This is a genomic window from Anaerostipes rhamnosivorans, assembly GCF_005280655.1.
In the GTDB taxonomy this organism is placed as follows: Bacteria; Bacillota; Clostridia; order Lachnospirales; family Lachnospiraceae; genus Anaerostipes; species Anaerostipes rhamnosivorans.
Genome location: NZ_CP040058.1, coordinates 152,672 through 268,014, shown reverse-complemented (window position 1 = coordinate 268,014; position 115,343 = coordinate 152,672). Strand labels below are relative to the sequence as shown.

At 41.8% G+C, this 115,343-nt stretch carries 115 protein-coding genes, 1 pseudogene, 1 riboswitch and 1 other annotated feature (1 of these 118 cut by a window edge); of the genes and pseudogenes, 22 read left to right on the top strand and 94 right to left on the bottom strand.

Translation table 11 applies throughout. From position 1 onward, the window contains the following. From recQ to AR1Y2_RS01185, 27 genes are all read right to left on the bottom strand, one after another. On the bottom strand, positions 1–1,079 hold the 5' portion of the coding sequence (gene recQ, locus AR1Y2_RS01315; protein WP_137327343.1) for a DNA helicase RecQ. 781 nt of this gene lie to the left of the window's left edge; only the first 1,079 of its 1,860 coding nucleotides appear in the window; its start codon is at positions 1,077–1,079; its stop codon lies off the left edge, out of view. A 61-nt stretch (positions 1,080–1,140) separates the two neighbouring features. Then, entirely contained in the window at positions 1,141–1,506 is a 366-nt protein-coding gene (locus AR1Y2_RS01310) for a nucleotide pyrophosphohydrolase (protein ID WP_137327342.1), read from the bottom strand. 117 nt (positions 1,507–1,623) lie between these two features. Continuing rightward, complete coding sequence (locus tag AR1Y2_RS01305; protein ID WP_137327341.1) at positions 1,624–2,094, bottom strand: pyridoxamine 5'-phosphate oxidase family protein; 471 nt, start codon at positions 2,092–2,094, stop codon at positions 1,624–1,626. A gap of 23 nt (positions 2,095–2,117) precedes the next feature. Further along, the gene (locus AR1Y2_RS01300) at positions 2,118–2,753 is read right to left on the bottom strand and encodes an NAD(P)H-dependent oxidoreductase (RefSeq protein WP_137327340.1); all 636 of its coding nucleotides are present in this window, start codon (positions 2,751–2,753) and stop codon (positions 2,118–2,120) included. 2 nt (positions 2,754–2,755) lie between these two features. After that, positions 2,756–3,253, bottom strand: a complete 498-nt coding sequence (locus tag AR1Y2_RS01295; protein ID WP_137327339.1) for a flavodoxin family protein — start codon at positions 3,251–3,253, stop codon at positions 2,756–2,758. Beyond that, positions 3,234–3,815: a TetR/AcrR family transcriptional regulator gene (locus AR1Y2_RS01290; protein ID WP_137327338.1), complete on the bottom strand. Its 582-nt coding sequence runs from the start codon at positions 3,813–3,815 to the stop codon at positions 3,234–3,236. The genes AR1Y2_RS01295 and AR1Y2_RS01290 overlap by 20 nt, the downstream gene beginning before the upstream one ends. 93 nt (positions 3,816–3,908) lie before the next feature. Beyond that, positions 3,909–4,538, bottom strand: coding sequence for a TetR/AcrR family transcriptional regulator (locus AR1Y2_RS01285; RefSeq protein ID WP_175403554.1), 630 nt, complete (start codon positions 4,536–4,538; stop codon positions 3,909–3,911). After that, a complete protein-coding gene (locus tag AR1Y2_RS01280) occupies positions 4,535–5,626 on the bottom strand; it encodes a radical SAM/SPASM domain-containing protein (RefSeq protein ID WP_137327336.1) in 1,092 nt (363 codons plus the stop codon). Before AR1Y2_RS01280 ends, AR1Y2_RS01285 begins: the two co-directional genes overlap by 4 nt. 839 nt (positions 5,627–6,465) lie before the next feature. Further along, on the bottom strand, positions 6,466–7,080 hold the full coding sequence (locus tag AR1Y2_RS01275; RefSeq protein WP_137327335.1) for a GDSL-type esterase/lipase family protein: 615 nt from the start codon (positions 7,078–7,080) through the stop codon (positions 6,466–6,468). Positions 7,081–7,248: 168 nt separating this feature from the next. After that, positions 7,249–7,911 carry a phosphatase PAP2 family protein gene (locus tag AR1Y2_RS01270; RefSeq protein WP_137327334.1) on the bottom strand — a complete coding sequence of 221 codons (663 nt, stop codon included), beginning with the start codon at positions 7,909–7,911 and terminating at the stop codon, positions 7,249–7,251. A 148-nt stretch (positions 7,912–8,059) separates the two neighbouring features. Further along, entirely contained in the window at positions 8,060–8,677 is a 618-nt protein-coding gene (locus AR1Y2_RS01265) for a helix-turn-helix domain-containing protein (protein ID WP_137330159.1), read from the bottom strand. A 13-nt stretch (positions 8,678–8,690) separates the two neighbouring features. Beyond that, positions 8,691–11,342, bottom strand: a complete 2,652-nt coding sequence (locus AR1Y2_RS01260; RefSeq protein ID WP_137327333.1) for a translation factor GTPase family protein — start codon at positions 11,340–11,342, stop codon at positions 8,691–8,693. Positions 11,343–11,481: 139 nt separating this feature from the next. Continuing rightward, a complete protein-coding gene (locus AR1Y2_RS01255) occupies positions 11,482–12,282 on the bottom strand; it encodes a CheR family methyltransferase (RefSeq protein ID WP_137327332.1) in 801 nt (266 codons plus the stop codon). Between the two features lie 120 nt (positions 12,283–12,402). Beyond that, a complete protein-coding gene (locus AR1Y2_RS01250) occupies positions 12,403–13,509 on the bottom strand; it encodes an iron-containing alcohol dehydrogenase family protein (protein WP_137327331.1) in 1,107 nt (368 codons plus the stop codon). 198 nt (positions 13,510–13,707) lie between these two features. Further along, positions 13,708–13,943, bottom strand: a binding site (T-box leader). A 91-nt stretch (positions 13,944–14,034) separates the two neighbouring features. Further along, positions 14,035–14,622: a sce7726 family protein gene (locus AR1Y2_RS01245; protein ID WP_137327330.1), complete on the bottom strand. Its 588-nt coding sequence runs from the start codon at positions 14,620–14,622 to the stop codon at positions 14,035–14,037. Positions 14,623–14,646: 24 nt separating this feature from the next. Next, the gene (locus tag AR1Y2_RS01240; RefSeq protein WP_137327329.1) at positions 14,647–15,465 is read right to left on the bottom strand and encodes a DNA-3-methyladenine glycosylase family protein; all 819 of its coding nucleotides are present in this window, start codon (positions 15,463–15,465) and stop codon (positions 14,647–14,649) included. A gap of 38 nt (positions 15,466–15,503) precedes the next feature. Then, positions 15,504–16,109 (bottom strand): AAA family ATPase, encoded by a 606-nt coding sequence (locus AR1Y2_RS01235; protein ID WP_137327328.1) that lies wholly within the window; start codon positions 16,107–16,109, stop codon positions 15,504–15,506. A 49-nt stretch (positions 16,110–16,158) separates the two neighbouring features. Then, entirely contained in the window at positions 16,159–16,893 is a 735-nt protein-coding gene (locus AR1Y2_RS01230) for a GntR family transcriptional regulator (protein ID WP_137327327.1), read from the bottom strand. Positions 16,894–16,926: 33 nt separating this feature from the next. Continuing rightward, positions 16,927–17,709, bottom strand: a complete 783-nt coding sequence (locus AR1Y2_RS01225; protein ID WP_137327326.1) for an SDR family NAD(P)-dependent oxidoreductase — start codon at positions 17,707–17,709, stop codon at positions 16,927–16,929. Positions 17,710–17,722: 13 nt separating this feature from the next. Next, a complete protein-coding gene (locus AR1Y2_RS01220) occupies positions 17,723–18,199 on the bottom strand; it encodes a PTS sugar transporter subunit IIB (protein ID WP_137327325.1) in 477 nt (158 codons plus the stop codon). Next, positions 18,171–18,608: a PTS sugar transporter subunit IIA gene (locus tag AR1Y2_RS01215; protein WP_137327324.1), complete on the bottom strand. Its 438-nt coding sequence runs from the start codon at positions 18,606–18,608 to the stop codon at positions 18,171–18,173. The genes AR1Y2_RS01220 and AR1Y2_RS01215 overlap by 29 nt, the downstream gene beginning before the upstream one ends. 13 nt (positions 18,609–18,621) lie before the next feature. Next, positions 18,622–20,256 (bottom strand): PTS system mannose/fructose/sorbose family transporter subunit IID, encoded by a 1,635-nt coding sequence (locus AR1Y2_RS01210; protein WP_137327323.1) that lies wholly within the window; start codon positions 20,254–20,256, stop codon positions 18,622–18,624. A 21-nt stretch (positions 20,257–20,277) separates the two neighbouring features. Continuing rightward, positions 20,278–21,282 carry a zinc-dependent alcohol dehydrogenase family protein gene (locus tag AR1Y2_RS01205; protein WP_137327322.1) on the bottom strand — a complete coding sequence of 335 codons (1,005 nt, stop codon included), beginning with the start codon at positions 21,280–21,282 and terminating at the stop codon, positions 20,278–20,280. A gap of 14 nt (positions 21,283–21,296) precedes the next feature. Then, positions 21,297–22,142 carry a class II fructose-bisphosphate aldolase gene (locus AR1Y2_RS01200; RefSeq protein WP_137327321.1) on the bottom strand — a complete coding sequence of 282 codons (846 nt, stop codon included), beginning with the start codon at positions 22,140–22,142 and terminating at the stop codon, positions 21,297–21,299. 215 nt (positions 22,143–22,357) lie between these two features. Further along, the gene (locus AR1Y2_RS01195; protein ID WP_137327320.1) at positions 22,358–22,621 is read right to left on the bottom strand and encodes a DUF3795 domain-containing protein; all 264 of its coding nucleotides are present in this window, start codon (positions 22,619–22,621) and stop codon (positions 22,358–22,360) included. 33 nt (positions 22,622–22,654) lie between these two features. Then, positions 22,655–23,188, bottom strand: coding sequence for a PadR family transcriptional regulator (locus tag AR1Y2_RS01190; RefSeq protein WP_137327319.1), 534 nt, complete (start codon positions 23,186–23,188; stop codon positions 22,655–22,657). Between the two features lie 101 nt (positions 23,189–23,289). After that, positions 23,290–24,162 (bottom strand): AraC family transcriptional regulator, encoded by an 873-nt coding sequence (locus AR1Y2_RS01185; RefSeq protein ID WP_137327318.1) that lies wholly within the window; start codon positions 24,160–24,162, stop codon positions 23,290–23,292. A 592-nt stretch (positions 24,163–24,754) separates the two neighbouring features. On the opposite strand from AR1Y2_RS01185, the gene AR1Y2_RS01180 reads away from it, so the two are divergent. Next, the gene (locus AR1Y2_RS01180; protein WP_137327317.1) at positions 24,755–25,381 is read left to right on the top strand and encodes a YiiX/YebB-like N1pC/P60 family cysteine hydrolase; all 627 of its coding nucleotides are present in this window, start codon (positions 24,755–24,757) and stop codon (positions 25,379–25,381) included. 11 nt (positions 25,382–25,392) lie between these two features. Beyond that, a complete protein-coding gene (locus AR1Y2_RS01175; RefSeq protein ID WP_137327316.1) occupies positions 25,393–26,451 on the top strand; it encodes a hypothetical protein in 1,059 nt (352 codons plus the stop codon). Between the two features lie 115 nt (positions 26,452–26,566). Here the strand turns inward: AR1Y2_RS01175 and AR1Y2_RS01170 are convergent, their stop codons facing one another. The 14 genes from AR1Y2_RS01170 to AR1Y2_RS01105 form a co-directional block, all read right to left on the bottom strand. Then, positions 26,567–27,718 (bottom strand): iron-containing alcohol dehydrogenase, encoded by a 1,152-nt coding sequence (locus tag AR1Y2_RS01170; protein ID WP_137327315.1) that lies wholly within the window; start codon positions 27,716–27,718, stop codon positions 26,567–26,569. Positions 27,719–27,739: 21 nt separating this feature from the next. Then, positions 27,740–28,768: a zinc-dependent alcohol dehydrogenase gene (locus AR1Y2_RS01165; RefSeq protein ID WP_137327314.1), complete on the bottom strand. Its 1,029-nt coding sequence runs from the start codon at positions 28,766–28,768 to the stop codon at positions 27,740–27,742. Between the two features lie 20 nt (positions 28,769–28,788). Beyond that, positions 28,789–29,469 (bottom strand): L-fuculose-phosphate aldolase, encoded by a 681-nt coding sequence (locus tag AR1Y2_RS01160; RefSeq protein WP_137327313.1) that lies wholly within the window; start codon positions 29,467–29,469, stop codon positions 28,789–28,791. 13 nt (positions 29,470–29,482) lie between these two features. After that, positions 29,483–30,538: a 2-hydroxyacid dehydrogenase gene (locus AR1Y2_RS01155; RefSeq protein WP_137327312.1), complete on the bottom strand. Its 1,056-nt coding sequence runs from the start codon at positions 30,536–30,538 to the stop codon at positions 29,483–29,485. 41 nt (positions 30,539–30,579) lie between these two features. After that, on the bottom strand, positions 30,580–32,007 hold the full coding sequence (locus AR1Y2_RS01150; RefSeq protein ID WP_137327311.1) for a PTS transporter subunit IIC: 1,428 nt from the start codon (positions 32,005–32,007) through the stop codon (positions 30,580–30,582). Positions 32,008–32,049: 42 nt separating this feature from the next. Beyond that, positions 32,050–32,349 (bottom strand): PTS sugar transporter subunit IIB, encoded by a 300-nt coding sequence (locus tag AR1Y2_RS01145; RefSeq protein ID WP_137327310.1) that lies wholly within the window; start codon positions 32,347–32,349, stop codon positions 32,050–32,052. Positions 32,350–32,364: 15 nt separating this feature from the next. Beyond that, positions 32,365–32,820, bottom strand: coding sequence for a PTS sugar transporter subunit IIA (locus AR1Y2_RS01140; RefSeq protein ID WP_137327309.1), 456 nt, complete (start codon positions 32,818–32,820; stop codon positions 32,365–32,367). 153 nt (positions 32,821–32,973) lie between these two features. Then, positions 32,974–33,381: a hypothetical protein gene (locus tag AR1Y2_RS01135; RefSeq protein WP_137327308.1), complete on the bottom strand. Its 408-nt coding sequence runs from the start codon at positions 33,379–33,381 to the stop codon at positions 32,974–32,976. Positions 33,382–33,392: 11 nt separating this feature from the next. Continuing rightward, a complete protein-coding gene (locus AR1Y2_RS01130; protein ID WP_137327307.1) occupies positions 33,393–35,447 on the bottom strand; it encodes a BglG family transcription antiterminator in 2,055 nt (684 codons plus the stop codon). A gap of 6 nt (positions 35,448–35,453) precedes the next feature. After that, a complete protein-coding gene (locus AR1Y2_RS01125) occupies positions 35,454–35,714 on the bottom strand; it encodes an HPr family phosphocarrier protein (protein ID WP_137327306.1) in 261 nt (86 codons plus the stop codon). 1,380 nt (positions 35,715–37,094) lie between these two features. Then, on the bottom strand, positions 37,095–37,829 hold the full coding sequence (locus AR1Y2_RS01120; protein ID WP_137327305.1) for an ABC transporter ATP-binding protein: 735 nt from the start codon (positions 37,827–37,829) through the stop codon (positions 37,095–37,097). A 5-nt stretch (positions 37,830–37,834) separates the two neighbouring features. After that, positions 37,835–38,839: an ABC transporter substrate-binding protein gene (locus tag AR1Y2_RS01115; RefSeq protein ID WP_137327304.1), complete on the bottom strand. Its 1,005-nt coding sequence runs from the start codon at positions 38,837–38,839 to the stop codon at positions 37,835–37,837. A 31-nt stretch (positions 38,840–38,870) separates the two neighbouring features. Further along, positions 38,871–39,635, bottom strand: a complete 765-nt coding sequence (locus AR1Y2_RS01110; protein ID WP_137327303.1) for an ABC transporter permease — start codon at positions 39,633–39,635, stop codon at positions 38,871–38,873. Continuing rightward, positions 39,604–39,900: a thiamine-binding protein gene (locus tag AR1Y2_RS01105; protein ID WP_137327302.1), complete on the bottom strand. Its 297-nt coding sequence runs from the start codon at positions 39,898–39,900 to the stop codon at positions 39,604–39,606. Before AR1Y2_RS01105 ends, AR1Y2_RS01110 begins: the two co-directional genes overlap by 32 nt. 55 nt (positions 39,901–39,955) lie before the next feature. After that, positions 39,956–40,067: riboswitch (TPP riboswitch) on the bottom strand. Between the two features lie 194 nt (positions 40,068–40,261). Between AR1Y2_RS01105 and AR1Y2_RS01100 the strand changes: the two genes are divergently transcribed. Further along, complete coding sequence (locus AR1Y2_RS01100; RefSeq protein WP_137327301.1) at positions 40,262–40,588, top strand: cupin domain-containing protein; 327 nt, start codon at positions 40,262–40,264, stop codon at positions 40,586–40,588. 72 nt (positions 40,589–40,660) lie between these two features. Here the strand turns inward: AR1Y2_RS01100 and nagB are convergent, their stop codons facing one another. The 7 genes from nagB to AR1Y2_RS01065 form a co-directional block, all read right to left on the bottom strand. After that, positions 40,661–41,401 carry a glucosamine-6-phosphate deaminase gene (gene nagB / locus AR1Y2_RS01095; RefSeq protein ID WP_137327300.1) on the bottom strand — a complete coding sequence of 247 codons (741 nt, stop codon included), beginning with the start codon at positions 41,399–41,401 and terminating at the stop codon, positions 40,661–40,663. 15 nt (positions 41,402–41,416) lie between these two features. After that, on the bottom strand, positions 41,417–42,439 hold the full coding sequence (locus AR1Y2_RS01090; RefSeq protein ID WP_137327299.1) for a Gfo/Idh/MocA family protein: 1,023 nt from the start codon (positions 42,437–42,439) through the stop codon (positions 41,417–41,419). Between the two features lie 46 nt (positions 42,440–42,485). After that, entirely contained in the window at positions 42,486–43,310 is an 825-nt protein-coding gene (locus tag AR1Y2_RS01085) for a PTS system mannose/fructose/sorbose family transporter subunit IID (RefSeq protein WP_137327298.1), read from the bottom strand. Continuing rightward, the gene (locus AR1Y2_RS01080; RefSeq protein ID WP_137327297.1) at positions 43,303–44,067 is read right to left on the bottom strand and encodes a PTS mannose/fructose/sorbose/N-acetylgalactosamine transporter subunit IIC; all 765 of its coding nucleotides are present in this window, start codon (positions 44,065–44,067) and stop codon (positions 43,303–43,305) included. The genes AR1Y2_RS01085 and AR1Y2_RS01080 overlap by 8 nt, the downstream gene beginning before the upstream one ends. A gap of 10 nt (positions 44,068–44,077) precedes the next feature. After that, entirely contained in the window at positions 44,078–44,554 is a 477-nt protein-coding gene (locus AR1Y2_RS01075) for a PTS sugar transporter subunit IIB (protein WP_137327296.1), read from the bottom strand. Next, entirely contained in the window at positions 44,541–44,963 is a 423-nt protein-coding gene (locus AR1Y2_RS01070) for a PTS sugar transporter subunit IIA (RefSeq protein WP_137327295.1), read from the bottom strand. Before AR1Y2_RS01070 ends, AR1Y2_RS01075 begins: the two co-directional genes overlap by 14 nt. Positions 44,964–45,145: 182 nt before the next feature. Beyond that, positions 45,146–47,779, bottom strand: a complete 2,634-nt coding sequence (locus AR1Y2_RS01065; RefSeq protein WP_137327294.1) for a sigma 54-interacting transcriptional regulator — start codon at positions 47,777–47,779, stop codon at positions 45,146–45,148. 386 nt (positions 47,780–48,165) lie between these two features. On the opposite strand from AR1Y2_RS01065, the gene AR1Y2_RS01060 reads away from it, so the two are divergent. Continuing rightward, complete coding sequence (locus AR1Y2_RS01060; protein WP_137327293.1) at positions 48,166–49,572, top strand: amidophosphoribosyltransferase; 1,407 nt, start codon at positions 48,166–48,168, stop codon at positions 49,570–49,572. Between the two features lie 77 nt (positions 49,573–49,649). Here AR1Y2_RS01060 and AR1Y2_RS01055 read toward each other — a convergent pair whose 3' ends face one another. The 3 genes from AR1Y2_RS01055 to AR1Y2_RS01040 all read right to left on the bottom strand — a co-directional run bounded on the left by AR1Y2_RS01055 (position 49,650) and on the right by AR1Y2_RS01040 (position 55,047). Beyond that, complete coding sequence (locus tag AR1Y2_RS01055; RefSeq protein ID WP_137327292.1) at positions 49,650–52,970, bottom strand: DEAD/DEAH box helicase; 3,321 nt, start codon at positions 52,968–52,970, stop codon at positions 49,650–49,652. 420 nt (positions 52,971–53,390) lie between these two features. Beyond that, complete coding sequence (locus tag AR1Y2_RS01050) at positions 53,391–54,005, bottom strand: helix-turn-helix domain-containing protein (RefSeq protein WP_008393242.1); 615 nt, start codon at positions 54,003–54,005, stop codon at positions 53,391–53,393. A 370-nt stretch (positions 54,006–54,375) separates the two neighbouring features. Next, positions 54,376–55,047, bottom strand: coding sequence for a helix-turn-helix domain-containing protein (locus AR1Y2_RS01040; RefSeq protein WP_008393244.1), 672 nt, complete (start codon positions 55,045–55,047; stop codon positions 54,376–54,378). Between the two features lie 547 nt (positions 55,048–55,594). On the opposite strand from AR1Y2_RS01040, the gene AR1Y2_RS01035 reads away from it, so the two are divergent. The 3 genes from AR1Y2_RS01035 (at position 55,595) to AR1Y2_RS01025 (ending at position 58,080) form a co-directional block, all read left to right on the top strand. Next, the gene (locus AR1Y2_RS01035; RefSeq protein WP_085531584.1) at positions 55,595–56,605 is read left to right on the top strand and encodes a replication initiation factor domain-containing protein; all 1,011 of its coding nucleotides are present in this window, start codon (positions 55,595–55,597) and stop codon (positions 56,603–56,605) included. After that, positions 56,605–56,808, top strand: coding sequence for an excisionase (locus AR1Y2_RS01030; RefSeq protein WP_002610247.1), 204 nt, complete (start codon positions 56,605–56,607; stop codon positions 56,806–56,808). Before AR1Y2_RS01035 ends, AR1Y2_RS01030 begins: the two co-directional genes overlap by 1 nt. Positions 56,809–56,886: 78 nt before the next feature. Further along, a complete protein-coding gene (locus AR1Y2_RS01025) occupies positions 56,887–58,080 on the top strand; it encodes a site-specific integrase (RefSeq protein ID WP_117570047.1) in 1,194 nt (397 codons plus the stop codon). A 255-nt stretch (positions 58,081–58,335) separates the two neighbouring features. Here AR1Y2_RS01025 and AR1Y2_RS01015 read toward each other — a convergent pair whose 3' ends face one another. The 6 genes from AR1Y2_RS01015 to AR1Y2_RS00990 form a co-directional block, all read right to left on the bottom strand. Next, a complete protein-coding gene (locus tag AR1Y2_RS01015) occupies positions 58,336–59,490 on the bottom strand; it encodes a cysteine desulfurase family protein (protein ID WP_243118818.1) in 1,155 nt (384 codons plus the stop codon). After that, positions 59,468–59,881: a DNA sulfur modification protein DndE gene (dndE, locus tag AR1Y2_RS01010; RefSeq protein WP_137327290.1), complete on the bottom strand. Its 414-nt coding sequence runs from the start codon at positions 59,879–59,881 to the stop codon at positions 59,468–59,470. Before dndE ends, AR1Y2_RS01015 begins: the two co-directional genes overlap by 23 nt. 1 nt (position 59,882) lies before the next feature. Next, positions 59,883–61,817, bottom strand: a complete 1,935-nt coding sequence (dndD, locus tag AR1Y2_RS01005) for a DNA sulfur modification protein DndD (RefSeq protein WP_175403553.1) — start codon at positions 61,815–61,817, stop codon at positions 59,883–59,885. 1 nt (position 61,818) lies between these two features. Further along, positions 61,819–63,312 (bottom strand): DNA phosphorothioation system sulfurtransferase DndC, encoded by a 1,494-nt coding sequence (gene dndC, locus AR1Y2_RS01000; protein WP_137327288.1) that lies wholly within the window; start codon positions 63,310–63,312, stop codon positions 61,819–61,821. Between the two features lie 159 nt (positions 63,313–63,471). Then, a complete protein-coding gene (locus AR1Y2_RS00995) occupies positions 63,472–65,379 on the bottom strand; it encodes a DUF262 domain-containing protein (RefSeq protein WP_137327287.1) in 1,908 nt (635 codons plus the stop codon). Between the two features lie 501 nt (positions 65,380–65,880). Beyond that, positions 65,881–66,147 (bottom strand): helix-turn-helix domain-containing protein, encoded by a 267-nt coding sequence (locus AR1Y2_RS00990; protein ID WP_243118817.1) that lies wholly within the window; start codon positions 66,145–66,147, stop codon positions 65,881–65,883. 961 nt (positions 66,148–67,108) lie between these two features. Here AR1Y2_RS00990 and AR1Y2_RS18360 point away from each other — a divergent pair. Next, a complete protein-coding gene (locus AR1Y2_RS18360) occupies positions 67,109–67,246 on the top strand; it encodes a hypothetical protein (RefSeq protein WP_408608823.1) in 138 nt (45 codons plus the stop codon). A 146-nt stretch (positions 67,247–67,392) separates the two neighbouring features. Here the strand turns inward: AR1Y2_RS18360 and tnpA are convergent. Both tnpA and guaA read right to left on the bottom strand, forming a co-directional pair. Next, positions 67,393–67,910: pseudogene (tnpA, locus tag AR1Y2_RS00985) on the bottom strand (IS200/IS605 family transposase). Positions 67,911–68,127: 217 nt separating this feature from the next. After that, positions 68,128–69,669, bottom strand: a complete 1,542-nt coding sequence (gene guaA, locus AR1Y2_RS00980) for a glutamine-hydrolyzing GMP synthase (protein ID WP_137327285.1) — start codon at positions 69,667–69,669, stop codon at positions 68,128–68,130. 166 nt (positions 69,670–69,835) lie between these two features. On the opposite strand from guaA, the gene AR1Y2_RS00975 reads away from it, so the two are divergent. After that, positions 69,836–70,411: a xanthine phosphoribosyltransferase gene (locus AR1Y2_RS00975; protein ID WP_137327284.1), complete on the top strand. Its 576-nt coding sequence runs from the start codon at positions 69,836–69,838 to the stop codon at positions 70,409–70,411. A gap of 165 nt (positions 70,412–70,576) precedes the next feature. Here the strand turns inward: AR1Y2_RS00975 and AR1Y2_RS00970 are convergent, their stop codons facing one another. Beyond that, positions 70,577–71,170 carry a hypothetical protein gene (locus tag AR1Y2_RS00970; RefSeq protein ID WP_137327283.1) on the bottom strand — a complete coding sequence of 198 codons (594 nt, stop codon included), beginning with the start codon at positions 71,168–71,170 and terminating at the stop codon, positions 70,577–70,579. A gap of 94 nt (positions 71,171–71,264) precedes the next feature. Here AR1Y2_RS00970 and AR1Y2_RS00965 point away from each other — a divergent pair, with 94 nt between their 5' ends. After that, entirely contained in the window at positions 71,265–71,741 is a 477-nt protein-coding gene (locus tag AR1Y2_RS00965; RefSeq protein WP_137327282.1) for a TspO/MBR family protein, read from the top strand. On the opposite strand, the gene yaaA is transcribed toward AR1Y2_RS00965, so the two are convergent. Further along, positions 71,738–72,487, bottom strand: a complete 750-nt coding sequence (gene yaaA / locus AR1Y2_RS00960; RefSeq protein WP_175403552.1) for a peroxide stress protein YaaA — start codon at positions 72,485–72,487, stop codon at positions 71,738–71,740. The genes AR1Y2_RS00965 and yaaA overlap by 4 nt on opposite strands. A gap of 45 nt (positions 72,488–72,532) precedes the next feature. Here yaaA and AR1Y2_RS00955 point away from each other — a divergent pair, with 45 nt between their 5' ends. Continuing rightward, on the top strand, positions 72,533–73,162 hold the full coding sequence (locus AR1Y2_RS00955) for a TIGR01906 family membrane protein (RefSeq protein ID WP_137327280.1): 630 nt from the start codon (positions 72,533–72,535) through the stop codon (positions 73,160–73,162). On the opposite strand, the gene AR1Y2_RS00950 is transcribed toward AR1Y2_RS00955, so the two are convergent. Then, positions 73,159–74,241: a glycerol dehydrogenase gene (locus tag AR1Y2_RS00950; RefSeq protein ID WP_137327279.1), complete on the bottom strand. Its 1,083-nt coding sequence runs from the start codon at positions 74,239–74,241 to the stop codon at positions 73,159–73,161. The genes AR1Y2_RS00955 and AR1Y2_RS00950 overlap by 4 nt on opposite strands. Positions 74,242–74,625: 384 nt before the next feature. On the opposite strand from AR1Y2_RS00950, the gene AR1Y2_RS00945 reads away from it, so the two are divergent. Then, positions 74,626–75,672: a phosphatidylinositol-specific phospholipase C/glycerophosphodiester phosphodiesterase family protein gene (locus AR1Y2_RS00945; protein ID WP_137327278.1), complete on the top strand. Its 1,047-nt coding sequence runs from the start codon at positions 74,626–74,628 to the stop codon at positions 75,670–75,672. A gap of 64 nt (positions 75,673–75,736) precedes the next feature. On the opposite strand, the gene fucO is transcribed toward AR1Y2_RS00945, so the two are convergent. The 3 genes from fucO to AR1Y2_RS00930 form a co-directional block, all read right to left on the bottom strand. Continuing rightward, a complete protein-coding gene (gene fucO, locus AR1Y2_RS00940) occupies positions 75,737–76,885 on the bottom strand; it encodes a lactaldehyde reductase (RefSeq protein WP_137327277.1) in 1,149 nt (382 codons plus the stop codon). Positions 76,886–77,011: 126 nt separating this feature from the next. Next, entirely contained in the window at positions 77,012–77,560 is a 549-nt protein-coding gene (locus AR1Y2_RS00935) for a TetR/AcrR family transcriptional regulator C-terminal domain-containing protein (RefSeq protein ID WP_137327276.1), read from the bottom strand. A gap of 78 nt (positions 77,561–77,638) precedes the next feature. Then, the gene (locus AR1Y2_RS00930; protein WP_137327275.1) at positions 77,639–78,601 is read right to left on the bottom strand and encodes a DUF1848 domain-containing protein; all 963 of its coding nucleotides are present in this window, start codon (positions 78,599–78,601) and stop codon (positions 77,639–77,641) included. A gap of 168 nt (positions 78,602–78,769) precedes the next feature. Between AR1Y2_RS00930 and AR1Y2_RS00925 the strand changes: the two genes are divergently transcribed. From AR1Y2_RS00925 to AR1Y2_RS00910, 4 genes are read left to right on the top strand one after another with little or no spacing between them, the layout of a single operon-like run. Continuing rightward, on the top strand, positions 78,770–79,207 hold the full coding sequence (locus tag AR1Y2_RS00925; RefSeq protein WP_137327274.1) for an RrF2 family transcriptional regulator: 438 nt from the start codon (positions 78,770–78,772) through the stop codon (positions 79,205–79,207). Next, positions 79,204–80,568 (top strand): FAD-dependent oxidoreductase, encoded by a 1,365-nt coding sequence (locus tag AR1Y2_RS00920; protein WP_137327273.1) that lies wholly within the window; start codon positions 79,204–79,206, stop codon positions 80,566–80,568. Before AR1Y2_RS00925 ends, AR1Y2_RS00920 begins: the two co-directional genes overlap by 4 nt. Before the next feature lie 8 nt (positions 80,569–80,576). Continuing rightward, positions 80,577–81,248 (top strand): cytochrome c biogenesis CcdA family protein, encoded by a 672-nt coding sequence (locus AR1Y2_RS00915; RefSeq protein WP_137327272.1) that lies wholly within the window; start codon positions 80,577–80,579, stop codon positions 81,246–81,248. Between the two features lie 9 nt (positions 81,249–81,257). Next, entirely contained in the window at positions 81,258–81,836 is a 579-nt protein-coding gene (locus tag AR1Y2_RS00910; RefSeq protein WP_137327271.1) for a TlpA family protein disulfide reductase, read from the top strand. Positions 81,837–81,884: 48 nt separating this feature from the next. On the opposite strand, the gene AR1Y2_RS00905 is transcribed toward AR1Y2_RS00910, so the two are convergent. From AR1Y2_RS00905 to AR1Y2_RS00870, 8 genes are all read right to left on the bottom strand, one after another. After that, positions 81,885–82,913, bottom strand: a complete 1,029-nt coding sequence (locus AR1Y2_RS00905; RefSeq protein WP_137327270.1) for an NUDIX domain-containing protein — start codon at positions 82,911–82,913, stop codon at positions 81,885–81,887. 25 nt (positions 82,914–82,938) lie between these two features. Beyond that, positions 82,939–83,664, bottom strand: coding sequence for a nitroreductase family protein (locus AR1Y2_RS00900; RefSeq protein WP_137327269.1), 726 nt, complete (start codon positions 83,662–83,664; stop codon positions 82,939–82,941). Then, on the bottom strand, positions 83,661–84,008 hold the full coding sequence (locus AR1Y2_RS00895) for an MmcQ/YjbR family DNA-binding protein (protein WP_137327268.1): 348 nt from the start codon (positions 84,006–84,008) through the stop codon (positions 83,661–83,663). The genes AR1Y2_RS00900 and AR1Y2_RS00895 overlap by 4 nt, the downstream gene beginning before the upstream one ends. Positions 84,009–84,112: 104 nt before the next feature. Then, the gene (locus AR1Y2_RS00890) at positions 84,113–84,691 is read right to left on the bottom strand and encodes a hypothetical protein (RefSeq protein WP_137327267.1); all 579 of its coding nucleotides are present in this window, start codon (positions 84,689–84,691) and stop codon (positions 84,113–84,115) included. A gap of 53 nt (positions 84,692–84,744) precedes the next feature. Next, positions 84,745–84,993, bottom strand: a complete 249-nt coding sequence (locus tag AR1Y2_RS00885) for a hypothetical protein (protein WP_137327266.1) — start codon at positions 84,991–84,993, stop codon at positions 84,745–84,747. 211 nt (positions 84,994–85,204) lie between these two features. After that, positions 85,205–85,816 (bottom strand): recombinase family protein, encoded by a 612-nt coding sequence (locus tag AR1Y2_RS00880; protein ID WP_137327265.1) that lies wholly within the window; start codon positions 85,814–85,816, stop codon positions 85,205–85,207. Positions 85,817–85,906: 90 nt separating this feature from the next. Then, positions 85,907–86,446: a GNAT family N-acetyltransferase gene (locus tag AR1Y2_RS00875; RefSeq protein ID WP_137327264.1), complete on the bottom strand. Its 540-nt coding sequence runs from the start codon at positions 86,444–86,446 to the stop codon at positions 85,907–85,909. Between the two features lie 27 nt (positions 86,447–86,473). After that, positions 86,474–88,426, bottom strand: a complete 1,953-nt coding sequence (locus tag AR1Y2_RS00870; RefSeq protein WP_175403551.1) for an InlB B-repeat-containing protein — start codon at positions 88,424–88,426, stop codon at positions 86,474–86,476. A gap of 192 nt (positions 88,427–88,618) precedes the next feature. On the opposite strand from AR1Y2_RS00870, the gene AR1Y2_RS00865 reads away from it, so the two are divergent. The 3 genes from AR1Y2_RS00865 (at position 88,619) to AR1Y2_RS00855 (ending at position 91,307) form a co-directional block, all read left to right on the top strand. Beyond that, positions 88,619–88,804 (top strand): hypothetical protein, encoded by a 186-nt coding sequence (locus AR1Y2_RS00865; RefSeq protein WP_137327262.1) that lies wholly within the window; start codon positions 88,619–88,621, stop codon positions 88,802–88,804. 12 nt (positions 88,805–88,816) lie between these two features. Continuing rightward, complete coding sequence (locus tag AR1Y2_RS00860; RefSeq protein ID WP_137327261.1) at positions 88,817–89,077, top strand: spore coat protein; 261 nt, start codon at positions 88,817–88,819, stop codon at positions 89,075–89,077. Positions 89,078–89,213: 136 nt separating this feature from the next. Further along, on the top strand, positions 89,214–91,307 hold the full coding sequence (locus AR1Y2_RS00855) for a hypothetical protein (protein ID WP_137327260.1): 2,094 nt from the start codon (positions 89,214–89,216) through the stop codon (positions 91,305–91,307). 61 nt (positions 91,308–91,368) lie between these two features. Here AR1Y2_RS00855 and AR1Y2_RS00850 read toward each other — a convergent pair whose 3' ends face one another. The 8 genes from AR1Y2_RS00850 to AR1Y2_RS00815 form a co-directional block, all read right to left on the bottom strand. Continuing rightward, entirely contained in the window at positions 91,369–93,273 is a 1,905-nt protein-coding gene (locus AR1Y2_RS00850; RefSeq protein WP_137327259.1) for a sensor domain-containing diguanylate cyclase, read from the bottom strand. Between the two features lie 39 nt (positions 93,274–93,312). Next, positions 93,313–93,948 (bottom strand): endonuclease III domain-containing protein, encoded by a 636-nt coding sequence (locus AR1Y2_RS00845; protein ID WP_137327258.1) that lies wholly within the window; start codon positions 93,946–93,948, stop codon positions 93,313–93,315. A 57-nt stretch (positions 93,949–94,005) separates the two neighbouring features. Beyond that, positions 94,006–94,635, bottom strand: a complete 630-nt coding sequence (locus tag AR1Y2_RS00840; protein WP_137327257.1) for an HNH endonuclease signature motif containing protein — start codon at positions 94,633–94,635, stop codon at positions 94,006–94,008. Positions 94,636–94,719: 84 nt separating this feature from the next. After that, the gene (locus AR1Y2_RS00835) at positions 94,720–95,496 is read right to left on the bottom strand and encodes a GNAT family N-acetyltransferase (RefSeq protein ID WP_137327256.1); all 777 of its coding nucleotides are present in this window, start codon (positions 95,494–95,496) and stop codon (positions 94,720–94,722) included. A 21-nt stretch (positions 95,497–95,517) separates the two neighbouring features. Next, positions 95,518–95,700 carry a DUF6440 family protein gene (locus AR1Y2_RS00830; protein ID WP_137330158.1) on the bottom strand — a complete coding sequence of 61 codons (183 nt, stop codon included), beginning with the start codon at positions 95,698–95,700 and terminating at the stop codon, positions 95,518–95,520. Positions 95,701–95,726: 26 nt separating this feature from the next. Continuing rightward, positions 95,727–96,152: an EamA family transporter gene (locus tag AR1Y2_RS00825; protein ID WP_137327255.1), complete on the bottom strand. Its 426-nt coding sequence runs from the start codon at positions 96,150–96,152 to the stop codon at positions 95,727–95,729. Position 96,153: 1 nt separating this feature from the next. Next, the gene (locus AR1Y2_RS00820) at positions 96,154–96,588 is read right to left on the bottom strand and encodes a GNAT family N-acetyltransferase (RefSeq protein ID WP_137327254.1); all 435 of its coding nucleotides are present in this window, start codon (positions 96,586–96,588) and stop codon (positions 96,154–96,156) included. 228 nt (positions 96,589–96,816) lie between these two features. Continuing rightward, positions 96,817–97,614: a class I SAM-dependent methyltransferase gene (locus AR1Y2_RS00815; protein WP_137327253.1), complete on the bottom strand. Its 798-nt coding sequence runs from the start codon at positions 97,612–97,614 to the stop codon at positions 96,817–96,819. 231 nt (positions 97,615–97,845) lie between these two features. Here AR1Y2_RS00815 and AR1Y2_RS00810 point away from each other — a divergent pair, with 231 nt between their 5' ends. Continuing rightward, on the top strand, positions 97,846–99,456 hold the full coding sequence (locus tag AR1Y2_RS00810) for a sensor domain-containing diguanylate cyclase (RefSeq protein WP_137327252.1): 1,611 nt from the start codon (positions 97,846–97,848) through the stop codon (positions 99,454–99,456). Between the two features lie 241 nt (positions 99,457–99,697). Here AR1Y2_RS00810 and AR1Y2_RS00805 read toward each other — a convergent pair whose 3' ends face one another. From AR1Y2_RS00805 to AR1Y2_RS00755, 13 genes are all read right to left on the bottom strand, one after another. Next, the gene (locus AR1Y2_RS00805) at positions 99,698–100,258 is read right to left on the bottom strand and encodes a DUF3795 domain-containing protein (protein ID WP_137327251.1); all 561 of its coding nucleotides are present in this window, start codon (positions 100,256–100,258) and stop codon (positions 99,698–99,700) included. Further along, positions 100,255–103,515, bottom strand: a complete 3,261-nt coding sequence (locus AR1Y2_RS00800; protein ID WP_175403550.1) for a hybrid sensor histidine kinase/response regulator — start codon at positions 103,513–103,515, stop codon at positions 100,255–100,257. The genes AR1Y2_RS00805 and AR1Y2_RS00800 overlap by 4 nt, the downstream gene beginning before the upstream one ends. A gap of 46 nt (positions 103,516–103,561) precedes the next feature. Then, positions 103,562–104,533 carry an HNH endonuclease gene (locus tag AR1Y2_RS00795; protein WP_137327249.1) on the bottom strand — a complete coding sequence of 324 codons (972 nt, stop codon included), beginning with the start codon at positions 104,531–104,533 and terminating at the stop codon, positions 103,562–103,564. After that, positions 104,534–104,914 (bottom strand): (deoxy)nucleoside triphosphate pyrophosphohydrolase, encoded by a 381-nt coding sequence (locus AR1Y2_RS00790; protein ID WP_137327248.1) that lies wholly within the window; start codon positions 104,912–104,914, stop codon positions 104,534–104,536. A 159-nt stretch (positions 104,915–105,073) separates the two neighbouring features. Next, positions 105,074–105,562 carry a GNAT family N-acetyltransferase gene (locus AR1Y2_RS00785; protein ID WP_137327247.1) on the bottom strand — a complete coding sequence of 163 codons (489 nt, stop codon included), beginning with the start codon at positions 105,560–105,562 and terminating at the stop codon, positions 105,074–105,076. A gap of 226 nt (positions 105,563–105,788) precedes the next feature. Further along, positions 105,789–105,959 carry a nucleotidyl transferase AbiEii/AbiGii toxin family protein gene (locus AR1Y2_RS18285; RefSeq protein ID WP_334295824.1) on the bottom strand — a complete coding sequence of 57 codons (171 nt, stop codon included), beginning with the start codon at positions 105,957–105,959 and terminating at the stop codon, positions 105,789–105,791. After that, entirely contained in the window at positions 105,956–106,195 is a 240-nt protein-coding gene (locus AR1Y2_RS18280) for a hypothetical protein (RefSeq protein ID WP_282432090.1), read from the bottom strand. The genes AR1Y2_RS18285 and AR1Y2_RS18280 overlap by 4 nt, the downstream gene beginning before the upstream one ends. Positions 106,196–106,337: 142 nt before the next feature. Next, positions 106,338–106,946 (bottom strand): type IV toxin-antitoxin system AbiEi family antitoxin domain-containing protein, encoded by a 609-nt coding sequence (locus AR1Y2_RS00775; RefSeq protein ID WP_137327246.1) that lies wholly within the window; start codon positions 106,944–106,946, stop codon positions 106,338–106,340. 439 nt (positions 106,947–107,385) lie between these two features. After that, positions 107,386–107,529, bottom strand: a complete 144-nt coding sequence (locus tag AR1Y2_RS18275; RefSeq protein WP_243118816.1) for a hypothetical protein — start codon at positions 107,527–107,529, stop codon at positions 107,386–107,388. A 51-nt stretch (positions 107,530–107,580) separates the two neighbouring features. Further along, complete coding sequence (locus AR1Y2_RS17930; protein ID WP_243118815.1) at positions 107,581–107,883, bottom strand: DUF1016 N-terminal domain-containing protein; 303 nt, start codon at positions 107,881–107,883, stop codon at positions 107,581–107,583. A 216-nt stretch (positions 107,884–108,099) separates the two neighbouring features. After that, positions 108,100–109,053, bottom strand: coding sequence for an HNH endonuclease (locus tag AR1Y2_RS00765; RefSeq protein WP_137327245.1), 954 nt, complete (start codon positions 109,051–109,053; stop codon positions 108,100–108,102). A 250-nt stretch (positions 109,054–109,303) separates the two neighbouring features. After that, the gene (rlmD, locus tag AR1Y2_RS00760) at positions 109,304–110,680 is read right to left on the bottom strand and encodes a 23S rRNA (uracil(1939)-C(5))-methyltransferase RlmD (protein ID WP_137327244.1); all 1,377 of its coding nucleotides are present in this window, start codon (positions 110,678–110,680) and stop codon (positions 109,304–109,306) included. A 32-nt stretch (positions 110,681–110,712) separates the two neighbouring features. Then, positions 110,713–111,654: a 3'-5' exoribonuclease YhaM family protein gene (locus AR1Y2_RS00755; protein WP_137327243.1), complete on the bottom strand. Its 942-nt coding sequence runs from the start codon at positions 111,652–111,654 to the stop codon at positions 110,713–110,715. Positions 111,655–111,852: 198 nt separating this feature from the next. On the opposite strand from AR1Y2_RS00755, the gene AR1Y2_RS00750 reads away from it, so the two are divergent. Then, on the top strand, positions 111,853–114,252 hold the full coding sequence (locus AR1Y2_RS00750; RefSeq protein WP_137327242.1) for an endonuclease MutS2: 2,400 nt from the start codon (positions 111,853–111,855) through the stop codon (positions 114,250–114,252). Between the two features lie 204 nt (positions 114,253–114,456). Further along, a complete protein-coding gene (gene licT / locus AR1Y2_RS00745; protein ID WP_137327241.1) occupies positions 114,457–115,317 on the top strand; it encodes a BglG family transcription antiterminator LicT in 861 nt (286 codons plus the stop codon). Positions 115,318–115,343: the final 26 nt, after the last annotated feature.

Sequence of the window (115,343 nt, the reverse complement as noted above, 5' to 3'; positions counted from 1 at the left end):
TCCAGTTCTTCATTTTCTTCTCCGCTTTCGATCAAAAAACGGTTGGTCCTCTGGTCCGAAGCCCCAAAATAAAGAATACATTCTGCCGCTTCCCCATCTCTGCCTGCCCTTCCGGCCTCCTGATAATAGCTCTCCATATTCTTCGGCATATTATAGTGAATCACAAACCTCACATCCGGCTTATCAATTCCCATTCCGAACGCATTGGTTGCTACCATGATCTGTTTCCTGTCATAGATAAAATCATCCTGGTTTTCCCGCCGCTCTGCATCTGCCAGCCCTGCGTGATATCTCGTCACAGAAAAACCAGCTTCTCTGAGCCGGTAACAGACTTCCTCTACATTTTTCCTGGAAAGACAGTAAACAATACCGCTGCTGCCCGGCATCTTCTCCTCTTTTTCTTTTATATAGGTTTCCAACTCCCGATACTTATCCCTGGGCTTTTTCACTCCGAAGAACAGATTGCTCCGGTCAAATCCTGTGGTCAAAACCAAGGGACTTCTAAGCTTTAAAATATCCAGGATGTCTTCCCTTACCTCCGCCGTAGCCGTGGCAGTATATGCGCCCAACACTGGCCGGGACGGCAGTTTCTCTAAAAAAGAAAGGATCTTTAAATAGCTGGGCCGGAAATCCTGGCCCCACTGGGAAACACAATGGGCTTCATCAATGGCCAAAAAGGAAATCTCCACTTCCGGGGAAAGGGCAAACTGCAGAAACCCTTCTGTCTCAAGCCTCTCCGGCGCCACATAAATGATCTTATATCGGCCCTCCCTGGCCAGGCTGAGAGCCTTCCTGTACTGACCCATACTCAGCGAACTGTTCAAAAAGGCTGCATGAATTCCGGCCTGATTTAACGCTGCCACCTGATCCTTCATAAGAGAGATCAGCGGAGAGACCACCAGTGTAATCCCCTGCATCAACAACGCCGGAATCTGAAAACAAAGAGACTTCCCTGCTCCAGTGGGCATAATGCCCAATACATCCTGACCTTCCAGAACTGCGTTAATCAAAGGCTTCTGCCCTTCTCTAAAATCATCATATCCAAAATATTGTTTTAATAAGCCGTGTGCACTCTGCATAAGCTGCCTTTCCTTCTAAATCCATTGTCTGTGATCTATGCTCATAGAGAAAATCCCCGTTTTATCTTTCGCGGACAAGCTCCGTATACTTAAGATTTTTCCCCCTTACTTGATCCTCCGGATATTTCTCTGCGTTTTTGTCTAATTTATCCATGAGGCAGTCCTTCAGATCAAATCCATACATCTGGGAAAAACGCAGAAGAAAAAAGAACACATCAGCGAGCTCCTCTGATATATGCTCTCTAGAAGCTCCCGGTCTCATCATCTCCCGCATCTGATCCTCAGACTTAAAACGGAACAAATCCAGCAGTTCGTTGGATTCTGTGGAAAGCCCGATGGCCAGGTCCTTGGGTCCGTGAAATTGGTCCCAATCCCGGTCCTCACAAAATCTCTGTACTTCTTCTGTTAAATACTTTATCGTGTCCATATTCATTCTCCATGGTTGGTTGTTTTCAACGAATACTATTATTATATAACACTTTTCCCTCACATGAAATATAGATCTTCATTATTTAGAATTTTTTTACAATCATAAAATTCCGGTTTAGAGATGTTCTTTACAAGATAATTCCTCAACTTCCAGCTTAAATGTACAGACCACGTCCAGCATTTCCTCAGAAAACTCCCATTCCTCTTTTCCTGTATTCTGACACATGACAGCCCGGAGTGCCTTTTTCCTCTCTTCCGGATCATCGATAAACTCCACCTTACCGCTGCCCGTCACGCTTTGAAACCGTGCGGAATAACTGCAGGCCTTCGTTCCTTCCTTCAGTTTGTAATTTGTATCAAGTTCAAACCCAGCATAATGGTTTTTGCGAATCAGATCAATCTTTCTTCCCTCTTTAGCGCTGTGGAAATAAAAAATTCTCCTGCCGTTGTTTTTCTCATACCCAAAGCTTAAAGGTACCATATAAATATTTCCCTCGTCTTGAAATCCCAGCCTGCAGCAATAACAGTTTGAAATGATCTTGTCGATTTCCTCATCCTTTATGACTTCCCTGTCTTTTCTTCTCATCCTTCCATCCTCCATGAAGATGCTTACCGTGAAATTTGTCTGGACAGCTCTTTTACCGGCAGTCCATTGTCCTTGATCTGCTTTCTCCATCCCATCTGCCCTGCCAATTTATACATGATTCTTGGGATACCCGGCGAGATAAAGCGGTCCTCTGCTCTGCCTCCTTTTGTGATATTTTCCGCAAGCTCTTTCAGGGCTTCTGAGAAACCCTTCTTTATCCCCTTTCCTTCCGGGATATCTGTAAACATTGGAATCATGCCTCCTCCGCCAATCCCCAGACCCTGTCCCCAGGAGAGGCCCGCTTTCAGGCACCAACACTTCATCATCTTTAGGGCAATGTGGTTTTGCCTGCCCTCATAAAACCCACAGTTTACAACAGCATACACCATCTTGTCTGTCTGTGCATCTCTTAAAATACTTTCCATCTGCTGTAAAGCCGCTGTCAGTTGAGATGGAATGCTGTCCACATAGAGAGGAAACGCAAAGACCAGGATGTCACAGTCTAAGATCTGGTTTTTCATCTCTTCTGTTATCTCCGGTTTGCGGACAGAAATCCCTGAATACTCATGTCCCGTCAGCAGAGCTTCCAGCTCTTTCAAAATAATCTCCGAACTGCTTCCCGAATACTTTGGACTTCCATTGATTCCTACAATCTTCATACTCATCTGCCTCCTAACTGGGACGGTGTTTCAGCAAACTGAATGTTTTGAACATCTGCGTACAAGTTGACTGCGTTGGCTTTCACCAACTCTGACGCAATGCTCTTTTCATCCTCTGTGATCTGTTCTCCATAAAACCTTACGGTCAGTTTTAATGTCTTCTGATATCTCTGTTTATGATGCATTTCATCATTTTTAATAACAAAATAGGGGTGCACATAAGGAATGCTCCGGTCGAGAACATTTTTCACAAAAGGGCTGTAGCCCCCATAACAGCATTGGCTAATGATCTCAACCTCATCGCACGCAGAAAGCAGCTCACCCATATCCCCATACTGGTCTCTTATGACACATTTCCCGGGCGTCTTGACCCAACACCCAAAACAGCCAATGCAATTTCGGATCTCTCCCTCTTTACCAACCAGCTTTATATCCTCAGATTCTCCGGGAACAAGCCGATTCCGCTCTTTTTCTTCTAAATCATGAATGATTACTTTCATCTTTCTCCTTTCTGATCCGGGCCAAAAACGCCCAGAACGCCACATCAATCATTTTATGGGCCTCTTCATACGGGATAGCTGCAGCATCCGTGGCAATAATGGAGGCGATCCCATGAGTATATATCATCATCTGCTGATAAAGCTCTCTTGCCTGCTGCCTGGAAATCCCCAGGTTTTCCTGTATCTCTTCCTCAACCCCATCTACCATAAACCGGGCATAAAATTCCTGAAAATTTTCTGCTTCCACATAGGGTGACATAAACAAAAGGCGGAACAGATACTTCTCCTCATTTGCAAAGCTTATATGGCACAGGCCTATAGATTCAAAAAAGTTTCTTTTATCTGCATGTTCTTCAATGTATCTTCCAAGAAACTGTTTTGTATAAGAAAACAGCTCTCCCATCAGATCCTCCATATTTTCATAGCAGCTGTAGATAGGCTGGACCGAACAGCCTGCCCGCTTGGCTGCACTCCTGGCATTGACCGCCTCATACCCCTGCTCTCTGGCAAGTTCAAAGGCCTTTGTTAATATCAGTTCCTTTGTGATTCTCTGTCTCGGCATATCAACCTCCTCTAAAATAACATTTGTTATATAACTATCGTTATTTTAAATCCAAACGATACTTATTTCAACATAAAAAGAGTGGAAAACGGATTATTTGTCTTCCACCCTCTTTTTATAAAGTCTTGAAAATTCCAGCACCTGCTTTCTGAGAGCTCTCAGCGCCTCTTTCTCCCTGCTCGGTTCTTGATCGTATTTGTTCAGAAGGAAAAAGATCGGTGCGTAAAAATTCACCGCCATAGCCTCCGGGTCTTTTCCCTCAAACACTCCACGTTTGATCATTTCAGCAAATAATTCCGTCTGATATGAGATCGCCGCATCCATAAAAAGACCCCGGTAGACTTCATAGACCTCTTTGTCCCTGTACTGCTCGATCACAAGCATTCTCCGGAATCGGGCCGCAAACTCATCTCTCAAATAAAACAGGAAAATTCTTTCACTCAGCATCAAAAGTCCATTTTCGCTGATACTGCCGTAAAGCTCGGCAGCTTCATCCATGTCTTTTTCATCGGGCAGGCCGTTTTCCCTGGACATACGCTCCATGCGGACTGACATTTCCTGAACGATGGTATCAAATATTGCTTTCTTACTCTTAAAATGCTTATATAATGAACTGTCTTTAATACCCACCGCATCCGCGATATTTTTTACACTAGTTCCCTGATATCCTTTTTCTGCAAACAGCGTCAACGCTTCTTCAATGATCCGCTCTTTTGTGGTCATAATTCTTCCCCCTTAAGCAAGCCTTTTACCATCTGTTCCTTCTCAAACAGAGCACAGCCCCCGCTGTGGAATTCCTCCAGACTGCCGCTTCCCCGCAGTTTTAAAAACAAGGGGGAACTTAACGCTTTCCTGAGACTTGTATGTACTAAATTGGTGTCTGTATAAGGAGAGAATGGACAAGGTTCCGCCCCGCCTGCCGCATTGATATGGAAAAATCCTCTGCCTGCTGCCAGACATCCTCCCGAAGCTTTTTCATCTCCAGGAAAAGAGATGAACATCATATGTTCCTGTTTTTTTCTCAGCTTCAGAAGCCTCCTGTCAAATTCCTGTCTCTCCCTTTCTCCCGGCGCCAGATATTCCGTCTTGCCGTCCGCAGGCACATACTCCACATAAACTACGGCTTTGCATCCGTTTTCTTCCAGCCTGTCAAGGAATTCCTCCGATGTAACCTCCTGCAGGTTTTCATTGGTTACCGTGACCGATACTCCAAATAAAAGACGGTCTTTCTTAAGATTCTTCATCGTCTGGTTCAGAACGGAATAGATCCCGGATCCCCTCCTGGCGTCAGTCTGCTCTCTGTCCCCTTCTATGCTCAGAACCGGCAGTAAGTTTCTCTTTTCCGCAAACATTTTAAAATAATCGTCGTCAAACATGGTTCCGTTAGTAAACACCGGGAAAAGTATTCCCTTGTGGTTTCCCGCTTCCTCTATCACATCTCTCCGCATCAGAGGTTCCCCGCCTGCCAGCAGGATAAAACTGATGCCCAGCCTCTCCGCCTGCCCGAATATGTCTCCCCACTGCCGCCCTGTAAGCTCCTTGGAATCAAAGCCTTCCTTACAAGCCCCATTTGCCCTGGCATAACATCCCTTGCAGTGAAGATTGCATTTACTGGTAATGCTGGCAATCAGGAATGGAGGGATATGCTCTCCCCTTATCTCTGATTTTTCCCTTATGACTCTGGCCCTTTTTTCTGCAGCCATGAATTTTAGAAGAAAAAGACTTCCTTTTGGATCTGACATTTTAACAATATTCCGAAGAATCCGTTCTACCCCGTTGCTCAAGTATTCTTCTAACTGAAACTCTTCCATAAACCTGCCCTCCTTCTGTGAAAGAACAAAGTGGGCAAGCCCACTTCAACACCCCAACCCCTCACTCTTTGAGGGGCTTGGCAACTTTGCGCGCCAAATGCGATTTGACACAGTCAAATAGTTACCTCACGCATTTGTGTGCATAATGCCCGCAGGGCTTTTTTATTCCATAGGGAGGTTCGCAGAACTTTCCTATGGAATAAATCAAGCTAGCGGTTACTAGCCTTGTTACAACAAGTATAGCTAGTAACCGCTAGCCTGTCAAGAACAAAAAAGTTATCCTCTATAAACTCCAAACGGCTCTGGAAAGGCCTTCTTACGGCCACGAGGAATAATTATAACGGGAGGACATCTTCTGCTTTGTAGTACTCCTTCTTAGAAACACATACCAGCAAAGTCCTTTAGTGAATAGGCTTCGGAAACAAAAAATGTAACAGTTTCCCAACCTCTAATCTATAAAAAGGCAACAAAACTACTTAGAATGGTGGATTGAAGACAATTTCAAAGGTAAAGCAAAAAAAGGGGGATCGGTTGGGAAAAACAAACGGAAACATTGATCTTATCATGAAAACTGACTATAATAAAAAAAAGAAACGGCTTAAAAACGTTGGATAAACAAAAACAAGTGTTGTATTGAAATGTCGTTTCTTCCTGCTTTGTATCTTTCTTTTTCTTGATAAACAATAATTGCATAGTTATCACTACCAAATCCGGCTATGTCGGATTTTTCTTTTACAGAACAATAGAAAAGTATGCCACCTCCAAGAGTTTTTCTCCATTGTTGGAAGGAGGCCTTTCCAGAGCCGAGTGGGCGTGCTTCCCACGATAAGGTACAATATCTACTTAGCAAAAATATTTTTAAAAATGGCAGTTGCCAACTTCTGATGCCCATATTCATCTAAATGCTGTTGATCTTTCTCACTGGCTTGTGCGTAATCAGATGCTGCCAGAAATTCAAACCCGTATTTCTCTGCCAGCTTCCTGTATACATGTTTCAGCCGTCTTGATGTTTTCACAGATTTCCGGTCAAATTCTGGATCTTTTTCTTCTACTTCTAATCCAAGTTCAATTGGTGACACGATCAGCACTTTTGTTTTATCTGAATGGTTTCTGATCTTTATTAACAGCTTCTCTAAACCTTTCCCAATCTGATATTCTGATGCATCATATACCTTTTTGCAGTCATTGGTTCCAAGCATCAAGATTACAGTATCCAGCGGCTGATGGCTCTCTAAGATCATAGAAAAAGAATCGGTAGCTTTCCTCCCTGCACGGCTCAGGTCACTGAAATCCGCTGTGCGTCCACAGAGGCCTTCCTCCACAATCCGGTATTGGGACGGATTCACCATCTCCTCCAACAAACTGGTCCACCGCACTCCCCACGGATATCGGCCTTCCGTTCCAGGTATCAGCCCATATGTATTTGAATCCCCAAAGCATAAAATCTGACGCATACTGTCACCTCCAAAGTATAATATCTATACTATTTCTATAGGAATAGTATAGATATTTAAAACTACAATGTCAATTAATTTATAGCTTTCAACTTATTTTCTTAGAAAATTAAAAGTCTACAAACTTATGAACGCTAGAGAATCTCTCTTCAACAGCATATCCATTCCTTATTTACTTTCCCCGAAATATTTTAAAGCAGTGCAGTAGAGTGAAATCAATGTAGCTGAGAGTAAAACACCACTCACAATATCAGTGAACCAATGTACTCCCGACACAAGCCTGCCTATCACTGTAACAATGATTATCAAAACAGAGATTGAGTCTGCTGCCCACAGCCATATTTTCCTATGCCGCAGATAGTGGTGGAACTGCAGCATAGCCGTGACCATGATACAGATTACAATCATTGTATGAGAGGATGGAAAAGATGCTTCTAAACTCCCAGAAAGCAGGACCGGCCTGTAATTGACGATCACCCGTTCAAAGAAAAAATAAAAAACAACGACGATAAGATAAAATACACCAAGCAATAATATCCTGGCATCCACTTTCCGGATATCCCTTCGGATTATAAGCTGGGACAATCCCATGACCGCAAAACCCAGGGATACTGCTATGGCTGCTGCTCCCAGCCAGTCAGTGATGCTGTACCAAAGCAGGTTCACGCCGAATAACTCAAACACAAATTGATTTATATGGGCAAATCCAACGAAAGATCCTTCAGGCCCAACTGGTTGTACGTCGATTGTCTTCACCATAACCGTGAAAAGCAGAAAAACTAGAAACAGGATTCCTGTTATAATGGTTCTTTTTCTTGATTCTTTTTGCATAGTAGATATTCCTTTCTTTTACTGTAACCATATATTTTCAAGCTGCAGTTTAATTATCTATCCATGCATCCAAAAGTGCACGAAACCTGCCGTCACAATGACAAAAAGGCCCCGACACGTTTTGTGTCAAAGGCCTTTTTAAAGGGTTTCAGCTATTTATCTGGATCTGTTTCCATTGTATGAATGTCTTTGCTGCAAAAAACAAGAATAGCAAGATTGTTACATAGGGCTCCCTCGCAGCGGCAAAAAGGCAGACCGCAACCGCCCCCAGCACAAGTGAGATTTTTGTGGCAACGTTATAAAATGTTTCTCTTTCAAAATGAATCAGGGTTAATCTCAAAATCCCAATTCCGATCATACATAAAAATATGGCCCAATAAATAAAGCTGTTGATATTTGATGTCATCGTATTTGTCAGGAGATTCACAGAATAAACATGGCCGCCTTCAAGCTTTCCATAAATCGGAAGTACAATAAAGGCCACCGCCAATACATCGATCGTTGAGCTGATCAGTCTGTAAATCTTCTTCAGATTAGAACGGTTCTCACATTCTGCAAGAGTTATCAGTTCATCGTTTGATAGTAATTCATCAATGGATACTGAAAAAAACTTTGATAAACACTTTAACGACTCTATATTCGGATAGCCTTTTCCGCTTTCCCATTTAGATATTGCTGTTCTTGATACATATAGCTGTTCGGCCAGCTGCTCCTGCGTAAGTCCGCTTTTCTTTCTCAGTTGTTGTAGTTTTTCATTAAATTCCATCGGCAGTCCTCTGTCATTCATTGGTTTCCTTCAGATTCCTCAGTTTTTCCCGCTCCTCCTCTGACACAGAATCCAGAAGATAACGGCGTTCTTTTTTCTGTTTGTCGAGATATTCCTCCCGTAGTTTCTGGCTTGCCAAATTTACTTCCTCGAGCAGCTCTCTGGCGGAAAGCAGAGAACATCCCTGTCCCCTGATGATGATCTGTTCCAGCCCATCGGAGGTCGCCACTGTCACATCATATTTTCGTCCGTGTTCATGCGCAAATTTTTCTATATATTGATCGGCAGTCTCGGCTTCCTTCGTATAAACCACATGAATGTTATGGTAATCCAGAATTTCCGTATCGTGTCCTGCCACCCGGTACGCATCAAAAACAACGATCAGTTCACATTTCCTAAGCCCCTGATAGTTGCTCATAATATCCAAAAGCTTTCCTCTTGCCGCGTCAATATTAGCTTTTGCCAGTTCCCTCAGATCATCCCAGGCAAAAATGATATTATAACCGTCCACCAGCAGATACTTTTTCCCTGAAGTTTTCTTGACCGCTGCCCTGGATACAGAACTCTTATAATCTTCAATAGTCCTTTCCAGTTTCTTTTTCTTCCACCCGCTCTTCTGCTTTCTGTTTGCAAAATACGTCTGCTCAATGATCCGGTCAATCTCTTCTGTGTCGATGAATTCCTCTTCTGTGTACGTCTGCCGTACCGTATCATCTTCGTTAAGATTTCCGCCGTCTGAATTTAACTGGCTGTCCAGATGCATATAGTCCTTCACCTGGTCCCAGCTCACCGTAAATCCTGCCCCGTGGGAACAAAAAACAGATCCTGTAGGATTCTTTACATCTCTCTCAGAATCATAACCAACCTTTTCAATCACCTCTTTGGCATTGTGGCATGGCTCATAACCCTTTAAAGTACAGAAAAGACGCCCTTGTCCTTTTGTATAGGCGATGACTTCCTTCTGGTAATCGCACATTTCTGATACCGGCGCGCTTCCGGCCAATACTGACATCTCCCCTTCCGTCTGGGGATTCTCAAAACTGCCAGACATCCGCTCAATATCCGACATAGCCCGTCCCACCATCTGCTGAGGCACTTCCAGCCGGAACTCGTAGTACGGCTCCAACAGCACACTCTCTGCCTGTTTCAGTCCCTGGCGCACTGCCCTGTAGGTAGCCTGGCGGAAATCCCCTCCTTCTGTATGCTTTAGATGGGCACGGCCCGCTGCCAGAGTGATCTTCATATCTGTGACCGCCGAACCTGTGAGCACACCCGGGTGCTCCCTCTCCTGTAAATGCGTCAGGACCAGCCGCTGCCAGTTTTTATCCAGCATATCTTCACTGCACGAAGAATCAAACTGAAGGCCGCTTCCCGGCTCCAATGGCTCCATTAGAAGATGTACTTCCGCATAATGCCTCAAGGGTTCAAAATGCCCCACACCTTCCACTGTGTTATTAATGGTCTCTTTATAGACAATATTTCCGGTTCCAAATTCTATAGAAGTATCAAACCTTTCCTCGATCAGGCTCTTTAATATTTCCAGCTGCACCTCTCCCATGATCTGCACCTGAATCTCCTGGAGTTCTTCGTTCCACACAATGTGAAGCTCCGGCTCTTCCTCCTGAAGCTGTCTTAACTTGGGCAGCATCACGCTGGCACTGGTCCCTTCCGGCAGGATGACCTTATAAGTCAGGACAGGTTCCAATGCCGGTTCAAAACCACCCTCTTCCATCCCGAATCCATGACCCGGCTTGGTTTTTGTAAGCCCCGTGACCGCGCACACTGTACCTGCCTGTGCTTCATCTGCCGTCTGATACTTTTCTCCGGAGTATATGCGGATCTGATTGACCTTTTCCTCCTCATCACCGCTTTTTAAAACTGCCTTTACTTTCAGCACTCCTCCTGTGATCTTAAGATGCGTCAGGCGGTTCCCCTGACTGTCTCTGGAAATCTTAAATACCTTCGCACCAAACTCCGCAGGATATTCAATCTCTCTGGTATAGGTCTCAATCCCCTTTAAGAATTCGTGAACACCTTCTGATTTTAACGCCGAACCGAAGAAGCATGGAAAAACCTTTCTCTCTGAAATCACTTCTCTCACGCCGCCGGTGTATATCTTCCCTGACTCCAAATATTCATCCAGAAGCTTTTCATCGCTGACCGCGATATTCTCATAAAAATTCCCGCCATCCTGCATGGAAAAATCCACACAGCCTTCATCCAAGTATTTTTTTAACTCTTCCAAAAGCAGTTCTTTATCTGTCCCGTCCTGGTCCATCTTGTTGATAAACAAGAATACCGGTATCTGATATTTTTTGAGCAGACGCCAGAGTGTCTGGGTATGGCCCTGTACCCCGTCAGCCCCGCTGATCACCAGGACCGCATAGTCCAATACCTGCAAAGTCCGTTCCATCTCCGCAGAAAAATCCACATGTCCCGGCGTATCTAAAAGAGTGACTTCCATATCTTCAAAGGCAAACACAGCCTGTTTTGAAAATATGGTGATCCCTCTGTCCCTTTCAAGCTCATGGGTATCTAAAAAAGCATCCTTATTGTCTACCCGGCCCATACTGCGGATACTTCCGCTCTCATAGAGAAGCCCCTCCGAGAGTGTTGTCTTACCCGCATCCACGTGGGCCAAAATTCCGATCACTAATCTTTTCATACTATACTCATTTCTACATTCATAATAACTTGTCTTACTTATTATACCTTATCAAGAAGACCACGCAAACCTCAAGGTAAAAATACGATGAACCATATAATTACAGCCCCAGATTTTCTATCTGAGGCTGTGTTTCATTTTATTTCTTCTGATATACAGAGTGCCCTAAGAACTCCCATTTCCCATGTCCCGGACGGATAATCTCTCCATTTCCGAGAAACAGGTATCCTCCCGGTTTTAAGCTTTGATACAGACCTTTCAGGATTTCTTTTTTCTTCTGAATATCCATATAGACGATCACATTCCGGCAGAATATCACATCGTACTGGTTCTCAGGCCATTGAAGCTCCGCAAGATTATGGTAACGGAACTGTACCATCTCCTTCAGCTGCCGTATAACCGCATATGCGCTGCCATCTTTTTGAAAATATCTCATCTTCCAGTCTACCGGAACTTTTACCAGCTGTCTTGGAAGATACCTGCCTTCCTCGCCCTGTGTAAGCTCGTGCCTGGCAATATCAGTTCCTGTGATCTCGATCTTGGGAAGCTTCCATCCGCGTCTCCTGCACTCTTCGGCGGTAATAGCGATGGTATAACACTCTTCTCCGGTAGCACATCCTGCGCTCCATATACGGAATGACTCATCCTCTGTGCTGTTTTTCAGCTTCTTTAGAACCTCCTGTTCAAGATAACGGAACTGTCCGCTCTCCCTCATAAAATAAGTATAACCGGTGGCAGTCAAGTCAATCAGCTTCTGTTCTTCCTCCGGATCTTCCTGTACCGCCTTCATATACGCTAAAAAATCAGTGAGATGAAGCCTTTCTAATTCATGCTGAATCCTACATTGGATCAGGTTCTTTTTGTTAGAAAGCTTCATCCCATATCTATTCTGAATATATTCTGTCAATGCGTCATATTCGTCCTGGTTAATCTCAATCATTTCTTCTACTCCTAAGCTTCGCAGAGCTATCTGTCATTCATCGATAAGCTCTACTTTACAACTCTTTCTTGGTCTTTTCAAGATGTTCCGTTGAATATGGACATTATTTCTGTAATTTCTCTAATTCATTCTTTTTTTCAATGCTTTTCCATACCTATTTGTCTCTCTCATACATCGAATAAAACTCTCTTTTGTGACCCCGCTTTTTTTCGGACGAAATTCCCATTCTGTGGTCGTTATGGCCTTCTCTGCCATCGCCTCAAATTCATCCTCCGAAACTTCAATATCATCAAAACATACCGGCAGCCCCATACTTAAGTTGAATCCGGCAATCCGCTCTCTCTCCTCAAGCTCTTCTGCAAATGTCAAGAGACACAGAACACCAAGAGATACCACTTCTCCATGAAGGTGCTGGTGGCCGCCCTTTGTAACCGTAGACCCGTAATATACACAATGGGCCAGGCTGGAATTATAATAATAATGAGGTGCGTTGCTGACCATATTGGATACCAGACCTGTGCTTATAATGATATCCAGTGTTACCTGCTCCAGTGCGTAAGAAACCTGTTTATTCTTTAGATCCTCCAGTGCCTGTCTTCCATATTCAACTAGGGGGCTGGTGCAGATGCGGCTGAGCTGTACGCCCATCATAGGTGTATGGGACAATTCATCTTCCCTGGATGCGAACACTGCTTCACATTCCTTGCTCAGGGCATCCCCAATCCCTGCCCATAAAAGCTCTTCCGGAGAATCCGCAATAATAGATGATTCTATAAATGTATGATCCGCCACTTTCGGATAGTAATATTCCTTGAAAGAACCATCCGGATTGTAAATTACGGAGATCGCCGTAACAGCAGCACAGTTAGAAGCCACTGTAGGAAAACAAAATAACGGTTTATCCATTTCATTTGCCAGGTATTTGCACGTATCACATGCACGTCCGCCTCCCACGGCAAAAACCATGTCTGCCTTTTTTACTGCTTCTAGCTGCATCAGCGCATTTCCGTTCTCATAAGTAGAATCTCCCCCGTACCAGACAAAATCCAAGATTTCCATATCAGAATCTTCCACTCCCTCTAAAAGCTTTTCCCTGGCCTTTGCCATAGCAGTCTTTCCGCCGATGACAACCGCGGTCTTTCCAAGAAAACGCGCAGTCTTCGGAATCTCGCCGTAACACCCCTCTCCTATTGTATAACTTGGTAAATTTACACTGTAATAACCCATAAATAAAACTCCTTTCCCGGCGTAGCTACAGAACAAGAAAGAATCCCACAAGCGGGATTCTCCGCCTGCGGCGGGTCGCATTGGCGACATAAATCCTTACCGCCGCAGTGCGATCCTCGCGGAGCGTTTTTTATGTCATAGGAGGTTCCGTAGGAATTTCCTATGACATAAAAAAAAGTCTCTTTATGTCCGAAAACATAAAGAGACGAAATAATCTATCATCCGCGGTACCACTCTTTTTTGCACAATCATGCACACTCTGGATATCTGACAATATCCGGCTCTGTAACGGGAGCTCCCGTCTTAAATTACTCTTTTACTTCACTCAAGCCACTCCCAGGTGATGTAAGGCTTCCCGTTCTTTCCGGCTTTCACCAGCCGCCGGCTCTCTGCAAAGACTAAAGGATGCTCTCTGTCCTGATCATCGTGTTTTCACATTTAATTTTCTTTTATGGAAGTTATTATAGTCCTGCCTGAGAGAATATGCAAGTTCTTTTATTGGCAAGGTATAATGACCACTCTCTCTTAAGTTCTTCCTGCCTTATATTCACGGATCATAGTTTCAATTTCATTGTAATCCCGTTCAAATAATTCACTGCAGATCTGTCTCCCCAATTGTTCAGGCGGTACCTTCTCAACGATCTTATCAATGACAAATATCTTGCTTTTCTGCTTATATTTAGGAAGCTGGTTTAACTCCTGAATATGTACTAACTCTGGCCTCCACAAAAGACTCAGCTTCTTGTTCCATATAACTTTCTTGTTTATTCCCGGCTCCCGGAGTAAGTAAAAATCAACCTCCCCTGCGATCTCTTCCACAGTGATAATTCCCCACCACTCTGGAACCTTCTCTTCTACATGAAGTGCGTGGCTGGAACCCACAACAACATAATTATAATCAAAGAACCGGTCATAATCCTTCACCTGCCGTGACAGCCTGGCATAGGAATCAGCATCACTTTTAATCTCGATGCCATAGACAGCATACTCCGTGACCATAACAATATCAGCACGGGAACGTCCCATCTGCTTTTCCTCGATGATTCTGATTTTCCCATGCCGCTCCTCCAGGAAATCAAAAAGAGGCTCCCGGATATCTTTGTCGTATAACATATCAACTCCTGGATAAGGTAAACCCTATCCTATTTTCTTTCCCATCAGTTCATAGTAAAAAATATACTGCTGCATCACACCTTCACACCCTTTATATCTGTCCATTGGGAAACCTTCTGGATAATATCCGTCAAGTGCCTGCCTGATGTGCGTATCCACCGGGAATGCCTCAAAATGGTGCAGGGAAAACAGGCAAATACAGTCTGCTACCTTTTCACCTACCCCGTACAGCTTCATCAGCTCTTCCTTCGCCTGACCATAACTCATGTGCCGAATCTCATCCAGATCAATTTCCCCATCTGCTACACTTTTAGCCGTACGGACTACATATTTGCTCCGGTAGCCCAGATTGCATTCTTTTAATGCATCCTCCGGCAGGCATGCCATGGACTTTGGCGTGGGAAAAGTGTAATAGATATGCCCGTTTGCGTCTTTCCTTTCTTCCCCATATTTTTCGCAGATGTTATCAATACATCTGCGGATACGAATAATATTATTCTGCTGCGAGATCAGGAAAGAAACAATCATTTCCCACAGATCCTGATTCAGAATACGGATGCCAGAGCCAAACTCCGAAGCCTCTTTCAGATATTTGTCCTGCTGGTCGATGGACTCTCTGTACTTTATGTAATCTGTGTCCAGATCAAAATAACCCTTCCAGAAGCTTTCAAACTCATCTTCTTCACAGTAAAAAATACATTGGTCCCCCTTTTGAGCCACCTCCAGGTGCCTGTCCCCCGCGATGACTGAATATGTCTGAGCATCCTTCTTAAGCATACGGAAACACTGGCCGGAATCACAAATCTGTGCTATGTCAAAACATTTGATTGTTTTCGTTATCATAAGTATCCCTGCATCTTTCTATTTTGTCAAATCAGTAGTTATTCTAACAGCTTATCTATACGGTCTAATACTTTATTGTAATTTATGGAACTGTAATCCGTAACATCCAGTTCCAGCAGTTCTCCCAGAAGGAACTTATCATACCCCTTATGTTCACACCGGTCTCTGAACGTCTCATATGACAACAAGGCATCGGCCTTGGACCGGTCCTCCATGACATCTCCTAAGTGATATCTGGTCACCAGATGTGCCAAATGCCTGGAGGGATCTAAGTCTCTTTCCCTGGATCTTTGGTATAGAACATCAATGTCCCCCAGCAGCCGGATCGTAACAGCCTGATATCCATATTGTTCAGTCAGTTCCTCAAGCCTCCCTTTCTGCTTCTCACTGAACGGATAGTCAGAAATGATTATCTGCCCCTTACGCATCCCAGCCCCTAATGTTTCATAATAAATCTTCCATCCTCTTTCTTCCAATGCCGTTTTCTCTTCCAGGCTGTCAAAACCCCAACGGTCCCACAGCTCCTCCTTGATCTCATCCTGGGACACAACAATAAAACCGCTGTGTCTGCCAAGGATCTGATTACACAAATATGTCTTCCCTGTTGCCGGATATCCGGCAAGAAGAATGATCGTCTTTTTCATAAACATCTCCTAAATAAGCAGACTGCCGTTTTAAAACGACAGTCTGTCTTTATAGTGCCAATTCAACTGTCAGATAGTAGGTATCTGCCCGGTAATAAGCTTCTACATATTCTCTTGGAATGTTTTCTTCGTCAAACGAGATACGTTTCACATAAATGAGCGGTGCCCCTTCTTCGATCTTTAACAGCCTGGCCGTCCGCTCGTCTGCCAGGATTGAATAGATCTTTTCCTCAGCTTTAGCAAGCTTGATATGGCAGTGGTTCACATAATAGACTCTCAGGGATTCCTTGGAGAAATCCCTCTCCATAGCTTCAGGAACCCACTGGTGGTCTAAATAATTGATCTCAATGTACATAGGTTTGTCGTCAGCATACCGGATTCTCTCCAGCTTAATCACCTTTGCCTTTTCTTCTAAATGAAGATTCTCTGCAACTTCACTGTCCGCCTCTATAACGGTCTGATTTAGAACCTTTTTGGAGGCAACTCTTGTTTCTTCCCGGTGCTCTCTTAAAAAATTGACAATCTTCTGGTTATCACTTTTTGCCTTCAGGCTTTTCACATAGGTGCCGTGTCCACGCTTCTTCTCGATCAACCCTTCGTCTGCCAGCATGTCCATAGCCTTGCGGACCGTGGCCCGGCTGACCTTGTAGCTGGCCATCATTTCACTTTCCGCAGGTATCAGGTCTCCGATCTGATACTTCCCGCTTACAATATCCTGATACATAAAATCATAAATCTGATAGTAAAGCTGTTCCCTGCCGCTGAAATCCAATTCATGTTTCATCGCTTACACCTCTCTGCAACTATATTTCTAAAATTATTCCATCAACTCTCCTCCGACCAGGTTGATGGACTGTCCGGTCAGATAGCTGGAACTGTCCGTAGTTAAGAAGATCGCCGCATCTGTGACATTTTTCAGATCCACCAGCTTGTGCATCGGAATATTCTTCTTGAAATACGGAAGTACCTCTTCCGGATCAAGATCACGTTTTTTCGCATATTCGTACTTTAATTTTTCCCACATTTCAGTAGGCACAATCCCCGGACAAATGGTATTCACCCGGATCCCCTCGTCCGCGAACTCTTTCGCGATGGACTGGGACAGTCCCTGCACTCCGTATTTGCTTGCACAGTAAATCGTCTGCCAGGAGCTTGGCTTCTTTCCGGACAATGAGGACATATTGATGATCGTCCCGCCGTGGCCAAGCATCTCCCTGACTGCTGCCTGGCAGCATAAAAAGGTTGCCTTCAAATTGACATTGATCGTCAGGTCCCAAAGCTCCTCGCTGCTGTCCAGAAACGGAGCCATCTTTGAAAATCCTGCGGAGTTGATCCATGAATTGATTCTACCATATTCCTCTGAGACTTTGCATGTGTTTTCATCAATTTGTGCCTTCACGGTCACATCAGTCTTGTAAAAAGACGCCGTCCCTCCAAATGCCTGGATCTCGTCAACGACCTTCTGGGATTTTTCTTCATTCAGATCAAAGATTGCAACCTTTGCACCTCTCTTTGCAAACTCTTTTGCCATGGCAGCTCCCATTCCGCTTCCGCCGCCGGTGATCACGGTTACCTTGTCATCTAATCTCTCCGTATTCATCGTAAAACCTCCTTTATTTTTTTATATACTCTGCAATGCTGACCTGCTTATCCTGAGGCATCACCTGCACAAAAACGTTGACCCCTTTTTCGATCAGTTCCATAAAGTTTTTGTTCTCATCCGGGTTTGTGGAAATATTTTTATACAGCACGCTTCTTCCTTCTTTTGCTCCCATTCCACCCACGTCGATCTCGTCGATCTTTATTCCATGATCCACAAGATAATTGAGGATTTCCGGTCCCTTTACCAGAAGAATCGTAGGGGCATCTAGTCCCTGGCTCATAAACTCTGCCGCATCCTGCCGGTTAAAGATCCCAATGGCGATCTCATCCGGCACCGCCATCTCCAGCACATTAATCATAAAATCATCTTCCGCCACTTCGTCGTCTGCCACGATCACCTGTACTGCGTTTTTCTGCTTAATCCATGCGGTCATTACCTGCCCGTGGATCAGTCTGTCATCAATTCTTGTTAAGACTAAGTTTTCCATGCTTTTTCTTACCTCCTTCACTTAAATTCATTCCTTTCACTGCCAGTGCCTCCGGTGATGTGGCAGCTCCGATCAGTTCGTCCAGTGTACTCTCCCCAGTCCTTGCAAACACGAGCGTGATCAGCATCGGCATGTTCATGCCTGAGACAAGTCCGATCTTATGGTCTTTTGCTAAATATCCAGTGCTGTTAAACGGTGTTCCCCCGGTCACATCCGATAAAATTAGGGTCCCTTCTTTTGACTCATGTTCCTCGATTTCCTTTAAAAGCTTTGCCCGATAGGCTTCCGGCGCCTCTCCTGGAAGAAGAGGGACAGCCGAAACTGCCTCCTGTTCCCCTGCCACCATGGTTAAACTCTCCAGAAGTCCCTGGCAGAAATGTCCGTGGCTTACTAAAATGATATGTATCATGATTCCTCTCCTTCTATCCTACAAATCCCAGAAGTCCTAAATATGATGCTGCAATTCCAATGACAAAGATACCCACTACAATCCATGTGACATTGATCTTCTTAGAAACTAGTTTCCATACGACCAGTGTGATGACTAAAGGAATCAATCCCGGAAGCAGTGAATTGAGGATTTCCTGGAACTTCACCACTCCGCTTCCAACAGAAACCTTAAATGGAGTGTTGACTGTGATCCTTGTAGCCGCCATACATCCCACAACCATCAGCCCTACAACGCTGAATGCATTGGTAACTTTATCAATAACACCATTTTTCAGGATTTTCAGCAGTGTTGACTTCCCGTATTTGTAACCATTCATAAACATGAAGTAACCACAGGTAAAGATCAGGACTTCAAATAAAATAGTGAAGAAAACAGGTCCGATGTAATTCCGGTCCAGAGCCATGGTGCAGCCAATACCCGCTAAAATCGGGAACAGGATTCCCTGCATAACCGTATCTCCGATTCCTGCCACCGGCCCCATGAGACCGGTGCGGACGGAATTAATATCTTCTGCAGACACACTCTCTCCGTTTGCCCGTGCCTCCTCCATAGAAACCGTGATGCCGTTGATGATCGGCCCGATGGTAAAAACCTCAGAATTATAAAATACCATATACTTCTTTAACTCCCTTACACGGTCCTCGCTTGATTCATAGAGACGCTTGATCGGACCGAGCATCAGGTTTGCAATACCAAGGGCCTGGAGGCGCTCATAATTATAACAGGCTTCTGTGCTGGTAGTGGCCATCCAGGTTTTAACCAGGTCCTTCTTTGAAAGCTTCTTCTTATAATCCTTTACAGAAGCCTCCTCAGTATAATCTGCACGTTCTTCGTTCTTTTTCAAGGTCAGGCGTTTTACCTTTTTCGTTCCTTCTTCTTTTTTATTATCGGACATAAACATGACGATTGCAATGATTGCCGCAAAGATTGCGATGGCCATGATATCCAGTTTTAGATAGATGGTAAGGAAAAATCCTGCAAAAAAGTAAGGGACCAATTTTTTCTTTCCAAGATAGTTAAGCAACATAGCAATTCCAAGTGCAGGCATGATCCCTCCCACAACCTGCAGCGCGGATACAAGACTCTTAGGAATGGCATTGATCAATGCCGTACCCCACGATTTCCCTGACATGACCAGAGCAAAAGCGGGAATGCCGTATAATACGAACGCCACCAGACAAGAGGGCAGAAAATTCATCCACCGTACTCCGTTGATATTTCCATTGTCCAGCATGGCATCGGCTCTGTGAATCCAGAAGGAATTTACCGTCATATAGATCTGGTTCAGCAAAAGCCCGAACATGCTAAACGGAATCGCAAAGGTAACTGCCATTGTGGGACTCGCCCCTGAAAGAATTGTCATTGCCGTTCCGAAGATGCCCGCCACGATGGTATTGCTCGGCATAGTTCCCCCTGCGGAGATCCATCCCAGATAAATCAGCTGGATGTTGGCCCCGGCAAGCATTCCTGTCATGGGATCTCCCATGAAGATTCCTGTCAGAAGCCCGGTTGTCAGCGGATATACCAGACATTTTGTCACCGGGCCGAAAAACCACCATTGCCCCATTGTTGCCAGCAAAGCTACTAAAACTGCTGAAAGTACCATTCTTAATCCTCCTTTTTCTATTTAATGTTTCCCGCTCAAGCGGACCATTACTTTCCCTTTTTTTGCATTTTCCTGTGTTTTTAATTCCTCTTCCATCTCTTCCAGAGAAAGGCTTGCGCTGATGATCGCATCTGTATTCAACTTTCCGCTCTCCAGTAATGCTACCGCGCGTTTTGTTGTATGCGGGTTTAAGTATGATGTATAAATGCTGAGCTCCTTTGTATAGGCTTCAAACTGATTCATCAGGATCGGCTGGTCAGGATCACCCAGGCCAAACAGCAGGACCTTTGAGTTCTTGCCTGCAATCCTAAATGACTGCTCCATGGTCTGCTTAAGACCGATACATTCAATGACATAATCAATGTTCAATCTCTCTGCGAGCTGTTCAATCTCTCTGTCATCAACCGCATAATCCGCTCCCAGTTCCAGTGCCAGCTTCTGCTTTTCCGGCTCCCTCTCGACCACAATAATCCGGGATGCTCCTGACAATTTCACCATTTGCAGCATGAGGCTTCCAATAGATCCAAGACCATAAATAGCCACTGTAGCTCCGCCCTGTATCTGAATCAAATCCAGTCCATGGATCACACAGGACAGAGGCTCTGCAAAAGCCGCATCTCTTAAGTCAAGGTCTTCTGAAACTTTATAGACGTTCTGCTCCGGAGGGTAGACATAATCGGAAAATCCCTTTGCCACCCCATGCCGTTCAAGGCAGAAGTTCGGAAGTCCCTGCTGGCAGTAAATACATTTCCCACAGCCAAAGCTGGGATCTGCCGCTACCCGGTCTCCTGGCTTAAAGTATTGGACATCCGGTCCTACGGCTGTCACGATACCTGAGCACTCATGTCCCAGAATGATTGGCGGGATGACGGGACTTGCCCCATTCTTCCCCTCAAATTTATGTATATCCGTTCCGCACAAACCGCACCAGGCCACTTCAATCTTTACTTCATCACCCTTCGGCTCCCGTTCCGGGATCTCTCTCACCTCATAGGTTCTGTCTCCTGTATAATAACCTGCTCTCATCTGCTTCACCTGCCTTAATTGAGATTTTTAAATAGTTTGATCTTGCCCTGGACTACTTCGTTGACTGCCTCAATACATGGGACAACGTTATTCCGCAGAGATGCATTTTCTGAAGTATGTCCGAAAAGCTCTTTTGATTTTTTTGTCCATGTTACCAGGAGCTCTGTACCCACATTGAATTTCCGGATACCAAGGTCAATGACCTTTCTTACATCTTCATCCTTAACTCCAGTACCTCCATGAATGACCAGCGGCAGGTCCACCGCCTCTTTGATCTCCTTGAGACGTTCAAAGTTAATGTTGGTCTTAGATTTATATTGTCCGTGATTCGTCCCAATGGCCACAGCCAGTGCGTCAATCCCTGTCTTCTGTACAAAAGTGACCGCTTCTTCCGGATCGGTGTACTTAACCTCTGCCTCGGAGGCCGCCACCCCGTCTTCAGTACCGCCTACGATGCCCAGTTCTGCCTCCACAGAGACATCATGCTTTTTTGCATATTCAATAATCTGCTGTGTCTTTAAAATATTTTCTTTCAGAGGCAGGGAAGATCCATCGAACATGACAGAACTATATCCTGCATCAATTGCTTCTTTGATATCTTGATACTCTTTTGCGTGATCCAAGTGGAGCACAACATCAATTCCCGCCTGGTCTGACATGCTTTCACACACAGATACCAGATTTCTGTGCCCCACATAGTTTGCCGTTCCCACACTGGTCTGTATAATGACCGGAGTACCCTGCTCCTTTGCCGCTGAAATAATCGCCGGAAGCATTTCCAGGCTATGGGTGTTAAATGCTCCTACTGCCATATTTAATTCATCTGCTTTTTTCAGAACTCTGTTTAAACTTGTATACATTGAAACCTCCTCGACCGTCTGCTGTTCTACATTGCCTCCCGTACCGTTTTTTTGTTTCACCTCCCGTCTGTCCGTCCTAATATTATAATGTACGGACGTTTGTACTTTTGAATGTATTATACAACGCTTTTTTTGATTTGTAAACAGTTTTTAAGCCAGGGAATAAAAAAAAATTCCCTGGCTTTTGCTGTCTTCTCATATTTTGTATCTATTTATCAGCGGTTTTCCTCCGACCAGATCCTGCACTGCCGAAGCTTAGGCTCAGGGTCAAATCCTTGATCTACCCCCATTGTAGAAAGCATCTCACACGGAAACTCTGGACAGACCCCGCAGTGATCAAGCGTCTTTTCCTCGCAGCAGGCCTTCACTTTACATTCACCTCCCCAAAACGGAAGCTTCATCTCCAGGCATCCCTTACAGTTGACCTGCTCTTTTCTATCACAAGAATTACAGCAGACTCCGCACCTTGACTCAAACATTCCTCACCCTCCTATGATTCTACTACTATTCCTTCAATCCTCACCTTCCTGCAGATATTCCTGCCGGAATTCTGTGATCCACTCGGTGAGGACCTCTGTGAGGCGCATCTGCTGATCCAAGATGGTCTTTCCCGTCAATGGAACATGCTGTCTCTCCTCACTTTTTTCTTTGATTTCTTCCCTAAGTTCCTGAATCCCTCCTTCCATCCGGCCGATGAGCTCTGCTCTCTTGCTCTCTGAGACAAAATTCAGGTTCATTACCACCGCATTAAAATCCAAAAACAGCCTCACCATTCCTCCTGAAGCTTCTTCCATCAGCGTGAGAAAATACTTGTCACCCTGATCTGTGATATGGTAAACCGTCTTCTCCGGCATCTTCCCTTCCTTGACAATCTCTCCTAACAGATATCCCTTCTTTTCCAGCTGTACTACCTTTTTGTAGATTGAAGGGGTACTGACCTTCACCCACCATGAAATATTCCTGTACTCAACATTCTTCTGCAGCTCATAGGCACTCTGAGGCTGTGCCTTAATCATCCCCAATACTATTAAATCAATTGTCGCCATCTTGTCCCTCCATTCATATATTTTATATTACTATATAATACACTATAAATCAATATAAAACGGCCAGTCCTCACTGGCCGTTTCACATCTGTCTGCTCTATTTATTTTGCCGCTACTGAAAACCACAATTCACAGGTGTAATCTTCTGACTTCACATTGTCCCCGGGATATAATTCAATACACATGCCGCCTGACGGCTGATATCGGTTTGTAGGGAACACTTCTGTATAGACCTTCTTCATGAGATCCTGGAAAGCACCCGGCAAAGGTCCCGTACAGGAAAATACCATCCAGGTATTCGCCGGTATCTCTTCTATCGTAAATCCTTCCTTTACTTCACTGCCATCATATGCAGCAGCTATGGCATAATCGAAATCCCCTTTATCCGGGCTGTCAAAACATACCCCCGCCACTGCTTCGCCAAAGACCCCATCCGGACGGATATAACTGCACAATGCCTCGATTGTGCCGTCCTTGCCGCATTCCTCCCATGTCCTATGAATCTGCTGCTGGCCGATCTCTGTGCCTCCGGTGTACCTCTTTTTCTTAGCGATCACCTGAAAAGCATCTTTCTCCTCAATTCTATAATCCATCACTGTTCCTCCTTCTAAGATAAGTTTTACAGAGAGACGTGAAAAGGATCTCAGCCTTGCTTTGTGGGATCTGGCCTCAGATGGTCTGATTCCATGAAACTTTGTGAAAGCTCTGCTGAAACTCTCAGGACTGTCGTAGCCATACTTCAGAGCGACATCGATCACCCGGCATTTTGTGGAGGCCAGTTCACTGCCGGCTAGCGTCAGCCTCCGGCTGCGGATATACTCTCCCAGGGTACAGCCGCAGAGAATCCCAAATACACGCTGAAAATGAAAATTAGAGGAATATGCCTGCCGGGCGACCTCCTGATAATCAAGCTCCTCCGTCAAGTGGGATTCTATATAATCAATTGCGTTCTGAAGACCGGAAATCCATTCCATGTTGTTCACTCCCTTCTGCTGTAGAAACAGTATAGTTGAAATAGTACAAGAAAGCCTGACAATTTGTGCTGGCCCGTGTGAGGAATAATTTGACATTCATCTAAAAATATACTATAATCATAGTTGTAACATAAGAAAGTTCTTGTTTAATTTTATGTAATATATAAATGAGGATCAATGCAATGATGAAAAGGAAGTGATGTCTATGAAAACAACAAAATCCATGTAATACAAGTGGCCGCCAAACCTGCATCTGCAAAAGCAGATAGAAGTATCACATGGATATTTATAATTTTAGCATGTGTAATTGTACATATCAAGAAAGTAGATTTAATTATGACATTTTCACCAGTTCTCCGGCTTGCTGTCTCAGGGACGTAATGTCTGCTGGAGATGGCTGTTGCAAGACAAAAGGTGCCACCTACGATAGTTTTTTCTTCATTGTCGGAAGGAGGCCTTTCCAGAGCCGACTGGAGACAATGGAGAAAAACTCATACCTTATCGTGCGAAGCACGCACGCCCGAAGGCCATAATATACGGGATGCCCTGTGGGTATATATATATTTACTTTCATCAGAGAAAGGATAGAAAAATGACATCTTCAAAAATAAAAAGTATTTTATTAATAGCATCACTTATTTTATTTTCTGCAACAACTGTTAGGGCTGATGATACTAATAATGAAGTTTTCAATGAAGAAGGCATCAAATCACTTGAAGCCGCGATTAACAAAAAGCCGGTCGTTTCAGAAAATAACACTGTTAATAGTAACCTTCTAAGAGCTAATCCAAAAGGTTATCCTGAAAGAAAAGGGATCATTCTTGTGACCAAAGATAAATATAAAGGGTTAATTCCGACTGGGCATGCTGCAATCATATATAGCCCTAATACTGTAATAGAATCCCTAAGTAAAGGTGTGACGCAAGGAAAAAATAACTGGTATAAAAGTAAAACCACTTGTTATGGTGTAATGGCGAAAAGGGCGTCTTTAAATCAAAGTGCTTCAGCAGCAGAATGGTGCAAAAATAAAATAGGCAAACCTTACAATTATAACTATCTTAATGTGAAAACCAGAAAGAAATTTTATTGTTCCCAGTTAGTTTGGGCTGCCTTTAAAGACAAATATAAAATTAATATGAACCGATCAGAGTATGGAGCTGCAGTTCATCCTTTGGAGTTAGTTGCATCTTCAGAAACAATGCTACTCTACCGAAAATAGTAGGAGACTCTATGATAAAAAAAATTATTTTACTTTTACTGACATGTATTATAATCTTTTCTACTGCCTGTAGTCATAAACAGAACAGCTTTAGGAATTTTGAATTTTGTGTAATCGAGACAACAGAGCAGAAAAATCAAAGTATTTTATCTTTTTATGATAAAAATTTCAAGAGGATAGGTCAGCATAAGATACCATATGCAGATTACGGGAGTCTTTTTACCCCTCCTGTTGTCATGAACAATAATGTATATGCAATTCCAGAAGGAGTGCCCTATGTCAAAGAGCTGGAGATTGTATTGGAATATCATTTAAAAGATGGAACAGTTACCGAAATGAATTTTAAAAAACCTGGTTTGTTCAGCTTTGCTGTTTCCACAGATTCTATTTATACAACAAATATGCTAAATGGAACATCATCAATCAGCAAATACCATAAAAAGACTGGCAAGGTAGAAAGAATCAATACACCATCAACTATCCGTAATTATAATTTTATTTACTCTTGTGATGACGGAGTCTATGTTACCGCTAATCAAAGCAAACAGAATAATACCAAAAGCTATCTAATAAAAATCAATCCAGATCATTTCAGGATCGAATGGGAAAAAGATATTAGTGATATTGGCAGTGAAACAACATTTTTTTACTCAGATAATAAATACCTTTACTTCACTGTTCCAAAAGATAAAAAATATAATCCTGAGAGCTATCTGGTAAGAATGTCTTTTAAAAATCAAAAAATCAGAAAAATTAATTTACCTTATTATAATCCGCAACAAATTAAGCCTTATAAACATAAGCTGTTAATTACACACAACGATATGCATGGAACGGGTAACAATATTACAGTATTCAATCCTAAGAAAATGCAAAGCAAGCTGCTGACATTAGATCATAATATTGATCAGATGGAAGTAAAAGATGATAAGATCTATGTACTGGGAGAAGATATGATGTACCGATACCGTTTAGAAAAAGACAAACTACTTTTAGAAAAAAAGACAAATGTGCAGACAAAAAAGGGTGGCAGCATTTACTATTATATCAGTAGCTTTTTTGTAAAATGATTGCCACGAAACTTTAGTCAGTTCGGTCTTTTCCTGTTGAACAAAACACTTTATCTATTAACCAATAAAGAACGGTCAGATTACAGGCCGCTCTTTATTGTGCTTTATTTTTTACTTACCCATAGTATACCTTGAGAATTAATTTTTTCATCTCTTCCGCTGTCGGCGAAACCGGATTAAATGGGGCTGCCACGTCACCCATAGCTTTTTGTGTCAGCTTATCCACATTCTTGACAAAAATGTCCTCCTCCACTTTTTCTTTCATGGATTTTGGAATCTTTATCTTTTCACTTAACTCTGCAACCGCATCTGCCAGTGAAGCTTTTCCGATATACATTGCAAGCTCATCATACATTCTTTTTACTTGTATATCCTGGCTATTATATTCTAAACCATAAGGAAGCACAATTGCATTAGCAAGCCCATGAGGCACTCCATATTCTGCTCCAAAGGAATGTGCGATCCCATGGACAATCCCTAATCCGGAATTAGAAAATGCAATTCCTCCCATACAGGATGCCGCCAGCATATCCGCCCTTGCCTCTTCGTCTTCCGGGTTTTCATACGCCTTTACTAAACTTCCATACCCATAAAGAAAAGATGCCAATGACATTGCCTTGGAAAATGAATTTGCAGCCGGGGTCACATAAGACTCTATGGCATGTGTCAGGGCATCCATTCCCGAAGCAGCCGTTAAACTCTTTGGCATTGTGGCCGTAAACTCAGGATCTAAAACAGCCACATCCGGGACAAGTCTTCCGTTCATATCCCTGACGGAATATTTTTTCTTCTGCTCAATATCTTTGATCAGAGCCGCCCTGGTCGCCTCACTACCTGTTCCGGCGGACGTGGTAATACAGCAGACTTTTGCTTTTACCCTCAGATTTTCAATCGTATTCGGAGGAATCGTCTCATCCAATGTCTTGTAGGAAGGATTCTCATAAAATACCCACATAGCTTTTGCTGCGTCCATCGCCGATCCCCCGCCGAATCCAATGATCCAATCCGGCTCAAAGGCCTTCATTTTTTCCGCACCCTTTAATATCGTTTGAAAACTTGGCTCCGGTTCCACCTCTGTGTAGGCTTCGTACTCAAAACCAGCTTCTTCTAATATATCCGTTACTTTTTTATAAGAACCAACCTCCATAAGAATGTCCCCGCTCATGACAATAAATGCCCGTTTTCTAGGTCCATTTAATGTTTTCAGCTGCTGCACTGCATTCTTTCCCCAATACATTTTTTCACATCCAAGTTTAATAGAATACATGTTATCACCATCCTTTTGTGTCTAGTAAACAATGCAGTTTTTAATCACCTTTTGGGCTGCATGTTCAAGAACCGCCTCTTCTAACCTCTCAAGCGGATATTCATTTTGAATAAAATCGTCGCTTCGGATCACTCCCATTTCTAACAATTCCAATGCACTCCTGACATGTCTTGGCGTTGTATGGAATGCGCCTTTGACCGTTATCTGAGAATAATGCAGAAGGGTCGCATCAATATGCAGGATACTATTTTCCTTTGTGCCCCCAAACAGAAGGACAAAACCAGCTTTTCTGGCCATCTTGACACTGTTTTCCCATACGCCGATCAGGCCGGTTGCCTCGATCACAATATCTGCGCCTCTGCTGCCTTCGGTCATCGCCTTTACCGCACTGACACTGTCCTCAATCTCTGAAATATTTAATACCTCATGGACCCCCAGTTTCTTTGCCAGCTCCAATCGATTCTCTGCTTTATCCGTGACGATCACATGTGCGCCTCTTAGAACTGCTAGTCTTGCAAACATCAGGCCAATAGGACCCGCCCCATTTACCACTACCACATCGCTTAAATGAATCGGGCACTCTTCAATCCCGTATACAGCACAGGAAAACGGCTCCATCAGTGACGCGCTTTTATGTGAAATGGAATCCTTTAGTATAAACATGTTCTGCTCCACGATTCTCCCCGGTACTTTCACATATTCTGCATAGGTTCCCCTGTTAAACATCATATCTTCACACATAGACGGAAACCCTTTTTTACAGTAATAACACTGGCCGCAGGGGGCTGTATTGTGCACAGCTACCCTGTCTCCCTCCCTGAAATTCTTTACATTTCTGCCCACTCTGGCGATGACGCCTGAGAATTCATGACCAAAAGGATGAGGCGGCTTCAATAATGGGTACCCTCTTTTATATATTTTCACATCAGTCCCACATGTGGTGGAAACCTTATTTTTGACAAGTACATCCCCGTCCCCGATTTCAGGCATTTCGCATTCTTCAATTCTTAGATCTTCTTGTTGATACAAAACAGCTCTTCTCATCTTCATTCTGATACACTGTCCCTCCATCAGTAACAATTGGACTTCTGTTCTTCTTTGTCTTTTTTGGGCTGTCCGTATGACTTGAATTTCTCCATAACAACGTCCATTTCTTCGTCACTTAAAATAACCGGCTCACCAATTGACATTGCACGATACTGCATTTCCGCGCAGAATTCCATATTTACAGCCAGGCCAAAGGCTTTTTCAATACTAGGTCCGCATGTTAAAAGGCCATGATTCGCAAGTAAAACAGCTTTTCCTTTGTTGCAGGCTCCAATCGCTGCCTCCGCAAGTTCGGGAGTTCCGAATGTACGGTATGGCGCACATGGCACTGTTGCGGTTCCGGCGCCTCCGATCACATAATGCAAAGCCCTGAGCGGCATATGTAAGCATGCGAATGTTGTACAGTAAGTCGAATGTGTGTGCACGACTGCCCTTGCGTCAGGTTTATTAACATAAAAGATGGTATGTAATCCCCATTCACTGGAGGGCTTTTTATCACCTTCAACAACCTTTCCTTCCAAGTCCATTACAACTACATCTTCTGGGACGGTCTCAAAATACCCTACACCGGATGGGCTGATAGCCATTAACTGTTCTTCTGCATTATAAATACTGATATTTCCGCTTGTCCCTTTGCTTAAGCCGGCAGAACTCATCTTTTTACCGTACTCTACAACCAATTCTCTTTCTTTTTTTAACAACATTTCGTTCCCCTTTTTAACGTGTGATCTGTTTTAAGTTGACTGCCATATCGCTGGTTTTTGTCTCCCAAAAATGATTGATCGTATCTGCCAGAAGCTTTGGAGATTTTGGCAGGGCATCCACAACATTTCCGGCATTATGCGGTGTTAAAGTAATGTTATCCAATTTCAGAAGCGGATCATCCTGATCTAATGGTTCATTCCAATATACATCCAATGCCGCTCCGCCGATCCTTTTGTTTTCTAAGACATCAAGAAACGCTGCCTTATCTAAAACCTTGGCCCTGGATGTATTGATCAGGTACGCTGTTGGTTTCATGAGACTGAGAACTTCTTCATTAATACTGTTTTCAGTCTCAGGTGTTACCCTTAAATGAAGTGATATGATATCCGCTTCTCTGAACACTTCTTCTTTCTCTTTCATGGTTACTGCAATGCCTCTGGAGTCCATAGCTTCCTGGGTCACAAACGGGTCATAAGCTATGATATTCATTCCGATTCCGGCTGCTTTTTCTGCCACTAAACGGCCAATATGTCCAAGTCCTATGATTCCCACAGTCATTTCTCTCATGGCAGTGGTATAACCTGAGTTAACATATTCCTTTCTCCAGACGCCCTGTTTCATTGCTGCATGGGCTCTTGCAATATTTCTTGTCTCAGCAAACATTAAACCAACAGCAAAATCTGAGGTTGCCTCCGCATTTCTGATCACATGAATTACCGGGATATTTTTTTCAGTTGCCGCATCCACATCTATATGCTCCAGACCCCCGCGGCAGGTTCCGATGAGCTTTAGATTTTGAGCCATCTCGATTAGTTTTTTCGGGACTGGACAGAAGTGGACCAGTAAAATATCCGCGTCCTCAATTTCCTTATACAGTTCTTCCGGGATCTCCTCTGCATCAGGCCCATTTGTTTCAATGTTTAACGCCTTTTTCTGAAACTCCTTCCGGTCATCTGCTTTCCAGACGATCTTTTTAATCTCAGTGTCATCATTTATTTTCAGGCTTTCTGCAGCTTCTGCCAGCAATTCACTGCTCACAATGATGTCCCCTGCTACTACGATCTTCATAAATTCCCCTTTCGTTTTTAGAATATCATTTGTTTCAAAGCTTATGCCGTTTGGCCGCCCGAGGCCTCAGCTGCTGCGCGTTCTCCTCCCATTGCATTGGATTCTAAATAATCCCAGACCTTCTGTTTATTCTTCTTAAATAATACGAAGCACACGAGATAAACTGCTATGACAGCTCCAATCACGATTGGATTCATGGTCAAAAATGCGTATGTAATCAGTCCTGCAGTACAGTTTGACAGAATAAAACCGATAATCAAGACAGTGCCCGCAGTCACTTCATAACCAGCCTTCACTGCAATATCTGTAAATACAGCCGCCCAGGAAGATGCCATTAACAGCTTTGCACAGAACACGATACATGCCGCAATCCAGGATTTAAAAATGTTACCGTTTGATAAAGAAACCGGTACTTCCACCATATACGGAAGTGAAGGTAAAACCATTACAGGAAGGACAATATTGCCGGGAAGAACGAAGGCTAACAGCAAGGCCACCGGGATCACCAGAAGGCCTGTTGTCAATGTGGCTGCTTCTCCATATCCCAATGCATCATTTACTGCGATGATAAACTCCCGGTCCTTTCCATATTTTGATTTCTTTAATGTTTTTCTTGAGTAATCCGTGATGACAGTAAATCCTGATGCAAATAATCCAGCAATCTTAGGAAAAATTGCCATTACCGCAGAACAGGTGACCGCAACGTCTGCAACCTGACCCCATGAAGTCATCTCATTTAAAGTCGAGATATTTCCAACAATCCCAAGAATCAAGCCAACGATCAGCCCTACATACATAGGTTCGCCCAGGAATCCGATTTTCTTTTTGATCGCGTCCGGCCTTAAATTAATCTTATCTGCACCGAGTTTTCCGAGTACAAAATCTAAAACTAAGTACAGCGGTACATCCCCCATATGATGCGGCGCTATCATTGCACAGCCTGGATAGTGGTAGTATGTTGACCATCTCTTTTGCACAATTTCAGCAAGCAGCAACACCACCAGATTGACAAAAAGCATAAGAACAAATGCCATCACCAAGTTCCCTTTAATCTGGTATAACAGCGATCCCCACACGATGATTGAGTAATTGTTCCACAGATCTGACGGCTGAAAGATATCTGTGATCTTTACAAGAAAGATCACGATTTGAAAGACCAGCCCCACCCCGATAAACATCATTCCAATATCTGTGGAGTAAGCCACCGATGCAATGGCCTGCCATCCTACATCCAATGCCGGAAGATTGATGCCTGTCTGTTCGATGAGTTTTGTTACTAATGCTGACAATACGGTGCCGAACGCGCTGGTTATAAACGCCATTCCTTTTAAACCAACGCCGATCAGCACAGCCGACATAAAGGCCTTCTTTATCGGAGCTTTAAATATTAAACATATGATAAATATGATGATCGGCACGGTTATGTAGTTGCCGAATGTATCAAAAAACAGTTTCAGTGTGTCCCACATATTTTTAACCTCCTTGGTGAAATGTCTACCTGTATCTCAATGCTACAGTTCTAATTTCTCTACCTCCTGCATCAATTCTTCGATGAATTCTTCTTCATTGATCCCCACAAGAAAGCCTGTGGCATTTAGGATCGGAACTCCATAGCTGCCCTCCACAGGACTTGTATAAACGATCAGGTCATAGCCTCCTCCCTGCATCGCTCCGGGGACACCGCCCGGGCTGACCTCTGTGGCTTCCATCTCGTATCCTTTTTCTTCAAATATATCTGCTAATTTTGAAGAAAGCATTGCTGAACTCACTGTCCCTGAACCGCATACTGATAATACTTTAATTGCCCTCATAATTTCCCTTCCTTTCTAACTCTCTAAAGTTTTTAAACAATAAAGGATCTCTGATTTATCTTTGGAATCCCTGATCTTCTTTAACAGCTCTCCATCTTGAATAATCTTCATCATCTGTTTCAGCATGTTAATCTGCATATCCGAATCTTTAATTACCAGAGGAATAATCACTTCACAGTCCAGCCACACATCCTTTGTTCCCATTGCACAGAATTTTACGGGCTCTCTGGGAATAATGACCCCTACTGCCGGTTTATTCACATATGTATTGTTTGTGTGTGGAATCGCAATAGCCACTCCTTTTCCAGGTAGACCGGTGGGATATACTTTCTCTCTGTCTATCACAGCCTGTGTATATCCGTCTTTCACATACCCTTTTTCATAAAAACTAGTTCCGCCAAGTCTAATACAATCTTCTGCCGTTTTAACTTCGGCATCCAAGATTACAAGTTCTTCATCTAGCAGTTTCAAAAATCGTCACCTCTTTCCATATTTAGATTTAAACAGAATATTTGGTTATCGATAACTTAACTTCTAAGTATATTTTATCATTGGTCTATTCCATCAAAAAGAGCAGTTTTATTCATTTTTTATTTCTTATGTTTTACATTTTTTATACCTATTTTATAAAGAGAACATGTCCCATGCCGTAATGACAGATCCAAACACAATAAGAAACCATGAAGCAAGGCGGACATACCTAAGTGTTTTTGGAATTCCAAATCTTTCGTAGTTATGAAAATGCATAAATACCAGCGGCCACTTACATAGACAGATTCCTATGACGATCAACGGTATATGCGTCCACCAGCCTTTCATGGAGAAACCCATGAATACTAAGTTGAGAACGGCACAGATCCCAATAATCACATAGGCTTTGAGCCTCGAGGTTTTGTCCCATTTTATAAATCTGGATGTTTTGTTATAACAGTCCGTACTGCAGCATTGTGCTTCTTCTTTTTCCCTTTTCATCCAAACAATAACTGGCTTTTTTGTGATCGGCTGCCCGCAATAAATACATCTTTTCTCCATAGAATCCTCCTTTACTCATTTGCTCCTTTCACAGCAAGCAATAAATCTCTCCCGTTTTCACTGTCACAATAATTATAAATCTCCTCCAGTACAGGGAAATGTGTATTTTGATCTACGGTTACAAAGAAAATAAATATTTTCCCTTTTATCTCCTCAGATATCTTTATCCTTTCCTTTGAAACAACAATTTCATAGTTTATCTCTACATTTAGGTCTCCGCGCATTGGGCAGTGAAGCACTACAACATCTTCGGTAATCTCATAAAATTTTATTTTGTTATGGTTCATCATGTTACATAACCTACTGTACAGCCGCTTCCACGCATTTTCTCCAACCGCTTTTTTACACCCCTGCATAAGCAGCTGTTCTTTGCTGCTGTGTGCAGACAGTAGAGAATATCTTTTCTTTTGAATATATTCCTCAACCGAATTCAATTTTTGGTCGATTTTTCTGTTATCTACCTCAAATAAAATCCGCAGAACGTTAAAATACAGTTCATTCTCATCTACGGTGCCGCTTGTGCTTTGGGCGGCTGCCGCTATAATCCTCTGAATTGTTCTGTCATACTCACCTATCACTCCACAACGGTTCATAACATGGATGATCTTTTTCTTATCAGCGTCCTCCAGAACAACATTGGTAAACACGATATTCTTTCTCTGTGCCAGCAGCTCTGAATACCCCGTGGAAATGATCAGCGCAAACTCATCCAAATCGTATTTTTTAGCTTCAGAAATAATACCCAGCTTAATGTCTACCGCGCTGCCGAACAGTGTTTTTAACTGTTCTTTTACCAGCGTTGAAGTTGCCATTCCGTCCGCGCAGAGTGCCAGGACTTTTGAGACATTGCTTTTTTTATGAATCGTCTGATACTTTTCATCGCTTATAAAATAGATTGTCAGGTATGCGATCTCATCTGATGTCAGCACCTTTGCCAGATCATCTTTCATCTCTTTCACTGCTCTCTCAGTGAAATCATATATTTCCGGATACATTCTCATAACATCCTGGACCAATGGATTTGTAGATTGAACCCCATATTTCAATCTATAGTACAGCGGTCTTATATGCCCTTTTAACCTTGTCATTAAACGGGCCTTATTATCAAAAGAAATACAGGCAATACGTTCAAAATTAACAACCAATGCCTTAGTAAAATTAGATATATACAAGTCCTCCTGATCCTGAGAAACAAATTGTGCAACTTTTATACCTAATAAAAGCGTAGCAATATAATATATCTCGGATTCAGGAATTTCTAAATTGTAAACCTTTAGTTTTTCAAAACTGTGTTTCAGAGACTGATACGGTTTTGTCTCAACCAGAGTGACTTTCTCTTCTGTATGAAGGTTCATTGTATAACCGTCCATACTCCTGATCCATGAGATCAGGATCATACTGCATTCCAGTTCTTCATTTTCCAGAACCAGCTTTATATTTTCATCTTGTTCATACTGTTTGATCAGGCATCTTGCGATCTCCAGATAATCATAGTCCTCCCCTGTTATGGTTACTAAAGATTTCTGCATCCATTTTTTTAGAATATCTTTTGGCTGGAAATTCTCTAATTTTTTTATTTCCTTTCCAACAATCTTTCTAATTGCAAACTCTTCTCCCTGGAGCACATACCCAAATTTGATTGAACTCGCAATAGCAATATCCTGGTCTCCCAGAAGTTTTTTCCACTCTTTGATATCCTTCAAGATGGTATTCTTGCTGACATCAAACAGGTTCTGCATTTTCTCGATCGTCACAACCTCAGTGGAAAGCAGTATCATCAAAAGCTCCAGGATCCTTCTTTCCTGTACAGAATAATAATAGCCTCCGTTTTTTCTCATCTCGGCCTGTAACATTTCGATTTTATTAGATTTTACACAGATGATTTTAGACTGAATCTCCAGCTTTCCCAGCTCCCTGCTTTGCAGCCAATCATTAATCAGTTCAAAATCATAGTAAAAGGTTCTCTTGGTTATGTTTAGTTTTTCAATAATGCGGTCGACAGTATAACCCTTTTTTTGTTCTAGTATAATTTTTAAAATATACGCTGGCCTGCTTTTTAATTCCAAAGAAATCTACTCCTTTAAATTTTGAATAAAATCACTGATCTTCTCTCCTGCTTCCTTTTCATCGGTTCCGCTTACTACAAGCTTGATTTTTGTCCCTTTGCAGATTCCTCCCGATAAAATGCTGATAATACTTTTGGAATCAACTTCAGTATTCTCTGTCTTGATTGTTATATCACTCTCATAATTCCGGCATAATGTAGATAACTCCGTTGCCGGTCTGGCATGAAGCCCTGTTTTGTTGTTAATGATCAATTCCTTTTCGTACATGTCTGCTCCTCCTGATTGGTTTTATTTTATTTATGTTTCAATTATATTCTCTTTGTATTTCTCAGAAAATAGCAATTAATGTCACTCTATTTTAAAATGGTTGTGCAAATATTGTACTTAAAAATGAACATTCGAACCCTCAGTTATCTTTGAATTAGATTCTATTTAAGTTTCTTTAAGTATTTGTATACATACCATACACAGATTTTTTTATTCCAGAAGAAGGTTTAGAGAACTTTCCTCTGGAACAAAAAAACGAATGCAGCCTGTGCATCCGTTTGTAGATCTATTAATCATTATTCAATTAACCTATACCAAAATAAGCATCGATCTTATAGATTTTTAATCTTTTATAGCTTCTTCTCTGATCGTTTTATCATATTATCAATTAGTTTTTACTGTTGAAACTTTTTTTCATCTAGAATGCCGTTAGTTCCCTTGATGTGTAGAGGGACTATTAATTCATTATATGACATTACGTTCCATTATGGTTCTATTATCACATATGATGTTGAGCTGCCTGTCGAAGCTGGTGGACTCTAAATATTCCAATATGTTTCAATTTAACGTGATCGGGGAAAATCAGATTGACTACCGCTTTTTTCTCTTTACATTCCAATATGTATCTATTAAAACCCGCTTTCATAAAACCCACACAAAACAGGCATTTTCTAAGCTCTTTTTGTCGACCTCATTAATATTATTATAACTCCATCAAATATAAACTTCAATTCTCTTCACATTTTAGTCTTTTCCCTTATTTTATCTACACTGTCGACTCCCCATGATTTTTACACTATGACAGGTCGACAGAAACCCAATGAACTTTTTAAACATATACTTCACAAAATAAACTATACCTTATCGTGCGAAGCACGCCCACCCCAAGGGTATAAGACACGGGATGCCCTGTGGGTATGAGTTTTTCTCCATTGTCTCCAGTCGGCTCTGGAAAGGCCTCCTTCCGACAACGGAGAAAAACTATCGTAGGATGGCACCTTTTGTTTTTATAAATTTCATCTATTCTCTAACGAACTGTCAGTAAGCCTGAACGAATATGTAACGTTTAAAGAAAACACACAAAACGTAAAATGATAGGAGCAAAAGGAGCCACTTTACGAAAGTTATTTACCACTATTGGAGGAGCGCATTTCAAAAGCGTGACGGAAATAGTGGTAAATAACTCATACCCAAAAGGGCATCCCGTATTTCATACCCTGTGAATATGACATTTTCACCAGTTCTCCGGCTTGCTTTGTCTTAAGTATGTAAGATTTTCTCTACTTGGATAACCCCTTTATCTTAACCATACAATCATAAAGCAGGCCCCTGAATATCAATTTCTTTTTCAGGGGCCTGCTTTATATCAACATTTTTTCTCTAAAGTTTGTTCAAGATCTCTTTCTTATACCTCAGGAATTCCGCCGTAAGATTAAAGTCCTGTCTCCGTGGTTTGGGCTCCTGGATTGTGATCTCGTCTGTAATCTTCCCCGGTTTTCCCGTCAGTAGATAAATCCTGTCTGACAGTAGAATGGCCTCATCAATATCATGCGTTATAAATAAGGTGGACAGATGGATTTTATCCATGACATCCAGATACCACCTGTGCATATCGCTTTTTGTCAGTGTATCAAGTGCGCTGAAAGGTTCATCCAGTAAGGCCACATCCTTCGAAAACATGTATGTTCTAAGCAAAGCGGCTCTCTGTCTCATTCCTCCGGAAAGCTGTTTCGGATACTTTTTCTGCGTTCCCTCAAGCCCGAACTCCTGGAAAAATGCACCCACCTTTTGTCTGGCATCCTTTTTCTTCTCTCCCCGGATCAGCAGTGGCAGCGCCACGTTGTCCTCAATCGTCCGGTAAGGGAGAAGCAGATCCTTCTGCAGCATATAGCTGATATGCCCTGGCTGTCCGGTAATGTCCCTGCCGTTTAACAAAACGTTCCCCTGATCAGGCCTTTTAAGCCCGGAGATCACATTAAACAAAGTCGTTTTTCCTCCACCGCTTGCTCCCAGAAGGCAGACCAGTTCATTGTCATGGAGTTCAATCCTGATGTCCTCGATAACATTTTCGTGTTCATATGCAAGTGTAACATCTGTTACAATTAAATCTGACATTTTCTTTACTCCAAGTAGTCATTGGTAAATCCGGTGTTCTCCGGAATCTTTGTTTTAGAAAGCCCCTTTTCATTGATCCAATTATAAAAGGCATTCCATCTCTTAGGATTCATATATCCCCACTGTTTAACTTCTGCTTTGTACTGGTCCTTCATGTATTCCTGGCTCTTCTCCACCAGTTTAGAATCCAGCTCCGGTGCCGCTTTGCAGAGAATATCGGCTGCACTCTTGGGATCATCTATGGCAAACTCATAACCCTTTTTTGCAGCTGCCAGAAACGCCTTGGCAGTTTCCGGATTCTTCTTCATCCAATCCTTATTGCCGATGATGACCGGAGTATAATAGTCAAATACCGGATCGATATCCTTAAATGCAAAATAATCTGTTTTCAATCCTGCAACCTCTGCCGCAATGCCGGCCCATCCATAATAAATCCAGATGGCATCTACCTTCTTGCTCTTCAGTGCGGAAACCTCATCGGTCACAGTGCTAGGGATCAGTTTGACTTTGCTAAAATCCCCATGGTCTTTTTCTACCGTCTGTTTTAAGGTTGCCTTTTCAATCTCCAGATTCCATGTGGCATACTTCTTTCCCTCCAGGCCTTTGGGACTGCTGATACCATCACCTTTTCTGGAAATAATGCCAGATGTGTTGTGCTGTAAAACTGCCGCGACAGCTGTGATTGGCAGCGCGTCATCTCCCACAACCGCAGGCATCATGCTGTCCTGAAAAGATATCCCAAACTGGGCTTTCCCTGATCCCACCAGAACTTCTGCTCCGTCTTCCGGCGGCTGTACAATCTCCACATCCAGCCCTGCATCTTTAAAATATCCTTTTTCCTTTGCCACATAAATTCCTGTATGATTGGTATTCGGTGTCCAATCCAGGACAAAGGTAACTTTGGTCAATTTACCTTCACTTTTTTCTGATCCATTTTCTTTGCTCTGGCAGCCTGTGATGGACATAATCATAACTGCAGCAAGCAAAACTGCCACTATTCTTTTTTTCATAAAACCAACCTCTCTATTCCTAATCGATCCTCTAACTCTTCTCTTCCCACGGCATACATCTCTTCTGCAGCAGATTCACTGCCCACATGAGCAGCAGGCTGATTGCTGATATGATGAAAATCACCGCAAACATTTTGTCAAAAGAAAACCCCTTTTTCACTCGTATCATATAGACTCCCAGACCTTCAAAGCCTCCCAGCCATTCTGAGATAACAGCGCCTACTACTGCATAGGACACGGAGATCCTCAGACTCGCAAAAAACTGGCTCAATGATCCCGGAAACTTAACATGCCGGAAAATCTGCAGACTTGTAGCCCCCATAGAACGCATGAGGCTGATCGTGTCCTGGTCTGCCGAACGGAAACCGTCAAGCAGACTTACCGTGATCGGGAAAAAGGTCACAATTACAATCAGGATCACCTTTGGAAGCATTTCATAACCAAACCACAATACCAAAAGAGGTGCGATCGCTATCGTCGGTATCGTCTGCGTCAGTACGATCAATGGGTAAAATGCTTTGTAAAGCTTATCAAAATGGTCCATAAAAACCGCCATGAGAAATCCAATGGCAACGCCCATGAACAGCCCGGTAAGAGCCTCTATCACCGTTACTTTCGCATTGACCATCAAAAGCGGAAAATCACTGACCAATGCCTTTAGCACATCCAATGGAGATGGAAGCAGAAACTTTGAAACCATGCCAGCCCCGCTGACAAACTGCCAAACCGCCAATATGATAAGAATAGCCGCCGCGGGCAGTATTTTACTGGTGGTGTTTCGTAACTTTTTTATCAATGGTGAGTACATCTCCTTCTGGCTTATAGGATACCTTTACATAAGCTGCCACTGACGGCGCTCCTGCCCTCACCGCAATATGCTGGCACTCTTTTACCACATCCATCAGTTCATCGTAATCTCCTTCAATGGCAGTTTCAAACGGCCCCACATAATAAGAAAGTCCTGTACTTTTAATGTAGTCAATAACCTCATCCACAATACGGATCAATTCCTCATCGTTAGCCGCCTCCGGCAATGTCTGAATCGCTACACTTGCATTCATCTTTTTCATCCTCCTTAAAAAACCCCGTTGGATAATCCAACGGGGTAATTGTCACAGTTTGTGCTGTTCTATTCCTACGCTGGCATTATCCAGATCAGGTATAAGGGTTAAAGGCTCCATTTGCCTTACTCTCAGCCGGCATGACGCCAGCACCCCTGTATATTAGATTTTTGAATGTTCCTTGTTGTCTGTTGCTATGCTTGTATTATAATCAATCCGGACAAATAAATCAATTATAGTTTGACAAACCCCTGCTCAGGGATTATATTTTAGGAAGTATAGTTCATAAAGGTTCTCAAAGACGAAAACTCTTTTGGGGGCCTTTTTGTCTATTTATCCAGCTTGAAAGGAGATTTATATTATGAAAACAGAAACAGTAGAAAACATGTGCGGAGGAAAAGGACACGTTATCATCAAACATGTTTTAGGGGAAAAAGAGTTAAACGGAAAATGCGGTTTATACGCAGAAGTCATTATCGAACCAGGCTGCACCCTCGGCTACCATGAACACCATGGCGAAAGTGAGACCTACTACATCCTTTCAGGACAGGGCGATTACGATGATAATGGCACAGTCCGCCCGGTAAAGGCAGGAGATGTGACATTTACACCGGATAATCACGGGCATGCTCTGGCCAACACGGGTGACACTGATCTTGTATTTATGGCTCTGATTATATTTGATTAAAACAGAACAAAGTGGAGGATAACCAACCCTCCACTTTGTCCTACTGTCTATAAGCTGCAGTTGCAACAGCCGCTATGGCCTGTTTTCTTTCACCACGGTAAGCGCTTCCCCATCGGCAAATACGGCGACATGTGGATGCAGCTGCAGGATTGATGCCGGTACTTCCGGAGAAATCCCACCGTAAAGTGCATCATATAATGCCTGGGCCTTCTGCTTTCCGACTGCCATCAGAATAATTTTTTTCGCCTGAAGGATCCCCCTGATTCCCATAGAATAAGCTTCTTTTGGAACCTCCTCCCGGGATTCAAAAAACCGAGAATTCGCGTCAATCGTGTTTTGTGTCAATTTAACACAATGCGTTTCCGGAATAAAAACCTCGCCAGGTTCATTAAAACCAATATGTCCATTGGCGCCCAGTCCAAGAATCTGAAGGTCTATACCGCCATTCTGGGTTATGATCTCTTCATACTCCATGCATGCTTTTTCAGAGTTCATCTCTGTTCCGTCAGGTACAAATGTCCGGTTTTTCTTTATGTTTACATGATCAAAAAAATGTTGGTACATAAAATGACGATAGGACTGTTCATGGCTTCCGTCAAGGCCTTTATATTCATCTAGATTGATGGACGTGACCTTTGAAAAATCAAGCTCTCCTGCCTCATACCACTCCACCAGCTGCTCGTACACGCCTTCTGGAGTAGATCCTGTCGCCAGCCCAAGAACAGCTCCTGGATTAATGCGTATTTCGGCAGCAATGATCTCTGCTGCTTTTTTACTTAAATCTTTATAATCTTTTCCCTCATAAATTGTCATATTATACTCTCCGCCTTAATCCCTCTTTATCTTCACTGCCTTATTCTCTTCCAGACTTTGATGCACTGCTTCTGCTATTAACTCAGCCTGCAGTCCATCGTTGCCGTCTGCGATAAAAGGGATATCATTCTGAAGACAGTAAACAAAATCGTTGATGGGTTCTATTCCAAATCCGCTGGGCCTGCCGCAGTTATTTAAAATAAAATAAGAGTTGGGCGTACGCTGTTTCTGTGTATTAAACATTTCTACTCCGCGGTTTTGGGAATCAATCCGAAACATTGCATCCTCACAAAGAATCTGTGTTCTTCCGTCATTATTTTTCGCAAAACCTTCCGGCAGGATCCATGAATTCTCCACGGTCCAATAACAACCGTTTTCCATTTTTAAAATTGCCTGAATGGAATCATAGGTATCAACACCTCTGGATTTTAATACCTTTTTTGTTCCCACAGCATATACCTCTTCCACTTCACACCCCATATACCAGCGGATCTGGTCATAACAATGCGTTCCCAGAAAGTGAACAGGGCTGGATTTATCTGCCCAGTTGAACCATTTCGCAGGAACATCAATGATATCATCCATGCTCATATAACCGCGGATCGGAGCCCCCGTCTCAGGATTCTGAAGTTCATTTCTCACATTGATTGCTGCCGGGTCCCATCTTTTGTGATAGTCAACCGCTACCCTCACCTTATATTTTTCTGCCTCGTCTATGATCTTTTTCGCATCTTCGGAGGATGTCGCCAACGGTTTTTCCACCAGAATCGGTTTTCCATGGCGGATGGCCGCCAGCGCCGGCTCCATATGAAATGCATCCGGAGTTGCGATGGATACTGCGTCAATCTCTTCCTGATCTAACATCTCGTTTACATCATTGTATGTTTTAACGTTATATTCCTGGGCAATTTTATCTGTAATCTCTTTGTTTAGATCACACACCGCAACAAGATTTGTATTTGGATTCCAAGTATATGCATTTACATGATTAATCCCGTAAATTCCGGCTCCTACAACAGCGACATTTAACTCTTTCATATGTACAATCTCCTTTTGAAATATGATGAACCTGTTTTCAGCGACTTTAAAAAATACCGATCAGAGCGCATAATATAGAAACAACAATGATCCCGATGACAATTTTACCTGTTCCAATCTTTTTATATCTTACTAAGTAAAAGAGCAGGAATAAGGCTGCCAATGGGAAGATTCCTGGGAATATCCCATCTAATTTGTCCTGGATCACAACACTGCTGATCTTCAGCGGAGTTGTCAGTGTGACCATGGACGCTGTCATAGCTCCCATCATAAACATAGCCAGGACATTGGCACCGGAGATCACATCCTGCATCAGACCGGATCCCATGATTGTCTTAATGGAGCTTCTTCCCTTTTTGTAAGTCATATTTGTAAAGAACACCAGCTCCACAATACAATACATAACAAAAATGAGTAAAACCCCAAGTGCCAGAGGATTGCCGGCTGCCGCTAAGGTTGCCGCCGCAATTTTGAACAGAGTACCGATGATCCCCCAGTCAAAGCTGTCTCCAAGGGCAGCTACCGGTCCCATCAAGCCAGTCTTTAACCCCGTGATCGCTTCTGCCGGCATCCCATCCGGGTTTTTTGCCTTCTGCTCCTCCATGGCGATCGTCGTACCAAGGATCAGTCCCCCGGCTGTCACATTGCAGTTATATAACAAGAGATGACGTTTTAACGCTTCCGATAAATCCTCTTTCTTTGTATAAAGCTTTTTCAGAATCGGCGCTATGCTTCCGCAGAATGCAATTCCCTGCATATTTTCAAAATTCAACGGCATCTCAGCCGACATATACCACCGGAACATTGCTTTATTTAAATCTTTTTTTGTCAATGCCGGTTTTTGTTCCGTCGTGTTTAGTTCGTTACTCATTTTCATTTACCTCCTCCATAATTTCTCTCTTCTGGAATACATAAATAAACGCAATGCAGATTGCAATAATTCCTGCTGTCAAAGAATTAATACCTCCAACCGCAATGAGGATATATCCAAGAAATACATATGGTATTAACTTTTCTTTTCCAATCATATTCATGATAAGGGCAAACCCTAAAGCCGGCAGGATGCCTCCCGCAACCTCCAGCCCATGGATAACAAAGGTCGGAAGCGCATTCATCACGTTCACAACTACGTCCTGTCCAACCAGATTGATCACAAATACCGGGAGGAACAATAAAGGGATTGCCAGAAGTACCGGATAAAGCGTCGCACATCTCCAGATGCCGTTTGCGTTTCCATTTTCCGCATAATCATTGGCCTTCTTCACAAAATACGTGTTCACGACTTTTCTTAAGTTAGTCACAAATGATCCCAGCAGTCCGATCGGCACAGCCAATGCGATGGCGGTAGTAGCACTCATACCTGACCCAATAGCAATAGGGATGACACAGGTCGCGGCCAGGCACTCATCGGTCGGCAGGTTGCCGCCCGGTGCTATAATACCTGCAAACACCAGGGCGATACCTCCGCCGATGATTAAACCTTGAATCGGATGCCCCATTAAAACACCCGCCACAAGGCCCACGGTAACCGGACTTGATATAAACAAAAAACCAAAGTAAGAGAAAATCATTCCTCTGCACCACCAATACATCACACCCATTATGACAGCGATAACTATCGTATTCATCTTCTACCTCCTACATCTTTTTCTTAACTGAGTCAAAACTGAGAGCGGAGATTTCAGGAATCGGCTGAACCGTAATCTCTATTCCCATCGCATTTAACTCTTCTAATCTCTTCATTTCCTCTTCTGAAATCGCAACCCCGCTGGTAATCAGCTTTCTTTCGTTTTCAACCGGAGCAGCTCCCACATTCACGGAAGGAATTTCCATACCGTCTTGAACCGCACGATAACACGTGTTGATATCCTTGAAAATCAGAAAGACGCTATCCTTTGTCTTCTCCAGGACACTTCTTGCTTTATCCACGGTTACAATATCCACAGCGGTTCCTTTCGGTACCGCCATCTTATAGATATCACTCATAAACTCGTCATTTCCCAGCACGTCATCAACTAGTACGATCCTTCTTACAGGATTCACTTTTAACCATTTTGCTACAACCTGTCCATGAATCAGACGATAATCAATTCTTACCAGCTTAATATCTGCCATCTTTCTTCCTCCTCGCCTCCATTGACTTGCTTGGACACATAATTCCACTCTTTCCTGACTCTTCACATTTTGTAATCAATTCATCCATTGAACTTTTCTCTCTGTCTGATATAAATTGAATCAGCATTGGAAAGTTCACACCTGTTAGTACTCCCACATGTTCTCTCATGGAAATCTTTAACGCCAGATTTGATGGAGTACCTCCGAATAAGTCCGTCATGATGAGAACTCCCTGACCTTCATCCAGCTCTTTCACATACTGTTCCATCCTTTTTTCTCCAAGCTCAATATTATCTCCTGGGTTCAAAGCCCATGTTTCATAATTTGCCAATGAGCCTGAGAACATCTCCGCGCTCTTTACCAGTTCAACGCCCGTGTTTCCATGTGTTGCAATAATTAATCCGACCATTTCTCCTCCTTTCCAGATCTATATCGTAAGGAAACTTGACACTTGCACTCTGATGTCCCGCATCAATCAACCTTCACTTTTATATAAAGCAACTTCCATGCCAACTTTTAATTTTAGGTAAAATAAAAAAGCCTGTATTTATAAAAATGGCATAAATACAAGCTTTATGATTCTGGATTTTTTCAGATATTTTGAATTAGATTATAGATCATTTGAATTTCAAGATTGTTAATCGACACATTATACTGGTCTTCCAAGACAGAAAAGCTTTCTTTTAAGTTTTTCATAAAGCTTTCCCGACACTTTAGATCTTGTGTCGAGTTATCGTCCGGCAGCGACCCTTTCTCTAATATTAAGCGCTCTACCATCACACACATATGGATATAAAGCATCTTTTTTAAATCAATAGGGTAATGAGTTCCCTCCAATATTTCAAGCCTGGTCACCGCCTCTTCCACATCATTCATAATTTTATCCGGGTTAAGGATCGTTAACTGGCCAATCAGGTTTCTCATGGTAAAACTGCGGACAATATTTTCGATAAATTTATGTACCTTTTCCTTTTCATAATACTTGCCAATTGTAGCATAGATGACCTCTTCACCCCGTTTATCAATCAATTCATTCAAATGGATCGCAATGTAGTCCTCCACCTTCACCTTACTGGTCGTGACAATAAACTGTACGTTATATTTTCGGAAAATATCACACTGGCTGCCTTTCTTCTGCAGGTCAGAAAATGATACCTCCACTACTTGCAGTTCCATTCCCTCTAAACATTCCTGGAGGAGTGTCTTCATTTTGGATGCAGTTCCCAACCCTGTGATACAGCATAAGACAATGGCTTTTGGTTTCTGCCTGCTCGGCACATAAGATCTCTTAGTAACATGATGGGAGATGATTTTATCCATAACATCCTGCAGATCCTCGTGGTTCAAAATTAATTCTCCTGCCTCTAAAGCCATTTCCGTCGTAATATTGTTTACAATCCCAAGGTCTCCCTCCACATCATCCTTTAAATCCTTGCTGATACTTAACAGAGATCCCATGTCCACGAAGATCAAAAGACCCTTGGATGTATTCGTATTCTTTAAATACTTCTTAATTCTTGAAACAACCTTATTTTTCGGCGTATCATACGCCATATCAAAGGCTTCAAAAATGTAAGTTTCAAATACCCGGTTTACCGTACTGGCAATGCTGGACGCCGTAGCCGGCCCATGGGATACAATAATAGCGTTCGTGTATTCCCTGTCTTCTTTTGCCACGCTGTAAAAATAAAGCATGGCAAATAACCTCACAAACCAAGGATTTGTCTCATAGTCGATATTCTGATGGACCATTTCATTAAAGATCAGACCCATTTTATAGTAGCGATACATCACTGGCTGCAGCTTATTCACAATTATTTCATATCGGGTGTCATCAAGCTTCTCACTCTGATTATTCAGGGCATATAATATTTTAACAAACACCATTTCCATGATCCCATTATATTTCAGGCCATAATTATCTTGAAGATAAACCAAGATATTTTCGATGGCCTGATTATATAGATTTTGGATAAAAGGGTCAATTTCCTGGTAAATGACATCCTCTATCATCTGGTTGATCTCATTATATATAGTTTTTCTGAACTGAACCTTTGATATTTTCTTTTCTAAATATTCATAAACGGTAGCAGCAATCGTCTCTGCCGGGAAATAGATATTTACTTGTTCTGTTCTCGCATTTACTTGAACCGCCTTTTCATTTGCCAGAATTTCAACATCCTCATTCACATAATGGACAGATCCAGTGTTTCCCATAAATAGCTGCGTATCTGATAAATGTCTCAAGTTCACCGGTATCATATCTGCTTTATTTTTTGACTTATTATATGCCTTGGCACATGACAGTTTGATAATATTGCGCAGACTTCCGATATTCCCTTTTCCCTGAAACGTCAACAGGTGATTGATAATATTACTGCTGGCCAGAAAGTCACATTCCATAATGGATGCCTCTTGATGAATCAAATGAATAATCAACTGATATTTTTCTTCCAATGTTCTTTCATGAAATGCAGGTAACGTCACATCCACCGGAATTCTTCTTAAGAATGTATCCAGCATCTGTTCCTTTCCTTCTGTTGTTGCAAAAATCAGCCTGACATTCAATTTGATATTATGTCCGTTATCTCCAATCCTGGATACTACCCCTTTATCAATATAATGGAATAGCTTTTCCTGCCCTTCCGGAGAAAGGCGGTGCACTTCATCCAAAAATAAGTATCCTTTGTTGGCTTCTTCAATCAGCCCCTTTGTATCACTATTTGCCCCGGTAAACGCTCCTTTTTTGTATCCAAATAATATAGAAGACAGCAATTCCTTATTATTTGCATAGTCTGCGCAGTTTAACACTATAAACGGTGCATCCTCCGGTATCGTATGAACATACTTTGCATATTTATAAATGTATTCCGCCAGCAGGCTTTTCCCCACGCCGCTTGGCCCCAGCAATAAAACCGGCATACCTCTCTTTGGATATGCCGCTGACAATTTACACTTTTCCACTGTTTCTCTCAAACTTTTTCCGGCTCCGATAAAGGAAACGAATGGGTCATCAGAGGGCATAAAATCTTTCTCAATATAAGAAAACATTACCGGTCTTGTTTTTTCTTTTTGAATAACTCCTTCTCTGGCAAGTTCATTTAAAATAGCACTGGCTGTATTCCGCTGGATCTTCAGGCTAATTGCGATTTCCTCTGCAGTCTGCGCTTTTTTGTTTTCCATGAGAAGTTTTATAATTTTATCCTTATTACCCTGTTTCCCCATAGTGATCTCTCTCCTCTTATTTTACCAGACGTGTCTTATTAATATACTAACATTAAAGCAAAGAAAACCGCAAGAATTATGAAAGCTGCACTTCCTTTAATTAAAACTGTCCTTGTTCTGCCTTGGGTAGACGCGATCACTCCAATTATGTAGAACATGGACGTAGTGTCTGCTGGAGAAGGATGATGGTTAAACAGAAGGTACCACCCCACGATAGTTTTTCTTCATTGTCGGAAGGAGGCCTTTCCAGAGCCGACTGGAGATAATGGAGAAAAACTTATATCCACAGGGCACACCGTATCTCATACCCTTCGGGTAGACGCGCTTTGCGCGATAAGGTATAATAAATGCATCAATATTATTTTAATTACAAATCGGAGGAAATTATGGGCGGATTTTTTGGTGTAACTTCAAAACAAGACTGTGTTTTTGATTTATATTTTGGGACGGACTATCATTCTCATCTTGGAACAAGACGTGCCGGTATGGCGGTCTACAGTAAGGAAGATGGTTTTGACCGGGCCATTCACAATATTGAGAATGCTCCTTTCCGTACAAAGTTTGATAAAGATGTCAACAAAATGCATGGCTACATGGGTATTGGATGTATTTCTGACTATGAGCCGCAGCCATTGATTGTACGTTCCCACCATGGCACCTATGCCATTATGACCGTCGGTAAGATCAATAATACGGATGAGATTATAAAGCAGATGTTTGATTCAGGCCACACGCATTTTCTAGAAATGAGCGGCGGTGACATCAATGCTACAGAGCTGGTGGCAGCCATCATTAATCAGAGAGAGCACCTTGTGGAAGGAATTCAGCATGCCCAGGAGATCATCGACGGCTCCATGACCATTGCCCTTCTTACACCAAAAGGGATCTATGCTGCAAGAGATAAAATGGGCCGTACACCGGTTGCTGTTGGAAAAAAGGAAGACGGATATTGCATTTCATTTGAAAGCTTCGCATACCTGAACCTTGGTTATACTGCAGACCGTGAACTAGGGCCCGGAGAAGTCGTTATTCTGACGCCGGAGGGAATCCAGACCCTGGCGAAGCCAGGTGAGGATATGAAAATCTGTACCTTCCTTTGGGTTTATTATGGCTATCCATCCTCATCATATGAAGGAATCAGTGTCGAAGAAATGCGCTATAACTGTGGTAAGAAACTCGCACAGCGAGATGATGCATCACCGGACACCGTGGCCGGAGTTCCTGATTCAGGGATCGCCCATGCTATTGGTTATGCCAATGAATCCGGAATTCCATTTTCCAGACCGTTTATTAAATATACTCCTACCTGGCCGCGTTCTTTTATGCCGACCATCCAGAGCAAAAGAAACCTGATCGCCAAAATGAAGCTGATCCCGGTTCATGATTTGATTCAGGATAAAAGCCTTCTGTTGATTGATGACTCTATTGTGAGAGGAACACAGCTGCGGGAAACCACGGAATTCCTTTACCAGAGCGGTGCCAAAGAAGTCCATATCCGCCCTGCTTGCCCGCCGATCTTATATGGATGTAAATATTTGAACTTCTCACGCTCCAGCTCCGAAATGGACCTGATCACACGGAGGATCATTGAGCAGATTGCAGGGGATTACAAAAATGTCCATCTGGAGAAGTTTTCTAATCCAGATACGCCGGAATACCAGGGAATGATCAATGAAATATGTGATCAGTTGAATTTCACTTCACTCCGGTATCACAGGCTGGATGATATGATTGAATCTGTTGGGATCGATCCTGAGAAGCTTTGTACTTACTGCTGGGATGGGAAAGAATAGAGAATTTTTATAAAAACTAAAGAGAAACAAAAACACGGAAACGATACTATCATTGTTTCCGTGTTTTGTTTATTGATCTACTTTAATAATTCCCTTAATTCTTCCCTGCTGAAACTTGCCGTGCTTAATCCTTCCCCGCCAAGTATCTGCTCCGCCAGTTCTTTTTTCTTTTCCTGAAGCTTCATAATATTATCTTCTATCGTACCCTGAACGATCAGCTTATAAACCATAACCACATTTTCCTGTCCGATCCTGTGGGCTCTGTCAGTCGCCTGATTCTGTACAGCCAGATTCCACCACGGATCATAGTGGATCACAATATCTGCCGAAGTAAGATTTAATCCGGTTCCCCCCGCTTTTAAGGAGATACAAAAAACGGAGGTATCATCTTGATTGAATGCTTCAACCATCTTCGCACGTTTTTCTTTACTGACAGCTCCAGTCAACGTATAGAAAGAGATATGTTCTTCTGTAAGCCGCTGCTCTAACAGTGAAAGCATAGATGTAAACTGGGAAAATAACAAAATCTTATGTCCTCCGCTGACTGCATTCCTTATCAGGTCAATACATAACTCCCTTTTTGCGGACTCTCCCTTATAATTTTCAAAAATTAATTCAGGACTACAACATATCTGCCTTAACCTTGTCAATTCTGATAATATTTGAATTTTCCTGGTTTGGAATTCTTCCTCTGTCTGCTTATTCAACATGATCTGCATGCGTTTCACATGTGCATCATAAAGCTTCTGCTGCTCCCCTTCCATCTTCGCAAAATAACTTTTCTCCAGTTTATCCGGCAGATCTTTTAAAACATCCTTCTTCAGACGGCGCAGTACAAAAGGCCGGATCATTTTCTGTAGCCTCTTTATCTCAGTTTCACTGTTATCCTGTATGATCGGAAGTTCCAACTCCTCTCTGAATTTTTTATAAGAATATAAGAAGCCTGGCATTAAGAAGTCAAAGATGCTCCACAATTCGCTTAAGCGGTTTTCCACCGGTGTACCCGTAAGTGCCAGTTTAAAACCTGCATTTACAGCTTTTACTGCCTTTGCGGCCTGGGTTCCATGGTTTTTAATATATTGTGCTTCGTCAATGATCTGATTGCCAAATGTGATATCCTGATAACTATCGATATCCCTTTTCAAAAGGTCATAGGATGTGATCAAAACTATATTGTCACTGGCATTTTTTATAATCTCTTTCCTCTCCCCCGCCTTTCCAACTACCATCTGTACCGGTAGACCGGGTGCAAACCTGCAGATCTCACTGTGCCAGTTAAACACGAGAGACGCAGGAGCCACGATCAGGCTCCTTCTATTTTCTTTTCCTTCCTGATACTCAGATTCCAAAAAGGCAATCACTTGAAGTGTCTTTCCAAGCCCCATATCATCCGCAAGAATACCTCCGAATCCATTACATTTTAATGTCTTGATCCACAAAAAACCTTTTTTCTGGTACTCCCTCAGTACATCCTGAAGCCCGGCCGGAATCTCAAAGTCATTATCCTCTACTGTCTTCATATTCCGGATCAATGCTTTAAACTCTTTATTCTTCTGGGCGGAAACAGTCTGCCATTCTTTTAGCTCCTCATCCAGATAAATGGCATTGTATTTGGGCAGAGTCACTTTATCCTTTTTAAACTGCCGGTCCGAAAGATGCAGCCCCTCCTTCAACTCCAGCAGCGCGTTGATTCCTTCCCCGTCCATATTTACAAAATCACCGCTTTTCAGGCGATAGAACTTCTTTTTCTTATTATACCTTGATAAGATCTCCAAAAGCTCATCCTTAGGCATATCTCCTGCTGTCATCTTAAGCTCCAGCATATCTCCTGAGAGAGATACACCCACTACAACTTTTGGTGCAGGAGAAACATGAATCTTCTTTAACGCATCAGAAATATAGACCTCTCCCAGCCTCTGTAGATTGGAAATCCCGTATACTAACAGTTCGTACAACTTTTCTTCATCATCTGCCAGAACCATAAGCTTTTCCCGTTCATCGTAAGCATTACAATATCCTGAGACGACTTTAGCCACTTCCATCTCTCTCTTCAGATCCCGTCTTTCAATTTCCTGGGTGTTGTCATAAATGTTATATTTCCTTTGTCCATAGACTGCCATAGGCTTGCAGGTAATAAAGTCTTTCTGCGGTGCATCCAGATATATTTCAAAAGCTACAGGAACCACACCGTAGTCTTCTTCCTCAAACTCCTGCTTTGTACATTCAAAAAATTTTTCCAACACCGGAAGCAGTTCTCTGCAAAAGGCAGGTACATCCGACTGTTCTATAAATGCTCTGCGCGTAGGAAGCTCCGCCATACAGGATAAAAAACCTTGTATGGGCTCTATATCCTCTTTTGGAATTCTATATACTTTTCCTCTTTGAAAATAAATATTAGAATTGACACACTGATAGCCTGTTAAATAATTGATCTCTACGTCAATTCCCTGTTCTCTCCCAGTGATCTTCATAGAACGTTCCAGCGGCTCGTCTGTCACCCTCCACACGCTTTCCTGTGCTCTGCTGATATCCGCCTGAAACTCCTTGACCCCTATGGCCTCGATGAGCTGCTCCAGATCTCCTGTTTTCAACGGCACTCTTCTCAAATTAACCGTTGTGAAATCTGTGTATGGATCATCATAATAGGGAATCTCAAGAAAATTATATTTGTTCTGTTTTACCCAGTTTTCCAAAAACACCACAAGCTTACGGGAATCCTCATCAAATACTTTCATGTCATGTACAAACTGCAGCTTTTGTCCATAAGAATAGTTTTCTTTCTTTTCCACAGCGTCCACAAAGGCGAACACATCTTTTAAGACATACATATAGGAAGTCCCTATTTTAAATTCCACCTCAATCATGTAATCCTGACATATTAAAAATGGTTCAAGCCGCACTTGTCCATAAAGCTCCTCCTGGATCATAGGCAGTGTATTCTGTAACTGCTGCCTTGAAAGCAGCTGTTTTATCGCCGGAGTTGTCTTTGGCTTGTATTCGATTTCCGCCGATGCTGGCTTTGTGTTCATTCCCTTCATGCCTTGAAGTTTCTCAAGGATGCTTTTCTGCTTGTGACTGTATTCCAGGATAGTTTCTTGTCTTTCTACATAGTCTCTATATTCCAACAGCACCGCTACACAATGTTTGCAAAGGCCATAGTACTCACGGAATGCCGGGCACTCACAATATGCATTTTCCAGATCGTCAATTTCTAAATTATATTCAAGATTAACCTCATATTTATTTCTTCCGCTTCCCTGTATAATTGCATCAATATATGCGATCCCATCCTGTTCACCAACTGAAAAATTCAGTATATAGTCAGACTGGTACAGATTTCTGCCTTTTGCATAAGAAGATGGATTTGACAATTCCTTTATCTGTGATTTAGTTAACATCCTGCTGTGCCGCCCTTTCCTACTGAATTTAGAAGTAATATGTTTGTTTATATGAAAAATTATTTTGTGAAACAAATGATTTTAGATTACTTGTCATAATACATAGAGAAGGCTGAATTCATTTTTTAATTATACAAAAAGCTTTCGGACAAGATGTAAGTTAAAATATAGTCCGAAAACAATTCATATTTACATTAAACTTTATATCTGATTTTTGATTATCCCTATAAATATTACACTTTCAAGCATTTCGAAGTATAGAAAAACACTCATTTTACCACGAATATACCACGATTGAACGAGCCTTGATATGACGATAAAATAGCACTAAAAAGACACCATTGACACATTGAAGTGGTGTCTTTTATTAATAAGCAGTCAATCCTAAGACTAACTGCTTTTGCAAAATAAAGGTAATCACTATTTTGTTTGTTTCTTTAGAATAATATAGCTTGCAATCACAACTACAAAGAATACTAACACGAAAACTAAAGTATGAAATATTCCTATCGGATAAGGTGCAATCCACCCTTCTAGTTTGAAAACCAATCCTGAAATATATCCTGTAATCATAGAAATAGGCATAAAAGCAACTCCGATTATATTAAGCCAATTTACATAAAAGGGGGATTTTTCTTCCGATAGTATTCTCGCTATAAAATATCCAACAATCCCTATAGCTTGAATAATCATTGAACCCCAAACTGCTTCCATTGTTTGTTCTGCATACCAATTACCAAATGCACAAAACAGCCCAATAGCAACAAAAGCTGTTGATGATATATAAAGTACCTTACTCGTAAGCTCTTTATTTTTTTGTTCTTTGTCTGCTACTGGTTCAATTCCCTTTAGGATATAGTCAGTTGTTACTCCAAAAAAATCACTCATTATAATTATTTTTTCTAAGTCAGGCGTACTTTGTTCACTTTCCCATTTAGAAACAGCCTGCCTTGAAACTCCAACTTTATCCGCAAGTTCCTCTTGTGATATTCCTTTTGATTTCCTTAAATATTGTATTCTGTCTGCCATATTCATTAGCTAACACTCCTTTCTTTCATGGTGTAATTTTAGCAATATTATCAGTTGCATAGCCACCATTTAGATATGGAAATATGTCAACTGGCAGTTGCAATGATGTTTTTTGACAAATCAGCAGAATATTCTTGCTTATAACGTAATTTAAACATATCCATATTATAACAGTTCCATATATCCGCCACAACAAAAATCAGCACACCCCCCCTTGACATTTTTCTGTCTTGAAAAATACACACTTTTTCTTTCTTCCTCTTGATTACCAACCACAGAAAAGAAAAAGCCCTGTCAAGAGCCATGCCACCATTGGTGGTGCTTTGCACTCTTTACTGGGCTTTTTGTTTGCTGTATCTTTCATTCAAGAGGAAAATTAAAGACCTCTGTTCCATTTCTCTTTCAGATAATCTTCATAGTCCGTTTCATCAAAATCTAACTGTGGCGAAGTGTCGGGAATGTTATTTCTGCTGTCTATGTCCGCAAGTTGACGGAATATCCAGTCATCATAAGGGTCATGGTATTTATACTCTTTGGGCTGTTCTCTGTATCGGTCTAACCCTCGCATTTCCTTATGTACTTTCATCATGCGTTCTATTTTTTGACGTTGTATCAACTGCTTGATTTCCATAAGTTCTTCTAACTCCGTAACCTCATTGGTAATGTAGTTATGGATATACTGTATGAGTTTGGTTTCCATGTAAAATCTGCATTCTTTTTCATCATTGAAAAATTCATTTTCAGACAGATAATCTAAGGAAACATTGAAGTCCTGTTCCCGTTTGATAATATCCATGATATATGGTTCGGTGTGGTCAATATACTTCCATTCTCCTGATAATAATTCATTGGGCGTTACTCCCAGCACGTCCATTATCTTTTCTAATGTGTCAAAGGTAGGATAATTCACACCCCGTTCAATCTTGGAAAGGCTCTGCATATTGATACCGATTTTATCCGCAAGTTCCTGTTGTTTCATTCCTCTGTGTTTTCTTATGGTCTGTATATTCTCTCCTAAGAAACTGATTTTCTTTTCGTAATGTTCCATAACTTAGTATAACCGCTCCTTTCGTTGCTTTTCTCGGTGTTTATAAGCATATCATACTTAATATTTATTAAAAAGTCAATCAAAACTTCTTGACAAGTAATTCTAATGGCGTTATTATCGTATTAGATAGGGTGATTAAGCACGCTAGGGTCAATCACACGCTTGAGTAAGCATAGAAAAGATGTATTTTCATTTTGATAGCATGAATAAGCATGGACTATCAGACCGAAAATAAGGTTTCTGACTGGGGCTGTTCCGTTTAGCCACGAGTCTTACAAGGCTCGTGAGCGTTAAGAACGGATCAGACACAGGAAGAAAGGGAACGCCTTTAGGCGTTCATAAAGGGCGTATATGTAACACCGCCCTGCGCATACATGTCATAGTACCTAGAAACTGTGATAAATAAAGGAAAAAACACGATTTTTACCTCGCAAAAAAACGGGAAGTACGAAAGGAGTAATGCACTATAACTACACACAAAAATTTATCCGTTAAGATTGATTACATCAGCATTGTATTTGATACTGCAACCGCAGAAGATGTTATCATGCACATTTTAGGTTTACCGACTGACATTTTCAATGTCTATCCGGCAAGCGTTAAATTCAAGACCTATCAGGCACGCTGGCAGATTGGAGATATTTATGTATCGGGGGACGCAAGAAAGACAGAGGACAATCCACAAGGGCTAGGCTGTTATCTTGTTATGACTGGCAGAGGTTGTGATGATATTTTCCGTATTCTCGACAGTAGGAATTATACCTTTGGGGATATGTTCCGACGCTGTGAGCGAAGATACGGACTGGATAACTTCCATTTCACAAGACTTGATATTGCCATTGATGATAGGAACGAAAAGCCATTCTTTACCATAGAGCAGATAAAGAAGAAATGTGAAAAAGAGGAATTTATCTCGAATAGTGAGGGCTACCACTTTGACGAAAGCAAGTTTGATGATTTCGACACTGCAAAGACCGTTTATATCGGTGCTGGAAAATCGGGATTGTCCTACCGCTTTTATGATAAGGATAAGGAAGTCTGTTCAAAACATAATAAGACACTTGATGAAGTTGGCAGTTGGAAACGGACAGAAATGCAACTGCGTGATGATAAGGCTCATGTTTTTGCCATGACATTCAAAGACAGACCGCTGGAACTTGGGGAACTGGCTTTCGGACTGCTGGCAAACAACCTACGCTTTGTCGTACCAAACAGAAACGAAAGTAATAAAAGCAGATGGAAAATGTGTCGATTTTGGGAACGCTTTTTGGGGGCTGTGGAAGTCTTGGAACTGCAAGTACCAAAACAGCATAATTCCCTTGAGGAAACACAGCAATGGCTCACAGAGGGTGGCGTGATTTCCGCTGTCAAAAGTTTTTATTTCTTAGAAGAACATGACGCATTAGGTGGACTGGAAAAAGTAGGAACTATGCTTGATAGGGCAAGATACAGCAATTCCCTTTCCAGTAAATTAACCGCCCATTTACAGAGGATAAACCGCACCGACCTTATCCCCTATATCCAGTATGACACGAAACATGGGAAAGGGGGTATCTGATGAACAACAACGATATTCCCGTATGGGAAAAATACACCCTTACCATTGAAGAAGCGTCAAAGTATTTCCGTATCGGAGAAAACAAGTTAAGACGATTGGCAGAGGAAAACAAGGACGCTGGCTGGCTCATTATGAATGGCAACCGCATACAGATTAAACGCCGACAGTTTGAAAAGGTTATTGACAAATTGGACGCAATCTAATGCAAATGAGCCTTGTATGTGTTATGATGAACACAAGTCATATCAAGGCTCTTTCCAACAAGGAAAGGAGCAGACACCATGAAAGAAAAAAGACGGGATAACAAAGGTCGTATCCTGCATACTGGAGAGAGCCAACGAACAGACGGAAAATACTTATATAAATATGTGGACGCATTTGGAAACACAAAATATGTGTATGCTTGGAGATTGACACCCACAGACCCGACACCAAAGGGAAAACGGGAAAAACCCTCACTTCGAGAACTGGAACAGCAGATAAGACGGGATATTGAGGACGGTATCGACAGCACAGGCAAGAAAATGACGCTTTGCCAACTTTATGCCAAACAGAACGCACAAAGGGCAAATGTGAAGAAAAGCACACAGAAACAACGGGAACAACTCATGCGGTTATTGAAAGAGGACAAGTTAGGTGCTAGGAGTATTGATACAATCAAGCCCTCTGACGCTAAAGAATGGGCGTTACGCATGAAAGACAAAGGCTTTTCCTACAATACCATTAACAACCATAAACGCTCGTTAAAAGCGTCATTCTATATCGCCATACAAGACGATTGCGTAAGGAAAAATCCCTTTGATTTCAAGTTAAGTGAAGTCCTAGAAAATGATACCAAAGAGAAAGTCGCATTGACAGAGGAACAGGAACAAGCCTTACTCTCATTTATCAAGACAGACAATGTGTATCACAACCATTATGATGATGTGCTGATACTGTTAAAGACTGGACTTCGTATCTCGGAACTGTGCGGACTGACAGTAGCTGATATTGATTTCAAGAATGAAGTTGTAATTATCGACCACCAGTTACTAAAGAGCAAGGAACAGGGCTATTATATTGAAACGCCTAAGACGAAAAGCGGAATAAGACAAGTGCCATTAAGTAGAGAAACAATACAGGCATTTCAACGAGTTATGAAGAAACGCCCAAAGGCAGAACCATTTGTGATAGACGGACAGAGCAATTTCTTATTTGTCAATCATAAAGGCAAGCCCAAAGTTGCGATTGATTACAACGCCTTATTTGTCCGTATGGTAAAGAAATATAACAAGCACCACAAGGACAATCCCTTGCCACATATCACACCGCATACGCTACGCCATACATTCTGCACAAGACTGGCAAGCAAGAACATGAACCCAAAAGATTTACAGTATATCATGGGACATTCAAACATTAGTATCACAATGAACTGGTACGCTCATGCGTCCATAGATACCGCAAAATCAGAGGTTCAGCGTCTAATCGCATAGAAGTATTTACCACGATTTTAACCACGATTGACAGGGAAAATATAAGAAGATAGACCTAGATATGCGAGGTTTACCACAAAAGCAAAATGCCCGTAGAGCCGATAAAATAAGGCTTTGCGGACATTTAGGAAGATATAAAAAGATAGTCAAAAAGACATATATAATTTCTCAAAAATTAAATGCTCTAACTTAAAGAAATTATACTTACATAAGTCAGTATATTTAAGGAATAGAATTAGGTATATATTCATTGGTTTAAGTTTCTTGACATGCTTTTACCTTAATTAATACCTTCTGCAATTCTGAGAAATCTAATTTCTTTCTTCCCCAACTAATACGTACTGCTTCTTCTATAACTTTCTGATCTAACCCCATCTCTTTCAACACATAACTCGTCTCATATCGTGAGGAGGAATTACATGCCGAACCATTAGAAACACCTACATGATTTTTGGCTAATAGCATAAAAGCTTCAGAATCAATATCAATAAAGCTAATATTTAATGTATTACCTGATGCATATTTTAAATCTCCGTTAATAATATATCTAGTTCCACTATTCTGCAATAACTCAAGTATATCCTTCTCGTTTTGCTTATATAACTTGCAATATTCCGTTGAATTTTTTAAACTCAATGAACATGCATGTCCTAGCCCTACAATTAAAGCTACTGGCAGTGTTCCCGGTCTTAGGCCATTTTCTTGTCCTCCTCCATACATAATTGCTTTTAATGGAGGCTTCTTTCCGTCTCTATATCTTCTAATAAGGGCACCTATTCCTTGGGGTCCATACATTTTATGTGCAGAAATTGATAATAAATCATAATTTAAGTTCTGTAAATCTACTACCAATTTCCCGCAACTTTGAGCTGCATCAACATGAAACCAAGTATCTGTCCTTTTTAAATAATCTCCAATTTCTTTTACTGGCTGAATTGTCCCTGTTTCATTATTTATATGCATTATACTTACTAAAAAAGTGTCCTCCCTAACTTTTTCCAACACTTTTTTCGCCTCAATTCGACCACTTCTATTAGGCTTAACAAAATCAACATCAAAACCTTCCTTCATAAGTTGTTTGATCGGCTCTAAAACAGATTTATGCTCGATTGTTGATGTCACTATGTGTCTTTTATTATTTTGGATAGCATAATTTCTCATTCCTAATATGGCCATGTTGTTACTTTCCGTTGAACCGCTGGTAAATATAACTTCTTCTCTTCTAATCTTTAGCAAAGCAGCAACCTGCTCTCTTGCACGTTCCACTTGAGCACTCGCCTGATTTCCATATATATGTGTTCGGCTATCAGCATTTCCATAGCTTTTCATATAAGTTTCTATCATAACTTCAAGAACCGATTTATCAATTGGTGCACTAGCATTATAATCAAGATAAATACTCATCTTCATTTTTATCCTTTCTTTCTTCTAACGCCAATAAAATTAAATCATCTATATTTTTTATCATATTTGTACCTGACAAATACGATATTCCTCTACTTAAATGCAATCTAAAATATTTCGCTAATGTTTCCGTATCAGTCGGCAATTGATCTTGGATACATCTAGCTTTTATTAAAGCCTCAAAGATCTCATTATTATCTCCTGCAAAAGTTGACCAAGACATTTCAACGTTACTTTCTTGTAAAATCTCTGTATCATTTGGAATTGAGGGCTCCTTTAAAGAAATACATAATGCCCATCTACATAAGATATTCCAATTTTTTATCCCTGTTTTTCCTTTTAATCTTGATAATTTATCTTTATCTTGGTTTGATAATTTAATTTGTTTTACAATCATGTTATGTTCTCCCAAAGTATCCATCTGTTATTATGGATTTCTTTTCGTCTTCCTGATATTCTAACGTAAATTCTCTTCCCACAAATGGTTTTATTTGAGAATAATCATCATCTGTTATTTCTTGATCTGTGGAAAGAATAATAACCTGCTTACTTGCGTACGGAAAATAATTCCTAATTAAACTATTTCTATGTTCTGAATCTAGACGTGCTAGGGGAGTATCAATAACCAAAGGAAATTCGACTTTTGAACAAATTGCTAATGCCCATAACATTGCAATTACTAATAGTTGCTTTTCCCCTGCAGATAAAGCCATTTTGTTGACTTTTTGCCCTTCGCTATTGTAATATGTAAAGCTCAAAGTTTCCGAATTAATAATAATATCATTTATTAATCCTTCTTTTGCAATTAAATTTTTGAAACAATTTGTCATTTGCTGCGATAATTCTTTAACTTTTAGCTTTTGAACTTCTAATTTATATTTCTTCAATAACCCAATCTGTTTTTGAATATAATTAATTATTCTCTTTGCCTCATCAGAGTTTTCATATCCTTCAACAACTTTATTTAATAAACGGTCTTTATTATTATTAATTGTTTTAAGTTGTTGTAAACTTTTTTCTAGTTCCCCATTTTCTTGCACTATACGTTCGTCGATAATAGCTTTTTCTGCAGTTTTATCTTTTATAATTTGAAATAAAGAATTCACTTGTTTATCATCTACTTTTATTAAAAGATAATTTTCTAAATCCTCTAATTTCTTTTCAATCTTTCTTTTCTCTTCTATAAGCGTTAAGGCCTTAGAACATGAAGATTTAAATGATTTATTTAACTTCTTTAATCTGAAATATGCATCATCTTCAAACTTATAAATGTAAGTCTCGTTTGTTGCCTTCGTTTTAACAAAATTCAAAAAACTTGCTATATTCTCAATACTATTATTTTTACTACAGAATTCCTCATATATTAAAGGCAAACGCTGGGCAAGTAAGTGTAATTCTTTCTGTTCACGTTCTTCTTGTACTCTTTCAAAAATTGAATATAACAGATCTTTGCACAAAATTAATGGCAGATCCCCCATGGCTAACTCAACTAAATCATTATCAATTTTCTTCTTTTTTTCCTGAAAAGTCTGATATTCCTTCTCTGTATAATTTCTTTTCTCGGCATAACTCCCTCCTATTATAGAATAGTTCTCCTCTAATTCTTTTAATCTCAATCGTAAAATCTCACTTTTTTTCTGATTACTTTTAATTTCTTGATTTAATTTGATAATTAATCGGTTAATATCTTCACTTTGTTGATTAACCATTGCTAATTCTGTAGAATAAAGATTATTCTTTATTTCTTTTTCTTTTCTATTTTCTACAACCTCTAAATCCTGAATAAGCCTGTCTATTACGTCTATTCCTAACAAACCCTTAATGGAATTACCTATCTGCTCATCATTTTCAGAAGATGCAAGTTCTGCAATCTTTTCCCCATCAAAGAAGAAAAATGGTGCTATAGCGTGTGGAAGGATTTCTTCAATGAACATGTCCCAATTTTGTGAAAGAGTATTATCTCTTAATCCATTTTTGCATACTTCTGTCTGCAACCTTATATTTTTTAGCCCTGCATTCCAGCTCCTCTTTACAGTATAATTTTGCAGTGTGTCTTCTGTCTGAATTTCAAATTCTATCTTGACATAGCAATCTTTGTTCTGACCTCTGGTATTACTAATTTTATAAAGGTAATCAGTAAGTTTTAAAGAGTTACCTAACAGGTTCCCCACATATTGACCGTAAAGTGCGAATAAGACCGCCTCTAAAATCGTAGTTTTTCCACGTCCATTCATTCCCCCTATTAAAATTATCGGTTTATCGCAGTCTAAATTAACTTCATTCCTGTCTACAAAAACACCTATATTCTGGAGTACCAATTTTTTTAACTTCATTTTAAGCTCCTCCATCTTCTTCCCATTCAGCCCGTTCTTCTTCCCTTATCGCCTTCAGGTCAAAGGATACTCCCATTTCCTTTTTTCTTTTTAATTTTTTAAATGCATAATTTTCTGCATCTTCTTCATTTTTATAAAAACATTTTTTAATTTCTGATTCTAAACTATTATAAATCCCCTTTCTTTTCTGTAAAGTAGAAAACCTATTTTCTATATCCAGCAATCGATATGATAATTCAAAGGCCAATTCTTCTTCTGGTTCTTCCTCTAAACAAACATTTTTTAAAACCTCCCATTCCTTATCATTATATGCACTCCTAAAGTGGTGTTTTAGATTTAATTTTCTACCTGTAACTTCTTGATATATTTTAGGCAATCTATCCTCAAATTCATGTTTTTCTTCCAGCCAAATCTGTCTTATTTTATTTAATTCCTCATCTGTTATCAAACTAAGATTCCTAAACTCTTCAGGTCCATTTTTATTTATATGCTCTTGTACTTCTAATAATTTTTTAAGCCAGGACTCTCTTATTTCCTTTTTATATGGTCCGTGTACTAATCTTCCGTTATAAAGAAATACATTTCCTTTCATTTTTCTAAAATCTCGACGTTGTCTATCCTTTTTTATATCACCAATTTCATTTCGGAATTCCAGTAATGACATCATCCACTCTTTTTGTGAATCATTCATAATCATGGCTTCCATTGACTTATCTTTTTCAACCATAGTACACATCCAGCAACCAAATCGGCTCTTTCCACAACTTGGTGTATCTGATGACATAACAATAGGACACTCAGCATCTGCAGAAGCCCCTCTATACAATCCCATTAGATCCTTGTTCGAATACCCCCAGGGATTTTTATATTGCAATAAATAATACCAAACATCATCGTCACTCCAATTTTCGAGAGGTGAAAAGACAAGTTCATTTTGTATACTTCCATTAGGACTTAGATAATTTCTAACTCTCATCTTTTCATAATATTCCATATTTTGAGCTCTATTTTTGCTTTCAGCTTTACGGGTCCCCAATAATAAAATAGCTTCTCCATATTTTGATACAACATCCTGAACAAACTTATTAGAGGGCTTAATCTTTAATCTATCAGTACACCACCTCATGGTAACACGAGGATACGGATAACCTCTTCCCAATAAGTTAACCCAAAAAGTGTCGTTTATTTCTGGTGTAAGTCTATGTTTCTTAAAGGGCATATTTTGCTTCTGGGCCTCTGTTTCGATAAAAGTTAACGAATTCTCAACCCATTTTGCAATTACTGGTGATTCTACTAAAGTATCTGTGCTAATAACATGTATTATTTTATGATTTCTCTCTTTTACAGACAATTGAGATAAAGCAAGCCACACTAACTGTAGCGTGGCAGTACTATCTTTCCCCCCAGAGTAACCAATAACCCATGGGATCTCGTCTTCTAAATATAGTCTTTGAACTATTTTATAAGTATCTTGTATTTCCTTCTTTGTAATCATACGTAATCCTTCCATTTGAAAATGCCCGCAACAAAATATTTATGCAGGCATTATATTTTATTATATCTTAATTATAATTCTAATACAAGAATAATCTTATATCCTCAATCTAAGAGATTCATTAACATAATATAAGCATTTAAAGCTCATATTGTATACTTATAACTCCCAAATTTTTCGTCTAAAAACAGAATATAAATTGCTACTAAGAGTGTTGATTTTTTCTGTTGAAAAATAATCAGATAAAAAGTCTTTATATCTCTTTAATACCTCAATCTTACTTAAATCTTCATTCTTTGCCTCAACTAAAAGCTTATAAGAATTTAGGCTTTTAATATAATTTAGATAAATACTAATGTGTTTAGATTTATCTAAATTATTTTTTTCTATATAACCTATTTTTGTAATAATATCAAATGTACCCATAGCTTCATTATCCTTATTAGATACAAGAATTAAATTATTTTCTAAGTCCTTAAATTCTTTATATTCTAGATAAAGTTCTTCACTAAATTTATACTCATCGCCTTGCTTCCTTTTCCAGTTAAGTTTTAGCGAGTCATTAATTATTAAGTGTTCTATTGTTTTTGTAGAATACGACTTTAACTTTATTTCTATAAGTTTATTATTTGATCTTTTTGATTCTACAGTATCTAGAATGGAATATAATAATTTAAAGTTGCCTTTATTAATAACAAATCGTACAGAATCACTTTTCTGTTCTAATATCATTCTTATCTCTTCATATAAGCTTTCAAGAATTGATTCATTTTCGTCAATCGCCTCTATTACCTTAATGGGTAAATAAGATCTTGTCCTAATTTGAAAGATATCTACACATATAAAGAAATAAACGTAATATAATCTAAAGAAACTCTGTAAATCTACTTGACTGACTTTTGTAGTCATTGTTAAGTTAACATCAATATAATGTAAGAAGGCTAATTTATATATATTTTGTTTTGCAAATAATATGTAATTGGAGATTTTTTTAAGGAAGTCCAAATCATCATCAATAGTTCGTTTAACTTTTGCTAAATCACTAAACCTGTATGTCTTACTGTCAATATTTGTTTTATAAATATACAGATTTTTTTCAAAAAGATTAAATTCCTTTAATAAATGTACAATTTCAGAAGGATGTTTATCTTCAAGATAATGCTTTCCATTAATATGCAAATGTTCGCTGATTCTAGTAGTTCGCTCTTTTATCAAAAGATATTTATGTAAGAGCGAACTTAAATCTTTAAAATGTAAATCTTTTATTTTATAAAAATCTTGTTTAATATCAATCCATTGACATTTTAAATTTTCTTGCATAGACGAATCTTTAATTTTTGAAAAACAATAGCCTTTAAAGATACTTTCTTCGTCCAGCCTTTGGGCCTTTTCATTAATATCAATGTATATTTCTTCTATAGATCCCTCATTTTTAGATATTACATTTACAAATAGCACCATTTGACAATCAAAAACGTGCATCACCATTTGGATTAATTTTGTCTTCCACTCTCTTTTACTAATGTCACTTTTATATGACTTAATTTTTTTATATATAACGTCATATGCTTCTTTAAATTTAGCACCTTGACGATAAATATCATCCTCTTCTAATACGTTTATATACAATTCGTTTTCTCGTTTATGTATAAACTTTCCAACTGAATCATTCCAAAGAATAAGATTGTTTTGATGTTCTAGAACTGCCATAATTTCATTCGCTTTTACTGTTTCCTCTTCCTTTTGTAAAATGTTATAAAGACAAACACAAACCAATATTAGAGTCGTAATTCTTTGCTGTCCATCAACTATATCTAGACAATTATGTTTTCTATTCTTTTCTAATACTATGATTCCAAGAAATTTGCTATTAATATATATATCATCAACAAAAGTTTTTATTTTATTATCTTCCCATGTATATTCTCTTTGATATTTCGGTATGGATAAATATACATTTCTACGATTGCCAAATTCAGCAATAACACCATTTAAACTTTTATCTTCAAATTCAAAATTAAAAATTTCTTGAATAGATGCTACACCGCTCACCATATTATTTTTCATTATAGTATCCTCCGTAAAATTATGAATAACAATTACCTAATTTTTTATCTCCTTTATAGTTAGTTTATTGCTTATTACTATACAATAAATCCAAGTTCTTTAACTCATCAATTGGTAAAACTTTTCCTTTTTTTCGATGAATTATTCTATCAATGAGCTGAAAGGTCTAGTATGATGAATCTATATATATCCTGTCCCCAATCACCATACTTTTCTTTACAATTAATTCCACATTCAATGCACTTAAAATTATGAATTTTTATTGCTCATTCTCTATTTTTCCTACTTCTTTCATATTTCATTGTATAGTAGACAACTTTTTCCCCTCTACACCCGTTAATTCAACTTAAAAATTTTCCTGCTCGACTTCTTCACATCTATAATTCTCCCCAATATATTGAACTGTCCATTAACTTTTCTCCTGCGTAAATTGTAACCATTATTAGTATACATATTTATCTAACCAAAAAAAGAAAATAATCTTATTACTTAGATTATTTCCTAGATTGATGTCATTCCTTTTACAAATAAAGTAACTTTCTCTTTTTCACCTTCTGATAGTGAATCCCATACATCTAACACCATTTTTTGTTCATTCGTTAAATTTAGTCTAATCCCTTCCTCGGCGAAAAACTGTGATAACGTAATATCAAAAGCACTACAAATTTTATTTAGTGTATTAAATGTAGGCATACTTCCCCTATTCATTAAATTCGATAACGATGATTGACTAATTCCAGATTTTTTTGATAATGCATATATACTCATATTGTGAGTCTCACATAATCCGTTAATTCGATTAATAATAAACTTTTCATTAAGCAAATGGTCTACACCTCAATTCAGAATGTTTCTATACTAATTTTATCTCTAATAATGTAAAATTATTAGATTTTATCTTCGCAAGCATATTAGTTCCGTATTGAGTAGCAAATAGTTTTAATTAAGTTTAAGTATCTAGTGCATCAAAAGCGTTTTATATAAAAGTATATTTTTAATATAATGTTCATGTAACTTTTTTTCTTGTAAAACCTATTTTTTGCTATGGATTCAAAAAAGTTAATAAACCAAAACTAATAAACATTTGCGAAATGTCTTATATCAGAACAGTTAGAAACAATTAGAAATAGGTTAACTTTTATATTATTTGCACATTGTGGTAAAAAACACTTTAGAAGCTATCGGCAGTTCCATAACTGGGTCATGAAGTATGAAGAAAAGGCCGCTCCGTGCTTGAAGAACAAAGGGGAGGGCGGGCTCACATGCAAGCCTAAGAGCTGAATCTGCAAAAGATAGATCTGCAAATGGAAAATGACCTGTAAAAAAGTTAAAGAGCTAGAAAAAGAGACTTGCTATCTCTGGTACGCAAGCTGTGTGTCTATTAGTCTGTTAGAAAATTGTCCTAGACAAAGAAATACCCTATAGAAAGGTTGTGTACATTTCTTAAAATCAGCTGTTCCGTGTACTACCGTTGGGTAAGACACCCAACAAAAGAGATTCGAAACAGGTGCACTGCTATGAAAATCTAGATGATGCACCAATTGCACCTGAGATGAGCTTAGTTTATATCATAGGATTTACATAAACGTCAAGCAGGGACTGCGCATCTACTAGAACCAGAAGATACAATGCTCCATCAAGTGAAGACTAAGTCAGAACATGTCAAGGGGGTGACGCACTGTATAGACAACGGAGCGATCGAGAATTAGTGATAATTTTTTAAAAAGAAATGTATTATGGTCGCTGTTTTACTAACAAAGACAATATGATGCGGGGGATTACGATGCACATACATTACTATAAAAACCAACGGCAACAGAGAAACCTGAATGTGATGAGACCAATAGCGTTTCATAAACTAGAGTGAAAGACTACATAATCAATACTACCGGCTCAGCCGGTAGTATTTTCCCTATAAGGTAACGTTACTTGTCTTGCTTCTAAAGATGCTCCAACCCGGTCCGCCAACCACACTTCGTTCTCCGGTTGCCCGTTAACGGGCCTCTCTTCCTTCTACTTTACTGGCTCACCCGTAAACAGGTCGATGTATTCTTCAGGATCATTTGGTCGTATTCAATGTCCTCTTGCAACTGCTTCTTTATATATTCCTCTATCTTTTTAGCATTTTTCCCTGCTGTATCTACGTAATATCCTCTACACCAGAATTGTCGATTCCCATACTTGTATTTCAGATTTGTATGCCGGTCAAGTATCATGAGCGAACTTTTCTCTTTCAGGTATCCCATGATCTGTGACAAACTGTATTTGGGTGGTATCTTGATCAGCATATGGACACGGTCCCTGCATCATTCCGCTTCTATGATCTCGATCTCCTTTCGTTTGCATAACATGCTCAGTATGTTTGCCATATCCTCCTTGATCTGTCCATAGATTATCTTTCTCCAATACTTTGGTGCAAAGACTACATGATATTTACAATTCCACGTTGTATGTGATAGTCTATTATTGTCCAATTGAATCCCTCCTATGATCTTATTTTTTGGTTGGCGAACCTTCTTAAATCTTATCATAGTAGGAGTTTTGCTTGAAGCTTAAGCAATCCCTCGACTCACCTGCATAGCAGGTGGTTTTTTATTTCGCAGACACTTCGTTGCCTGCTCAATAGACTAAAGTCAACAAAAATACCACCAACCAGTAAACTGGCTGGTGGCAGAAAAACTTATTACTTTTAATTATCCTCCTGAAGGATGGAACACTATTCTAAGCGGCTTCCCGGCTCCCTGTCTACTACTCAAACTCAATCGTAGCCGGTGGTTTCCCCGTACAGTCATACATCACCCGGTTAACATGATCCACTTCATTCACAATCCGTGTCGTCACCTTAGCCAGCACTTCCCAAGGAAGCTGTGCCGCATCGGCTGTCATAAAGTCTGACGTATTCACTGCTCTCAAGGCAATCGCATAGTCATAGGTTCTTCCGTCTCCCATAACCCCCACTGATCTCATATTTGTCAGTGCTGCGAAATACTGTCCCAGGCCTTTATCCACTCCAGCCTTCGCAATCTCTTCTCTGTAGATTGCATCTGCTTCCTGTACAATTTTAACCTTTTCCGCAGTCACTTCTCCGATGATACGGATACCAAGCCCAGGTCCCGGGAATGGCTGTCTCATGACAAGGTATTCAGGAATGCCAAGTTCTCTTCCGGCCTGTCTCACCTCATCCTTGAACAGATCCCGGAGAGGTTCAATGATCTCCTTAAAATCTACATAGTCAGGAAGTCCTCCCACGTTATGATGGGATTTGATGGTGGCAGATTTGCCTACACCGCTCTCTACCACATCCGGATAAATGGTTCCCTGAACTAAGAAGTCCACAGTTCCGATTTTCTTTGCTTCTTCTTCAAAAACACGGATAAACTCTTCTCCGATGATCTTACGTTTCTGCTCTGGTTCTTCCACACCAGCCAGCTTTTCATAGAACCTATCCTGGACATTAACACGGATAAAGTTTAAGTCGTATGGTCCGTCCGGGCCGAAGACAGCTTCTACCTCATCTCCTTCGTTTTTGCGGAGAAGACCATGATCAACGAATACGCAGGTCAGCTGTTTTCCAACTGCTTTTGCAAGCATGACTGCTGCCACTGACGAATCCACACCGCCTGACAATGCACAGAGAACCTTTCCGTCTCCGACTTTTTCGCGGATGGACTGGATCATATCTTCTACAAAAGAATCCATGTTCCAATCCCCTTTGCAGCCACATACCTTATATAAGAAATTGTAGATCATTTCTTTTCCCTGTTCCGTGTGCATAACTTCTGGATGGAACTGGGTCGCATAAAACTTCTTGTCTTCATTTTCCATGGCAGCTACAGGACATACCGGGGTGAATGCCGTGACCTTGAAGCCTTCCGGTGCCTCCGCAATGTAGTCTGTATGGCTCATCCAGCAGACCGTCTTTTCACCTACACCGTCAAATAATTTTGATGTGTTATCTAAATCTACCTCTGTGTGGCCGTATTCGCTGACCGGCGCTGTCTCAACTTTTCCTCCCAGCACGTGAGCCATCAGCTGGGAGCCGTAGCAGATACCAAGGATCGGGATACCCAGCTCAAAAATCGCTTTTTCATAGGTAGCGGAATCTTCTCCGTAAACACTGTTTGGTCCTCCGGTAAAAATGATTCCTTTTGGATTATATTCTTTTATTTCTTCAAGAGAGGCTGTGTAAGGTTTGATCTCGCAGTATACGCTGCATTCCCTGACTCTCCTTGCAATTAACTGATTATACTGTCCCCCGAAATCAAGGACAAGAAATTTCTCGTGGTTCACGGGCGTTCCTCCTAATATTTCTATATGAATTTATAAAATAACCTATATTCTTATATATTATAAGGTAGACATGTTTTTTTTACAACTCAATTCTTCCCTGATCTCATTGATTTTGACAGCTTTTGGTGCTAGAATGATAAAAAAGTCGAATGGAATGGAGAAATTTATGAAATTATTAGAGGAACGCATCTTAAATGATGGCGTGTTAAAAGCTGGGGGAATCCTCAAGGTTGACAGTTTCTTAAACCACCAGATGGACATCGGGCTGCTGCAGGAAATTGGAAAAGAGTTCAGGAGATTATTTCCTAAAAATATCACACGGATTTTAACCATCGAGGCTTCCGGCATCGGCATCGCCACCATCGCCGCACAGTATTTTGACAATATCCCGGTGGTATTTGCCAAAAAATCTATGTCAAAAAACCTGGATGGAGATCTGCTGACCTCTAAGGTAATTTCTTATACAAAGGGCATGGAATTTGATATTTTTGTTGAAAAGAAGTTCTTGTCCCCGGATGACAATATTTTGATCATTGATGATTTCCTGGCCAATGGACAGGCCCTGAATGGACTGATTGATCTTGTCAATGGATCCGGAGCCAACCTGGTAGGCTGCGGAATCGTCATTGAAAAAGGCTTCCAAGACGGCGGTAAGATCATCCGCGATAAGGGTGTGCATCTGGAATCTCTTGCAATCGTGGAAGATCCAAAGGACGGGGAGATCACTTTCAGAGAACAATAAGGTTACATACATACCACTCTTATCAAAAAGAAAAGGCGTCCGCCGGATTAATGATATCATAATCTCCCGTGAACGCCTTTGTTCCCATCTCTCGTCTCTGTTTCTTGCTGATGGATAACAGCTTACTCTCTTTATTTTTGAATGAATTGTAAAAATCGGAACTCCCTAGTTTTTTTCTTCAAACCGGACCAGGCCAATATAGTATCTGGCTGAGTCATCCAGCAGAACCTTTACAGGGATCTCTTCTCTCTCCCCACAGTTGGACCAGATCAATGTTTCCTGTTCCTCATCGTACCCTGTGATTGTCACCCAGTGCCAGTTATCTTCCCTGAATTCCCTTCTGGAGTGCCTCCAGATCAACAGTGCGACGGGATGGCCGTGATAGAGCCCGTCTTTGATAAACTTAAGGCAGTCCTGTCTGTCTCTGGGTAAAAACATGCTTTTGGCGCAAAGCTCCCTGCCCTTGTGGGAAGCAAAGCTCAGAAAATCCTTTTTGAACTTTCCGATCAGAGGATACCCCATAAAGCCGGGTGTCATATAACTGTACATGCCTTCCATAAGTTCAAGATATGATTCGTAGGATATAGATTCGGGATCCTTGATCTTCCCGGAGAATAGTCCCTCACAGACGGCTATATTGGTGCCGGTGACGCTGCCGCATCCTGCCCGGCGCTGGAAAGTGCCTGGAAACCATTCCTGGTCGCCGCCGTAAGCCAAATATTTTCCGTCTTTATATATCTTCGGACACTTTAATTCCATCTTGCATCTCTCCTTTTCCCACTATAATAACTTTTTTTGTCAAGATATACAACCCTTGCTGCATAGACTATGTAAAAAGCCCCAGGTGTGTGTTATGAAACAATTAACAAAAAAGCAGCTGTTAAAACTCTGCATTGTATTCCCGATTCTGGTAAGCCTGCTATCAAGACTTTTGACACCCCGGATGGATGAGGTCTTCCGTCAGCTGAATAAACCTCCCTTCGTCCCGGCCCCATGGATCTTTTCTGTCGTATGGCTCATTCTCGATATTCTGCTGGGATTAAGCCTTTATACCCTGCTGGTGTCAGACATAACGGAGCAGGAAAAAAAGCAGGGGCTCAAGCTGTTCCTTGCCGTATCCTTCTTTCTGTTTTTCTGGCCGATCATTTTCTTTGAATACGGGCTGGTCTTTTTCTCCTTTGTGTGGATCCTGGCCTTGAACCTGCTTAACGCACTGATGTTTTATGTATACCGGAAATACAGCAAAAAAGCTGCTTTTCTTCTGATCCCGTATCTCGTCTGGTGTATGTTTGCGGCTCTGTTAAACCTTGGATTCCTGATCGTCAATTAACACTTTAAATCCCGCCGGATAAATACATACTTAGATTCCGAAGACAGGGACGGTTCATATTCATATCCATCCCAGTCAAAATCTTTGATATCTTCCGGCCGGTCAATCCTGTTCTTTACAATATGGCGGACCATCTGTCCTCTGGCCATCTTGGCCCACGCCACGATGGTCCGAAGTTTTCCGCCTCTCATGGTGAGGAATTCTACATCTACAAAATGATCAGGTCCTTCCAAATGCTTTCTCACAGTTTTTGCGTACTCTTCTGAAGCCAGATTGAGAATCACATCCTGTTTCCTGTAAAGCTCCTTGTAGATCTCATCTCCCCAGAACTGGTACAGATTTTTCCCTTCTACCTTTACCTTACATCCCATTTCCAGACGGTACGGATGGATGGCATCCGTTGGCCTCAGCACTCCGTACATCCCGCTTAAGACCCTTACATGCTTCTGTGCATATTTCATATCCCATCCGGTAAAATCTCCTGCCCCCACATTCTGGAATACCAGGCCGTCGTAGGTCATCAGAGCTGCGCTGCCGTCCCCAGTTTTAAAATCCTGTATATCTAAAAAAGCCTGCAGGGCGATCTTTTCATTTACCTTCATCAAGGATTCGATCTCCCAGGGCTTTAGTTTTTTCAATTCTTCATAAATCTGCTTTGTCTTTTCAAAAAAGACAGGATCTGTCAGATTCCTTCGTTTCTCTTTTCTGACTTTCATATTTTTTGCAGGTGAAATAATTGCTATCATAGTACTTCCTTGTGTTATAATGGGTTTCATGAAAGGCGGTGCATCATGAAACAGTTTATTCTTACGGTTTCTCTATCAATCTTCCTGATCACTTTTTCGGTTATATTTACGCTGAACTTCCGGCCTCTTTACTATTCTGACATAAATCTGCTGCACATCAGTCGGGAATCAGGGTTCTCTGAACAACGGATCAGAGAAAATTATGACCGGTTGATTGATTATAATTCTGTATTTTATAAAAAAGACCTGAAGTTTCCCTCTCTTCCTATGTCAAAGGAAGGAAAGATCCACTTTCAGGATGTCAAACGTATCTTTTCCGGCCTCCAATACGCCTGTTTGGTTTCTTTTATCATAATCCTTGTAGGTCTTTTATGGAAGCGGGAAAAAAAGGATTTTCGTTTTTTAAAGAAAGCATCCGTTATAGCCGCCCTGCTCCCTCTTATTTTCGGAGTCCTGATCTGGGCGGCCGGATGGGACAGGGCTTTCGTGGCATTTCACGAGCTTGCCTTTTCCAACGACTATTGGATCTTTGATGAGGCTTTTGACCCTGTCATCACCATCCTGCCGGATGCCTTCTTTCTTCACTGCGCCCTGCTGATGGCCGCAGTATTGATCCTGTTATGTGCCGCGTGCTTCCTTACAGGAAGGCATCTGTGCAATAAACAGAATTTTTAATAATATCTTCCCAGTGCGTCTGCTGCAATGATGGCTGCATATACATCCTCCGGTGTCACCTCAAACGGCATGTTGCCGAGAGTGTCATCCGGAGAACATGCAAGGCGTGCCACTTCCATGATCTGATCTTCTTTTACTTCTTTGATTCCCAGATCTGCAAGGGTCGTCGGAAGTTCTGCCTCCTGACAGAAACCAAGGACTTCCTGAATCTCATCCTGATCTGCCCCTTCCAGGACCAACTGTACCAGAGTTCCGAAGGCTACCTTTTCTCCATGGTATAACTCATGGGTTTCCGGGATCGCGGTCAGACCGTTGTGGATGGCATGTGCCCCTGCCAGGCCCCCGCTCTCAAATCCAATACCGGAAAGATAGGTGTTTGCCTCAATGATATGTTCCACTGCTTTTGTACAGATATTCTCACGGACAGCAAGTTTCGCGTCAATCCCCTCATCGATCAGGGTTTCATAACAAAGCTCTGCCAGAGCCATTGCCGCACGTGTGATCTTTCCTCCTACACAGTTGGATGCGTCGGACTGTTTACATGCTCTCGCCTCAAAATACGTTGCCAAAGCGTCTCCCATTCCTGCTACCAACAGGCGTTCCGGTGCTTTGCTGACGATGTCGGTGTCTACCAGCACCATATTCGGACTTGCAGGAAGGAACAGATATTTCTCAAATACACCTTCGTCAGAATAGATCACAGACAGTGCGCTGCACGGAGCGTCGGTAGATGCAATGGTCGGCACGATGATCACTGGCTTCTTCATGTAATAACCCACTGCCTTTGCAGTATCGTGGATCTTTCCGCCGCCGATTCCCACGATGACTTCGCTTCCTGCCTTCTTGCACATATCCATGACACGGTTGATCTCTGTCATGCAGCACTCTCCGTTAAATGCTTCATAAGTGATCTTGGCATCTTTCTGTCCTTCTGTGATGGAAGGTTCCACCCTTTTTCTTCCGGATGGGCTTGTCAGTACAAAAAGGTTGCTTCCGTAGTTTTCCGCATATGTACACAGGTTCTTGATCTCCCCTTTTCCCTGGATATAACGGCTTGGGCTTGCGATAATACTTGCCATAGTGATTTCCTCCTTGGATACTTTGATTCCTATGAATCGTTTGAAAGGTTAACTAGCATCAGTATCTTTACTATACCTTATCGTGCGTAGCACGTCCACCCGCAGGGTATAAAATACGGTGTGCCCTGTGGGTATACCTTATCGCGCGCAGCGCGTCCACCCGCAGGGTATGGAATACGGGATGCCCTTTTGGGTATACCATGAAGTTCTTTCGGAAATCCACCGTTGAATGTTAAAACTTTGTCAGAGAATCGCCAGAAATTACTTTTCCAGCATAAAATAATTATAGACAGGGCTGATGCTTTTCTGTTACTTTTATGTTATATTATTATTTAACATAATTATTACAAATACATTACAATCTCTTTACGAAGGAAAAATGATATGCTAAGCCGTAAAAAACTAAAAACAGAATCTGTCAAAAGAGCCGTTAAAAAGGCAAAACATCAGCCCCGCCATTTACGTGCGGCAGCACAAAATATGGCCCTTCGTCTGTCCATGCTTGCGGTTTTGGGGATCATCATTTTCTCCTGTGTCTTCATTTACAAAGATTATAAAAACAAGACACAGAAAGCAGCAGAAAAAGCGGAACAGGCCAACAAAGAAACTACATCTGAAGAAAAAACAGAGAACACCAAACAATGGTATGAGCACCGTGCCATCGCACATGCACTGGGCGAGATTGATGGAAAGGAATATACCAATTCCAAGGATGCTTTTTTAAACTCCTATCAGAAGGGCTTTAAGGTATTTGAAGTGGATCTGATGCAGACCACTGATCATGTCATGGTCGCCAGACATTACTGGGGGAAAGATTTAAGTGATCCGAAAAGCAAAGGCGGCAGTCCTGTATCTTATTCTCAATTTAAAAAGATTAAGCTGTACGGAAAATATACCTCAGTGTCATTAAAAGAACTTTTTGAACTGATGGACCAATATCCTGACACTTACATAATGACCGATACAAAAGACAGCGATGCTGCCGCTGCAAAAGATGACTTTTCCGTTATCGTACGGACTGCTAGAGATATGAAGAAGGAATATCTTCTTGACCGGGTCATCGTACAGATCTACAATCAGCCCATGTATCATGCCATTCAACAGGTTCATGCCTTCCGCCACGTTGTATATACCACTTACAAGCAGACGGATGTAGCGTTCAGCAAAATGATACGGTTCTGTAAAGCTAACGGAATTGAAGCCGTCACCGTTCCTTCCAGCAGTGTCAATGATTTTAGGATGGAATTATTAAATAAAGCCGGCATTTATTCATTTACCCACACAGTCAACAGTGTCTATGAAACCAGGGAATATATGAAGCTTGGAGTCTATGGTGTCTATACCGATTTTTTGACGAATACAGAAGTAGACCTGTGCTCACTAAACCTGAAAAAGCAGGAATTTCTCAATCGGTTCTTTAACAAACACTAAAAATACGGGACAGTCCCATGATGACGTCCCGTATTTTTTGTTACCGCTATATTCCATCCCTTTTCTATAACAGGGATTTATAAATTCCAATAATATCTTCTAAGCTTGCGTCTTTTGGATTTCCCGGCGCACATGCATCTGCCGCCGCGGATTCTGAGAGAAACTGGATGTCCTCTTCCTTTACAATCTCTTTCAGATCCTGCGGTATTCCAACGTCCACAGAAAGCTGTCTCACTGCGTCTACAGCAGCTTTTCTGTATTCTTCCTGGTTCATCTCTTCTGTGCCTTCCACTCCCATGGCTTTGGCGATGTACATATATTTATCTCCCGTGGCGTCTGCATTGTATTCCATGACAGCCGGGAGAAGGATCGCATTGGCAACACCGTGGGGGGTGTCATAGACTGCTCCAAGAGAATGGGCCATTGAGTGTACAATGCCAAGTCCTACGTTGGAAAATCCCATACCTGCCACGTACTGTCCAAGGGCCATTCCCTCACGTCCCTCGTCTGTATTTTCCACTGCGCCTCTCAGGTGCTTTGCGATCAGCTCAATCGCTTTTAGGTGGAACATATCAGTCATTTCCCAGGCATCTTTTGTAGTGTATCCCTCTATGGCATGAGTCAGGGCATCCATTCCTGTGGCTGCTGTCAGCCCCTTCGGCATGGAGGACATCATGTCCGGATCGATCACAGCGATAACCGGAATATCATGTGTATCTACGCAGACGAACTTTCTCTTCTTTTCTACGTCGGTGATCACATAGTTGATGGTGACCTCTGCTGCAGTTCCCGCAGTCGTGGGGACAGCGATGATCGGCACCGAAGGATTCTTTGTAGGAGCCACACCTTCGAGGCTTCTGACATCTTCAAACTCCGGATTAGCAATGATGATTCCAATGGCCTTGGAGGTATCCATAGATGAACCACCGCCGATGGCGATCAGATAATCTGCTCCGGATGCCTTAAAAGCCTCAACCCCGGTCTGTACATTTTCGATCGTTGGATTCGGCTTGATATTGGAATAGACCTCATAGCCGTACCCTGCCTGATCAAGTACATCAGTCACCTTCTTTGTCACACCGAACTTTACAAGGTCCGGGTCAGAACAGATAAAAGCTTTCTGGAACCCTCTGGCCCCCACTTCTGCCGCAATCTCATTGATCGCGCCCTTTCCATGATAAGATGTTTCATTTAATACGATACGCTTTGCCATAGCAACCTCCTTAACATACCACTGGTCATTTGTCTCTTTAATGCCAGTTTAGCTTCCACGAGGCTGCCGGACAAGTGACAGATTCCGCAGAGTGTCAAAAATGTGACAGTCTCAAAAAAGTGTAACCTAAAGGTCCTTTAACAGCTTGGCTAGCTCCGGCGGCAGAGCTCGAATCAGAAGGTCTGCCATCTCCCCGGTGCTCCGTTTCATTCCCTGGGTGACCCACTGGACTGTCATATAAATGGAACCGCGGCAGTACATCTCAAGAAGAAACCGGATGTCTGGAGAGATTTCCTTTTGTATCTTCTTTTTTATAATGTCTGTATAAAACCGATAGATAAATTCATAGTCGTGCTGAAGCAGTGAATTGTGGTCCTCTGACTTGAAGGCCGCAGTAAAGAAATGCCGCTCTCCCTTGATGAACTCAAACTTTTTGATCAGCCCTTCCTTCAGAGTCAGGCTCACTCCCATCTGCTTGAACGACACAATGGCCAGCTTGTCAAAATACCAGTTCACCAAATCATATTTGTCTTTAAAATTCCTGTAAAATGTCTGTCTCGTAAGGCCGCACCGCTCCACAATCTGTTTTACCGTGATCCGGTCCACAGCTGTCTCTGCCATCAGATCTTTGACGGCTTCTGCCAGTTTATATTTTGTCCTCTCGGAAGCATCCATCTGAATTCACCTCTGTTCCTTTTCGTTTCTTTTATTATAACATGGCAGCTGCCCTGCCAGAAACCCTTGCCTTCAATATCACAAATGCCTGGATGAAAATAAGCTTAACTGGGCTTGCACACAGCTTTCCGTCTTTCGGTCATTTACTCTGTCGTATGCATCCAGCTCACTGCAAAGCAGAGATGCCCAGGGACTGTATTTATCCATTTTCTGCTTTACGTCCATTTCACTTTTGTTGGCATAACAATAGACACATCCGTTGGGGCAGGTGTCATAGGCCCCAATATCAATACTGGCAGCACATCCACACTCCGGTCTCTGGTTTTTATCTTTATCCACAGAAATGTCCATTCCTATGACCTTTTCCACAAGCCTGTAGTCCACACAGGAACCGGGACGGATTCCAAAGCGGGAAAGGTTGTACCTTTGGGTATACTTTTCCGCGCAGGTGACGATCTCCATACCGTGTTTTCGAGCCGCCTTTCCTGATGCCTCAGCGAAAGAAACAATCTCTTCTTCCGTTAGAGTTCTTACCCCCATATGCGCAAGCTTCTTTTGAATCTTCCGGTAAAGATCAAGAAAACTTATGACGACCCGGTCCGTATACCCTTCCAGAGCCGCCGCCATCTCTTCAAATTTATGGATATGCCATTCTAAAGAATACTGCTCACTAATCAAGACCGGATCGTAGCGCCAAATGTTTCGATCTTTTCCAATCTGCCGGGAGAGTTCTTGAAACAAAGGAATCATCCATTTCGTCTTATCCGGGATCCCCGGTTCCATTTCCACGCCGTATCCGTTTAGAGTAAACTGAAAATAAAATGGGTAATCCTTTAATTCTTTCAAGTGCTCCATAAAATTTCTAGGATTCTTAGTCCAAAAAACAATACAGTCCACGGTCTCCCTGTTCAATGCGATCCGGCTCACCTGTTTTGGGTTTACTGGATTTCTCACAAGCACAAATCCTTCCTTCAGCCGGTTTAAAAACCACTCCCCGTAAAATGCAGGGATATCTGTACGCCTGCTTACACTGAGAATCATGGAAGCCACCTCCTTTTAGGCATAGTATATCACGGTCTGGACAAGAACCTGACACATTAATGAAAAAATTAGAATTTCTATTGACACCCCTAACTGTAACTGTTATGATTACAATATAAACTGTAACTCAAATAAATACATATTTGACGGACAGAGGGGGATCAACATATGAATAGCGAATTTACAATAGCAGTCCATGCACTGGTTTTTTTAAACCATAAAAGAGAGAGCGTATCCAGCGACAAGCTGGCGGCCAATATCTGTACGAATCCGGCCAGAGTGCGCAAGATCATGGGAAAGCTGAAAAAGAACGGACTCATTTCTACCAAAGAAGGCGTGGTGGGAGGATATTTATTTGACCTGGATCCATCCAAAGTAACTTTGAAAGACATCAGCAGTGCTCTGGATGTACAGTTTGTTTCATCCTCATGGCGCAGCGGCGACAGCAACCTGCCCTGCCTGGTAGCTTCCGGCATGGCAGGCATCATGGATGACATTTACGGAAAACTAGATGATCTGTGCAGGGACTATTTAAAACAGGTAACCATCGAGACCATTGATCAGAAGATTTTTGGCCCATCCACAGTAAAGGAGAATAAAGTATGAAAAAATATGACGCAGTGATCATTGGTTTTGGAAAAGGCGGAAAGACATTGGCAGGAACATTGGCGGCCAGCGGAAAGAAAACAGCACTCATTGAGAAGGATAACAAAATGTACGGAGGAACCTGCATCAACGTGGGCTGTATCCCTTCTAAGTCTTTTGTAACAAGTGCAGCTTTTTCTGCCAAACTTGATTCTTCCTTTGAAGAAAAGGCAAAGCTTTATAAAGAAGCCGTGGCAAAGAAAACAAAACTTACGGATGCACTCAGGAATAAAAATTACCATAAGGTCGCTGACCTTGAAAATGCAGATGTCTATAACGGTGAGGCATCCTTTGTGGACAGCCGCCATGTAAAAGTAGTCCTGCAGGATGAGACGATAGAACTGGAGGCAGAACAGATCTTTATTAACACCGGGGCAAGTCCCTTTATTCCGCCGATCGAAGGCCTGTCTGACAGCAGCCATGTTTACATCAGCGAGACTATGCTCTCCCTGGATGAGCTGCCAAGACAGCTGGTCATCATCGGAGGCGGGTATATTGGCATGGAGTTTGCATCCATTTACCGGAATTTCGGTTCTGAAGTGACGGTCATCCAGGACGGCGGTGTGTTTCTTCCGAGAGAAGACCGGGATATTGCAGACGCTGTCGCTGCAAGCCTAAAAGAGCGCGGTGTAAAACTTCTGCTTTCTACTAAGATCAATTCAGTTCACGACAGCGACCAAAAGGCCGTTGTATCTGTGGAAACACCGGACGGTCCAAAGGAAATCTCAGCGGATGCTGTTTTAATCGCCACAGGCCGCCGTCCCAATGTAAAAGGCCTGAATCTGGACGCCGCAGGCGTTGAACTGACTCCAAGAAATGCAGTTAAAACAGATGAATTCCTACAGACAACAGCTCCAGGCATCTATGCCATGGGAGATGTAGTGGGTGGTCTTCAGTTTACTTATATATCATTGGATGATTTTCGTATCGTAAAATCACAGATCCTTGGCGACAAAGAACGCACCATTAATAACCGGGGTGCCGTGCCGTACAGCGTCTTTTTAGATCCACCATTTTCCAGAGTAGGCTTGAGTGAGACAGAAGCTGTACAGCAGGGTTATGAGATCAAAATTACAAAACTCCCTGCAGCCGCAATCCCGAAAGCCAATGTGCTCGGACAGACAACTGGGCTTCTGAAAGCTGTGATCGATGCCAAAACCAACCAGATTCTGGGCGCACATCTTTTCTGCGCCGAATCTCATGAAATGATTAACCTGATCAAGCTCGCCATGGATGCCCATCTTTCGTACACTGTACTGAGAGATACCATTTATACGCATCCGACCATGAGTGAGGCATTCAACGACTTATTTAATATCTAGGAGAATTTATGCAGTATTTGATTTCATTTTTAGAAGGAATCGTAACCTTCATTTCACCGTGTCTTCTGCCGATGCTCCCCATCTACATCTCGTATTTCGCAGGTGAGGCCACAGACCGGCCGAGACACAGGGCTCTTTCCAATGCCATAACATTTGTAGCCGGGTTTACCCTCGTATTCATCCTTCTGGGTGCCTTCGCAGGCACTCTTGGAAGTCTGCTGACCTCGCATAAAACCATTGTAAACATTGTTACTGGGCTGGTCGTGATTGTTTTTGGGCTGAATTTTATTGGAGTTTTTAACATAGGCTTGTTAAACAAGACAAAACGCAGCCAGATGGAAGTGAAAAAACATTCTCTTGCCTCATCGTTTTTATTCGGCATTGTGTTTTCCATCGGATGGACACCGTGTGTAGGTGCATTCCTGGGTTCCGCCCTGATGATGGCATCCCAGCAGGGTTCCGCGGCCAAGGGCATCCTTATGCTGTTCGTCTACTCTATGGGCCTCGGTATCCCGTTCATCATCAGCGCCGTTATCATTGAGCGTCTCATGACCGCCTTCGGGTGGATCAAAGCACACTACGGCATTATTACAAAAATATCCGGTATTCTGCTTATTATCGTGGGCTTCATGATGATGTTTGGAATGATGGACCGCTTTTTATCAATCTTGACATTTTAGGAGGAATCTATGAAACAAAGAACAAAACTGATCGGGATCATCGTCATACTTATCCTACTTTTAGCCGGAGCTTTTATCCTTTACCAGAACCTCAGCAAAAAATATACGGCAAATGTATCAACTGAGGAGACTTCTTCCGATGAAGATACCGAAAAACAAGAGGCTGTCACAGCGCCAGATTTCACTGCCGAAAATGCCAAGGGAAAATCCGTCAGCTTTTTTTCTCTGACTGGCAAGAAACCCATTGTCTTAAACTTCTGGGCCAGCTGGTGTCCTCCGTGCAAACAAGAGATGCCGGGCTTTGAGGCCATGTATAAGAAATATTCTGACAAAGTTGATTTTTTTATGGTAAACATGACAGACGGCGCAAGGGAAACCAAGAAAAAAGCTTCCTCCTTTATCAAAAACCAGGGATATACCTTCCCTGTTTACTATGATACCGAACAGGAAGCCGCCTATAACTATCAGGCCGAGTCCCTGCCCACAACTTATTTTGTCAACCGGGACGGAGAGATCGTCTCCGGGGCAAGAGGTGCCATGGAGGAAAGTACTTTGGAATCAGAGATTAAAAAACTGATTAAGGAATAATAAAAAGGAGAGAAGCTGCCCGTTGTCAGTTTCTCTCCTTTCCCTATTCTAAATAATTACCTTACAGCCCATGGCTTCTCCCAGCAGCTTGATCTCATCCAGGAAAATACAGTGTTTGATCTCTTTTTTCAACACCTGCTCCTGAAAATCCAGGAAATCAATCCAGCGTACAGACTCCACTTCCTCTTTCTGCAGACGGAATTCTCCTTCTGCAAGTTCCGTCTCATATACATAAATTGCACTCAGCTCATGGTTGTGAAATGGCCTTCCATGAAAAACATCCTTAACCACGGAATCCCTCATTCCTATGAGTTTAAGTTCTTCAGGCTCTGCCGTCACTCCCAACTCCTCGTAAAGTTCCCGCACCGCAGTGTCCAGATAATCATCTCCCGCAGCCATATGACCGGCAGAGGACACATCATAGTATCCCGGAAATGCATCTTTTTGGGCGCTGCGCTTCTGGAGCAGGACATCAAGGCCGTCCTTTTTCCGACGCACCAGCCAGATATGGGAAGTCCCATGCAGATCCCCGCTCCTGTGCACAATGGACCTCTCCTTGACCACTCCGGTTCTTTCCCCGTCTGAGGTGAGGATGTCAAAAAGCTCCATATCTTTGCCGTTTAAACATGCCTGCTTCAGCCGGTCCCCTTCATACACGAGCTTCAGGGAAAAGAAGGGTTCCTTCTCGGCCAGCAAATGAAAAAAGATCTTGTCACCTTCCCATAAGTTCAGGTTCATAATCTCCTTCTTATCCACCCATTCTAAAATACCTTCATTGCAAGAGATCATATCCCCTTCAAATCCATCGGCCGTAAACAGACTGATATATTCCATAGGCCAGTCATCGCAAAGAAAGGTAAGAATCCCCCTGAATTGAAAGGAGGTAAGCTTAAGTCCCGTTTCTTCCCTCACTTCTCTTAACAGACAGTCCTCAGGGCTCTCCCCATATTCAAAATGTCCGCCTACACCGATCCACTTGTCTTTGTTCACATCATGCTTTTTCACTGTCCGGTGCAGCATCAGATATTGATCATCCTGTTCTATATAACATAGTGTTGAAAATTTAATCTGGCTCATCTTTCATCCATCCTGTTTTAAATACTTAGATACAACGGAATTCCGCTCCGTTTCCTAATTCCCAGTAACCTGCTTTTCCTGTTCCCAGCTCAAAATGAAGCTTGGCGATACCCATATCGATCTCCTCAAAACCATTATTTACTTCCACGCAGGCTCTCAGCTTCCCATCCTGCCAAAGAAATTCTACGGGCTGTCTATTCATAGCGGAAGGCGCCTTTACCACAGCCTCCATTCCCTTCATGATCCAGTCTGGTACCTTCTCATCCGCTTTAAGCATCTGTTCTGCTTTTTTTCCCTTTTTCTTAACAAAGGATGAGATCATCTTTTCTTTGGTCCTTTTATCTGTTTCCACATATCCTATGGTGATGACCGCCTCCAGGCTCTCATCCCGCTCCAGACTGCATACACAGCTCTCCTTTTTGTATGTACCTCCGACCCAGCACGTCCCAAGACCGGCAGCCGTAGCCAGCAGCACCAGCTTCTCACCAAAATAGCCCAGTTTCTCCTTCAGGTCCGGATCATCCTTTTTCCCAGCCATCGCAATAAAACCATGAACATTTTTGAACATGCCATAGCTCATTTTTATTTTTGATATGTTGCCCTCATCTGTGATGAGCTGCAAATGAAGTCCCTGTTCCGTGTTGATCTCCCGAATCATCTGAAACAAGGGCTTGGCGTCTTTTTCCCTTAGGTATTCCGGAAGATAGGTTCTTCTAGAACATCTCTGGTTTATCGCTTCTCTTGTATTCATTTCTGCCTCCTTATGTTCGCTCTGATCAAATCATAGCTCTCCCCAATCATCCGTTTTATATCTTCGTCCGGTACGGAACCGTCAAGGATGATGGAATTCCAATACTTTTTATTCATATGATAGGCCGGCACAATAGAATCGTAAGTCTCTCTCCATACCAAGATCCACTCCGGATCACACTTTATATTGACCCAAATATGCCCTTCCCGTTCAAAGATAAAAGCAAATGTCTTTTTATTTGCCTCATGCCGCATCAGCGTCCAGTTGCTGTCATGAAACGGATAGTCCTCGTAAACCTGCTTCAGGGACTTGCAAAATTCAATCACTTCTTTTCTTGTCCGCATACCCCGGTCTCCTTTCCGTAGTCTTTTTATTATAACACTGATCTCTGGTTTTTGCCCAGAAAAAGAGGAAACAGACAGCGGTCTGCTGTCTGTTTGGTAAGTTTTTAATATCTCTGGATCATAAATGCGTTTGTCTGAGGAGGGATACTGGCAGTCATAAAATCAGCATGCTCTACGCGCACCCGGTCGCCCTGCCTTAAGTCCCGCAGCCGGATCCTGCTGCCCCAGCGGTCTAGGAGCGCAGTGTCTTCTGTGACCACAAAACGGATCTGACTCTCAGGCTTTCCTGGTACTCCTGTATATAGAAAATTATTGTGTAGATCAACCGCAGCCACTCTTCCGTCAGTGACCGCTATTCCACAGGGGCTGCTCTTTACAATAATCCTATAGGCTCTGGTCTGAGGCGGGATACTTCTTGTCATCGACACAGAGATCCATGCGTCAATTCTCATACCTTCCCTCAGATCCCTGGAAGTGATTCTTTTCCCGTCATTGCATTGAATTAATGTATGGTCATCTGCGATCAATATGACAACGGACTGTTTCTTCTTACTTTGTGGAAGAAAGCACACTGTTTTCACATAATCCACAGTCCCGGCCCGCATGATATGTTCTATCGTGCCGCCCTGGATCTTTATGCTTTCTTCCTGATCAGGATCCCATATATTTTCACAAAAGCTCATGCTAATACGATTCCTTTTTCTTTTATATTATGCAAAAATATAAAATTGTGAAATTATTTACTGTATTTTCCTGAGAAGTGCTTCTTCAGAAATACTTTTGCACTTTTTTGATCCTGTATGTTTAATTTTGCATCTGTAAAATACTCTATGGCATCCTTCCAGTCCTTCATACTGAACTTATCTGCGTCTACTTTGTCCAGAATCCGGCTGATCTCTCTGTTTTTTGTCCCATCCCGGAGTTCCGAAAGATATGCACATCCACTTTTTTCTGCTAAAAAATCTAACAGTTGCTGTTCTGCCATACTTTATATCCTCCCATCCTCTGCTCACATATATTATTGTACAAAAAGTACGCCTGGTGATTAAAGCAGACTTTTTTCCAAACATATGCTATAATTTGTTGCAAAAGCGGAATTCCTCGGAATTCTGGGCTTTTTTATAGATTGTTATGTAATTTATTCGCCGTGGAAAAAAGTCTACGTTTTTCACCAGGCACAGATACTAGTACAGGTGTCAGACCGTAATCTGGGATGCCCATTTTTTAAAGGTATTATGATCTACCTCAAGCCTTCTTGCCGCCTCTCGAAGACTGATTTTTTTCTTTTTCCATTTTTCGTAAATTTCTAAGAAATCTTCTGGCACATCTTTGGCAGGACGTCCAAAGCGCACACCCTTTGCTTTTGCCGCCGTAATGCCTTCTCTTTGCCTTTGTTTGATGTTTTCCCGTTCTGTCTGGGCCACATAAGAAAGAATCTGCAGGACCAGATCCGCGATAAACGTTCCGGTCAGGTCTTTATCCTTTTTTCTAGTGTCCAGTAACGGAAAATCCACAACAACAATATCTGCTTTTTTCTTTTTAGTTATAATCCTCCACTGTTCAATGATCTCTGTGTAATCCCTGCCCAGACGGTCAATGGATTTGATATACAGAACATCACCGGCTCTCATCCTTTTAACCATCCGCTTGTAATTAGGCCGGTTAAAGTCTTTGCCAGAAAGCTTATCAATGAACAGATTGTTTTTGGGTATCTTCAGCTTTTCCATGACGACCATCTGCCGATCAATATTCTGGTCTCTGGCAGACACCCTGACATAGCCAAAAATACGCTGTTTTCTTGGTTCCATAGTTTCATTCCCTCCTGTGATTTCTAAGATTATAAATCCACTCCTATAAAGTATCACACGGAAGGCTTGATTTTATGAGTTATGATAAAATCAAGTGTTGAGATATGACTTGTATACCGTATCAAAAATATGCTGTTTCATATACTCAAAATCTTCCGGAGAAGACTTGGAGGGATATGTCATATTCTTCAGCAGCAGAGGCTCGTGGCCCTTCTGCAGATCCGGCTGTATATAATCAAAATCGTTGAGATAGAACCCGGACCTTTCATAAAATCCGATCCTCCGCTTTGCAAGCTCTGTTACCGGCGCTTCTACTTCAAGAAATACCGTTTTCCCCACAGACTGTAAATAATCTTTCAACAGTCTGCCTCCCAGGCCGTTTCCCCTCAAAGAAGAGTCCACCGCAAAATGTTCGATAAAATCAAAGGTCTCAAATACCCACACAGCCAAAAGACCGTGCACCTCCTCTTCCTTTTTTGCAGTGTAAAGCTGATATCCTGGATGTCCCAGCAGACTTCTCTGGCCTGTCTCATTTCTTATCTCGCTTGGAGGAAATGCCTCCGTCATTAACCTATAGACTTTAGAAAAATCTCTGCTGCCCGTTCTTTCCCACTTATATTGATGTTCCAATTTTAAACCTCCTGTTTCAACCTGATCTTAATGTCTTTTTCTCCACTTTGCGTAGAGATGATAGTTCTTCTGCCTATTCTTTGGAATAACGCGGATCCGCCTGGTACATTTTTTATTTGTGAACCAGCCTTTGAACCTGTATCCTTTTCTTACCGGATTTTTGAGTGTCACTTTCGTTTTAAAGTAACGGATCAAGTTACCGGCTGAGTTTTTGCCCCTTTTTAAATGATAATGAATGGAATTCCCTATCCGTGCAGGGCTGTATGACCCATAGACCCTGCTTCCCATGGAGTCATATCTGTAACCCCTGACTTTTACATAATAGCCTTTGTTAGACTGAAGTCCTGTCAATGTCTTGGCAGCGGCTTTGGTCCTCACTGTTTTGTCTTTGGATGAAAAGTCACGCCCTCTGGAGCAGACAATCTCATATCCTGAAATATGGCTAAGCCTTGAGTAATTCACTGTTAACTTCCCTGAAACCGGATTTCTTAAGGAAGTAATGGCAGGCCTTGAAACTTTTATTTTGCTCCACTTTGCGTAAGCAGTATAATTCTTCTTCATCTCTATGGAACGCAGAGGAATCCTAAACCTCTTGTCTGCATACCAGCCCCTAAATTCATATCCCCTTCTATAAGGTTTTTTAAGAGAAAACCCAGCCTTTGTAAACGAAGCGGGATTATTTTTGCTGTTCGTTCCTCCGTTTAGGACATAGAATATTTGATAGTGTCTCTGAAGAACGGTGATTCGGCAGGAAGCTTGTTTTGACCCGTCACTCAAAGCTTTGACTGTCAGATCAGCCTGCCCTGGCTTTCGGGCAGTGACATTCCCATATGCGTCCACACTTGCAACCTCTGCATTGGACGATGTCCAGTCCACAGCATAAATATCCTGTGCAGCCACCGGCATAAATACTGCCTTTAGAGAAGTCTTTTCCCCCGGATATAATGAAACAGAGGCGGGATTTACTTTTAGTGAATCCAGTCCTGCCCGCAGCACGGCGGAAAAACAGCTCCCATTATCCTGTATGATAAAATAATATCCTTTTTCCGTTTTCGCATGAATGGAATCAATTCTTTTACATACCAGATACTCCCCGGTCTTGGTTTTTCCTTTATCCTGCCGGATCTCAAGCAGTATCCCTGGATCAAAGCTGTCCGCCATGATCTTTTTTCCGCTTAAAAGGCTCAATGACACGTCCGTACCGGTCCTTGTTATCTTCCCTGCCTGGATATTCCCATTGACCACAAAATCCCGGCATATGGATATGAGATTTAGCGTCTGGATATTCCAGATTCCCTGACCCACGGTTACTGTATGGCCGGCATCAGATGAAACTGAGCACAAATCCCATCCGTCAGCCGTACCGATCGTGCCACCGTTTAACTCCAGCTTCCCTTTCTGTCCGGAGTCTTTTACACTTCCAAAGGAGCCGTCTGCAATCTGAAGAATATCAGCGCCCTCATAGAGAATGTCTGGTTTTCCTTTTATTTTAACGTTATTTAAAAATGCGGCATATGTATCTTTGATCTTTATAGGTTCTAGCGAAACACTTTCTTCAAAGTCCAGGCAGATATCCTGAAACACCGTATGAGATGTAAGAATTAATGATTTTGAAAACGCCAGCCCGCCGTTTCCATTTCCCTTTATATAAATCCTTTTTGAACCAATTGTTAAGTCTCCCGGCACAGAGACTGTACCTTTTACTAGGATATCGACACTGTCCTTCGGGATTGTCTCTGCCCTATCCAATGCCCTCTCCATTGTACGGCAGGCACTTGTCTCAGCCTCTCCGTCATTATCATCATTTCCTTGAACCCCGTCAACATAAATCTTTCCTCGGTCTCGGTCTGTGTCTGATGCCGGACATACCTCTAAATCCCTATTTTCAGAACCCAGCACCTGTTTTGAAAAAAGTGGTGAAACCAACAGCGCTGCTGACAACAGTACCCAGGTCAATCCCTGCATTATTCTTTTATTCATACAAATCCCCATTCCCGCAAAAACGCGACATATTGTCCCCCGACAAGTTCTTTAAAATCAAAAAATATACCTACCTGTTTACTTTTATTTTATTACAAAATCAATCAAATTTATACAGCTGTTTGTAATTAGAATATGATCATCATTGTTTGGGATACTAAAGAAGTAACAAATATTAAAGGAGGCATTACAATGGCAAATTTATCTATGTTAGATTTACAAAATCTCAGGCACTTAATCGGCGGCTTTGATACTACACATTGCAAAATGCAGGCTTATGCCGAAGCAGCAACGGATCCTTCCGTAAAAAAATATTTTAAGGATTCCGCTCAGTCAGCACTGGACAGCAAACAAAAATTAATGCAGTTCTTAAAGTAAGGAGGAGACAAAATGTTAGATGAAAAAACAATGGTAGCGGATACCCTCGCAAGCGTAAACGGCGAATTAACACGCTACGGAGAAATGATCGCACAGTCAGAAAACCCAGAATTAAAACAGACATTAAAACAGATGAGAAATCAGTGTGAGATGTCCCAGGAAGATCTTTATCAAATCGCAAGGGACCATCACTATTATGTTCCAGCAGCACCTGCTACAAAGGAAGAAGTTGAACACGTGAAATCCCTGTTCCCTCAGGATAAAATGTTTTAATTAATTGATCAAAAAAAGAGGTGTCCAAGAAATAAATTTTTGGACATCTTTTTTTTCTTTAGATAACATTCCAGGCTCTGTCCCCATTCGGCCTATCTCTGCATATACTGAATATAACATTAATAAGAAAAAGCAGGTGATAATTTTGAGACCCGTCTCCAACCAGTCTGAGCTGCTTGACGCTGTGGCCTCCGAAGAACCCCAGGTCCAGGCTGTCTCGGCTTTCACTGTTTCCACCCAGATCATGATTCACCATTCCATGACGCTTAGCGGTTTGTCCGGTGATAAGCCCCTCTCTCTTTATAAAGACGCTTCCTTCCCTTCCTCTATGTTTCATGTGGCCGAAGGAGGCAGTCTCACCCTTCAAGACATCACACTGGACGGCCAAAAAAAGCTTCATTCTTGTAAAGATCCAGCGAACAGACCCTTAATTTTAGTCTCCGGGGGCACACTGCGCCTGAAATCCGGTGCGGTTCTTCAAGACAATGTTTCCTATACAGAGGGCGGCGGAGTCTGTTTCTCCTGGAACAGCTCCCATGCAAATGAATTTCTCATGACAGACAATGCGCAGATCTGCGGCTGTTCTTCCAGGATCTGCGGCGGAGCTGTCATGGCCGCCGCCGGACATCCCAAAGATTATTTCTCCATCCAAGGCAGTTCATTGATCGCTCACAACACGGCGGCACACGGTGCGGGGATTTATCTGCGTTCCTACAAAAAACAAATCGGCAGTACTTTGACCATTTCTGGCTCAGCCTCCATAGAGAACAACACGGCCCTCGGTTTCGGCGGAGGCATTAATTTCTCGGGATTCCGGGAAGATCAGGGCTCTGCCTCTGCCCTCACTGTTTCAGGGAAGGTCCGCATTTCAAAGAATTCTGCTTCTTACGGAGGCGGTATCTTCTTTCATGCCTCCAACGATGAGGACCAGCTGGATATTTTAGACGGTGCCATATTTCATGAGAATAGTGCACAGGAAAACGGAGGCGGCCTCTGTCTAGTATCCGACACAGGCGCCTCCGTCACACTGTCAACAAGTTCTGTATGTAAAAACAACTCCGGCCGAAAAGGCGGCGGACTATTTTTCAGAAATACCTCCGTGGACGCACCCATCCGTCTGGCACTGATGAACGCCGTAATAACAAGTAACCAGGCATCTTCCTGCGGAGGAGGCATTGCTTTCCTTACCGGAAGGAGTGAATTTTTCTTCCATGTCACAGACAGCAGGATCTCCGGAAACAGTTCGGCTTCTGACGGAGCAGGTATTTTCCTGAGATCATACGGCACCGGTTCTATGAATGTGTCCCAGACTGACCTCTCCCAGAATACCTCTGGAAAATACGGCGGCGGACTGTCCTTCCATTCAGAGGCTGAAGACAAGACCAACAGCCTCTCGCTGTCCTCCACCATCTTTCAGCATAACCAGGCAGAATCAGGCGGGGGATTGTTCCTGCATTCGGAGAAAGGATCTTTGGATACAAATCTATTCGACTGTATTGTGGAGGAGAATACTGCCCTCTCTGAAAATGGCGGCGGTATCTTGTCAAAGGGCCCTGACAATATTGTAAGCTTGAGAGGTACTACCGTGATTTCCCAGAACCTTGCCATGAAAGAAGGTACTGGTGTTTATCTAGGAAATGGCAGTTCTCTGGTCCTTGATGGAGGACAGAACCTTTATGACAGCATCTTCCTCCAAGATAAATCTTCACTGCTCTATCTGCAGACCGCCCTTCACCCCAACGCCTGCATCCACCTGGAGGCCTCTGGGTATATTGCCCCTGACAAACAAAAAGCCCCGGTCACCATCGGTGCCTCTGTCTCTGGATATTTTGGACTGCAACCCTCGGACGTCGAAAAATTTCGTATGCCTTCCCATGGATTCCATGGCTGGGAATTCAGTCTGAACTCCGACCGCACACTGATTCTTCTGGCACCCGCGCATTATAAAATCCGTTATGAAAACCTGATGGGCGCAGGCAACCCCAATCCAGTATCATATACAGCCGATTCTCCTGACCTGGTTTTGAATCCTCCCGGAAATCTTCCAGGCACTTCCTTTCTTGGATGGTATGATGATCCATTCAACGGTGAACAGATCGAGATCATCCCTCACGGAAGCACAGAACACCACACCCTCTATGCCAGATGGAAGCCTGAAACTACAGGGTCCAATACAGTAAGCACCTCCAGAAAACGTTTCCCTTTATCCCTGTTAAAGCGTAACTCTTAGAATGATCTGTTTACAAAAGGGAGTAAATCAAAATACGATTTACTCCCTTTTATATTGTTGTTTATTCTCTGTAAATTGTGTATCCGTTTTTCCCTCTCTGTTTTGTCTCGTAGAGAGCCGCATCCGCATTTTTGTATAGTGACACAAAGTCCATACCGTCCCTAGGCGCAATGGAGATACCGATGCTCACTGACATCTTCCAGCTGGACACTCCATCTGTGAAGGTTCTGTCCAGGTCAGCGGCTATGTTTTCTGCCTTAGCCTCCACAGATCCCATGTCCTCCACCGGGATAAAAGCCGCAAATTCATCGCCGCCAATCCGGCCCAGAATATCATTCTCACGGAAATGTCTGCGTATGACTGTGGTAAATTCTTTAATGGCCATATCGCCAAAAACATGCCCATACTGGTCATTTGCCTGCTTAAAATTATCAATATCAAAAATGAAGAATGAATACTTTGCATCTTTATTTTGCGTAAGAAGCTTTTCTATGCACCGCTCGGTGGCCTTTCTTGTATGAAAACCCGTCATCTCGTCGGTCTCCGCCATCTTTGTCATCTGCAGAGCCCTGCGCTTATCCTCATCTATGTTCTTTCGGTAAGTGAACATATGGATACACCGGTCTTCTGAAGATAAAAATGTATAGGCATCGATCCTCATCCAATAGTACTGAGATCCGTCCTCCGATATCATAAAATCATACTGAAGATGATAATTTCCTTTTCCATACTCTCTCAGAACATTTTCCGGGGTGAAGGTATTGACATAACCTTCCCTAAATTCCTCTTTGATCTGTTTTTCGGCGATCACTCTAAGCCCCTGGTCATAGGGTATGTCTCCTGCTCCCAGGCTCTCAAAATACCGCTCGGTACTTTTTCCTGCCGGGCAGTTCTTTGAGATATTCAGCTCATAGATATTTTCATAAAGCTGTTCCGTCACATTTTTAAACAGTGTCTGTTTTTCGTTCATCAAATGGGTCAACTGTTTATTAAAGTTCTTAATCACCGATGTAATGATAAATAAAACGGCTAGAATGATAAGCACGATCATAAGCACAGATCGATAAATCTCCTGCTTCATGTCATCGATCAGCCTGCCTGTCTTCTGTTCTATGATCAGATGCCAGGACAGTTCCGGTATATACCGGGTGGAAATAAAGCTTTTTCCACTGCCGTCCGTAGACTGTCCAGTCCAGATGTTCAGATCCGAATTCTCTTTTTTCCAGCTGAGAATCTCTTTTCTGTTTACTTCATCTCCGCACTCTTTAAACCAATCCTTTTTTTCATAGCCTGTGTATGCAGTTGAGATCTGAATCATCCCTTCATCGTCAATGAAATAAGCTTCCATGTCGGACTCTTTTTCATACTTCTGAAGAATCTTTTTGAGAGAATCCACCCTCATTCCCACACCAACTACGCCAATGACGTTTCCGCTTATGTCTTTTATTTTACAGTTGATAAAAACAGTGATCTTATTATCCGCACCTTTGACCTGGTCATTATCAACCTTTAAGGTATATTCACGTTTACTTTCCAGCACATCATAATACCATTGGTCTTCCGGATCACTCTTATAAAGCGTCCGATCAAGCCCGTTAAAATTATAATAGTGCCTTGACGCTGCAGAGACTAAAAAAACAGAGTCATAGTGATACTTCTCCTGATAAGCCCGCAGATACTCTCTTGTCCTTTTTTCATAGCTGCTACCTGTCCTGGAGGCCTCTTCTGACAGATGTTCTGTCAATAAGCTGTCGTGTGCCATAGTCAATGAGACATCCACCGGTTTTGCAAAGAGAGCTCTCATCTGATAATAAATACCCTCTGACGTAAGAGCCGATACCTGTTCAATATTGTCCAGAGATGCCTTATAATTGGCCTTATAGCTGAATATAGAAGTAAGCAGAAAGCCGATGATCAAAATAATACTGACCGCGGCATTGGTCTTCAGCAGCTTAGTATTCTTCATGCAGGCTTCCTCCTTTCTCCCCGTCATTTTATTGTTGTGCTAAACCCCTGCTTTTGCACAGATATCCCGCAGGCAGCATATTTCACAGTGGGGTGCAGTCCTGGCCGTACAGACATCCCTTCCAAGGAATACCAGCCTGTGGCAGAAATCGCTGCCCTCCTCAGGCGGAATGATCTCCCAGAGGGCCATTTCTACCTTTTTGGGATCCTTGATCTGGTCCACCAGGCCCATGCGATTTACCAGGCGGATACAGTGAGTGTCCGTGACAATGGCCGGCTCACCGAAAACATCCCCCATTACCAGATTGGCACTTTTCCGTCCAACACCTGGCAGCTTCAACAAATCCTTGAAGTTATCCGGGATCTTTCCGTCATATTCATCTCTAAGAATCTTCATACACGCACTGATATCCCTTGCCTTGCTCCGCCCAAGCCCACAGGGCCTTACAATTTCCTCAATATCCTTTACATCGGCTTCCGCCAGTGCATTCACATCGGGATATTTCTCATACAGGTCCTGTACTACCACATTTACCCTGGCATCTGTGCATTGTGCCGCCAGACGTACACTCACCAGCAGTTTCCATGCCTGATCATAGTCTAAGGTACATCCTACATCCGGGTATTCCTCTTTCAGCCTCTGGATGATCTCTAACGCTAATTTCTCTTTTGTCAAACTTCTTCCCCTTTCGTAACTGTTTAAATAAAGCTTCGACATTTATACCATTCAACTTTATTCATCTTCTGCAAAAATAGCCAGATCTTCAAACAATTCATTCTCTTGCAATTTTGTGTTTTCAACACTGCATAAAGGCAGATGTGCAACCGAAAGATATGGCAATAGAAAATCAAGCATGAACTCTTTCTGTAATTCTAGCATATCTCTGTCGTAGCCGCCCGCATTATTTCTATGCCCTTCAATATCCAGGTATAATATACGTTTTTGATTGGGGAACTTCTGTTGAGCGGTATAGATCAGTTTATATAACATCCTCGCTGCTGTCTGAAAATTTTCTTCTGCAAATACTGTATGCTGGATAGCAATACTTTTATCTCTCAATGCATTGATTCTCTCATGGTCCGGACGAATTGGATTTAGGTCGCTAAGCTTGCCCGTGTTTCTTTTTTCCATTACCTCATACCAATGATCTCTCATTTGACGGATTTGTTTTCTTTTAGAAGGATTATCTCCATAAAGGTCATGGCATCTGGAACAAAGCGGCGCTGCATTATTTATTGTATCTTCTCCCCCTTCTTTCTGAGGAATAATATGATGCACTTCCACAAATGGCTCCTGGCAGATTACACATCTAAAACCTGCTTTTTTCTTTGCTTCTATTTTCACTTTTTCCGAAAAACTCATTGTACTCTTACTCCTGATACTCTGTCTTTTATGTGATTGCTACAGCTTTTTAAAGTTGCACATCGGATACCTTTTCTCCATTGACTATATATCTCCATAACCCCAGATCTCATAGACAGTGTATTCATGGTCAAAATGATATCCAAGTTTTTCAGCCAGTGCCACAGACCATAAATTCTGTGCATCCCAGCTGGGATAGATTCCTCTGTCCATACACTCCAGCAGCAATGCTGCCCCGCAGGCGTATGCAAGCCCTTGTCTCCGGTACTCCTCCTTCGTATCAATCTCGATCTCAATCCCGCCTTGGAAAGATGCATAGGAGGATGCCCCTGCAACAATCTCTTTTTGTCTCAGCACCACGGTCCCCAGACCAAGCCTCTGGTACATTTCATAATCCGGGAATTGGGATACCAGGTCCCTGCTCCAATAATGCCTCCGGCATTCATCGAAGCACTCTTCATCCATCATCCTGACCGTATACTCACTACTTAAGGAATCCACCGCAGTACGGAGCTTCTGCCTGTCAAACACTCCCGGTTCTTTTCTAAACGCATACCTGGCCACAGGCTTAGCTTTATCTTTGTAAACTTCTGTGATTATCGCCGCCCACCCTTTGGACTGAGGCACCATGATCATAAAATCTCCGCTGCACTCATCGGGTTTAAACCGTACAAGCTCTTCATCCGGCCTCCCCGCCAGAAAACAAAAGTCTCCCAGCATGGCCATAGCTGACTCAGGCTGTTGTGCATAATCTGCATAAACACACCCCATAATCCCCTGGAGGCACGACTTTAGTATCCCCTCCGGCCAATCTCCAAACAGCGTCTCTGCTCTTTTACAGTCCTTTAATTTTACCGGCATATCTTCCCCTTCATCTGTCTGTTATCTGTTTATAACCGGTGAGACTACCGGCTTCCCATCCCTGTCCAAAAGCGGTGTCAATCCGCCTGAATAGCCATCTACGTGGTACAGATAATTCACACCAGTTACCCGGTCCACCCATATCTCTGTCACCGTCATCTTTCCCTGTTTATAGATCCTCTTAAATCTGTCATCTGATTTCATCATGACTGTTTCTCCTTTTTTATCTTCTACTTATAATTTATCAGCATAAGTCCGATAATACAACAAGCAATTCCAGCGAACTTAGCAGGCGACAGAATTTCCTTGTAAAACAGGATACCGATCACCAGCAGCATTATCGTGGCGCAGACATTGGCAGCCAGGCTTCCCCTGCTGATCTCCCAGCCGCAACGGTACATGAGGAGATAACCAAGCTCAATCCCCACAATGGATATGCCCAATATCCAACTGCTCCAGTTAATCATATGAATGTCCTTTGCCAAAGATCCTTTTCCTGTAAAATAAACAACTCCACAGATTGCTGCAGCGATTAAGTATGTCACTGTTAAACATAAAAAAGTATTTGCATTGGCAGGAGTACTCTTTGCTGCGTTGTGATAGATCAGATTTGATATGATGACCAGCCCCAGCGGCAGGTAAAAATGAATCCCCATGTTACTCTTCTCCTCCAAGTTCTTTTTTCATAGGAATATGCAGACAGTGTTCCTCCATATAAGATTCGCCTCTCACTGTATATCCTGATTTTTCATAAAACTCCTGCACTCTGGCCTGGGCAGACAGATGAATGACTTTCCCCTTTTCCTGACGGATGCTGTCCTCCATAGCTTTCATGATAAATCTTCCAATATTCCTGCCTCTGTATTCCTTTCGTATGGCAACCCGGCCTATGTGGTACACTCCCTCTTCTTCTCCCTGAAAGTAGCGTCCCACAGCGATCGGATAACCCTGGTCGTAGCACACGACATGTACTGCCTTTTTGTCTGTCTCATCAATCTCATTTATAAATCCCTGTTCCCTTACAAACACTTCTTCCCTGATATCTTCTGCGTCGTCAAATAATTCTCTTTTCTTTACAAAAGTTATTTCCATACAAACCTCCCTGATACTGTGTTCCCAGCTTGCTAAAATAAAAAGGCACTCAAAACAGTCTTCTGTTGCAGTGCTGCGTCAGACCTGCGACTGTTTTTCATGCCTTAGAACATCCTTACCCGGTGGAAAGGATATAAGCTGTTATTTTTTTAGTGATTTTATCAGGAACATCAGGGTTTGTCAATATGAAGGCTCAACGTATACTTTACAACCTAGAAACCAAGAGTTCTATACATCCGTTCTTTTCCGGAGAATCGTCACCGCTGCATAATGAAGCACATGAAACTGCGGGGGTGCCGTCTGTTCAAGAAGCCTCATATGCTCTTTTTCAAACGCCGCCACTTCCTGTTCAGGAAGGGATGCACCGATCCCTCTGCAGGCTTTCATCCGCCCGTTCCAGCCCTCTCTCGTAAAAGGCACTTCCAAGTCAAACACTTCTTCTGACTCCAGCTCAAAATAATCCAGGTATACCTTCGGTATCTGAATGTTATGCCTGGTTTCGTTGCATCCGGTCCATAAGGGATGATATTTCAAAACCAGTTCCTCACTTTTTCCGGCAATCTCATCCTCTTTCGGCAGCCAGGCCATATACAGCACCGCAAAACTTCCATTTTTCTTTAACAGTTCACTAATCTTAGGAGCCAGAACTTCATGGTCAAAATAGGTAAAACACTGGCATGCCGTCACCGCGTCAAATGAGCCGGCCTGAAACGGCACATCCTCCGCAGGAGTACACAAAAACCTAATATCCATATCTTTTTCTGCCGCAAGCTCTCTGGCATGGTCAATCTGCTGTTCAGAGATATCAATCCCTGTAAAGTTTGCTCCATGAGAATATAAATTCCTCGGGATAACCCCAGTACCTGTGCCTATGTCAAGGACATCCTGTCCGGCAGTGCAGATCCCCCGGTCCAGCAGTCTCTGATAAAACTCCTGCGGATAAATATCCCTGTATCTGGCATAGTCCCCGGATGTACGCCCCCAATCAAAACCAGTTCCTCTGTCAATCTCTTTTTTCTGAATCATATGGCCTCCCTTCGTTCCCTTTATTCACATTTTTCGTACACCAAATCCATCATTCCATGGATATTATCAACCAACGGTCTCTTTGTCAATGCAGCTGTCCATATGACTTCTTTTATGTTCTTCCTATCGAATCCATTTCTATGTTAGACCCAGTCGTGATTATATGTTAAAATATTAGATAAATATTAAAAATTTAGTAAATGATTTCATTCATCCAGGGGGGATATTGTAATGAATACTGTTGAGTGGTGTAAAAAGCGGCGGTGGGGTGTTGTTATTTTTTTGATCGTCAATATATTGGCTGTGACTGTTATATGTAAAAGGGAATCTCAGTATGTAGCAAAAAGTTTGTCTGAGCACGCGAATCATTCCCAGGCACAGGCAGAAGAGGTCATGGAAAATTACAGCCACTCCTTTCAATTATTTTCACAGCTGCTGTCAAGGGAGATCCAAAATAACCCGAATCCCAATGATATTTGGAATTATCTGAAAGGTATTGACTCTAAGATGAAGGACATTGAAGGTGATACCTTTGACGGTCTTTATATGTATTATAAGGGGCGCTACCTCTACAGCTGGGATACACCTTATTCAGAATATGAAAGCACTGGATACAAGGCCACCGAACGTCCATGGTATAAAGATGCAGTATCCGGCAAAGGAAAGGTTGTCTTTACTCCTCCGTATATGAGCTATGCCAATCACTATATCCTCTCCACCATCTCACAGCTTCAGCCAGACCAGAAAACCGTATTCGCTTATGATATTAAAATGGGGGATATCCAGGATCTTGTCTCCTCTCTAAAAGAATATGACAGCGAACAGCTGATGATATTTGACAACAAAGGAACTGTGATTGGAAGCAGCAATGCCGACTACTTGGGCGGAGATCTTTATGCCGATTTAGATGAGACCAAGGCTGTCTATCAAAAGGCTTTGAAGGCCTTTAAAGATGCCGGGGATATGAAAGAGGAAGAGCGCTCAAAACTGAAAGACCAGCTGGACTCTGCATCTGCATTTTATACCTTTCAGAAAGACTTTGATAAGGAATTCTCGAAGCTGAAAGGCCAGACCTCCAAAGTCCATACTTTGAAAATCAAGAACAAAAGTTATTATGGTTATCTGCTGAAGGGAAAGGATTATAACTTTATGATTCTTGTCCCGGTTTCTTCTATGCTGAAAAGTACCGTTCAAATATGGCTGCTTCCTCTTCTTGCACTGGAGCTTTTGCTTATTTATATTCTGGGACGCATCAGTAAAGGCCAGAAAAACCGGGAGCTGCACGCAGCCTATGTGGATCTGGGCCAGACCCAGAAACGACTGGAGATTGCTTTATCCGCTGCCCAGAAAGCGGCTGCCATCGATGATCTCACCGGAATGATGAATTTTAAGTCATTCCGAAAAGGCGTCACAGATCTGATAGAGGAAATGGACCCGGATGAGCGCGGAATCCTTATTATGATCGACGGTGACCGCTTCAAATCAGTCAACGACAATTACGGCCATTCTGTCGGTGACGAAGTCATTAAACTGTCCGCCCAGATGATCATTGGACGTATCCGAACCATAGATTTGGCATCACGTCTGCACGGGGATGAATTTGCGATCTTTGTATCCAGGACAGAGGACTATTCCGTAGCAAAAAAGATCATGGATGATATCAATGTGTCACTGGCGAAAGAGGCGGCCCGGAGAAATATGCCTTCCATCACTATGTCCGCCGGAGCTGTTGTGGCAAAACACGGAGACACCTATGTGAACCTTGCCAAGGCAGCAGATGAGGCTCTCTATGAAGCTAAGGTAACCCACAACGGAGGCTTTGCGGGCGTCCCTAAAAGATAAGAGAACAAAGTGGGTAAGTCCACTTCAACACCCAAACCTCTCATTCTTTGAGGGGCTTGGCAACTTTGAGCGCCAAATGCGATTTGACGTAGTCAAATAGTTTCCTCACGCATTTGTGTGCATAATGCCCGCAGGGCTTGCTTATTCCACAGGGAGGTTCGCAGAACTTTCCTATGGAATCAGAAAAAGCAGAAAAAGGCAGAGAGAAGCGTTTGGTTCTTCTCTCTGTCTTATGTAATTTCTATTTCTTTTTCCGTGGCTTTTTCTTCAGTTTCAGTACGATCTGCCTTTGTGCTGCCTTATCCTGAAATAACTTTACCGCTGTGGCCGCTCTTTCTTTCAGGTTTTCTTCTCCCGGCTTTATGTCACGATGAAGCTCCTCCATCACTGCCTCAACCTCTTCCAGTTCCAGCATATTCACCGCCGTACAATAAAAACTTTTCCTGCGCCCGTCATTATAATTGTCTAAAAGCTCATGTAAGATCTCTGCCTTCTTCTTTTGTTCCTCATTATAAATATCCATCCCTTTTTCCCTGGCCCTTTTAAAGTCAATCTGCCGTTTCTGGTGTGTGATAAATGAATCATACTCATCAATGCCTTCATATTTTTCACAGGGATAGCTCCCGCACTGGAAGCAGTATTCTATCTTCCCCCGCTCTATACTGCATTTCGCGATTTTGCAGGACTGGTTTCCAGCTCCTCCTCCGCAGCCAGGACAGTACCCGTCTATCTTCATGGAGCATAACCCGCAGTTTAAACCACAGAGGGAAAACATCAGGTTTTCTCTGTTAAAGTCTTTCATAGTTCTGCCTCCGTACAGTATTGATTTAATATATGGCACAGCTTTTCATAATCAATAGGTTTTGAAATATGATCGTTCATGCCTGCCGCCAATGCCTTATTTACATCTTCCGTAAACGCATCCGCCGAACAGGCAATGATAGGAATCTTCCTGGCTTGGGAATGACCGCATGCCCTGATCCGGCGTGCTGCCTCATAGCCGTCCATCACAGGCATCTGGATATCCATCAAGATCATCTGGTATGTTCCATCCGTGGAGTTCTCGAAAATCTCCAGCGCCTCCCGGCCGGTTTCAGCACATGTGATATTCAAGCCGGTATCCTTAAGGATTTCTTTTACGATTTCCCGATTCATCTCATTGTCTTCCGCCAGAATCATACTCATGCCTGAAAATATATCCTCACCAGAATTTTTTATCTTTCTGGTCTGATCTGCACCTGTATTTTCAACAGACGTCTCTGTGTCTGCAATTTGAAATGACAGTCCTACGGTAAAAATACTGCCTTTCCCTTCCTCACTCTGCACATGGATGGTTCCGTTCATCATATTGACCAGGTTATTTGTGATGGAAAGACCGAGCCCGGTTCCTCCATAAAGCTTTGCGGTGCCGGCATCCTGTTGTTCAAACGGCGTGAAGATCCGTTGCTTATATTCTTTTGTCATTCCAATTCCAGTATCTTGAATTCGGAACTGAAGGTGCGCCCGGCCTTCGATCACTGCCTTCTGAGAAACCTCCAATTCTACCTTTCCTCCGGCAGATGTAAATTTCACTGCATTGGACAACAGATTCATTAATATCTGATTAACCCTGAGCCGGTCGCCGACCAGTAAACTATTGGTGATCCCCTCCACCTTCATTCCAAACTCAAGCTCCTTTTGCCTTGCCTGACTTTCAAAAATCGCAGCCGTCTCTGTCAGCAGTTCCTGTATATTAAAAACCGCGTTTTCCAATTTTATCTTACCACTTTCAATTGACGCAATATCCAATACATCATTGATAATATCTAAAAGATGCTGGGCAGCGTACTCCTGTTTCTGCAGACAATCTTTTATCTTCTCTCGTTCTTCTACGGCTCCTTTGGCGATCTGTAGATAACCAATGATGGCATTCAGAGGCGTCCTGATCTCATGAGACATTTTGGACATAAACTCTCCTTTAGCCTTGCCCGCCTGCTGCGCCGATAACAGAGCGTCCTCCAGCGCCTGGCGTTTCTCTGCCTCTTGCTTTTTCGCCTGATGGATATTTTTCAGAAATACCATAACCTTGTCCGATTCAGTGCCGTCCCCCGGAATTCCTTGCAATGTATAAGAAAACCACATATACTGGCTGGATTTCCTTCGGCTCCTGCACTCAAAATAAATCTCCCCTCCGGATTCGGCAAGCTTTCGGATTCTAATTAAATCACATTTATCCCTCACATTCTCCCAGTCTTCCGGATGAATATTATGATGCAGCTGACTGCCCAACAGAAGCATCTCCTCCTGTTTGAGAATATGACCTTCGTTCATCTGGTAAGAAAAGATTTTATTGTCTTCTAAAATGTATTCCATGACGGCATCATTTGCCCTACACACATACGTAATAAAACGTTCGAATTCCCTGCTCTTTTCTTGTTCCAGTCTTCGGTTCTTTCGCCTATACACCCAAAATACAGTTCCTGAGATCAGCAGTACCACCGCAAGTCCTGCCACACCCCAGGCCCATGGATTGCTGTAGAAATATCCCCTTACCGAAAATTCTTTCACCGGATAAGAAATCTTCTCCTGCACAATATGGTCAATGTCTTCATCACTGATGCTGAGTACTGCTTTATTTAAGATCGAAAATAGAACAGGATCTTCCTTCTGCTCAACCGCCATCGCAAACTTAACCGTGTCATTGGGAATTAGTGTTTCCTGAAGCTGGTTCCGGTCATCCTCATAAATATATTGCTGGGCTGTGTATGTGTAGAGATAAGCGGCATCCGCCTTGCCGGATAACACGGCATCGACGCAATCGTCCAGTGTTTTAAAATAAAGAACTTTATTCGTCTTGTGGTATTTGAATATATAACCCTCTGCAATATCTGATTCCTTTACCGTTGCTATGGTTTTAGGTGTGCCTGTAAACTTTTTATTTGTAATGCGGGAAATCGTAGATTCCAGATACGGCTCTGTCAACTCATAACCTTCCCGTTCGGCTTTATTCAAATCATATCGGTTATCAAAACAAACCTGAGTACCACCCTGAAGCAGCTTCCTTTCATACTCCGCCCTGGTCTTAGTTGGAATAATCTCATATGGTATGCCAGTGCGCTCCATGATTTCAGCCAGAATCTCTGTCAAAACCCCCTTTATCTTTCCATCTTCATAATAAGAAAATGGTTTTCTGTCTGTGTTCAGCAATATTTTCAAAGTTTTTTTCTTCCTGACAAATTGATTGATGTAGCTTCTCTCCTCAGCCGTATAGGATACATCATCGCCGTTTTCCGCAGAATAATAACGGTTATATAGTTCTGTCTGTAAATTAGGCTTATATAGCTCGATTTGACTGATGGCATCGTTGACCTGGTTCAAAAGCTTGTGGTTCCCCTTCTTTACCATTACATAGTACGGTGACGGGTCAAAAGATGCCACAACCCATTCATTTTTTATTTTTCTTAGGCTGCTGGTTACGACTGCGTCAATATCTTTACCGCTCTGCAGCGCCTTCAGCATTTCTTTACTGCTATTGAAAATCACTGTTCTATATGAAATTCCCTGCTCTTTGGCATACGTTCGGAAACTATCGTTCTTGCTGTTTTTTTTCAACATTCCTACCCGCATTCCGTTTAATTTACGGAGATCACCATTCATATATTTTGTATTTCCTGCTTTTACGGTAAGAAGGGTTTTACTTGTTCCGATCGGTCTGTCGGAGAAGTCAAAATTCTTCATCCGTTCTTTTGTTTTCTGGGCTGAGGTAAGCATATCAATCTGCCCTCTTTCAAGCATATCCTGCATTTCCTCCCAGCTTTTATCATAGCCCTTATATTCATATACAAAATTAGAGTACTTTCCCATATACTGAAGATATTCATAGCCATATCCACTGCGGTCCCCATACTGATCCTGCATATGATATCCATCTAAAGCAAAAAAACCGACGCGGACAATTTCTGTCTGCGCCGCGCTTACAGGACGGACCGCTGCCGCTAGAAGTACCAGACATACGATCATGCTGATCACCTTGCAGCGTAAGATCTTTAATTGATTTGTTCGTTTTACACAGCCGGTCATCTGGCTCTCCTTTCGGCCTGCCTGCAGAAACATTACTATAGGATGATTATATCCTTTCGGTCATTGCTCCGCAAGATGACTCTTCAATACCCTCTGCATATCTTAGCAGTCTTTCATAGCGTTTTTGATTCTCTTCTGCCTTTTGGAATAGTATCATTCTATCTTCTTCATCTTCCAATATATGAATCTTTCGATGACAATTAGGACAAATAGCTACAACATTATCCATAGTATCACTTCCTCCATCCGACAAGTATTTGATGTGATGTTCTTCCAAATATGGTTTATGGTCCTTGTCATAAAATGGAGCATTTAATTTACACAATTGGCATTTACCTTCTGCAAAAGTTTTTACCAGCTCTCTAATGTACGGACTGCGATAATATACAGTTGACTCTGTTTTCTGAGTTTTTGGAGGTCTTGAATGCTTTGCGTGCCGGGCCAACTGTTGTTGTGTCAATTGTGTTGCTTTCACTTCTTCAAAATCCATCTGAATTTGCAGGTCTATTTGTTCTTGCCCTAGATCATTGCATAAATTTAACAGATTAATAATTTTCTGTTTTTCACTATCGTCTGTCTGAACTCCTAATATCTTATGTAACAAAAAATCGTACATTTCTTTATTTGCCAGAAAAAGATAACCTGGATTACCATGACCTTTTCTATTGAAAGGAGCATTCGTCTTAGGTCGTAGTCTTAAAAGTTCATCCTTGTAATCTGAGGTTTCAATCGTCTTCGCAAAGGTTATATAATCCACATCCACTCGCCATCCTTGATCCTGCCATGGATTTTTTATTTCTACAGGTTTCTTCGCAGCATACACATCTTTTTTTGCTCTGCTTATGGCTACAATCTTCTTTTTCAAGCTATGGATAATTATATCCCCTTGCTTGACAGATTTCATAGTTTCATAATGAGATACTCGTTGTCCTATCCTTCCGTACTGTGGTGCCCATAAATAACCCCCTCTGTGTTCCCATTTGTAGGTTTCATTCTGAAACACAAAAAAATAATTCATTTAAACACCCCCAAAGCATTGTGTCGCCAAGGTAATATCCACCGGCGCCAATTTATTTTTAAATAATTGATTTCTTGATACCCATTTGATTTTACTGTGTACCGTCAATCTAAGATGATCGCTCAACAGCTTTGCCTCATATAAAATGATTTCATAATTATTTTCTTCTATTTGAAATTTTGCTTGCCCAAGATATGAAGATACCTGAATGTCTACTCCAAATTCCTCTTTTATTTCCCTACAGATGCACTCTTCATCAGTTTCATCGCCTTCAACCTTCCCACCCGGAAATTCCCAATATTCTTTTAATGAACCATAATTACGTTCTGCAATTAAAACCTTATCATGTTTGATTATGGCCGCTGCAATAATCCTTTGCATCTACTTACCTCATTTCTGATTCTATGTACACTTTTTCATGTCTGGATTCACTTCCGGAGTCCTTTTTCAATCTGCTTCATTCATAATTTCCATAAACTTGGGCTGCATAGGTATCAATTAAAACATGAGCATCAGTCATTAGATCAGAAATCCATTCAATTACGTATAAATATATCGTAATTCCAATAATTCTTTTCCACCTATGTTATCCTTCAGACAATCACCGCTGTTGTAAAAGCCAAACTTCTCGTAGAAAGATCTCGCACTCCTGTTTTCTTCCAAAACCCACAAAAAGACATTTTTATATCCCATTTTGGCCAGTCCATCAATGGCAGCGCGCAGAAGGAATTTTCCATATCCTTGACCACAATATTCCGGTAACAAATAGAGAGAGACAATTTCACCGAATCCGCTCATGCTTATAAATCTTGATGGACAGTAAGAGGCCGTTCCAATCATTTTTTCATCATCCAGCAAAATCAACGAACACAAATCAGGATTTTTAATGGCCTCGCACCATTTTCCCTTTTCAAGGTTGTCAAGATAGCTTTGGGGAATGATATCTTTGTATGCGTATTTCCAGCTGGTTTCGTAAATGTAGCTGACGGATTCTGGGGCATCTGATTGATTTAGGAATCTTATCTCCATAATATCTCTCTTTCTTGGTTTTCAAAAAATATTTCAACCGCTTCTGCATATCCTTATCATCGGCAAGTGCAACAATCCGTTTAAAGCTATCTCTATCGTATGATGTACCACGCCGCTGTAAGGTCTCAAAGATCGCAGCTTGCAATTTTGCCCCATCAAAATCGAATGTACTTGAAAGTTAATAAATATCGTAAAAATCTTTCATTCTGCCTGTCAGTTCGAAGCGTTACAAAATTGCGTCAAACTTTTCCGCTATGGTACTTTCAATAGAATAAGTTTTTATCACAGGTGCTTCAAAGTCTGGAAGCTGCGTATTAATTTTACGCTGTTCTGCTTTTGGTACGATAACATCTCCCACACCTATATCTACATTAAAAGGTACTCGCACATTTTTTATCTGTCCTCTAATTTGTGTACTGATACCGTGATACTTTCTCTGTGGAGAAATCTCCTCAAAACTTTTGCAGTCATCTTAATATAATCATTGCCTGTCGGTGTGTAAATGATTTTACAGATCATATTTTTAACACTATCTATTGAATTTGAATATCCACAGAGTAGGAAATCAACATCAATAGTAGCTCGGCTTTCAAAGTTCGTAATAGTATAGATGAATAACCCGCCTTTTAGCACCAGATAGTCCTCATATTCTGACTTCGAGGGTTTTCTCGAAAATTCCTCCTGTATAAAAAGCTACAGGCACTGCTGTTAACTGATACCACAAGTCTTAGCCTTATTTCTAGCTTACCAAGTACTAATGCTGCAATATCTGCCATCACAGCCACACTCCAATCAATTCTTTTACACGCTTTTGTACACGCAGAACTTTCGCATATTCCATAAGATTCGGTATATTCTTTTTCGGGTCTTTTACATAGCCCTGCACCGCTTTATTAAAAATCTCCATATCCATCTTTTTCATATTTCGTAGCACATCGCAAATAGTACGGTCACGGTCATAAATGTGGACTTTGTGAAAATCAATTTCACCCTCGATTTCGCCTAGCGTAACCAACCCTGCCTCTACACGATATGCCTTTATAAACGGATAATCGATTCTTGTTCGACGCTTAGAAACATTTTTATCTATTGCAAAGCTCCATTCAGCAGGATTTCTGTCACTGTATCTATAATAGAATAGGGCGGTCTCCATACAAAGCACTGCATCGGGAAACAATCGATTGATAATGACAACTTCACTTTCTCCGCAATCCTGAGCCCAGTGATAGTAACCTCGCCTGACTCTTTCAATCAATCCTTCGTCTAAAAGTCGTTTTATATCTGCATAGTATAACTTTGAGGCTGTAAGTTCCGCAGTAGTCATAACATAATTATGACTGCTAAACAACACTCTCAAAGTTTCAATATCTTTATTCTGAAGCATATCTTCACCTCTATTGAATTGCCCTTTATTAAATTAACAATTAGGCACTTTACTATATTATATTTGATTCTTTTGTTTGAGTCAATAATAGTAAAGTGACACTTCTAATTCTATTTATAAGGTAGTTTAATATAAAGATTGGTCAGCGAAAAACAAATTCATAAAAAAGAAAGCGTACCACTATTTCTAATGATACACTCATATTTTTAGATGACTTCAAAATGCTTAAACGCATCCTTTATCGCTTCTACTTTCTCCGACACATCTTCCCTATCTACGGTCATTTCAATGTCTATTCTTTCCCCATCCTTTTTTCATAACATACTGGTGGGGTAAATTACTTCGTTAATTTAACCCCTCTTACCCCATTTTAATAAAAATTACTCCTTTATGAATAAATTTATCCCTCCCACAAAAATTAAATTTTATTCAAGTAAGGTTATTTTGATTTTTCTTTATCATTTTCCAATGCCCGGTACTCTCTTTGCAATTCCTGTGACAGTTCTTCTTCGCTTGGAAGATATAGCTTATACTTTGACGTAAAAATCTGTGTTTCATTTTCTGGCAATGTATACTTTACCACAGATTCACTTTTATCCGCACAAAGAACAATTCCTATCGGTGGGTTATCTCCCTAATTCAATACTTCTTCAAGATCACTCTCATAAAAATCATCATTCGGGCTTAATCCCAGAAACTCTAATACATATGGATCGCGGATAACATTCTCTGGCACTTTTGTGGGCTCCAATTTCTGTATTTCCTCTGAAACTTTTTCTTTATTTTGGCTGGACAACAACCTTTCATAAAAGAAAGAATTAATTTGTCTTTCCAACTGCCGTGTACTCCAATTCGATTTTATGGCCTCTTCTGTATAGAACTCACGGGCTTTTTCATTTTCCACGCGCAAGAGCAGGCGGTAATGTGTCCAACTCAATTCGCCACGCAGTGCGTGGCTATTTGGAAAGGTCAGATAAAACTATATCATATATTTAAGATTAGTCGGCGTGAAACCTTTGCCAAAATCTATCGTCATCTGTTTTGTATAATTCCGCTATTAATCTGCTTCCATATTCTGCTTCTTCATAACCACCCTGCTGTTCCACAATACTCTTTCCAATTTATTTGATTATGTATATAATAATTATCAATTCTATTCCGAGATATTACATCTTTTTCTATGCTCTCTTAGGGCTTCGCGATCTGGCTCAATATGACCTTTAGATATTGGCATGCCTACAAACTTGGAAATGTATTCCTTAAATATTTGACTATGATCAATTCTCTTTTCTACACATACTCTAAGATTATCATCCAATGAAAAATATCCTATTTCAAAAGCTTTATCATGAATAGGGCATAGGCATAGTCCATTTGAAGTATCTCCTCGCTTATTAGTGTTATCCGCCCATCTTGCAATGTGAGAAGCAACCAAAAATTCTTTGTCTGCAATCTTACATCCCGGAAAACAGCACCGATTATTATAATTATTTTTTACATTTGTTGCAAAGCGATCATGCCCAACTCGCGCTTTAATTTGTTTTAAGATCGTAGATGTCGATACTGATACACCAATAAAAACAGACTCATCAGTAAACTTTTGTACACCATCTAATATTATTTCCAAAAGAGCTTCATCAACCTCTGAAAGATATCCGCCATTTAAGCATTGCAGTCTACCAGATTGTATTGTAAAAAATAAGTTCTTAGGCTTACTTTTTTTCTCATAGTAGTTTTTTAAATCTATTTCTTTGTCAAAAAACAACTGATAAAGATTAATAGAATTTTTAAATCTAAAAAAATCAGTTAATGTTGCTCTATAAAAACTATTACAATAGTCCCATCCGCCAGCGATAGGTGGGCGTTCTTCAGTCCTATAACCATCTGTTTTGGCAATAGAACACCCAACAATTTCTGCCTCTTTCCCTTTACCTCTAAGATGAATAATAAAGTCACCAGATTTCACCCTATTTACATTCTCCCAAAATAGCCACGACTTATTTCCGGCTTTGCCCTTCTTATACGTCGGTGCCCATATACATTCTGTAAATCCCCATTCATTACCACCATGTTCTATATCCCGGCTCATTTCAATCCATATCTTCATTTATATTTCTCCATTTTCCCCAATGTAATAAAATACATACCGGAAAAATATTACAACAATATTTAACTGCAACCTTTAATATCGCCACAAAGTATGGGTTTTGCCTCGTGGTATCTTTCCACAAAACAAAACTCATTTCTCATACTCACATGGCATTACCCCGTCCCCCTATCTGCGGGAGCTTATCCATCTTACCTCTCGGAAAACACAACTCCATTTTCTCCAAACAATCCCACAAACGCCCGTAGAATCAAGGTTTTCGCACCAGCAACACGGCGGTTTCAACATGAGATGTGCACCCAAACTGATCCACAACCGCCACTTTCCTTACTTCATACTGTTTCTCCCCCAGCATCTTCAAATCCCGAGCCAAGGTCCCCGGATCGCAGCTGACATAAACAATTCTTTTCGGCCCCATCGCCGCCATAGTATCCAAAAGTGTCTTATCACACCCTTTCCTGGGAGGATCCACAACGATTACATCTGCATAAACCCCGTTCTTTTCATACTCCCGGGGCAGAACTTCTTCCGCTTTCCCCACAAAGAACTGAACATTTTCCATATGGTTCATATCAGCATTCAATCTTGCATCCTCAATCGCTTCTTTTACGATCTCAACTCCGTAAACCTGTTTTGCTTTCTGTGCCAAAAACAGAGAAATCGTACCGATACCGCAGTAAAGATCCCACACAGTCTCATCCCCGCAGAGTCCGGCATATTCTAGTGCCTTCTCATACAGCACTTTCGTCTGTCTCGGATTCACCTGGAAAAAAGACAGCGGCCCAATCTGATATTTCACATTTCCAATATAATCATAGATATAAGCCGGCCCATAGACTTCTTCTACTTTGTTCCCCAGGATTCGGTTCGTCTTCTCCCGGTTGCTGTTGACGCAGATGCTTGTCATCCCGTCAATCTCTTTTAAAGAATCCACAAGTTCCGAAAGGTGCGACAGGTCCTTTTTGCTTCCATTTACCACAAGACAGACCATAATTTCTCCTGTCACAAACCCAACTCGGGTCATAATATGGCGCACCAGCCCTTTATGCCGCTCTTCATCATAAGGTTCCACGTGATGCTTCTCCATATATTCCAGAACCTTAGTGAGTATTTCCTCATTTACTGGATGCTGGATCGAGCAGTGGATACAGTCAATGATGGAGTGGGTTCTTCCAGCATAAAATCCGGTGATTAACTTTCCGTCCTTGTTGCGTCCCACTGGGAATTGGGCCTTGTTGCGGTAATAATAAGGCTCGTCCATTCCGTAGATCGGCTCCATTAAAGAAGCGGCATTTTCAATCCCGCCGATCCGCTCCAGACAATTCTTCACCTTGTTAAACTTATACTCCAGCTGCTTTTCATAGGACAGATGCTGGAGAGTACATCCACCGCACGGACGAGCGGACGGACATCTTGGCTCTACCCGGTCAGGGGAGGGCTCCAAAAGTTTTTCTACTCTGGCAAATCCATAATTCTTCTTTGTTTTGATGATGCGGGCCAGGACCTTGTCCCCCACAACGGCATCTTTTAAAAAGAGGGCATAGCCGTCTGCATGGCCGATGCCCTCTCCTTCATTGCCCATATCATCAATTTCTACTTCCACTAATTGATTCTTTTTAAATTTCATAGGCACCTCTTATATATAACCATCCAGTCTGACTAAATGGATGTCTCTCTGATCTTTGTATCAAATAAACGCTGGAAACCGGACCACTCCTGGCCTTCCTGTTTTTTCTCGATAATCTCTGAAAATGTCTCCATCTTAGCGTCAAAATTATCTGCCTGGCTCAGTGCAATCGCCTCTGCCAATGCAGGTTTTTTCGGGGAACCAAACTCCAGCTCTCCGTGATGGGACAGAATGCAGTGCTTAACCTCGTTGGCAAGCTTTGCGGGGAATCCCGGGATCTCATCCATCAGCTTGGAAAGCTTGATGGTCCCCATGACAATATGTCCCACTAGCTGGCCTTCGTCTGTATAGTCATTTTCCGGAAATGCGGACAGTTCCTCTGCCTTTCCGATGTCGTGAAACAAGGCTGTGGTGACAAGCAGGTCTCTGTTTAACTGCGGGTACAGGACTGCATACTGTTCACACAGCTTTGCAACACTTAAGGAGTGCTCTAAGAGCCCTCCGATGTATCCGTGATGTACGCTTTTGGCCGCAGAATGTATCTTGAATTTCTTGGCAAATTCTTTGTCTTCTACGAAGACCCTCAGGGCAAGCTTTTTCAGGAAGGGATTCTGCACCTTTTCGATCATCCCTAAAAGCTCGTCAAACATTTCATCAATATCTTTTTTTGTAGACGGCATGTAATCGGAGATTTGGTATTCTCCTTCGTCTGCTTTCCGGATCATCTCAATATTTAACTGGTTATTCCCCTGGAAGTTTGTAACCTTCCCTTTCACCATAATATAATCCATAGCCTCGAAATGGCCGATGGCATTGTTCAGTTCCCATACTTTTCCGTCGATCATTCCGGTTTTATCCTGGAGCGAAAGAGAATAATAGGTCTTTCCAAACTTTGATGTGCCCGATGTCTTTGTCTTGCACAAAAATACCTCTGAAACCATATCTCCTTCATGCAGCTCACTTATATATCTCATAATTTAACCTTTCTAGGGCCGCCTTAGAGCCCGCACCTCTTTTACTTTCCCTATTATTACATAAACTCCCCTGAAAATCCACTGTAAAATTGCCGTCTGCCTCGTTTACATGCCCCATATTTTATGCTACACTTTTTCTGAATCAAAAAAGGAAAACCTTCTTTAATAATGGTTTTCAATGAATCTGAGGGAATAATTATGAATCAAAAAGTTTTAAATACATTAGAATATGACAAAGTCATCGAACGGCTTGCTGCCTATGCGACTACCGAGCTTGGGAGAGAAGCCTGCGAAACTCTCCAGCCGATGACACAGGAACCAGAGATCTCTCTGGCCCAGGAACAGACCCAGGATGCTCTGACCAGGCTATATAAGCAGGGGAGCATTTCTTTTTTCGGCGTCCAGGATCTGGGTGCTTCTCTGAAGCGCCTGAAAATGAAGGGGACATTAAGTGCCGGGGAACTGTTAGAGATCGCAGGTCTTTTGGAGGCGGTGAAAAACGCTCTGTCCTACGGGGCGCAGAAGGATGATATGGCAGATGCCGATTCTCTGGATTCTGTGTTTGAGTCTCTTGTGCCTATGGACGGTCTTTTGAAGGATATCAGACACTGTATCATTTCCCCTGAGGAGATCAGTGATGATGCTTCTTCGGCCTTAAAAGATATTCGAAGGAGCATGAAGCTGACCAACCAGAAGATCCACAGCCAGCTGACAACGATGGTCAGTTCTTCTGCCAACAAAGACATGCTGCAGGATGCCATTGTCACCATGAGAAACGGCCGATACTGTATTCCGGTCAAACAAGAGTACCGGGGACAGTTTAAAGGAATGATCCATGACCAGTCCTCCAGCGGTTCTACTTTATTTATCGAGCCGATGGCCGTGGTCACACTGAACAACCAGCTGAAAGAACTGGAGGGACAGGAACAGACTGAGATCGAACGTATTTTATCCCTGCTGAGTGAACAGGCTTCCTACGATCTGGACGGACTGGCCCAGAACCAAAAGCTTTTGATTCAGCTGGATTTTATCTTCGCGAAAGCCAAGTATGCCAAAGATTATAACGGCAGCAAACCGATCTTTAGGGAAGACGGTGTCATTAATATCAAACAGGGGCGCCATCCTTTGCTGGATTCTAAGAAGGTGGTGCCTATTAACGTAACTCTCGGCGACGCCTTCTCCATGCTGGTCATTACCGGTCCCAATACCGGAGGTAAGACCGTTTCTCTGAAAACCGTTGGGCTGTTTACGCTCATGGGACAGGCGGGTCTTCATATTCCTGCATTCCAGGGATCCAGCCTGGGAATCTATGAGGAAGTATTTGCGGACATCGGAGACGAGCAGAGCATTGAGCAGAATTTAAGTACCTTCTCCTCTCACATGACCAACATTGTCTCCATCATCCAAAAAGCCCACAAGAATTCTCTTGTGTTGCTGGATGAGCTTTGCGGGGGAACCGACCCGGTGGAAGGCGCCGCACTGGCTATTTCTATCTTAACGGATCTGCATGACCGGGGCGTAAAAACCATGGCGACGACTCACTACAGTGAACTTAAGATGTTTGCACTTTCCACTGAGGGTGTGGAAAACGCTTCCTGTGAGTTTGACGTGGAGACACTGTCTCCAACTTACAGGCTGATGATCGGGATTCCCGGCAAGAGTAATGCATTTGCTATTTCCCAGAAGCTTGGGCTGGATAATCACATCATTGACCATGCTTCCGGCCAGATTGACCAGTCGGTCAAAGACTTTGAGACCATCCTGGCTGACTTGGAAAAGAGCAAACAGACGATTGAGCAGGAACAGGAAGAGATTTTTGAATACAGAAAAGAGATTGAATCTCTCAGGCAAAGCCTGAAAGAGCGGCAGGAAAACATCAAGGAAAAACGAGAGAAGCTGCTCAGAGAGGCAAGGGAAGAGGCCTACCGCATCATTTCTGAGGCTAAGGATACTGCCGATGAGACTATTAAAGAGTATAACAAGTTAAAGAAACAGTCTGGGAAAGATGCAAACAGAAAAATGGAGCATATGCGAAGTGACCTGCGTGGCAAGATGTCCGGCCTGGAAAAAGATATGGCCTACCGCTCCAAAAAACGGGCTTCTAAAAAGCATGAGCCAGGCGATTTCCAGATTGGGGATGAGGTCTATGTGACCAGCCTGTCTCTGAACGGTACTGTCCAGACACTGCCCAATTCCAAAGGGGATTTATATGTACAGATGGGCATGATGCGCTCTAAAATCAATGTAAAGGATCTGGAGATCACGAAGAGCGTAAAACAGGTGAAGCGGGAAAATGCAAGAAACGAAGCCAGAAACAGCGGGCGGACTGCCATCAACAAGTCCTCCAGCATCCGCCCGGAGATCAATGTACTGGGCATGACTGTAGATGAGGCTATTTCCCAGCTGGATAAGTTTATTGATGACGCCTGTCTGGCAAACCTTGGACAGATTACCGTCATTCACGGAAAGGGAACAGGAGCCCTGAGAAAAGGTATCCATAACTACTTAAAGACTCTGAAAAAACAAAAACGGATCTCTGGATACCAAGACGGAGAATTCGGCGAGGGAGATATGGGTGTTACGGTTATCATGTTGTAATATCTGACCAAAGTTTGTTTTTATCACATTTATACAAATTCTCAACATCCAGTTGACAGTTTACGGCAGCTGTGATAAATTTGTATCAACAATTCGATAGGGATCGTGACTATCATAGAATAGGCGAGACCTGAATTATAATAAGGCATGAATTATGTCTTATTATAATTTAGGTCTCTTTTTATATTTGAGGGAGGGAAAATAATGGAGCAGGAGTGCTTTCATGTTAAAAAGGTCTTAAACAATAATGTCATATTTTCAAAAAACCAAGAGGGACAGGACATTATTCTCACCGGCCTTGGACTGGGTTTTCAGAAGAAAAAAGGGGATCCGGTGGAGACAGAAAAAATTGAACGAATTTTCTTACTGGAAGAAGAAGCTACAGGAAACAGACTTTCGGAGCTGTTAAAACAGATTCCTATTGATTACTTTTATCTGGCGGATCAGATTAAGCAGCATGCAGAACAAAAGCTTTCTAAGGAATTAAATCAGAATATCTATGTGACTCTCTGTGACCACATGTATTATGCGGTAGAACGTTTTAAACAAGGACTTTTGTTCCAAAATCAGTTGATGTGGGAAATCAAACGTTTCTATCCCCAGGAATATCAGATTGCGTTGGAAGCAATCAAACTGATGAATTCCACTCTCAAGGTGGAGCTCCCCGAAGATGAAGCCAGTTTTGTTGCCTTGCATATTATTAATGCAGAACTTAACGGACAAGAGATCCAGTCTGTTATCGACATGACAAGGCTGATCAAAGGAATCTGCAGCATTGTACAATATGAGTTTAAAATTGATTTTGATGAAAGTTCATTGAACTATACAAGGTTCATACTGCATTTAAAATTCTTTTCCCAGCGGCTTATGATGAATGAGCCTCCGGCAGAAGAAGCATCTTTTTTATACCCTCAGGTTCAGGAAAACATGCCGGAAGCATTTCAATGTTCCCGGAAGATTGCTTCTTACATACATAAAAGTTATGACTATACTATTACAAAAAGTGAACAGGTCTATCTGACCATTCATATTGAACGGCTGCTGTCAGAGAGCAGAAAGCTGTAAATCATCGGTTGCTAAGATTGTGACTG

Bases quoted from the DNA above. Each gene is read 5' to 3' on its own strand.
- AR1Y2_RS01310 (WP_137327342.1), bottom strand. From the start codon at position 1,506: ATGGACACGATAAAGTATTTAACAGAAGAAGTACAGAGATTTTGTGAG.
- AR1Y2_RS01305 (WP_137327341.1), bottom strand. From the start codon at position 2,094: ATGAGAAGAAAAGACAGGGAAGTCATAAAGGATGAGGAAATCGACAAG.
- AR1Y2_RS01300 (WP_137327340.1), bottom strand. From the start codon at position 2,753: ATGAAGATTGTAGGAATCAATGGAAGTCCAAAGTATTCGGGAAGCAGT.
- AR1Y2_RS01295 (WP_137327339.1), bottom strand. From the start codon at position 3,253: ATGAAAGTAATCATTCATGATTTAGAAGAAAAAGAGCGGAATCGGCTT.
- AR1Y2_RS01290 (WP_137327338.1), bottom strand. From the start codon at position 3,815: ATGCCGAGACAGAGAATCACAAAGGAACTGATATTAACAAAGGCCTTT.
- AR1Y2_RS01285 (WP_175403554.1), bottom strand. From the start codon at position 4,538: ATGACCACAAAAGAGCGGATCATTGAAGAAGCGTTGACGCTGTTTGCA.
- AR1Y2_RS01280 (WP_137327336.1), bottom strand. From the start codon at position 5,626: ATGGAAGAGTTTCAGTTAGAAGAATACTTGAGCAACGGGGTAGAACGG.
- AR1Y2_RS01275 (WP_137327335.1), bottom strand. From the start codon at position 7,080: ATGCGTCAGATTTTATGCTTTGGGGATTCAAATACATATGGGCTGATA.
- AR1Y2_RS01270 (WP_137327334.1), bottom strand. From the start codon at position 7,911: ATGCAAAAAGAATCAAGAAAAAGAACCATTATAACAGGAATCCTGTTT.
- AR1Y2_RS01265 (WP_137330159.1), bottom strand. From the start codon at position 8,677: ATGGAATTTAATGAAAAACTACAACAACTGAGAAAGAAAAGCGGACTT.
- AR1Y2_RS01260 (WP_137327333.1), bottom strand. From the start codon at position 11,342: ATGAAAAGATTAGTGATCGGAATTTTGGCCCACGTGGATGCGGGTAAG.
- AR1Y2_RS01255 (WP_137327332.1), bottom strand. From the start codon at position 12,282: ATGATTGAGATTAACCAGGACGAATATGACGCATTGACAGAATATATT.
- AR1Y2_RS01250 (WP_137327331.1), bottom strand. From the start codon at position 13,509: ATGGGTTATTACAGTGTAAATTTACCAAGTTATACAATAGGAGAGGGG.
- AR1Y2_RS01245 (WP_137327330.1), bottom strand. From the start codon at position 14,622: ATGTTATACGACAAAGATATCCGGGAGCCTCTTTTTGATTTCCTGGAG.
- AR1Y2_RS01240 (WP_137327329.1), bottom strand. From the start codon at position 15,465: ATGATAACGAAAACAATCAAATGTTTTGACATAGCACAGATTTGTGAT.
- AR1Y2_RS01235 (WP_137327328.1), bottom strand. From the start codon at position 16,109: ATGAAAAAGACGATCATTCTTCTTGCCGGATATCCGGCAACAGGGAAG.
- AR1Y2_RS01230 (WP_137327327.1), bottom strand. From the start codon at position 16,893: ATGAAACATGAATTGGATTTCAGCGGCAGGGAACAGCTTTACTATCAG.
- AR1Y2_RS01225 (WP_137327326.1), bottom strand. From the start codon at position 17,709: ATGAATACGGAGAGATTAGATGACAAGGTAACCGTGATCACCGGCGGC.
- AR1Y2_RS01220 (WP_137327325.1), bottom strand. From the start codon at position 18,199: ATGGAAAACTTAGTCTTAACAAGAATTGATGACAGACTGATCCACGGG.
- AR1Y2_RS01215 (WP_137327324.1), bottom strand. From the start codon at position 18,608: ATGATACATATCATTTTAGTAAGCCACGGACATTTCTGCCAGGGACTT.
- AR1Y2_RS01210 (WP_137327323.1), bottom strand. From the start codon at position 20,256: ATGGTACTTTCAGCAGTTTTAGTAGCTTTGCTGGCAACAATGGGGCAA.
- AR1Y2_RS01205 (WP_137327322.1), bottom strand. From the start codon at position 21,282: ATGAGAGCAGGTTATTATACAGGAGACAGAACCTATGAGGTGAGAGAG.
- AR1Y2_RS01200 (WP_137327321.1), bottom strand. From the start codon at position 22,142: ATGTATACAAGTTTAAACAGAGTTCTGAAAAAAGCAGATGAATTAAAT.
- AR1Y2_RS01195 (WP_137327320.1), bottom strand. From the start codon at position 22,621: ATGTTTGAGTCAAGGTGCGGAGTCTGCTGTAATTCTTGTGATAGAAAA.
- AR1Y2_RS01190 (WP_137327319.1), bottom strand. From the start codon at position 23,188: ATGGCGACAATTGATTTAATAGTATTGGGGATGATTAAGGCACAGCCT.
- AR1Y2_RS01185 (WP_137327318.1), bottom strand. From the start codon at position 24,162: ATGGAATGGATTTCCGGTCTTCAGAACGCAATTGATTATATAGAATCC.
- AR1Y2_RS01180 (WP_137327317.1), top strand. From the start codon at position 24,755: ATGACATCTTCAAAAATAAAAAGTATTTTATTAATAGCATCACTTATT.
- AR1Y2_RS01175 (WP_137327316.1), top strand. From the start codon at position 25,393: ATGATAAAAAAAATTATTTTACTTTTACTGACATGTATTATAATCTTT.
- AR1Y2_RS01170 (WP_137327315.1), bottom strand. From the start codon at position 27,718: ATGTATTCTATTAAACTTGGATGTGAAAAAATGTATTGGGGAAAGAAT.
- AR1Y2_RS01165 (WP_137327314.1), bottom strand. From the start codon at position 28,768: ATGAAGATGAGAAGAGCTGTTTTGTATCAACAAGAAGATCTAAGAATT.
- AR1Y2_RS01160 (WP_137327313.1), bottom strand. From the start codon at position 29,469: ATGTTGTTAAAAAAAGAAAGAGAATTGGTTGTAGAGTACGGTAAAAAG.
- AR1Y2_RS01155 (WP_137327312.1), bottom strand. From the start codon at position 30,538: ATGAAGATCGTAGTAGCAGGGGACATCATTGTGAGCAGTGAATTGCTG.
- AR1Y2_RS01150 (WP_137327311.1), bottom strand. From the start codon at position 32,007: ATGTGGGACACACTGAAACTGTTTTTTGATACATTCGGCAACTACATA.
- AR1Y2_RS01145 (WP_137327310.1), bottom strand. From the start codon at position 32,349: ATGAGGGCAATTAAAGTATTATCAGTATGCGGTTCAGGGACAGTGAGT.
- AR1Y2_RS01135 (WP_137327308.1), bottom strand. From the start codon at position 33,381: ATGGAGAAAAGATGTATTTATTGCGGGCAGCCGATCACAAAAAAGCCA.
- AR1Y2_RS01125 (WP_137327306.1), bottom strand. From the start codon at position 35,714: ATGTACGAAAAGGAATTGATCATTAACAACAAAACAGGGCTTCATGCC.
- AR1Y2_RS01120 (WP_137327305.1), bottom strand. From the start codon at position 37,829: ATGTCAGATTTAATTGTAACAGATGTTACACTTGCATATGAACACGAA.
- AR1Y2_RS01115 (WP_137327304.1), bottom strand. From the start codon at position 38,839: ATGAAAAAAAGAATAGTGGCAGTTTTGCTTGCTGCAGTTATGATTATG.
- AR1Y2_RS01105 (WP_137327302.1), bottom strand. From the start codon at position 39,900: ATGAATGCAAGTGTAGCGATTCAGACATTGCCGGAGGCGGCTAACGAT.
- AR1Y2_RS01100 (WP_137327301.1), top strand. From the start codon at position 40,262: ATGAAAACAGAAACAGTAGAAAACATGTGCGGAGGAAAAGGACACGTT.
- nagB (WP_137327300.1), bottom strand. From the start codon at position 41,401: ATGACAATTTATGAGGGAAAAGATTATAAAGATTTAAGTAAAAAAGCA.
- AR1Y2_RS01090 (WP_137327299.1), bottom strand. From the start codon at position 42,439: ATGAAAGAGTTAAATGTCGCTGTTGTAGGAGCCGGAATTTACGGGATT.
- AR1Y2_RS01085 (WP_137327298.1), bottom strand. From the start codon at position 43,310: ATGAGTAACGAACTAAACACGACGGAACAAAAACCGGCATTGACAAAA.
- AR1Y2_RS01080 (WP_137327297.1), bottom strand. From the start codon at position 44,067: ATGAATACGATAGTTATCGCTGTCATAATGGGTGTGATGTATTGGTGG.
- AR1Y2_RS01075 (WP_137327296.1), bottom strand. From the start codon at position 44,554: ATGGCAGATATTAAGCTGGTAAGAATTGATTATCGTCTGATTCATGGA.
- AR1Y2_RS01070 (WP_137327295.1), bottom strand. From the start codon at position 44,963: ATGGTCGGATTAATTATTGCAACACATGGAAACACGGGCGTTGAACTG.
- AR1Y2_RS01065 (WP_137327294.1), bottom strand. From the start codon at position 47,779: ATGGGGAAACAGGGTAATAAGGATAAAATTATAAAACTTCTCATGGAA.
- AR1Y2_RS01060 (WP_137327293.1), top strand. From the start codon at position 48,166: ATGGGCGGATTTTTTGGTGTAACTTCAAAACAAGACTGTGTTTTTGAT.
- AR1Y2_RS01055 (WP_137327292.1), bottom strand. From the start codon at position 52,970: ATGTTAACTAAATCACAGATAAAGGAATTGTCAAATCCATCTTCTTAT.
- AR1Y2_RS01050 (WP_008393242.1), bottom strand. From the start codon at position 54,005: ATGAATATGGCAGACAGAATACAATATTTAAGGAAATCAAAAGGAATA.
- AR1Y2_RS01040 (WP_008393244.1), bottom strand. From the start codon at position 55,047: ATGGAACATTACGAAAAGAAAATCAGTTTCTTAGGAGAGAATATACAG.
- AR1Y2_RS01035 (WP_085531584.1), top strand. From the start codon at position 55,595: ATGCACATTTTAGGTTTACCGACTGACATTTTCAATGTCTATCCGGCA.
- AR1Y2_RS01030 (WP_002610247.1), top strand. From the start codon at position 56,605: ATGAACAACAACGATATTCCCGTATGGGAAAAATACACCCTTACCATT.
- AR1Y2_RS01025 (WP_117570047.1), top strand. From the start codon at position 56,887: ATGAAAGAAAAAAGACGGGATAACAAAGGTCGTATCCTGCATACTGGA.
- AR1Y2_RS01015 (WP_243118818.1), bottom strand. From the start codon at position 59,490: ATGAAGATGAGTATTTATCTTGATTATAATGCTAGTGCACCAATTGAT.
- dndE (WP_137327290.1), bottom strand. From the start codon at position 59,881: ATGATTGTAAAACAAATTAAATTATCAAACCAAGATAAAGATAAATTA.
- dndD (WP_175403553.1), bottom strand. From the start codon at position 61,817: ATGAAGTTAAAAAAATTGGTACTCCAGAATATAGGTGTTTTTGTAGAC.
- dndC (WP_137327288.1), bottom strand. From the start codon at position 63,312: ATGATTACAAAGAAGGAAATACAAGATACTTATAAAATAGTTCAAAGA.
- AR1Y2_RS00995 (WP_137327287.1), bottom strand. From the start codon at position 65,379: ATGAAAAATAATATGGTGAGCGGTGTAGCATCTATTCAAGAAATTTTT.
- AR1Y2_RS00990 (WP_243118817.1), bottom strand. From the start codon at position 66,147: ATGAGTATATATGCATTATCAAAAAAATCTGGAATTAGTCAATCATCG.
- AR1Y2_RS18360 (WP_408608823.1), top strand. From the start codon at position 67,109: ATGTATTATGGTCGCTGTTTTACTAACAAAGACAATATGATGCGGGGG.
- AR1Y2_RS00975 (WP_137327284.1), top strand. From the start codon at position 69,836: ATGAAATTATTAGAGGAACGCATCTTAAATGATGGCGTGTTAAAAGCT.
- AR1Y2_RS00970 (WP_137327283.1), bottom strand. From the start codon at position 71,170: ATGGAATTAAAGTGTCCGAAGATATATAAAGACGGAAAATATTTGGCT.
- AR1Y2_RS00965 (WP_137327282.1), top strand. From the start codon at position 71,265: ATGAAACAATTAACAAAAAAGCAGCTGTTAAAACTCTGCATTGTATTC.
- yaaA (WP_175403552.1), bottom strand. From the start codon at position 72,487: ATGATAGCAATTATTTCACCTGCAAAAAATATGAAAGTCAGAAAAGAG.
- AR1Y2_RS00955 (WP_137327280.1), top strand. From the start codon at position 72,533: ATGAAACAGTTTATTCTTACGGTTTCTCTATCAATCTTCCTGATCACT.
- AR1Y2_RS00950 (WP_137327279.1), bottom strand. From the start codon at position 74,241: ATGGCAAGTATTATCGCAAGCCCAAGCCGTTATATCCAGGGAAAAGGG.
- AR1Y2_RS00945 (WP_137327278.1), top strand. From the start codon at position 74,626: ATGCTAAGCCGTAAAAAACTAAAAACAGAATCTGTCAAAAGAGCCGTT.
- fucO (WP_137327277.1), bottom strand. From the start codon at position 76,885: ATGGCAAAGCGTATCGTATTAAATGAAACATCTTATCATGGAAAGGGC.
- AR1Y2_RS00935 (WP_137327276.1), bottom strand. From the start codon at position 77,560: ATGGATGCTTCCGAGAGGACAAAATATAAACTGGCAGAAGCCGTCAAA.
- AR1Y2_RS00930 (WP_137327275.1), bottom strand. From the start codon at position 78,601: ATGATTCTCAGTGTAAGCAGGCGTACAGATATCCCTGCATTTTACGGG.
- AR1Y2_RS00925 (WP_137327274.1), top strand. From the start codon at position 78,770: ATGAATAGCGAATTTACAATAGCAGTCCATGCACTGGTTTTTTTAAAC.
- AR1Y2_RS00920 (WP_137327273.1), top strand. From the start codon at position 79,204: ATGAAAAAATATGACGCAGTGATCATTGGTTTTGGAAAAGGCGGAAAG.
- AR1Y2_RS00915 (WP_137327272.1), top strand. From the start codon at position 80,577: ATGCAGTATTTGATTTCATTTTTAGAAGGAATCGTAACCTTCATTTCA.
- AR1Y2_RS00910 (WP_137327271.1), top strand. From the start codon at position 81,258: ATGAAACAAAGAACAAAACTGATCGGGATCATCGTCATACTTATCCTA.
- AR1Y2_RS00905 (WP_137327270.1), bottom strand. From the start codon at position 82,913: ATGAGCCAGATTAAATTTTCAACACTATGTTATATAGAACAGGATGAT.
- AR1Y2_RS00900 (WP_137327269.1), bottom strand. From the start codon at position 83,664: ATGAATACAAGAGAAGCGATAAACCAGAGATGTTCTAGAAGAACCTAT.
- AR1Y2_RS00895 (WP_137327268.1), bottom strand. From the start codon at position 84,008: ATGCGGACAAGAAAAGAAGTGATTGAATTTTGCAAGTCCCTGAAGCAG.
- AR1Y2_RS00890 (WP_137327267.1), bottom strand. From the start codon at position 84,691: ATGAGCTTTTGTGAAAATATATGGGATCCTGATCAGGAAGAAAGCATA.
- AR1Y2_RS00885 (WP_137327266.1), bottom strand. From the start codon at position 84,993: ATGGCAGAACAGCAACTGTTAGATTTTTTAGCAGAAAAAAGTGGATGT.
- AR1Y2_RS00880 (WP_137327265.1), bottom strand. From the start codon at position 85,816: ATGGAACCAAGAAAACAGCGTATTTTTGGCTATGTCAGGGTGTCTGCC.
- AR1Y2_RS00870 (WP_175403551.1), bottom strand. From the start codon at position 88,426: ATGAATAAAAGAATAATGCAGGGATTGACCTGGGTACTGTTGTCAGCA.
- AR1Y2_RS00865 (WP_137327262.1), top strand. From the start codon at position 88,619: ATGGCAAATTTATCTATGTTAGATTTACAAAATCTCAGGCACTTAATC.
- AR1Y2_RS00860 (WP_137327261.1), top strand. From the start codon at position 88,817: ATGTTAGATGAAAAAACAATGGTAGCGGATACCCTCGCAAGCGTAAAC.
- AR1Y2_RS00850 (WP_137327259.1), bottom strand. From the start codon at position 93,273: ATGAAGAATACTAAGCTGCTGAAGACCAATGCCGCGGTCAGTATTATT.
- AR1Y2_RS00840 (WP_137327257.1), bottom strand. From the start codon at position 94,635: ATGAGTTTTTCGGAAAAAGTGAAAATAGAAGCAAAGAAAAAAGCAGGT.
- AR1Y2_RS00835 (WP_137327256.1), bottom strand. From the start codon at position 95,496: ATGCCGGTAAAATTAAAGGACTGTAAAAGAGCAGAGACGCTGTTTGGA.
- AR1Y2_RS00830 (WP_137330158.1), bottom strand. From the start codon at position 95,700: ATGAAATCAGATGACAGATTTAAGAGGATCTATAAACAGGGAAAGATG.
- AR1Y2_RS00825 (WP_137327255.1), bottom strand. From the start codon at position 96,152: ATGGGGATTCATTTTTACCTGCCGCTGGGGCTGGTCATCATATCAAAT.
- AR1Y2_RS00820 (WP_137327254.1), bottom strand. From the start codon at position 96,588: ATGGAAATAACTTTTGTAAAGAAAAGAGAATTATTTGACGACGCAGAA.
- AR1Y2_RS00815 (WP_137327253.1), bottom strand. From the start codon at position 97,614: ATGATTCAGAAAAAAGAGATTGACAGAGGAACTGGTTTTGATTGGGGG.
- AR1Y2_RS00810 (WP_137327252.1), top strand. From the start codon at position 97,846: ATGAATACTGTTGAGTGGTGTAAAAAGCGGCGGTGGGGTGTTGTTATT.
- AR1Y2_RS00805 (WP_137327251.1), bottom strand. From the start codon at position 100,258: ATGAAAGACTTTAACAGAGAAAACCTGATGTTTTCCCTCTGTGGTTTA.
- AR1Y2_RS00800 (WP_175403550.1), bottom strand. From the start codon at position 103,515: ATGACCGGCTGTGTAAAACGAACAAATCAATTAAAGATCTTACGCTGC.
- AR1Y2_RS00795 (WP_137327249.1), bottom strand. From the start codon at position 104,533: ATGAATTATTTTTTTGTGTTTCAGAATGAAACCTACAAATGGGAACAC.
- AR1Y2_RS00790 (WP_137327248.1), bottom strand. From the start codon at position 104,914: ATGCAAAGGATTATTGCAGCGGCCATAATCAAACATGATAAGGTTTTA.
- AR1Y2_RS00785 (WP_137327247.1), bottom strand. From the start codon at position 105,562: ATGGAGATAAGATTCCTAAATCAATCAGATGCCCCAGAATCCGTCAGC.
- AR1Y2_RS00775 (WP_137327246.1), bottom strand. From the start codon at position 106,946: ATGCTTCAGAATAAAGATATTGAAACTTTGAGAGTGTTGTTTAGCAGT.
- AR1Y2_RS00765 (WP_137327245.1), bottom strand. From the start codon at position 109,053: ATGAAGATATGGATTGAAATGAGCCGGGATATAGAACATGGTGGTAAT.
- rlmD (WP_137327244.1), bottom strand. From the start codon at position 110,680: ATGAAATTTAAAAAGAATCAATTAGTGGAAGTAGAAATTGATGATATG.
- AR1Y2_RS00755 (WP_137327243.1), bottom strand. From the start codon at position 111,654: ATGAGATATATAAGTGAGCTGCATGAAGGAGATATGGTTTCAGAGGTA.
- AR1Y2_RS00750 (WP_137327242.1), top strand. From the start codon at position 111,853: ATGAATCAAAAAGTTTTAAATACATTAGAATATGACAAAGTCATCGAA.
- licT (WP_137327241.1), top strand. From the start codon at position 114,457: ATGGAGCAGGAGTGCTTTCATGTTAAAAAGGTCTTAAACAATAATGTC.